This is a genomic window from Cyclobacterium xiamenense (genome assembly GCF_009467825.1).
Lineage (GTDB): Bacteria > Bacteroidota > Bacteroidia > Cytophagales > Cyclobacteriaceae > Cyclobacterium > Cyclobacterium xiamenense.
In genome coordinates, this window is record NZ_WIOK01000021.1 from 1 (window position 1) to 98,790 (window position 98,790).

The following is a 98,790-nucleotide window of genomic DNA, read 5'->3' on the forward strand; positions in this document are numbered from 1 at the left end:
TAACTTGGCCATAGTTGCTTTTTTGTACAACTCCAAAATACCATTTTTGGAGAAAAAAAACAACTAAATTAGAGGCTGCCCGACTTTTCGGACAGCCTCTTTCGTTTCAAAGATTGGGTTGAGGTGTTGTCCGGAGATAGGGTTTTATTTCCTTGTGTCCTTTAGGAAATTTCGCCGGTATGTCTTCGTTCTTGATGGCGGGAGCAATGACCACATCTTCGCCGTGTTTCCAATCTGCGGGCGTAGCCACGCTGTAATTGGCCGTAAGTTGTAGGGAGTCGATCACCCGAAGGAGTTCATCGAAGTTTCGTCCGGTGCTCGCAGGATAGGTGATAATCAATTTAATTTTTTTATCCGTTCCAATAATAAAAACCGAGCGAACCGTCAGTTTCTCGTTCGCATTCGGATGAATCATGTCGTACAGTTCAGACACCTTTCTGTCTTCGTCGGCAATAATCGGAAAATTCACGGTAGTATGCTGGGTTTCGTTGATATCTTTGATCCAGGCATGGTGGCTATCAATGCCATCCACACTTAGTGCCAACATTTTAACATTTCGTTTACCAAATTCCTCTTTTAGTTTTGCCGCAGCCCCTAGTTCCGTTGTACATACCGGTGTGTAATCGGCAGGATGGGAAAAAAGGATTCCCCAGCTGTCGCCCAGATAGCTGTGAAAATTGATTTTACCCTCAGTCGAGTCGGCAGTAAAATCTGGCGCAATATCTCCTAATCGTAATGACATGGTTATTTAATTTTAAATTAATCTATAGGTTTAGTGGGGAAACGTTTTCTCGGGGGAAAAAGTTTGGTAAACTGGTCCTTTTTAAGCGAATCCAATTTTAATTGCTTATTTTCAAAGGATTGGACGTACGCCACCGAATAATTTTTTGGTGGGTTTTGGTTTGTTCTTGAAAGAACCTATATTTGCATCACCTTTCAGAAAAGAGCACATTCACTACTGAAATGGTCCGTTCGTCTAGGGGTTAGGACGCATCCCTTTCACGGATGAAACACGGGTTCGATTCCCGTACGGACTACATGTTGCTACTTCTTTTCTTTTTTGTAACGGTCCGTTCGTCTAGGGGTTAGGACGCATCCCTTTCACGGATGAAACACGGGTTCGATTCCCGTACGGACTACAACAAATAGGGTTTGCCTGTCTTCGTACAGGTGAGTTTTATTTGTGGTTGTTAGTGGTTAAAGTGAATAAAAAAACCTGGTCTCTTGATCAGGTTTTTTTTTTGCTGGTTATCGGTCTAGAGGGCATCGCACGTGCCGTGCAAAATTTTGATTGCAAAAAAAAGCCCGATCATCAGACCGGGCTTTCGTTGCTTTTTACCGCGTAATAATCAATCGTAATTCCTTGGAATGCCCTTGTTTTGAAATCAGCCGAACCACATACACTCCTTGCTCCAGCCGGTTTACTGGCAGCGAGTATTCCGGCAATCTGTTGCTACCAGCATGCAAAAGCATCACTTGCTGACCGGTAAGCGTATAAATTCCAATCCAATCCAATGGCATGTCCCCTTCCATGCGTACATAAGCTTCTGTATTCGCAGGATTGGGGTAAATGATCGCAGACGGGAAGTTACTATTGACGAGCTCGCCGTTATCCATCTCCTCCGCTGCATCCGGATGCACAACCAATCGCGCCCCACTTCCGGAAGTTCCGACTTTTGGTGAAAATCGTTCCAAAACAACACCCGATACGTTTGCGTTATTTTTTGAAGCTATAAAATTGATTTCCATAACCCCATCCGTAACCTCAATATTTTCAAAAACCAGTTCTGTCGGTAAGTTTCCGCTTTCCACGTAAATATCGAAGTTGTCTTTTACAAGTTGTCCCTCTATGTGGATGTCAAAAACCCGGTTACCTGGCCCTGCAGCAGGGCCGGCTTTTCCATACCATAGCTCGTTGTGAAAGGTTCTTACACGGTACGTTCCGTTTTCTACCGGGATGGTATAGGAGAAGTTACTACCGTACCGTTCTGATTGGAAAAGCGGTATGCTACTACCCGACGTGCTAATAAAGCTACTGTTGCTGGTGTAATAATCCGGATAGTTTTTATCGCCCACGAAATCGTATCCCTGGTAATTGGTAGCAGCGACTGTTCCTGCATTCAAATACAGCGCCCAGGCAGGTAACTCGTCGGTGATTTCAATAGAAACCTGATCCGTACTACTGGCATTGGTTGCATCCGTCACTACCAGCTGTACTTCATATACACCTGGAGTCGCATATACATGTGTTGGACTCATTTCTTCGCTGCTTGCGCCATCACCAAAGGTCCAGGAATAATTCAGATCTCCTTCCCCACTTGAATTGGAGCCGTCAAACGCGATCTCTGCCGGGGCCACCCCTTCCATTGCGCTCGACACAATCAATGCCTGAGGCCCGACCGCAGCTTCGTCCGCAGACTCAATGCTAAACCCGGCAATGGAAGCATTATTCGACTGCGCAACAAGGCCGATGTTCAATTCCCCATCCCGAACGATAATTGTTTCAAATGTCAGTTCGGTAGGCTGGTTGTTGTACTCAGCAAATAAGTCAAGGTTACTTTTTACGGTTTCTCCCTCGATAAGTATGGAATAAACCCGCTGGCCGACTGCAGCGGCAGGCCCGTTTTTCCCAAACCACAATTCATTATGGTAGGTCTTCACCCGGTAAATTCCATTCGGAACAGGGATAGAATAGGAAAAGTTTTTCCCAAAACGTTCAGTCAGGAATAAAGTTGGACTTCCTGCGCTGCTATTGCTGTAGGTACCAGAAGACGAATAACTAACGCCGGAAACACTCTCCCCAAGAAACGTATTTCCAAGGTAGTCGATCGTGGCATTGGAACCCGAATTGACCTGCAAAGAAAACGCAGGCTGAATTTCCTCCGCGGTAACCTGAATGGGTATAGTTGCCGTATCTTGATTGCCCAAGGAATCGGTTACAGTCAATCGGGCAATGTACTCGCCTATTGCTGTATAACTATGAACCGGATCCGGTTCGGTAGCACTTTGACCGTCTCCGAACTCCCAGTAGTATTCAAGGGGTTCCAACCCTCCAGAATTGCTTCCGACAAACTCTACTGTTAACGGCGCCGCCCCTGTGTCCTTATTGGCAGTTGCCACGGCTTCGGGCAACAAGACAGCATCCTCCGTTACGATTGAAAATCCGGAAATGGACGCATTGTTTGCGGAGGCGACCATTCGAAGCGTTAAAACTCCATCTCTCACGGCAACGTTTTGATGGGTCAGGGTGAGTGGCTGGTTGGCATTCGCCACAAACAAGTCAAAATCGTCTGCAACAACCTGTCCTTCAATGACGATGTCATACACGCGCTGCCCCGGAGCACCCGCCGGGCCACCTTTCCCAAACCACAATTCGTTGTGGTACGTTTTTACGGTATACAGGCCATTCGGGAGAGGTATATCGTACCCAAAATTTGTCCCATACCTTTCCGTGAAGAAGATCTCATTACTTCCCGCACCACCAATGGTCGAGGTTTTAGAATTTGTAAAGGAAATAGCTGCACTGCTCTCCCCAAGAAAATCCAAGCCTTCGAAAACGGTTGATGCGTTGGTACCTCCATTTACATGCAATTCAAAAAAGTTTGGTGAAACCACCGTTACCTGTACCTCATCGTTTGCCTGATCTCCTTGCTCATTGTAGACGGTAAGCGAGACCTGGTAGGTTCCGGGGGTTTCGAAGACATGTGTTGGGTTAGGTTCAGCAGAGAACGTTCCATCACCAAAATCCCAGAAATGGCTGAAATCAGAAGGCCTGCCAATGTCGTTGGAGAAAACCACTTCCAACGGTCCAGTTCCAGACAATGTGGACGCCGTAATCGATGCCAGGGGCACCGAACCCAATTCTCCTTGGTTAACGATGGATAAACCAGATATGGAGGCATTATTTGCCGATGCGACTAACTCGAGCTGCAACAACCCATCGACCACTTCAATATTTTCAAAAACAAGTGCGACCGGTTGATTGCCACTTTCTACAAAAAGATCTAAATCGGGTTTTACCACTGTCCCTTCCAATACGACATCATAAACCCGCTTCCCAGGTCCAGCCACGCCACCTCCGGGTTGGCCAAACCAGGTTTCCGTATGATGGGTTGTTACGGTATAAATCCCATTCGGAACCGGTATCGCGTAAGCAATGTACGTAGAAAATCGTTCGGACCGATATAGCGTATCTACCGAGAGATTTGAATTGGTATAATGAGAGCCACCGTTGTGTATGTCGGTAAGTAACATGTCACCGACATACGTATTCCCTCCAAACTGGGTATCCTTTGAAGAACCTGTGTTGTAATAAATCGACACTTGCTCAAAGTTACCGTCAGCTAGCAGCGGTATCGTGGTTTGTCCTTCTTTTCCCCAATTGATCACCAGCTGGGCCTCTCCTTCTATGGAATCGCCCTCGTAATCCAACACCAGCTCAAAGCGGTGTCCCGAGGTCCAAAGTTGATTTTCAGGAAGGGAACCTTCTACGATGTTGAAATCGGCAGCGTTCGGACCAATTAATTCCACCGATCGAATCCATAGCCCGGTGTTTCCTGATTCAAGCGCCACCTCAACGGCTTTGGGTTGTCCTTTTTTAAACTGAACCAACGAGGGAACCATCAATTCGCTCTTGACTAGCGGTTCGCCGGAAGGTTGATCAAAGCCAAATACTTCCATGTTTTTTTGATTCCCGCCGCCTTTCTTTGGGGATCCGCCCAAGACGTACAATCCTTTTCCAGATACGATCCCTTGCGTACCATGTCGGGCAAAATTAAGCGGATTCAGCGTTTGCCAGGACTGTATCAATGGATCATACATCTCCGTTGTATTCAATGCAACGGCACTTGTGTCCACTTCTCCCCCTGCCACAATTAACTTATCCAGGTAATTATTTACGATCGCTCCTGCTCTTGGCGTGGGCAGATTCTGGCCGTCTGGCAAGGTACTCCAGGTCTGGGAATTGAAATCGTATACATCTACCTCAGGTATTACCGGAGCAAACGTACCTCCTATGCCCCCTGACTGCCGTCCCGACACGACATATAGTTTACTGCCGATAGTGACCGCAAAGAAGTGATCGCGCGCCCGCGGTGCATCCGGTAGAACGCTCCATGCTCCTGTCTTTGGATCGTACGAATCAAAGTAACTAACAAAACCTCCATCATGGCCATCGGTATTGCCACCGACGATGTAGAATTTACCCCGGTATTCAACCACTCCCGCTGATCCGCGTCTTCTGTTCTCGGGAATGGCGGGCCCCTGAATCCATTCTTCAGCCGCCGGATCAAACATCCAAATGTGCTCCGCTGGCAATTCATTGGGGTAACTGTTGGTTTGGAATGCACCAATGACCCAAATTAACCCCTCGTAGGTAACTGCCTGAAAATGGTTGAAACTATGTGGATTAATATTGGGCAGTGAGCGCCATTCGTCCTTCGAATAATCGTATATATCGATGGTTTTGGCGCTTTCCCTTCCTCCCAATAAATAAAACTTATCTCCTGCCTGTACAAAACTGTTTTCGTGCCTGCCTGTATAGGTGGTATCTTCATTGCTTACCTTCCACGTTTGGTCAATCAGGTCGGGGCTAATGGTCCATGTAAAATTAAAAGACTCGGCATCGGAATGAATCGCATCTTCGTCGTCGATGATAATGGTGACCCTATAAGGACTGTTCGCCAATGCACCTTCCTCGATTTTCCCATAGATGGTACCGTTGGTCGGCTCCAAATACACTCCCGGGGGCAATCCTTCCGCCGCATAGCTGAGGTTTCCATTCCCACCGGAGGCAGAAACAAACATGCTCCCATCCAATTCATGGCCTGCAAAGTTTATTTGGTCCTCTATGGCAGTAAATTCAATGGGAATTTGGATCGGCTTTCCGATAATCTCTATACCGTTTACAAGCGGGTTTTCCTTTTGTTTGAGAAAGGAAATCGATAGCTCTCCGTCTACCACGGTTGTCGGATATTGGATCATTCCCCCAACAAGATGCCCAAAAGTCTCTACCAGATCGAGCGAAGACGCGACGGTTTCTCCCTCAATTTCAATAGTGAAATAGCGATTCAAGAGGCCAGACGTACCTGAAAAACCATTACCCATGTATAGATTGACCAAATAATCTCCGTTCGGCAAAGGTATCTGGTAGTCCATGGTTGCTTCCGTCGCATACCGCTCCTTATTGAAAATTTGCACGTACTGTTCGTCGGAGATATAGGCAGGAATGGACTCGTGTCGTTGATCTGCGGAAAACGAGTTGGTCGAGCTTCTTCCGCCCGATACAGAGAATGAGCCCGTCGTCTCCGGACCCGCGGTGCTATTCGCCAACCAGTTTGGGGCTCCGTTTTCACCGGGCAGTACATTTCCACCTGCATTGATTCGGAGCAGAATTTCAAAATCTTGCTCTACGATCACGGCAAACGATTGCTCAATAAAATAGCCGTTCGCATCGGTGGCCCGAACAGAAACCATCGAGGTCACCTCGTCGTTTGGAATAATCAGCCGAAGCTGATTTCCTTCTACCTGAGTGGCTACCAACGGATTGCTGTTTCCACTCACCGAGTACGTAAGGTTATTCACCCCATCGTCGTCGCCAAAATATTCATCAAGATTGATCACTACATCCGGATCGCCCATCAGGCGATTTACGTCCCGCAAATTTCGAATGGTATAGGGGATTTCTCCGCTTACTTTAAAAAAGTTCCATACGGCAATGAAGCTCTTATTCGGATCATGGGAGGACCCGTAAATCCCGATGGCAAGCGGCTTTAGCCGATCCTGTATTGCATTCTTTACCGTACCTTTTGCTATCATGACTCCTAGAGAAACCGCAGGCTCGCTATTGTACATATACTTGGGCTCGATCGTACCGTCCACTGGGTTGATATCGAAAGACAATTCAATCAAGGTATTGGCGTCGGCTCGCTGGTCTGCCGGAATCGGGAGAAAAAGTGAATCTGCGTCTACCACATCATCAATTTCCTGAACGGCAGCAATCCCGTCTTTGGTAAATACCAATTTTACAAAGCTACTCTGGGTACCATCCCCTAGTTGTATACCTACTTCTCCATTGCCTTCAAAATCGTATAGCTGACCGGGCGAAGAAAGCCCAATGAGACCGGAGGAAATCGTGTAGTTTCCCGTTTCGGTCCCCACATTGACACCGAATTGAAAACCCTTATCCTGATTGTTGGCGGTGCCGTTGGCGGTGCCGCCAGTCATCGAGACCTGTATGGCGCCGGCGGTCCCCCCGTAGATATCGGGTGGGCCAGGGCTTTCGTTACCCTTGTCCAGCCATTCGAGCCAATTGGGGTTTTCGTCACCGTTATTCATCAGACCAGTTAGCCCCAGGCCCAGGTAGCCAAACTCATTTCCAGATGCGTCGGATTGATTGGTGAAAAGTTGATTCTCCAGGGGTAAATCCCTGGGGTATCCAATTTGAAACGGATCGTCCCTGTCCAAAATACCATCTCCATCGTCATCGAGGTCATTCAAATTGGATACAAAATCTTTGTCGTAGTCATCCGGTGCCGAAGCACCCGAACAGTAATCCGTACCATTGTCCAGCTCATCCTGATTTGTGTATCCATCATGATCGTAATCGGCATTCGGATCAAAGTCGGGATCATCTACAGGGATACAGAAGACGTCATCGGCCGGAGTCAACACCATGATACGGTTATCAAAGGTGGCTACCCATATCGTACCCGGAAAAATTTCCCCATCGCCATTGGTTGCTATGCCCAACGCGTTTCCCCCGTTTAGGTTCCACTTGCTAAACTCCGCTTCCTTGAGTGAACCGTCCTCGTTAAGGTGAATCAAATGCAGGGTGCCACCATTTTTACCCACAATCAAGGATCCTTTGATCGCACCACCAAAGTTGGTCCCTTTGTATTCGGCAATCCCGTTGGAGTTATTTGGAAAAATGGTAACGATGGACGCCTCGGGCCCATTGGGGTTTGCCAGGGTAGGCGCTATAAAATCGGCCTCTGCCGGGTTTGCCATACTAAGAGGTACTGGTGGCCAGTTAGCCGGCAAGCTATTTGCCGCATACGCGTCAAAGCCCGGTTGTCCCGGAGCGACGGGTTCCAAAATCTGCGTTCGGAATTTATCCGTAGGCGTAAATGTGGGCGTTACGTTTTGAAAACCGTTATCATCTCCTACAAACTTTGTATATAACCCTGCTCCCCCTGGTTCAAAAGGAAAGGACGCTCCTGGCTGGTACGGTTGCCCGGGATTGGCGCGAATGGGCGTGGGATGGCCGCCATAATAGCTTCCCGGTTGGTATGCATCCAAATCGCTGGTTACCAATAGCAGATGATCCTGATTGTCGACAAACTCCCCGCTTGCGGAAGGATTAAGCGGGCTGGCCCCGGGTTCCCCAGGATCGTATGCATTGCTTACCAGGGTCGCATCCCCTTCGTGTAGGGGCAAACCACCCCAGTTGATGTTCGCACCGTTGTCGGTTACAAAAAGTTTTCTGTCCTCAGTAACCACCAGGTCGTAGGAATTTCTATAGCCGGGAGAATAGATCTGCACAGGACCATCTTCGGTGACCATGCCCATGTTTAGGCCATCGTTACCTCCAAAGGGATCGTTTACATCCACCCCATCGTAATTGGGGTCATTTGGATCGTAAATACCATTCACGTTCTCCCTACTGGGATCGTCGAGCGTGGGAATGTCGTATTTGAATAGTCTACCTGAATGTGCATCTATTTGGTTGGGAAGTGCCTCTATCGCATCCAAATCGATGCTTAGTATGGCAGCTGAAAGAGCAAACTCGGTGATGTAGGTAAAGTTTTTGGAAGGAGCTCCGGCATTGGTTAGACCACCGCTCGCTACCAGCAAGTAGGGCTTGCCATTGATAGTCGTGAATTCCAGCCCATTGGTGGAGTGATTTTCCTCCGAACGGGGCAGGCCACGCACCAGGTCGATCGCTTCCCAGGCCTCTCCGGTCCAGGTTAGCCGCGTAATAATGCCGGAATTTGTGTCCAGTAATTTGTCGCCACTCGGGCCTCCCCATTTCGGATCACTGGAGCTGACATAAAGGATGGGGTTTTCTGCTGTTCCCACGACGGTCAACCCGGTTATTTGCCGATTGCCTCGATTGTCAAAGGCCAAAAGTCCGTTGTCGTCGTAATTGGGAATGCTCTTCACACCCAGCAAAACTTCTTCGTCCACCACGTCATACTGGTTGGGACCTTCTTTTAAAATCGTGTAAATCTTGATTTCTCCTTTTAGCTGCGCCACATAAAGCCGCTCGTCCGGCCCAAATTGCAAGGAAGTTCCCAGGTCAATGTTCTGGAAACCATTAAAATTCAACGAAGCCTGATTGAAACTGATATTCTGGCTGCAAACATAATTCTGACTAGTAAAACCAATAAAAATTATGAATAGCAAAAAAGGGATGGGATTTAATTTTACCTTCTCCATAATAAACGGAATATTAAATGGATAAACTGTTTTTCGTGCGAACTATAAAAATTTACTGCTGTTAGATCAATACAATAGTACGTATTAAATTTCATATTGTCAATGCTAAAAAACGTTTTAATTTATTTAAAATACATTTTTTATCATTCCAATATGTTTGTAAATCCTTTAGCTGAAGAAAAGGGTCAATAGTATATTTTAATGCCTATTTTTGCATCACCGCATGAAACAGCAGAAAAATTATTTCCTTCTGGTCTTGATTTTAGGTGCACTGAGTACCATCAGTCCTTTTTCCGTAGACATGTATTTGCCTGCCTTTCCGGCCATCGCAGAAAATCTGAATACGAGCATTTCTCAGGTGCAACTTTCGCTTACCAGTTACCTGATCGGTATCGCCATCGGTCAGCTATTTTATGGTCCCTTGCTGGACAAATTTGGAAGGAAAAAGCCCCTGTATGCGGGACTTTGGATTTACATCGCGGCCTCTGTTGGCTGCGCATTTACGCAATCTGTGGATGCCTTGATTGCCATGCGGTTTGTACAGGCTATTGGCGGATGTGTGGGGATGGTGGCTGCACAGGCGTTGGTTAGAGATTTGTTTCCGGTCAATAAAATTGCCCAGGCCCTAGCCCTGCTCACTTTGGTTATTGCGGTGTCTCCCATGGTAGCACCTACTCTGGGAGGATACCTAACGGCACATTTCCACTGGCACTGGATGTTTATCTTGCTAGCAGCTATTTGTGCTGCCATTTTGTTTGCTTGCAAATGGCAGCTGCCGGATGGAGCGGATCCGGAACGGGATTTGTCGCTGCGACCTGGAAAGGTTGCCAAAAAGTACCGGGAAGTTCTGCGAAACAAGCAATTCCTTACCTATATTCTGGTTGGAGGCATCGCGGGGGCGGCGCCCTTCGCCTACATTGCCGGGTCTTCGGACGTTTTTATCAACAATTACGGACTCACGCCCACGGAATACGGGTGGCTTTTCGCTTTTTTGGCCGTGGCCATGATTGGGGCTACCCAGCTAAACCACGTACTGCTAAACCGATACAGCAACCGAACCATCGTCATCACAGCCCTTTGTTACCAACTCGTTGTCGGAATACTGATTATTGCCGGAGTTAGTACCGGCTTCTTTAACGTTTGGATGCTGATAGGAATGTTGTTTATATTCCTAACCGGGCATGGGTTGAGCGTGCCGAATGCGGCCGCCATCTCCCTGGCTCCTTTTGCAAAAAATGCCGGTAGTGCTTCTGCCATGATGGGCTTTATGCGCATGGCCATCGGCGGCATCGTTTCGGGGCTGGTCAGTGTTTTTCACAACGGTACCGCACTTCCTATGGTCCTATTAATGGCGGGCTGTATCCTTCTGGCGGGTTTGGTTTTGATGTATCATTACCATACTACCGGTGAATTGCATACCTGGCGAAAAAAGGGCCCCGGGCTATCTCCCCGCTAGACCGGAAAATAGGTCATGCTGGAATATTTTTCTAACTTTGCGCTTTCTTAAAATCCTCAGATAGTTCGAACAATGATTTCAGTAGATAATTTATCCCTTAAATTCGGTAAAAGAACACTTTTCGAAGACGTCAACCTAAAATTCACTCCCGGGAATTGTTATGGAGTAATTGGTGCAAACGGAGCAGGGAAATCCACTTTTCTTAAAATTCTAACCGGAGAAGTAGATAGTACTACCGGTCTGGTAAACATTACACCGGGATTGCGGATGGCCGTACTTTCACAGGACCACTTTGCATTTCAGGAGGAAGAAGTGCTCCGGACCGTCATCATGGGGCATAAAAAGTTGTTCGACATCATGACGGAAAAAGATGCCATCTACCTGAAAGAGGATTTTACCGAAGAGGATGGCAACAAAGCTGCCAGCCTGGAGGCCGAATTTGCCGAAATGGACGGGTGGAATGCCGAGAGTGACGCTGCTGCTTTGCTATCCGGCCTGGGTGTCAGCGAGGCACATCACGGCAAGCTGATGAAAGACCTGTCAGGCGATCAGAAAGTACGGGTACTGTTGGCGCAGGCCTTGTTTGGAAATCCCGACATCCTGATTCTTGACGAACCGACGAACGATTTGGATGCCGAAACCATCGGCTGGCTGGAGGATTTTCTAATAAATTTCAAAAATCTGGTTATAGTGGTTTCACATGACCGGCATTTTCTGGATCAGGTTGCCACCCATATCGTGGACATCGATTTTGGAAAAATCAATATCTATTCCGGAAACTATTCGTTTTGGTACGAATCTTCGCAGCTGGCCGCCAAGCAAAAGACCGATCAGAATAAGAAAACCGAAGAAAAGCGAAAAGAACTTCAATCCTTTATCGAGCGATTTTCGGCAAACGTCGCCAAGTCCAAACAAGCCACGGCTCGAAAAAAGATGCTGGAAAAACTAAATGTGGATGAAATCAAGCCTTCTACCCGTAAGTATCCTGGCATTATCTTTAAACCGGAACGAGAAGCTGGGGACCAATTGCTGCTAACCGATCAATTGGAACTAAAAAATGAGGAAAAGATCTTTTTTACGGATGTCAACCTGATGGTAGACAAAGGGGATAAAATTGCTTTTCTATCCAGAACGAAACAGGCCGTTACCAAGTTTTTCCAAACGATCATGGAGGAGATCCCGGTTCAATCCGGTAGTTTCAAATGGGGTGTAACGATAAATAAGGCCTACATGCCCAACGACAATTCCTCCTTTTTCAATTCAGACTTGAAGTTGATCGACTGGCTGAGTCAATACAGCGACAATCAGGAAGAGGCCTACGTACGGACCTTCCTGGGAAGGATGTTGTTTACGGGGGAGGAATCATTAAAAAAAGCATCGGTTCTCTCCGGTGGGGAAAAAGTGAGGTGCATGGTCTCTCGCATGATGTTGCAAAACCCCAACTTTTTGGTGTTGGACGAGCCCACAAACCACCTGGACCTGGAATCCATTCATGCCCTGAACAATGCCATGATTGATTTTACGGGTACCCTTTTGTTTTCTTCATACGACCACGCGTTTGTACAATCGGTCGCCAACCGCATCATTGAGTTTACGCCGTCGGGCACCATTGATCGACGGATGGATTACGAATCGTATTTGGAGGATCCAGCCATTCGGGCCCTGCGGGAAAAGATGTACACCCATTAATTCATCCTACTTGCTGGCCGCTGCAATCGTTTGTTACCTACTGGGAACCATGGCTTTGGGAGCCTGGTCTTCCCGTTTGGTAAAAACCTCCGGAGACTTTATGTTGGCAGGCAGGCGGCTTCCCCTTTTCTTAAGCGCTTCGGCACTATTCGCTACCTGGTTCGGTTCCGAAACGATTTTTGGTGCCTCTTCTGAATACCTGGAGCACGGCTTGTTAGGTGTCATGGAGGACCCGTTTGGTGGGGCCCTTTGCCTGCTTTTATTTGGTTTGTTCTTTGTCAAACCCATTTATGCCATGCAGGCCCGAACACTAGGAGACGTCTTCTTGCAGTTATTTGGCAAACGGGTCGCTTTGTACGCCAGTATTTTTATGATTCCTGCCTATTTTGGATTCATTGCCGCCCAGTTGGTCGCCTTTGGCCTCATCCTGGGAGCGGTCTCCGATGTGTCGATCGAAACCGGGGTGGTGATTAGCGCTACGGTCGTGTTGTTTTACACTTTTCTAGGTGGCATGTGGGCCATATCCGTAACCGATTTTGTACAGACGATTGTGATAGTCGTGGGACTGCTTTGGCTAGCCCAAACCCTCAGTCAGGAGGCAGGAGGTGTTACTCGGGTCCTTAACCAGGCTCCTGCATCCAGCTTTACCTTCTTTCCGGAACAAACCTTCGGTGCCTGGATGGAGTATCTAGGTGCCTGGGCGATACTGGGTTTGGGCAGTATCCCCAGTCAGGACATTTACCAACGATCCATGGCAGCCAAGAGTAGCAAAATTGCGCAAAAATCACTGTTTTTGGCGGCTGGATTCTACCTGACCATTGGACTGCTCCCTTTATTTATTGCCTTGAGTGCCAAAATCCTGTATCCCAATAGTACGCCAGAAAACGCACAAATGCTACTTCCCGAACTGGTAATGCATCACAGCAGTTTGCCGCTGCAAATCGTTTTCTTTGGCGCATTGCTTTCTGCCATCATGAGCACTACCAGTTCCTCCATGCTTGCTCCCGCTGCCTTGCTCACCGAAAATATCATTAAACCATGGAGAAAAAGCACCTGGACTGAAAAGCAATTGTTGGTCGTTTTACGGGTTTGCCTGGCGGCAATTGCGGTCATTTCCGTTCTACTTGCTTTTTGGAAAACCAATATTTACTCCTTGATCGGTGAAGCCTCCATGTTGCTTTTGGTATCCTTGCTGGTTCCGCTGACGGCCGGCCTTTATTGGAAGAAGGCCTCTCCCGCCGGTGCCAAAGGCTCCTTGTTTGGCGGAATGGTCGCTTATTTGTTGTTTTATTTTGACCTTGTTTACATGCCTGTACCACACCACTTGGCGGCCTTGCTCTTCAGCGCCGCTGCGATGATCGCAGGCTCCGTTGCCTATCCCAAAGCTATCCATGAAAACATATCCTGAAATAATCTTAAAGAAAGGAAAAGAAATTTCCATTAAACGAAGGCATCACTGGATTTTTTCCGGTGCCGTTTACACCAAACCGGTTGATTTACGAGATGGTGAATTGGTAAAGGTTTTTGACGCGAACCATCGGGTCTTGGGTATGGGTTTCTATGCGCCTGGCTCCATTATGATCCGAATGATTGTCTTTGGCGACCAGGAAATAGACGAGGCATTTTGGCTGGAGAAGCTTAGCGCCGCCTACCAACTTCGCCAACAAATCTTCGCCGCCCAACGCGAATCGACCAATGCCTACCGATTGGTACACGGTGAAGGGGATCACCTGCCCGGGCTGATCATCGATAATTACAACGGGAACCTGGTTATTCAGGCACATCACCGGGGCATCCTTGGCGAATTGCCTACGATTGTCACTGCGCTGCAAACGCTTTTCGGAACGGACCTTCAATCCATTTACAACAAAAGTGCCGCTGCATTGCACGACAAAACCGGGGAGGCCGACTCCTGGCTCGTGGGAGAAAAACAGGAACCGCGAATCCTGGAAAGCGGGCTCCGCTTCGAAATCAACTTGGAGAAAGGGCAGAAAACCGGTTTTTTTCTGGACCAACGGGACAACCGGCGCTTGTTGCAAAACTACTGTACGGGCAGAAAAGTTCTCAACACCTTTTGCTACTCCGGTGGATTTTCGGTATACGCACTTGGGGCCGGTGCCAGCCAGGTTACCTCCGTGGATATCTCCGCAGAAGCAATCGCTCTCTGCCAAAAAAACCTGGAACTAAACGGGTTTGACACGGAAAAAAATCCATGCCTCACGGCAGATGTGCTGAAGTATTTGCAGGACATCGACGAATCGTACGACCTGGTAATTCTCGACCCACCGGCCTTTGCAAAAAACACGCGCTCCAGGCACAATGCCGTACAGGCATACAAACGGCTAAACGCCATGGCGCTGAAAAAAATAGAACCCGGAGGGATATTGTTTACTTTTTCTTGTTCGCAGGTCATTGACCGGGAACTCTTTACCCATACGGTGACGGCAGCGGCATTGGAGGCTGGGCGTCCTACCCAAATTATCCATCAGGTGTCCCAGGGAGCAGACCATCCGGTGAATATCTTTCACCAGGAAACCTCGTACCTGAAGGGATTGGTTGTCTACGTTAGCTAAAAAAAAGTGGCAGGAATTGCGGTCCTGCCACTCCCTCGGTTCCTTATGCGTTCACACCGGTAGTACCTCCCCCTTTCAGGGTTAGCTCCACCGGCTGGTTGGTTTGCCAGGAACCGGCCGTAAAATCAGGAATATCGATCGAATTGGATCGGTTGGCTACTGACCATTCGCTCAATGGGGTAATGGAGCTCCAAAGTGCGGCATCGTACACATCCTGGTCCAGTGGTAATCCATTTCTCAGGCAATCGATCAATCGCCAATCCATCATAAAATCCATGCCACCGTGCCCGCCGATTTTCTTTGCCATTTCCCCGACCTTTTTTACAATTTCGGGAGTGTATTTTTCCTCCAGTTCCTTGACTTCTTCGTCTTTCATCCATCCATGCCCGGTAGCTACGCCCGGCACGGGCCACTTTCTGGCCATACCTTTGGTACCGCTTATCAGATGAATCCGGGAATACGGCCGGGGTGAACTCACATCGTGCTGGATCATGATGGATTTACCTTTTTTGGTTTTTACCAGGGTGGTGTTCATGTTTCCCCGGAACTGCTTCGTCGCAAATGAGGCATAGAAATCGTCCTCGGCAGCCAGTTCTTCTGCCCGGGCTTTCATGTGAAAATCCTGGCTAGACAAAGAGGTGAGGTAGTCCATTTGATCCCCCCTGTTGATATTCATGATCTGGCAGACCGGACCCAATCCGTGGGTTGGATAGATGTTTCCATTTCGGTAATTTTCTTTCAATCGCCACATGTCCTGATATCCGGTGTCCTTTTTGAAATTCAGCTCAAGCAAGTCGTGGATATAGGCCCCTTCTCCGTGGATAATGTCGCCAAAGAAGCCATCCCGAGCCATGTTTAAGGTCATCAGTTCGAAAAAATCGTAGCAGCAATTTTCCAATTGCATGCAGTGTTTTTTCGTGCGTTCGGAGGTTTCTACCAGTTGCCAGCATTCCTCCAGACTGATGGCGATGGGAACTTCTGAAGCGGCATGTTTGCCAGCTTCCATGGCATAAACGGCCATGGGGGTATGCCATTCCCAGGGCGTAGCGATGTATACCAGATCCAAATCATCCCGGTCCACCATTTCCTTCCAGGCATAGGTGCTGCCGCTGTAGGTAGCCGGCTTGTGAGTGGTACCCTCCAGGGTTTTCATCACCTTATCTACCATCTCTGGTCGCAAATCACACAAGGCGGTAATTTCCACCCCTTCTATTTTGCTTAATCGATTGACTGCACCCGGACCACGCATACCCAGTCCGATCACCCCGATGCGCACCCGATCCAGCTTCGGAGCCGCATAACCGGACATATTGAAGCGTTGCGCATGCTGCCTTCTGCTTTGAACAAGTACGTTCTCCTGTTCTTCCTGGGATAAACCGGTAAAACCCGTTCCCATCATTCCAATTCCGGCCAAGCCGGAGAGTTTTAAAAACTCCCTCCTTTTATTACTCATAGTTTGCTTTTTTATTTGTTGGTTCTAAACTAAACGCCATCCCACAGGATAGCTCCTTGCATTATATTTTAAAGAAAATCTTTTTTGAGTAGAGAAAATAACATAGGTACCACATACAGCCCAGCGATACGAAAGCCGTAAAAAGAGCCATTGCATGCTCCGGAAAGCCCAGCAATCCCAAAAACCCGTAGGTAAAGATGCCTACAAACCCGGTTAACCAGTCATGTCCCAGTACTTCGGCAAACAAGTAAATAAAAATTGGATTCATTCCGACAATTAAAAAGGCAAATGTCCATTTTTTCACCTTTTTTACGTCGATCAACCAAAAGCAAAAAGCAAGCACCAGCACCGCCCAGCCACCCGAGGCCATCACAAAAGCACTGGTGCTAATACGTTTAATGATTGGGGGAATTCCCGTCCAGTCCAGCCCGTAGCCTACCGCCAGGCCGATTACCCCTGCCACAAGTAGTGGCTTGATTTTTTCGCCATCCCTACGTTGGGACAAAAGTAACTTGCCGCACATCGCTCCCCAAAGGGTATGCGCTGCGGTAGGTAGGCAGTTGATCGCTACCCAACCACCCCCGTTGATCTTGCCCATCAGGATTTCATCGAAAAATGAGCCGAAATTATCCCCTTTGACAAAGGGAGCAGAGTGGTCGTACATCCGGTACAATAGCTCCGTCAGTAGCAATAAACCAATGGATACAAGGAATTGCCATTTTGCTGGGTAATTAATAAACAGGTAGGTCAGCAAAATGGTGAAGGACAACTGGGTTAGTACATTCCACAATTCAAACACGAGCGCGTCTGCGTAGACGCAATGCAAGCCGGTCCCAAACAGAAATAAAAGCAGGCAGCGTCGCAGGACATGCCGGGTTAGGTCAGCTGAATTGGATCCCTTTTCCAACCTGTTTTTAAGCGAAAAAGGCATCGCCACCCCGACGATAAACATGAAAAAAGGCTGAATGAGATCCCAAAACCGAAGGCCATTCCAGGGGTGGTGGGTAAATTGCTGAAAAACAGCAAAACCAAATGAGTCTTCGGAAACCGCACCCAAAAGAGCCCGATAGACCAACGCAGATTCGGCAACCAGCAAAAACATGGTAATTCCCCGGTAGGCATCCAACGAAACCAATCTTCTACCAGGAAGGGCTGGGTTTGGGTTCATAAACGAGACGGCATAAAGACAATTTTGAAAACCCCCACTGCGAAGGCGATATCCAAATATAGCTTTTCAGGGAACAGCTTCAAACAATCGATAACGAAAAAAGGATGAATGGTTTTATGCTTGTTTTACTGAATTTTAAAATTATTTATTACATTTAGGCCTAACAGCAAACGGTCAAATCTGCCGGTGTGCCTGCTTGAACTCCATTTATAATCGCTTAACCTACCCTTTTTTATGCGTCCCTATCTCTCGCTGGTTACTTCTTTCTTAGTACTACTCATTTGCCATTCCTGTGGGCGTCCAGATACGGAAACCGCAACATCGACGCAGGAGAGTTTTTCGGCTGATTCGGTAGAGGCCTTGCTTTTAAAAGACCACCAACCGGTTTCCCTGTATAAAGGAAACGAAAATCCCGTAACCAGAGCAGCTTTTCCAGTGATTGACATGCATTCTCATCCTTACGCGAAATCCGAAGCAGCGCTCGACGAATGGGTAAAGACCATGGACAAAGTAGGCATAGAAAAAACGGTGATTCAATCTTACCAAACAGGAGATGCCTTTGATTCGCTAGTACAGGTATACGGCAAATATCCGGACCGTTTCATTCTGTTTTGCGGATTCGATTACACCGGTTACGAGCAGGATGATTTTGGTCCTGCGGCGGTAAAAGAACTGGAGCGGTGTTTTTCGATGGGTGCAAAAGGAGTGGGCGAATTGGGAGATAAAGGGAAAGGGCTGTTTTACTCCCGGCCGACAAAAGCATTTGGCATGCACATCAACGATCCAAAAATGAAGCCATTGATCCAGAAATGCGGGGAATTGGGCATGCCAATCAGCATTCATGTTGCGGAACCCATCTGGATGTACCAGCCGATGGATGCGAGTAACGATGGCCTAATGAATGCCTTTAAATGGCGGCTTGACCAACAGGAAGGAATTGTGGACCACCAGGGCATGATCGACATACTGAAAGATGCTGTGGCTCAAAATCCGGAAACCACCTTCATCGCTTGTCATTATGCAAATACGAGTTATGATTTGAGCATACTGGCGAAACTATTCGACGTCTATCCCAACCTATATGCCGACAATAGTGCCCGGTATGCTGAAACGGCCACGATTCCGCGAACCGTCAATCGATTTTATTCGCAGTATGCGGACCGCTTGGTGTACGGTACCGATATGGGAATGGATGTGGGCATGTATCAAACAACCCTTCGCATTCTGGAGACTGCCGACGAGCATTTTTACGACAGAAACATTTCCTCCTACCATTGGCCCATGCATGGATATGACCTTTCCGGGGAGGTGTTGGAAAAGGTATACCGTTCCAATGCCCAAAAACTTCTAAAATTACCCGCAGAATGAGTTATTGTTCCCGAAAAATCGATTCCACGGCGCGGGCATATCCTGCGGCATACCGACTCATCCCCAAATCAGAGGGATGGGTGCCATCTACGGTATCATCCATGGAAAGTCCGATTGCCTCTTTGTCCAGGTAATAGAGATCCTCCGTACCTGAATTTATCAGCTCTTCGTAAACTTCCCGCGACCATTTATTTCTTATTTCGTAAGTGTTCTTGCGTTCTTTGTTGACCAGCTCATCCGTGTATCCGGCATGTTCTACTAACAATACCGGGGTGCCCGGACGCTTTTCTTTCAAGTACACGACCGCATTCCGGATTCGCTGCTTTACTTCGGATTCGGAAAAAGTTTCTCTAACCAGATTCGGCAGGCAATCCAAGACGTAAAGGCTGCTTTCTTGTGTGGCCATTAGCTGAATCAATGGAGTTTCCAGCTGTCCGTTTCCTGAAAAACCCAGGTTAATCAGCGGAAGGTTAAGGTGTCGTTCCAATAGGGCCGTCCAGGCCATTCCTGGTCTCGATGCACAAGCCCCCTGGGCAATCGACGTGCCGTATACCAAAATGGGGAGCTCATCCAACGATTTTGGAAGGAATTCAATGGAAGCATCGGAGGGAACACCTACCTCCAGGTAGACAACCTCATTGTATAGGGGTAGGTACAAATCAAATTCCCTGGGAATGGAGTCACCCGTTTTAATCGGAAAGCTATACCGAATGGTATCAGCAAAGGAATAATCTCCCTTGACCCAAACCCAAGCACCGGATTCGTCTCTGGTATAAACATCCAATCCGCTTACGCCCGTTGCTGGCATGTGCGGCATGGCTACATTTCCGGATACGGTGTACCTAACCTGAATGGTGCTTGCTCCAGTACGAAACCTAAGCTTTAAACCAGCGGCATGTTTGGATAAATTCCAAACGGGCGGTCGCACCTGTTCCTTCAAGCTGGACGGCAAACGGGTAAAACTGGCATCTGCGCCAATCTTTCCATGGACACTATTTGTTGGTAACGATTCCATCGGATTGGTCCAGGTCCATTGTTCTTGCCCGAAGAGGGTAACCTGGAAATTACCCAGCAGTAGAATCGTCGCGATTAGGGTCCATTTTTTCATAAAACCGAGTGTTTTCTGGTATAGTCTTCCAGCGGATTTATTGTATAACTTTGGGCTACGGCTCCGGGAAAACTTAAATGTGAAGAATCTCTAACTCCGTACCGTAAATTCGTTTGGCTACGCCGGAAAAAGAGCTCCAATACGAGCCATAGATTTTTTTGGTACCGGCAAGCAGGTACAATTCCAAAACGGCATCCATAATTCCCTCCCTGGAATTTCTTCCAAAGGTTTTTGGATACGTGACGACGGTATCGGGATATTTCTCTTGGAAATACGTTGATAGCGCTGGATCATCCGTCGCCAGAAACACACCAAAATCATCTTCTTCGGCATTTAGGTGTTCCTCAATCTTGTTTTCAAAGAGATATACCGGACTTTTTGCGATTGCAATATCGTGGTCCGACCGTCGGATGTGTATACCAATCATGGTTTCCTTGAATTGCTTCCTCGCAGTCTTAATTCTAGAAGCAACTTCGGTACTTGGCACAAATGATCCGAAACCTTTTGGATAATCAATACACTGATTTCCAGTGATTACCAATATGTTGTGCTTGTTGGTACAAACTTCTGTTAAATGCTCCACTCCTTTTTTGACATCCTCGTCAAACAGCAGGCAATCTACGCCGAGCAATGTCGACAAGAAGGAATTGTAACGTTTGGTAAGCCACCTGACAACGCTATACTCATTATGTAATAAGGTTTTACTTTTCGTAAACAAGTGATGCCTAAATTTCGCAGGCATTAAATCAAAACTGGCACTCGGTTGGAAAATTTCCTGAAAGCTACTATTTAAACCGGAATCAGGTACCCAAACCACCTTTAACTCTGCGTTAATCAGTGTTTTAAAATAGATAAACGACGAAATAGCTCTCATCCTGTTTCCCAATCCGGAGGTTGGTTTTAGTACGATACGTTTTTTTTTCATCGGATTTTATTTGCTAAGTTAACGGGATTATTGATAAACAAGGTACCTTCTATGAATAGGTTTATAAAAATAACTGCCATTTTCGTTATAATATCCGGTCTTTTGCCCATCGAATTATTCGCTCAGTCCAAACCAAATGTACTGGTCATTCTCACCGATGATCAAGGCTACATGGACTTGGGTACCTACGGATCGAAAGACCTGGTCACACCAAACATTGATCGTTTAGCGGAAAAAGGCATTCGGTTTACGCAATTTTACGCCGGGGCGCCAGTTTGTTCCCCTTCCAGAGCAGCGATGTTGACAGGAAAGTACAATTTTAATGCCGGACTTTTTGGCAACGTGGCTCCCCCTCACCAGGACCCCGATGGCAAATCGGGTTTGCCGAGCAGCGAAATCACCATGGCCGAAGTGTTTCGGTCAAATGGCTACCGAACAGCGCTGATAGGAAAATGGCATTTGGGCCATACGGAAGAGAAACTCCCCAACGGGCAGGGGTTTGACTATTTCTTTGGACATCAGCGAGGCTGCATTGATAACTTTTCTCACTTCTTCTATTGGAGTGGTCCAAACCTACACGACTTGTACCAAAATAACCAGGAGGTCCACCGGCCTGGTGAATTTTTTGGTGACCTGATGGTCGACGAGGCAAAAACCTTTATGGACCAGGACTCAGATCAGCCGTTTTTCATGTACTGGGCAATCAATATGCCGCACTATCCCTATCAGGGAGAACCCAAGTGGCTCGATCATTATGCCGACCTGGAAAGTCCGAGAAAAGAATACGCTGCCTTCGTCTCTACTATTGACGAACTGGTAGGAGAAGTTTATGCGCATCTGGAGGCCATTGGCGAGCTAGAAAATACCATCATCGTCTATCAATCCGATCACGGACACAGCGTAGAAGAGCGTGCCTTTTTTGGCGGAGGAAACTCCGGTCCTTTTAGTGGGGCAAAATTCAGTATGTTGGAAGGGGGTATTCGGGTTCCTGCCATCATCAGCTATCCAAAAATATTGCCCCAGAACGCGCTTCGGCATCACTGGGCAAACAGTGTGGACTGGATGCCCACACTTGCGGAAATCGCTGGAGTCAGACTTCCGGGAGATCATCCAATTGATGGAAAAAACCTCCTTCCTCTCTTGATGGACGGGCAAATTCCAAGTCCGCACGAAACCATGTATTGGGCCACCGGCAGGCCAGAAAATGAAAACCACCCCTGGGCGGTTCGCAAAGGTCCCTGGAAATTGTTGGGCAATCCCACCGATCCCACAGGAAAGTTACGTTTCGGAGATAGCGACAAACTCTATTTAGTAAACCTTGAAACCGATTCAACCGAGGTCAAAAACCTGGCTTCCATGCATCCCGAAAAAACAATCGAATTACATTCCCTGTACAAAGCGTGGATCGAAGCGATAAAAACAAAAAAATAATCCTGGTTTAGAAAAAAAACAAAAAAAATTGTTTGTGGATTCTGACACATATTTTCCAAAGAACGAACAAGCCCGCATTGGATTGTTCAATTTAAAATGGATCGATTGATAGTTTTGAAAAGTTTTGGGAAAAGTTAATCTGGCACCTAAAAAAAACCTGATGCGACCCTTACTTTTTGCATATTTTTATCATAAGTACCAAAATTTATTGTTGCTTCATTTGTTTTTTTATTTATTAAATTTCGAAATATTAGCAATCAAACTATGTTTAGTCTAGTTTATTTTGAAATCTTCTTATGTGTGGTATTGTTGCCTATATTGGTTCACGGGAGGCGTATCCAATTATTTTAAAAGGCCTCCAACGGTTGGAATACCGGGGCTACGACAGTGCGGGAGTTGCCTTGCTCGACAAAGAACTCAAGATTTACAAGAAAAAAGGAAAGGTCTCCGAATTGGAATCTTCCCTTATCGGGCAGCACTTACCTGCCAAATCGGGGATTGGCCATACGCGCTGGGCCACCCACGGAGAGCCTTCCGATAGGAACGCACACCCACATTGTTCGCCATCGGGGAAACTGGCCATGGTTCATAATGGCATCATCGAAAACTTCGCTCCCATCAAAAAAGAGCTGCAAAAGAAAGGATACGTATTCAAGAGCGATACCGATACGGAGGTATTGTTGGTTTTTATTGAAGATATTTTCATCAACGATGCAGAAAGCCTGGAAGCAGCGGTTCGAATTGCACTGAAGCGAATTATAGGCGCCTATGTGATCATTCTCTTGGATGAGTCGCAGCCCGATACGCTGATTGCGGCGCGAAAGGGAAGCCCATTGGTCATTGGTATTGGTCCAAACGAACACTTCCTGGCATCAGATGCTTCGCCCATCATTGAATACACAAAGGAAGTGGTATACATCAATGATTACGAAATGGCCATTGTAAAGCCGGATGAACTGGTGTTGAAAAATCCGGGCAATGAACGCATCACCCCATTCATCACCAAACTTGACATGGATTTGGCTGCTATTGAAAAAGGGGGCTACAAACATTTCATGCTAAAGGAGATTTTCGAGCAGCCCACTGCCGTGTTTGATTGCCTCCGTGGCCGGCTGGATGCAAAAGCGGGTACCATTAGAATGGGCGGTATTGACAGGCAGTTAGATTTGCTCAAGAAAGCCAAAAGAATCATCCTGGTTGGCTGTGGCACTTCCTGGCACGCGGGCCTTCTGGCAGAATACGTTTTCGAGGAACTCTGTCGGGTGCCGGTGGAAGTGGAATATGCATCGGAATTTAGGTATAGAAATCCGGTCATTCACCCGGGAGATGTGATCATCGCCATTTCCCAAAGCGGCGAAACCGCAGACACACTCGTAGCGCTAGAAAATGCTAAAAACCAGGGAGCATTTATCTTTGGCGTGGTCAATGTGGTGGGTTCCAGCATTGCGCGTCTTTCTCAGGCCGGTGCGTATACCCATGCAGGCCCGGAAATCGGTGTGGCCTCTACCAAAGCCTTTACCGCCCAACTTACCGTTCTCTACTTAATTGCTATCAAATTGGGCTACGCTAAAGGTACCCTATCCAGAGACCGGTACCTGCACCTGATCAATGAATTGGCCTTAATCCCGGACAAAATCACTGAGGTGCTGAAAACCGCACCGGAGGTGGCCTGTCTAGCCGGAAAATACAAAAATGCACGGGATTTTTTATTTCTAGGAAGAGGGTATAATTTCCCAATCGCACTGGAAGGAGCTTTGAAACTCAAGGAAATCAGCTATATCCATGCAGAAGGCTACCCGGCAGCCGAAATGAAACACGGTCCCATAGCCCTGGTAGAAGAGTCGCTTCCAGTAGTATTCGTCGCAACCAAAGATGCCTACCACGAAAAACTCGCCAGCAATGCGCAGGAGATAAAAGCAAGAAAAGGAAACGTACTGGCGATTATTACGGAGAGGGATACCCTTTTTGAAGAGATAGCGGACGATACCATCGCTGTACCCGCTTCGGATGAGCTCCTCGCTCCCCTTCTGAGCGTCGTTCCGCTGCAGTTATTGGCTTACTACACGGGATTAGCAAAAGGCCTGGACGTAGACAAACCACGCAATCTGGCCAAATCCGTGACCGTAGAATAATAAAATCCCTCACTTATGAATCGAATTACCCGGCATCCCTTGTCTACATTGGGATATCAATTTATCGAAGATCGGTATTTACCGAAAGGAAAAGACGAGTATTACCTTCGAAACAAGCAAAACCGAACCAAAACCAATTACCGCAAACTCAACGCCCGCGAAATTGAACTACTGGTGCGCAACCAAAACCAATCCGATAATTGGAATAATCTGTTGGTTTCGGATGCGTTCAATCCGGAACTCGTAAAGAATTGCAAGTTTTTCGGATTGGTACGCATTGGCAAATTAGAACCCTACTTTCTGGAATACCACAACCTACGGATGCCCGTAGGGATTTATAACAGCCATATCATTAGCTGTGACATCGGGGATAATGTGGTCATCGACAACGTGCATTACCTTTCGCACTACATTTTGGGCAACGAGGTGGTGTTGGTAAATGTCAACGAAATGGCGACAACCAGCCATGCAAAATTTGGGAACGGAATCGTGAAGGAGGGAGAACCCGAGTCCCTACGCATCTGGCTGGAGGTTTGCAATGAAAACGGAGGCCGGAAGATTGCTCCCTTTAGCGGTATGTTGCCAGGGGATGCCTGGCTTTGGTCCCGACATCGGGCCGATGAAGCATTTCAAAAGCAATTGCTTGCTTTTACCCAAAAAGCCTTTGACCACAGGCGCGGGTATTACGGAAAGGTGGGGGATCGGTGCATCATCAAAAACTGTTTGATTTTGAAAGACGTCTGGATCGGATCAGACGCTTACATCAAAGGCGCGAATAAGTTGAAGAATGTAAGCATTCATTCCAGCCCGGAGGCCGTTACCCAAATTGGTGAAGGATGCGAGTTGGTGAATGGGATAATCAGTGAAGGATGTACGGTTTTTTATGGCGTGAAAGCGGTTCGGTTTGTTATGGCCTCCCATTCGCAGTTAAAGTATGGTGCCCGACTGATCAATAGTTACCTGGGGTCCAATGCCACCATTTCCTGCTGCGAGGTATTGAATTCACTCATTTTTCCTGCCCACGAACAACACCATAACAATTCGTTTTTATGTGCAGCCCTGGTACAAGGGCAAAGCAACATGGCGGCCGGTGCCACCGTCGGATCCAACCACAATTCCAGGAGTGCCGACGGAGAAATCGTCGCAGGCAGGGGTTTTTGGCCCGGACTCTGCGTGAGTTTGAAGCACAACTCCCGGTTTGCTACCTTTAACCTAATAACCAAAGGAGATTACCCGGCGGAAATGGATATCCCCCTCCCCTTTTCCCTGATCAGCAATGACGTTCACTGCAACGAACTGGTCATCCGGCCAGCCTACTGGTTTCATTATAACCTGTATGCGCTTGCCAGAAACGCCTGGAAATACAACGACCGGGACAAGCGTACCCAACGGATACAAACACTGGAATACGACTACCTCGGACCAGACAGCATGACAGAGGTTTTCCGGGCAATCGGCCTGCTTGAACGACTGTCCGGTTTGGCATGGTATAAGGCGTATTTTCCGGAAGCGCATCCCGAAGAAGAAGTGCTGCGAAAAAAAGGGCTGGAATTGCTATTGGACGAAAACTCTGTACTCGAAGAGCTACATGTGCGGGCAGACGCATGGGAAAACAGCAAACGTGCGGTCCGCCTCGTGAATACCCGAAAAGCCTACCAAACGTACAGGCAATTAATCGCTTACTACCCCATTAAATGCCTGATGGAAAGTAGTACGGCCAACCCGCCCGTAAGTTTTTCAAGCGTTCAACCGTTTCTACCAAAACCAAGCCAGACCTTCAATTGGATCAACATGGGAGGCCAATTGATCCTGGAAGCCGACGTGAACCAGCTCATCGAGCAGGTAAAAAACGGGGAAATTTCCGGCTGGAAGCAGGTGCACGACAGGTACGAGAGTCTGGGGAAACGCTACGAAAAAACCAAGACCCGGCATGCCTTTTTCCTTGCCTTGCAAGATCATAAAGCAGCTTCAACTCTTCTGGACAGTCCGTTGCTAAAACAACTACTGGAAAATGCAAAAGTCTTCCGTGCATGGCTATCAGAACAGGTTTACCTTTCCCGAAAAAAAGACTACGAAAACCCCTTTCGAAACATGGTCTATCAGAACCCTGCCGAAAGGGACGTGGTGCTGGGATCCCTTGACGAAAATGGCTTCATACGAAAAGATCGGGAAGAATGTGAGGAGTTTCACCGGAAAATAGATACCTGGCTGTCCGTACTTTAAATTAAACCTACTAACCCGCTTGCAGGAAAGGAAGGCGTTCGCCAGGAACAGCTTTGGCTATCGGAAATTCCAAACGGATCGTTACTTTGTTTCGCCGGTAGCAAGGCATTTCAGAAAATCCTGAATGAAACATGCTTGCTAAAACCAGGTGCTCGCACCGTTCTAGTGACAACAAAAGCTTTGGAGACCGGGACAAGCCGCATGAAAATGTTGGTTGGAAAAACAGCGCGTTTTGGACGATCTATTTCTTAGGGCTGGTGGTTTTTTATTTGAATTATTTGTGCTAAATTATCCTGTCATGGTGTTGATAACGACTAAGATAAAAACACATGCCCAAAAAATCTCCATTAGCGACATTGATTCTATTCCTCGGTTCGGTCCTGTTTTTCAGTCAACTGCATGCACAACCCTGCCCTGAAGTCATGTTGCAACCGACTGAAGCATCCAACTACCTGGAAATCCGGGCTTCCGATTCAGAGAATATACGAATTCCCATACCTGAAGTACGGGTATTCCCGGGAGGAAAAGAACGGATATACTTATTGCTTCCGGATATTGTTACTTCCCTTGCCACGCCGATCATCCAATGGAACGAGCTGGTATTAAAAAAACCGCTGAACTCAACGGCAAACTGGCAGGGATCCCTGGATAGGGCTGCCTTCTTCGACACCAGCTGCCTTCCCCGCTTGGAAGCTGGAAATTTTGGAGATGCACGTTCGGAAGATAATTTTCTGTACGTTACCGAAAACAACCGGGTCACAGTGAAAGGTACGGTTTCTTTTGCCGAGATGGACGGTAGACAACTGCTGCTACATTTGGATGTGGCCGGACAGGAGATACCGAGTCCGCTGATCAACGATCTGGACGGAGAACTCTATGTCAAAAACGACTCCCTCACCATCACTTCCGGAGAAATCAGCTATTTCCCCAACGAGTTTCGCCTGGTAGGCGCTGGCTTTGCGGAAGGAAAAAGCCTGAACCAACGTTTTGAATTTGAAGTCAGCGGCTACACCGGGTTACCAGGGGTTTTTGTGGTAAACGAGGGAACCGAAGGGCAAGATGCGTTTTTCATCTATCGGATTGCAGGGGAACCGGACAAAGAAATTACGGTGAAGAAATACGCCCCCGGAGCTGGAATGCTGGCCTCCGATTCCTTTTTTGAACCGATTCCCTTTCAGATTGATGCGCTGGATTTTGACGAATTGGCCCTACTTGGTACCTACCATAGTACGGCAGTCCTGATTGACCCAAAACCGGTAGCCATTGAATTACCGCTGCAAAACCAAGCCTTTAAAGGGATTTCGCCAGACATTCGTCAAGTCAAAAGTTTCTCTGAACCGCTCCTCCTGTCGCCGGAAACCTGGGAAAATGACGTTACACTGTTCGTTGAAAATTTGCCGGTATGGAACCTACAATGGAACGAACTAACAGACCCGGAAGAAGGAATAAAAAAAATCACCCTGCAACGGCGTACGGAAGAAGAAAACCGCGAGGAACCTGAAATCAGACAGCGACTGAGTTACCAGCAGGTGGAGCGAATTAACGAGGGCTTCATGGAGATTTTCGAAACTTTTGACGAAACCAAGGATACCCTGTCGCTAAAAACATCGATTTTAGCGCTTTTTGACGAGAACAAACTTGCCACAACTGCTACCGAAGCGGACTCGTTTGAGGATTTTCTGGTAACTACTGTTAGCGCCTTCCGGGAGGCAGAAAAATACGCCCTGTATACCAGTTCCGGAGAATCCGTACCTGCGTTGGACGCAAATGCGATCGCTTTATTGCCCGTCGCCTTGCAGGTCGACCAGGAAACCGGCTTGCCGCTATCCAGGTCCTTTTCCTACAAAACGACACGCATACAAATTGATTACGAATCAGACAGCATTCTGCTTACCCTAACCAACGAACGCCAGGGAACACAACGGCTAACCGTACCCAATGCGGCCCTGCTTGACATTTATCAGTTTTTTGGAATTCTGACGCAACTGCCACTTGCCAGTAAGTACCAGGCAAATCTTGGCTTTTTTGACCTAATGCCGGTCGAAAAATCCCATTTCGGTGTACCTGGCTCTGAACGAGTCCTGGCAACGCCAACCTACGTTCATACCCGCATACGGGTGGTGGACGAATTGACTTATCAGGGGACGCCCGCCTTTAAATTGGATGTGCAGTTCAACGGTCTCTCCAACCCTTTCTTTGCCGAAAGCTATGAGGAGGATTTCACCGGCACCTATTATGTCACCCAATCCTTTCCGCATACCATTATCAAAGCCACCTTCAATCAGGGATTAACCCTTCAATCCGAATAACCCACCATGTACCGAAGCCCATTTAGAAAAAGCAGCTTTAACAACCCGCTCATTTCTTCCTTTTTAGTTGCCTTGAGCCTTATCGTTTATGCGGCCTGTCAGCCAGCGGTTATTGAGCCAGACGAAAACGAGCTTTCACAAGCGATGCAAAACGGCTACCTGGCCCATGAGGGGTACACGCGCAGCCTTTCCTTCGTTAACGACTGGCTTGCCCATGCAGATCCCGAAACGGGATTAATACCTAGAAACCTTCGCGAAAGTGCAGATATCTGGAATGCCCAGGATGCGGCAGCAGACAATTACCCCTTTATGGTTATGACGGCATCCATTTTGGATAAATCGTTGTACGAAGGTCGCCTTGCAGCGATACTGGAAACCGAAAAACGGCTTACCAACCGGCTGGATCGCCTTCCCGACACCTATTCCTTTTCAAAAAAAGGATTTGACCGGGCAGAGGTAAACAAAGATGCCATCATTTTTGGCGCCTCGGAATACGTTAAAGATGGATTACTTCCCTTGACCGAATACATCGGACAAACCCCCTGGTCCGATCGCATGCGGGATATCCTGGACGATATCTGGAAAAATGCCTCTTACGAAACGCCTTACGGTAGAATCCCCTCACTGAATGTGGAGGTAAACGGGGAACTGCTGCAAGTACTTTCCAGGGTTTACTGGATGAGCGGGGACAAAAAATACCTGGAATGGGCCCTGCGGCTGGGAGATTATTACCTGCTGGACGAACACCATCCCACAGATGACTTCGAAATACTTCGCCTTCGCGACCATGGCTGTGAAATTGTATCCGGACTCTGCGAACTATACCTCACTACCGCCCATACCGATGAAGGCAAAAAGAACGCCTATCAACCAGCAATTTACCGAATGCTGGATCGGATTTTGGAAGTAGGTACCAACGAACACGGGCTTTTCTACAATCAGATCAATCCCCAAACGGGGGAGATTCTGGACGAAGGGATCGCCGACACTTGGGGATATACGTTTAATGCCTACTACAGTGTATACCTGCTCGATCAATACGAGCCCTACCGGCAGGCGGTAATCCGGGCCTTGGAAAACCTCGACCAATATGCCTACTACGACTGGGAACGGGGTAGTTCGGACGGCTACGCAGATGCGATCGAAAGTGCGTTGAATTTGTACAACCGCGAACCACTGCCGGAAACCAAGGCATGGATCGATAGTCAAACCCAGCACATGTGGTCACTTCAGGATTCCGCATACCGACCGGACACCGAGTCGTACCGGGGAAATGGCATCATCGAGGGTTGGCACGGAGATGGTAATTTTGCGCGAACAACCCTAATGTATTGCTTGTGGAAAACGCAAGGGGTAACAGCCAAGCCCTGGCAGCCCGAGCTTTACCTGGGAGCAGTCGCCAGGGACTCGGGAGTTTTGGTTTCCCTGCTTAGCGAGGAAATCTGGGAAGGAAAAATTACATTTGACCGAGCCAGACATCGGCATATTTTTCAATTGCCCTTAGATTATCCCCGCATCAACCAACTTCCAGAATGGTTTGTGGTGGCCCCCGATAAAAAATACCGTGTTACTTTTCCCACAGGAAATACTTCCAGCACCTACCTCGGCGAAGAACTACTGGAAGGATTGGCATTAAAATTAGAAAAAAACCAGCAAATATCTCTGATCATTCAGCCCTTAGAACACTAAAGACCATCTCTTTCCCTATACCAGAACAGCAGATCCACTATACGCGCCCCTCCAAACTTCCCCTGGATCCGCTCCCTCAATTGTTCAGCAGCCTTGGCAACAGGGAGGTTTGGGTATACCCGATCACGTAGATAATGGGTCAGCTTGAGTACCAGAAACCCGTCGAACCACTGCCAGAATTTCTTTAAAAAAGAAGCTTTCGAAGTGGACTGCTTTTTTATTGCCAACACCCGATCGGTAAAGCCCACCGTCCGTAATACTTCACGAACTGGTTCGGGAAGGTTCCACTCCTCCGGATCTGCTTCATAAAGCAAGGGAATCTGCCTAAAAAATGCTTTCAAACAGCCGTAGCAATCGGGATGATAGCTTGTTTTCGATGCTATGCCTGCCATCAAATAATCCATCTGTGCTTTGCCGGTACCAAAGGGAACCCGGTCGGATGCGCGGCAGGACGGATACACCCGGGCGTCCAGGTAGGCAAACGTAGCGACCGGTAATAGCTTGTGCATGAAATAAAAGTCTTCACCTGCTTTCCGGGTATTCATCCCGCCCGAGCGGGCATAAGTAGCCGCGCGCACCGCCATGCAGGAACCGACGGTATGCCGGGCAAAGGGATAGCCCGCCCAGATCAATCCTTGAATGTAGCACCGAAGGTGAAGCTCGTACTCCATGATGCCAGCAGCCAGTTTGGGATTGGATTCGTCCGCATACCTATGTTCGAATTGAAAGTGCGCCAACTCCAGCGCAGGGTTTTCAAAAGCCTTTTCGGCGGCCAAAAAATAGTCCTCAGAAACTTCGCAGTCGGCATCCAGGCAAAGGATGGGGCCGTTTTTGTCAAGCTTTCCCCATCGGTGAAGTGCTTCGTCCATTCCAAGTTTCCTGGCAAGACCGGCACCTGCTTTTTTTTGGTGCAGGGATTCCTCGCGAATGATTTTTACGGAAAGAAAATGCCCGGGATGCCTGTGCTTCCACTCCTCAATTTGCCGGACGCATTCTTCGTTGGTTTCCAGGTCGATGCTCGCTGCACCTTCCGGAGCATTTACGACGCAAACCACTTCTACCATTCCACCAGGTGCCTGGCAATTGCCCAGTGAGTCCAACGTGCGTTGGATCGCCGGCTCCTTGTACGCTGGAATGACCAGTACCAATCCCAGTTCGGGCGAGGGCATGTCGTTAAAATAGGGTGCATTTACCGAAAAACGGCCGGTATAGGTGGCGATGGTGGATTGTAGCGAGGGCATGGCGGGTTGTTCGTAATCGACCCGAAAAATACGAAAAAGCAGCAACAGGTCCCGAGGGAATTTCCGGTGGAGTCAGTAAATTGAAAAAGTTCTTGTATTTTTGACTGATGGCAACACTTGAAATACGTCCATGAAATATTCCATTGAGTTAAAAGTAGCTTCTTCACAAGCCTGGCTGGATGCGGTCATGGCTGATTTTGATGCCTTTTTGCAAGACCATGCCGACTGCGAGCGAAAAGCCGCTGCCATGGCGACTTCCCTGATTGCCAAATATCCCGACCGCGTAAAAATCATCCCAGACATGATCGAAACGGCAATCGAAGAATTGGAACATTTTCATCAGGTATTCGCTATGATGCAGCGAAAGGGGATTCCGTTGAATAAGGAAATGAAAGAAGATCCCTACATCAAGCGACTAACACCACTCAGTCATGGGGGAACCCAGGAAAGCAGGTTTCTCTCCCGCATGCTACTGGGCTCCATCGTGGAATGCAGGGGATGCGAACGATTTCGTATGGTCTCGGAGGCGCAAAGCGACGAGGAACTGAAAAGATTTTACAAAACCCTCTGGACCTCGGAGGCAAAGCACGGGAACATTTTTGTAGCCCTCGCCTTAGAATACTTCGACGAAAAAACGGTTTACGACCGCCTGCACGAGATGATGGAGTTTGAAGGAAAGGTCGTACAATCGCTGCCCATTGCTCCAGCCCTGCACTAATCCGCGTCTTAGGATTGGTTTTTGCGTTCCGGAGGTATTGATTCTTTCTTTTCATCCAATTTTCGCTGGACGATATCCGCAGGGTATTTCTGCGTTAGCTCTCTGATTTCGTAAGAAAACTCGCTATAAAGGTCTTTCCAGATCGCTACCTCCTCTTCGGTATAGGTATAGAAGCCACGTCCGTTTGCAATGCCTTTTCCTCCCGCATCCACGATGTCATTGATAACCTTTCCTGGAGCAGCATCATTGTTTAGGGTGGGAAAAAGGTCCTTCATTACCTTCCTGTAAGAGGCAATTCCGGTAAAATCCATCCAGCGGAACACCCCCATCATGGGAAGAAAATATCCGGCAACATTTCTACAGGCACGATCCACGTCTTCCACAGATGCATAGTCCTCCTCCACCAAATGCATGGCTTCCCGGTACATCGCATACATGAGCCGATTGGCAATAAATCCCGGAAGGTCTTTTTTCACCAATACAGTTTCCTTTTGCCACAATTCTCCCAGATCGTACAGAAACTGGGCCTTTTCCAAATCGCTTTCCGCTCCGCAGATTACTTCCAGGAACCGGGTGGTGTAGGCCGGCTCCATCCAATGCAAGCCAAAAAACCGGTCCGGATGACTAACAAACTGTTGCAATTCGGAAATGGGAATGGCCGAGGTATTGGTGGTAATCAACGTTTCTTCCGACACGATTCCATCCAGGATTTGAAAAACCTCTCCTTTCAGGGTTTTGTCTTCTTTGATGGATTCGATGACCAGGCTGCAGTGTTTTAAGTCGGATAGATCAGCAGAAGCAGAAAAGTACTTCAAATAATCCGATGCTTCTCCCTGAATCAGTCCTTTTTCGAGGGCCAGTTTGAAGTGGTCTTTTACTCGTTTGGCACCATCATCCAGCGCTCCGGGAACCAATTCAACACCTGTCACCGGGTGCCCGGCCATTAGCATACACGCGGCTATGCTGCTTCCCATAAGTCCAAGACCAATAATCCCAACGGGAAATTCTTTCGGATCAAAATCAGTTGACATGCGTTCGTAGTGAAAGGTGAAAAAAAGAAGGTGATACCGCCTTCTTTATAGATTTACAAGTGAACCACTTTTCCCGTTCTCACCGATTCGTCACAGGCAAAGGCAATGCGCAAGCTATTGACGGCATCTTCCATGTGATCGTTCAGGTCGGTATCCTGGTGAATGGCTTCCAGAAAGTACTCCTGCTCCCGTTGGCATAGTGCATTGTGATCGGGTTCGTCCCGGAGATCAATCCATTCATCTTCATGGGCAAAGGCTTCGTTGGCATCCAGTTCGGAACGATGGTACAGCAAGGATTCCGTTTTGGTATGTGCTTCAATGCTATCGGATTTACCGGATCCTCCGGCTTCTCGTGCCACGATGGAAACGGATCCGTTTGGACCAAACACGTCTTTCACAAAAAAAGCGGTTTCGCTGACCATGGGTCCCCAACCGGCCTCGTACCAGCCCACCGAGCCATCTTCAAAGCGAATCTGCAGGTTGCCGTAATTGTAGTTTCCCTCCGGGATTTCTTCCGTTAACCGGGCACCGATGGCATACACCTGCACCGGCTTAGACCGGGTCATCTGACACATCACGTCGATGTAATGCACGCCGCAGTCCACAATGGGACTCAAGCTTTTCATTAAGTTTCGGTGAAGGGTCCACATTTTTCCCTCACTTTGTTGATTCAGGTTCATGCGCATCACCAGCGGCTTACCCAATTCCTGGCTCACCGAAATGAATTTCATCCAGGAAGGGTGGTGCCGAAGGATATAGCCCACGACCAATTTCTTGTGGTTCTTTTTGGCGGCGTTCACCACCCGCCGGGCACCCTCCACGGTATCCGCCAGTGGCTTTTCGACAAAAACATGACAGCCTCGTTCAAAAGCCTCGACCGCAAAGGTCTCGTGGGTATCCGGATAGGTGGAGATACTGACTGCATCGGGTTTCGTGGCATCCATTGCCGCATAATAATCATCAAAAAGCGGATAGCCCCCACCCAATTTCTCATTCAGCACCTCCTTTGTTTTCCCTCCGGAAACCAGGCCTACTATTTCAAATCCATCCAGTTGGTGGTAAGCCAACGCATGGGAAGCACCCATATTGCCGCAACCCACTACTAAAATCTTTATTGGTTTTTGGGTCATGATTTGTTTGTTTTATGACTAGTTTCGTTTCCCTGTATAATCTCGTTTGTATAACCGATTCTAAGTTAAAAAAATATTCCCTGAAGCAAGGACCTTTGCGCTATTTCTTTGACAAAGGGTATACCGCAATTTCCTTGAACGCAATGGAAGCCCCCTCAGACTGTACCTGAATCCGCCCAAATTCCGGAAGCACCTCCTTTGCAAAATTTACGAGGGTACCATTTAGGTAAACGGCCACTTGCCCTTCCCAGGCCTGTATTTCCAGTTCGTTCCATGCGCCTACCCTTCTTTCAACATCCTCCTTACCTCGAAAACCAAGGGTATCGGACCACTGGGGGGATCTGCCAAACCAGTTGATCCGCCCACCATGTACGCGTTCGTATTTTCCCTCCGGAGCAAAATACATGGCATTGCCCGGATCTTTGCGCACCACCGGCGCGCTGAGTCCAAAAGCAGTGGAACCGTCTCCTACCACGATAAAATCGCCGGTACCTCCTTCGATAATCTGTACTTCTATTCCGTGCATCCAAATCCCGTTATAGCCGCCATCCTGGCCTTGCGAGTGAATCAGGATCCCACTATCCCGTGCCTTCGCCTTTCGATCCCCGTAGGTAGGACCTGACCAGCGAAAAGTAGCTTTCAAAATAAAATTATCGTACGGGTTTTTCGTCGTGATGCACCCCCACTCCTCTCCGCTGATATGCAACAACCCATCATCCACCCGAAATACCTGCAATGGATCCTGATCCCTTCCCCTACCTTGAATGAAGGTGTACCAGGCGTCCAGATTTTCTCCCGCAAACAAGGGAATACCCGTCCCTCGCTCCCAATCGGTTGGGCTGGGGAGGGGTTGACCAAAACTGGCAACGACAGCAAACAAGGAAATAACTGCGAGTACGGATGAAAAATACGTTGGTTTATTCATAGCTGGGTCTAATTTTTTCTGGCACGGGTATACATGCCGTCTGGTAAGGATTGCAAATAAAGCATCAAATCACTTAATTCCTGAATATCCATGGCATTTTCCAAACCGGCCGGCATTAAGGATTGGGAGACAGGGGATAAATTTTCCACGTCTTCTACGAGAACAAACCGCGATACATTGGGGCCCAATGCTATTTCGTACCTTCCTGCTTCGAAGGTTTGGATAATCCCCGTCAGGTTTTGACTTCCGGTGCGAAGGGAAACCGTTTCGTACTCCCGTGCAAAACTGGCAGAGGGGTAAACGATGGCTTCCAGAATATCGTGCCGGGAACGAATTTCTCCAATGTTCGTCAAATCCGGACCAAAAGTACCTCCCTCACCGGCGACCGCGTGACAGCTGCTGCAGGTTCCTTTACCATAAAAAACCGCCCTTCCCCTGGAAACATCTCCGGACAGCAAGTCGCTTTCCAGTGATTCCAGGGCAATCAGACGATATTCCTGGGTGCGCTGCACACTGTCCACAATCGCCGATTCGTTTTCGGCAAAAATCGTTTTTACCCTATCAAGAGAGAGCCTGTCCCACTCTTCCTTACGCTGCAACAAGCTTTGCTCCAATGCATTCAACGGCGCTACCTGCTCCACCCCATGGAATAGCTCCAGCACCACCGGCACATTTTCCGAAGACACCTCCGGGAAAATATGCTCCAAAATCCAGTCCAGGCGGTTTTGGTCAAGTTCAAGGTCTTTCAAAATCCGGCCAACAAGGGCGTGGTGCTGCCGAACTTCTTTTAGCAAAAGCTGCTGGGCAATCCAGTGAAATTCGGTGTCTTTAACTTTATCTCCCTGTGCCACCAGCGCCTGATAGGCCATCAGCCGAAGGGAAACGGCGGTTGCATCGTTCTGGGAAAGTGCTTTTAATTCTTCGGATAACTTCGTACTGTTGATTTGGGAGATCACGCGCAGGGTTGCCTCCTGGATGGAGCGATCCCCTTCCTTCAGATACAGGCGGAGGCTAGTGCCTAGTGCAGCCGAAGGGTCTTTGGGTGGAAAGGAAGCAAGTAGAGATAGTAGCCATTCTCCCCGCGGATTGCCCTGGTTCTCCCTCATCTTTTCAGAAAGGTACGCCTGCACAGGTTCCTGATCGATAAATACGGGCCAAAGATCCCGTATCCTATCCAGGTCCGGAACGGGTTGGGCAGTTTGTGAGTCCATAAACGAAATAAAGGCCTGGTGCCATTCCGGATGGTTTTTCAGAACCCAGGCCCCAGTTCGCTGCGCGGTGGTATCCGATGCGACCAAATAGGAAGCGATTGTTTCTTCTGCCAGCAAGCCGTTGTTTTTTTGATCCAGCGCGATGACTACCGCTTTGTTGAAGCCGGATGCGGCCAATTCCTCCAGAAGCAAGGACTCGTTTTTCATTTCAATTAGTGCATAAATAACAGCATGTTCGAAGTACCGATCCTCCGGGTACCGTTCTAAGGCCTGTAGAAGCGGTTGCGTAGCCATGGGATCCTCGATTTGGCCCAGTGCTACGGCCACCTGCCTGGCAAGTGGAAGGGAGCTAGCCTCTGCAAGTACACGAATCAGTTTATCCCTTGCGGTATTCACTTCTGCCATTCCCAACACCCGGGCGCTAGCGGTCCTTACCAGGTCACTCGGGTCGTCCAGCCCTGCGTGCATCGTATTCCAGGCTCTCGGGTTTTGGGTACGGAACAAAAGAAACACGGCATTCGCACGGACCGTTTCGTCCGGATGCGCTTGCATCAGGCTTTGTAAAAAGGGGATAGCGAGCAACGGTTGATGGAGCAGGTAATTCCCTGCTTTCTCAACCACTGCGGGTCGGGGATCTTCCAGCAGCTTTACCAACTGAGCCACCGACAATTGGGCCCAGGGAATGTCGTTTCCCCAGGGATCTGCAACTTCTCCGGAGCGATCTTTTTTTCGAATACGGAAGATCCCTCCCGGCACATCCGGTTTGGCGGTGCGGCTTAACGGGCAGCCCGAAATAAACCAGCCACCGGTATTGACCAACAGCAAGTTTCCATTGGGCTCCTGCAACACATCGGTCGGATGAAAGTCGGGCAGTCGGCTCTGAAAAAACGGCTGCGCTTCTACCCGAAAAGAGGCGCCTTCGGGTATCAGTTTGCTTTGGATGATTCTACCGGTATTGAATTCGGCGTGAAACAAATTGCCTTCAACATCCTCGGCCCAGCCCGATCCGTTATGCCGCATCAATCCGGAGGGAGAAACCCTGGCCATCCGGTGCATGACCGGCATCAATTCGCCCGTGCGGACCAGTTGATCCTCTGAAATAACAGGATGGGGTTTGGGATATACCCCATTTTCTACCCAATGCATCAGCGCATCCCGGTATCCCCCCTGCGGATCGGTAAAATAGGTCATGGTTCCCAATACTTCCCCGGAAGGCGTAAAAGCCAATTCAATCGCATTGTCGAAACCACCACCAGCAAATGACTGCAACTGGGTACCATTTGGCAGGCAACGCCATATACGCGCACCCTTCCCCTCAAAATGTACAAATTCCTTACTTAAAATATCAAATCCACGGCGGGCGTCCGCCAGGTATAACCAGCCGTCGGGCCCCATGAAAGGTCCACTCAGTATGGCCGCATTGTGATTCAATGTCCATCCGGAAAGCAGGACCTCCTCTTCATCCGCCACTCCATCCCCGTCGGTATCGGTAAACTTCACCAAATTCGGAGCATTGGTAACGATCAAGCTACCGTCCAGAAAAACGCCGCCCATGGGAAATGAAAGCGAATCGGCATAGACGGTTTTGTGCTCAAACAGCCCATCTTTGTCGTTGTCCGACAAAAGGAGGATGCGGAAGTCCGGATTTTCTTCGATACCAGAAGTGCTTTCCGTTTGTCCGCTGGATTCCATGACAAAAAGCCTACCCTGATCGTCGAAAACAGCAAACATGGGATAGTCCACCAAGCCAGGCAAGGTGGCTTCTTCAAGTACATAGCCATCGGGTAACACCCAGTCCTGCTGCCCACTACTGGAGGGGTCCCCACCGAAAAAACTGGCCCAAACCAAAAAAACCACCAGGGCCAAAACCAGCCAGGGCCAGGCGGGAATCCATTTTTTCCAGATAGTCCGCATCAGCGCTTTCAGGAGTTTTGATCATTAGCGCCCCGCTCTAACAAAAGCGGGAAAAACTGACCGGTCAATTTTTCTCCTGGCTCAAAAACAGGTACCCCGGCAAGCAATTCGTGTTCGGTATTGGAACGGGTTCCGTCGGCGAATACGTTCAAAACAAATGCTCTTCGGGACCTTTCGGATTTGTTTTCGTAAGAACCGTGCACCATAAGGGGATGGTGGAACGTACCGTAACCTTTTTCCATTTCGATGGGGACGGGACGAAATTCCTTTTTCTGTGCATCGGTCAGGTAATCCATCAATCCCTCCATGTCACCAGCCAATTCCGGCTTATCCAACAAGCCCCATCGATGACTTCCAGGCACGTAATAGACGCATCCGTTTTCGGTATCCGCGTCGTCTAACCCCACCCAGCAGGTGAGGTGTTGCATGGGTACGGAGCGTGTCCAGTACGCGTAATCCTGATGCCAGGCCACTACACCACCGTGTTTGGCAGGTTTGCAAAACAACTGGTCGTGCCAAAATCGCACTGACCGATCCCCCAAAAGCTGACTTGCCGCCATCACAAAGGCCGGATTCCACAAAACATCGTGAAAACCACTGGTAATGCGCCAATGGCCCAGGGAATGAAACAAGACGGTGTTGGGATCCGCCGATTCGTTGGACTTGAACTCGTAAAACAATTCGTTACCGGGATGGCTGGGATCGGTTAATTCTTCCAATTCTTTGGTTAACACATCCACCTGCCAGGGATCCAACAATTTGACATGAGATAAGTAGCCGTTCTCCTTGAAGAAAGCCACTTGCTCTTCCGAAAGGCGGTACTTTTCCCAATCTTTTTCTGTTTGGGGCCATTCAAATAGATCGGTGATCAACTTGTGAATCCGGGATAAATCGTTCGACATGGGTAACGCGTAAATTAGGGATTGGGTAATAAAGGTGCTATTTGATCCGGGGACGTAACGCCGGGAGGAAGTGGGGTCACCGTCAGGTTGCGAAAATGAATCGGTGCTCCTTCTGACTCCAGGCAGATATATCCTTTCTTCTGGGTTGACTGACGGATGCCGTTGACGAATTTTCCATTAACGGAAAGCTTGATCACGCCATCCACGCATACCACCACGTAGGTATTCCATTGGCCTTTTCCCAGGCAACGGTTTTCGATGGATTTACTGCGGGTGCCGCGTGGATTGTCGGGAACGGTCTCCACACCACCCACGCCAAAGAGCTCTCCGTGTACGTAGGCAATGGGCGGCAACTCCCCATCCGGACGTTTATTTTGGTTGACCCAATCCAATTCCAGCATTTGTACTTCCACTCCATCGGGCAACCGGTTTTCGCCAGGTACTGCACCGGACCAGACAAAGCTGCCGGAATTTCCACCGGCTTCCATGTGTTTCCACTCCACATACATGACGAAATTTTCGTATTGCTGCTCGGAACGGATCACGCCGATCGGTAAACCTTCGCATACCAACTCCTCCCCCTCAAAGCGCCAGGTAGCCGGGCCCGTATTGACATCCCTCCAACGAATGGATTTTTCTTGTGTCGCCTTTCCCTGAATCAATGCATTGAGGTCTTGCTCCTTTCCAAATTCAAATAGAAAATCCTGCGCCGGAAGCGTGTATGAAATAAATAAAAGGGCAAATAAAAGTAAGGGGGTTTGTTGTTTCGTATTCATAAAATTGAGTTAGAAAATCGTCAAATGCTACACCACTTTGGTAATACCCGGTACGGCGATGGGCGGAACGTCTACCACCAGGTCCCATCGGTAATCGTCAGCGGCGGGGCCCAATTTATGCTCGCTATTCATTGCCTGTTCCCAGGTGATGGTTTGTCCGCTATAGCCGACCATTCTTCCCAAAATGGCCAGCATGGTACTATTTGCCATCAACTCTCCCTCATTCATGGGTTGGCCGGCCCTGATGGAGGCAAAAAGTTCTTCGTGTTGGGTCTCGTAGGGGTTGTTGGATTCGCCTTTGTAATCCCAACGCTCGGATCCCATCGTGGCATGAATTCGTTTACCTACATCCACGGAAGCAAACCCTTCTGTACCAGCTATGTCTACCTTATTGGTATTGGAACAGCCTTTCTGTTGCCGACTAAAATGAACGCCTTTGATGTTGTTTTCGTATTCGTATTCGATGGCAAAGTGGTCGTAGATATTGCCCCACTGTGATTCTGTGCGGGATTGCCGGCCGCCGGTACCCGTGGCTTGGATCGGCAAACGGTCGCCGAGTGCCCAGGACATCATGTCCAGGCTGTGAACCATCATCTCCACGATGTAATCTCCCGACAGCCAGTCGTAATAGTACCAGTTCCGCAATTGGTACTCCATCTCCGTCCAATTATCCTGCCGGGGTTTGTACCACAAGCCCCCGCCATTCCGTGCGGTAAAAACCGAGGTCACTTCGCCGATTTCCCCATCCAAAATTCGATTGAACAGGGCGCGTTTGGGAAAATCATACCGAAAGGTAAATCCGGATACCACCGACAAGCCTTTCTCTTTGGCTTTCCTGGCCGAAGCCAAAACGCTGCGTACACCTGGAGCATCGACTGCTACGGGTTTTTCGCAAAATACGTGCTTACCAGCGTCTACGGCTGCTTTGAAATGCGCCGGACGGAAGGCAGGTGGCGTCGTAAGGATTACCACATCCACCCCTGCATCCAATACTTTCTGGTAGGCATCAAATCCCACAAACTTCTGTGCATTCCCGACTTTGACTTGTTCGGGATTTATCTTTTTCAGCGATTGATAGGACTCTTCCAGGTAGTCGGAGAAAATATCCGCCATGCAGGTAAGTTCGGCGTCTTTATCCGCCTTCAGCGCTTGGGCAGCAGCTCCGGTGCCCCTTCCTCCACAACCGATAAGTCCCACTTTCAATGGTTCCCTACGGGCAGCATACCCTTGCCGAATAGAAAAACCCATGGGAAGCACGGCGCTGCCAATGACTGCCGTGCCCGTGGATTTAAGAAATGTTCGTCGGTGATTGTTTTTATTCTCCATAATTCACTACCTCTGTTATGTTGGCCTGTTGGCCCATATATTTTCAAAATCAAGCGTAAAATACGATATGTCTTTTCAAGTTCAAACAATTTTTCTACCAAAAGCCCGGGGAAAAGAGATAAAAATATTTGCGCTTGTTATCAAACGACAAAAAATAATATCTTTGAACAAATTGACAATAAGCCTTCATGCAAACTAATTCGCCGGCTATCGCCACTTCACTTTCGGATCTGATCGAAGCGCTCAAAGGAGAGGTATTGACAGACTCTTTTTCGCTGGGCATGTATGCCACAGATGCCAGTATTTACCAAATTTTTCCATTAGCGGTTGTTCTACCCAAAGACGAAAGCGATGTGAAAAAAGCCCTGGAATGGGCCAATAGCAATCAGGTCACCATTTTGCCCCGTGGCGGCGGCACCAGCCTCGCCGGCCAGACAGTCGGCAATTCGCTCGTGCTCGATTTTTCCAAATACATGGACCAGACCCTGGAAATCAACACCGAGGAACGATGGGTACGGGTGCAGCCTGGCAAGGTTCGGGATGTTCTAAACGACGAGTTGGCACCTCTTGGGCTCCATTTTGCCGTAGATCCAGCCACCTCCAGCCGGGCAAATGTTGGAGGAATGGTCGGTAATAATTCTTCGGGAACCAAGAGTATTCTCTACGGAAAAACGGTGGACCATGTACTGGAAGCAAAAGTACTGCTGGCAGACGGAACCGGTATGCATCTAAAAAATACAGATGCGGAAACCTATAGGCAAATAGCCCTAAAAGGCAGCCGGGAAGGGGAAATCTACCGACGATTTAAGGAAATCATCGACAAGAACAGCGCCTTGATCGAACAAAAATTTCCAAAAGTCATGCGGCGGGTTGGAGGCTACAACCTGGACGAATTCATACATACCGAGGATTGGAACCTGGCAAAATTGATCACGGGAAGCGAAGGTACGCTGGCCACCACCCTGGAACTAAAACTCAACCTCGAACCGCTGCCTTCTTTTAAATCGGTTTGCGTACTCCATTTTGCAGAGTTGTTGGATGCCGTTGGGGCGGTAACGAGCATTTTGCCGTACCAACCCTCAGCTGTAGAGATCTTGGATAAAATCGTGGTGGACCTAAGTCGCGAAAACCTCACCACCAAGCGGCATTGCCATTTTATCCAGGGAGATCCAGCTGCCATCCTGATCGTAGAATTTTACGGAGAAACCTTGTCGGACGTAATGGACCGACCCACCCAAATGATCAAGGAGTTGCAGGAAAAGGGCCTGGGATATGCCTTCCCGTTGTTTCCTCAGGGGCCAGAATACGAAGACGTATGGGTGGTGCGAAAAAAAGGACTCGGCCTGATGCTGGGAATTAAAGGCAAGAAAAAGCCCCTACCCTTTATAGAGGATGCCGGAATCCCTACGCAGCACCTGCGGGAATACATTGATCGTACCCTACAGATCTGTAAAAAACACCAGACGGAAGTAGCCATGTATGCCCACGTAAGCGTGGGGGTTATCCATGTACGACCCATACTGGACCTGCGGGACCAAGCGGATATCGAGCGCCTGGAAGCCATCGCGGAGGACACCTTCCAGTTGGTCATGGAGTACGGAGGGTCCTGGAGTGGGGAGCACGGAGACGGCCTCGTTCGAAGCCCGTTTAACGAGCGCTTTTTTGGCGCGGAACTGTACCAGGCCATGATTCAGGTCAAACGCCTCTTTGACCCGGAAAACCGCATGAACCCTGGGAAGATCGTAGAAGCGGAGCCCATGTCACGAAACCTTCGGTATGGGAATCGGTACCAGGATCAGGCGGTAGAGCCTGTCTTTCATTACCGATCCGAGCAGAGCTTTCAGGAATCGGTCCACATGTGCACCGGAGTAGGCGAATGCCGCAAATTACTCGGTGGCACCATGTGCCCCAGTTTCAAGGCTACCCGGGACGAAGAGCATACCACGCGTGGTCGGGCCAATGCCCTGCGAATGGCCATGTCGGGCCAATTGGACGAAAAAGGGCTGCGCAGTGAACGCCTGCAGGAGACCCTGAGTTTGTGTCTGAGTTGCAAGGCCTGCAAATCCGAATGCCCCAGCAACGTGGACATGGCCAAAATGAAAAGCGATGTGATGCAATGGTATTACGACGCCAATGGCGCCAGCCTGCGGGACAAAATGATCCGGGATGCAGCCGGCATGGCCAGGCGCTTTTCCGGCAAACTGGCCAAACCGATCAATTTCCTGCAATCTTCTCGCTTGTTTCGGAAAAGCCTGGAAAAAATCGCCGGATTCGATAGCCGGCGAACGCTCCCTGCCTATGCCTCGGAATCATTTTCCAACTGGTTTGAGAAAAACGGCGGAAAGCAGAAAAAAACGGGGAAAAAAGTGGCCCTTTTTGCCGATACTTACCTGAACTACCACGAACCCTCCATTGGCAAGGCAGCGGTAAAATTACTCAACGATTGCGGATACGAAGTCGTGCTGGCCAACGTGGGCTGCTGCCAGCGACCCAAGATATCCCATGGTTTCTTGAGAGACGCAAAAACAGAAGGAAAACCAACCGTGGAAAAGCTACTCGCATTTATCGATCAGGGCCTTCCTGTGCTGGTGTGCGAACCGAGTTGTGCCTCCGCATTGAACGATGACTTTCCGGATTTATTCGATGAAAAAGAAGTAGCTGACAAACTAACCAAAAACGTACTCATGATTGATGTTTTCCTTGCCAGGGAAATGGAACGGGGAAATCTGAATGTTCGCTTTCGCAGCAAGGGAAAAGGGCTGCAGATTCACGGTCATTGCCACCAAAAAGCGCTGTATGGGACCCAAGCAATGAAAAAAACCCTGGGAGAACCGGCATCCTGCACCGAAATTCCTTCCGGATGCTGCGGCATGGCGGGCTCCTTTGGCTACGAGAAAGAACATTACGCCCTGTCTCAAAAAATCGGAGCCGAAGTTTTGTTTCCTGCCATCCAAAACGCCCCGGAGGGAAGCGAACTAGTCGCTTCCGGCTTTAGCTGCAGGCACCAGATTGATCACTTTACCGGAAAGCAGGCAAAACACTGGGTGGAGTGCGTGGAAGTGATTCCCGAATAGGCGTTTGGCGCTGGACATTCCCTTTCCTACACCCAGGCGTAGCAATACCCGATTGGTAGCAGGAAGTGGGTTCGGCGGGACTCCATCCGCCTACCGCTACCCTGCCCGATAAAAAATCTACGCGAGGAAATGGCCGAAACCAGACGGTTTATTTTATTTTTACCAGAATTACCCATTAAAAAATACACCAAATAATCCAACCTATACATGAATACAATCCCCCAGCACGCACCCCGAATCCTCTCCATCGATGCCTTGAGGGGATTTGATATGTTACTCATCGTATTTGCCGATCGCTTTTTTGCCTCCCTGCATCGGGGCGCAGATACCGCATTTACCGGGTTTTTGGCCCGGCAATTTGAACACCCGGAATGGTTTGGTTCCACCTTTTACGATATCATCATGCCCTTGTTCCTGTTTGTAGTCGGGGCGGTCATTCCTTTCTCCCTGTCCCAGCGCATGCAAGAGCAAAGCAGCAAAGGACAGCTGTACCGTAAATTGCTCAAGCGCTTCGTTATTCTTTTTATCCTGGGTTGGATCGTGCAAGGCAACCTGCTGGCCCTGGATGCGGGGCAGTTTAAGGTCTTTAGCAATACGCTACAGGCCATCGCTGTGGGCTATGTAATTTCTTGCCTGGCCTTTATTCACCTAAGCCGAAATGGCCGCTACCTGTTATTTGTTGGCTGCCTGGTTGCCTATGCACTGCTGCTCACACTTCCGCAGGTACCGGGCCTAGGCAGAAGCACACTGCTTCCCGACCAGAATTTTGCCCTTTATGTGGACCGCTTGGTGTTTGGACGCTTTGACGATGGACTGCAATACACCTGGTTGTTGTCCGGTTTGGGCTTTGCTGCTACGACCCTTTCCGGTTTGTTTGCCGGCGAATGGATTAAATCCGAGATGCCGCGAGAAAAAGTAGCTCGCTACCTGTTCGTAGCCGGATTGATTGCTCTGAGTCTGGGACTGCTTTGGGGCATCTGGCATCCCATCGTAAAAAAGATCTGGACCAGCTCCTTTGTACTTGCCTCCTCGGGTGTTTGTTACCTGCTCCTGGCAGGCTTCTATTGGATTATCGACGTCAAGGGCAAAACAAGCTGGACCTTCCCGCTAAAAGTGATTGGCATGAATGCCATCACTGCCTATGTGCTTTCCCATGTCATTGATTTTCCGGCCATCGCCGATGATCTATTATTCGGTCTGGAACAATACGGCGAAAGCTGGTACCCGGTGTGGACCAGTATCGGCGGTTTTGCGATTTTGTATACCTTGCTTTGGTACATGTATGTCAACAAAACCTTTGTCAAAGTATAAGCGCTACAGCTTTCAATAAATGACTTCCCATGCGTTTACCTTTGCTATATCTCCGAACTGCAATCGTACTTATTGGGCCATTTTGGCTGCTATTGCGCACCGAAACCGTCTTTTCCCAGACCGAAACGACGGCCACCGGGGTATTGGTTTCTCCGGTGGAACTGGCCGAAATCAAAGCCAAAGCCGATCAGGGACTGGAACCCTATCGGCAAAACCTGCAAGAATTCCTTTCCTTTATTGATAGCCTGATGGCGACTTCTTCGGAATGGCAAGACCTTTCAGGGGAAGTGATCGTTTACGAGCGAAGTTCGTCCAGTCCCATTCAGCTGAGTTCGATCGGGGCGAAACTGGTGTACGGTACCGCACTCGCCTGGCACCTCACGGGAGGAGAGAAATATGCCCAAAAATCCCGCTCCCTGATTTTGGACCTTACCGATACCTATGGGTACCGAAATGACGCCGAACCCAGGTTTCACTGGGGCGCACAGGGCATTCTGAATTTGGCTCGGGGGGGTACACCTTATATGTACGCAGCGGACCTGCTGGAACCCTGGTCGGGATGGAGCAGAGAGGACAAGCTAAGCTATCAGCGCTGGTTACGGGATGTCATGTACCCCAAGGTGGCTTGGGCAAGTCGCTGGAGAAAAAACAACTGGGGGGTAGCCGGTTCGTTTTCGGCTGCACTTATCGCCTGGTACCTGATGGAGCATCCGCATTGGAAGCTGGAGGAAATAAGCCCCAAGCCGCGAACGTTAAGTCCTGGCGAGGCCTTTGACGCGCACAATCGGTACCAAATCGGGCGATTGCTCACCACGGACGAATGGAAAATGGATGGAAAAGTAGCGCTGTGGGGAATTCTGCCGAATGGAGCCATTCCAGAAGAAATCCGGCGTGGGGACGATCCGATCGATGGCGACCACCTGGCCACTGATGGAAGCGGTACCCACTATACCATGACATTTATCGAACACCTTACGGCACATGCCGCCTTTCTTCATCGACAGGGCGACAATCGCTTATTCGACCACGTAGCGGCAGATGGCTCCGGTTCGCTCCTGCAGGCCTACTTGTTTGTCATCGATAATCCGATAAGATCGCACTGTTTCACCCCAAATCGAATCAACGCCCTGTATCTGGCCTACGATTATTACCGGCACCCGGCCATGTTAAACGCGCTTGATACCTGTGGCCCCGGCAATATCTCCGGACAGCGCCTGGCTCTCTTTGCAAAGCTCACCCGGCCCGTGGTGCACAAGTAAAACCTGGATCCGGATAGCAGAAAGTAGATAAATCCAATGTACTTTTACTAATGGTTCGTATCGTTTAGCTCCACATCCCCATGAAAAACCAGCGGAAAATCGATCGTTGCCTGAATTGTGGCCGAAGTCTGCCAGACTTTGAAAACTATTGCCCCGACTGCGGTCAGGAAAACAAGGACCAAAAGGTACCGGTAGGGGTGTTTTTGGAAGAACTGATTACAAGTCTCTTTAGTTTTGACGGAAAATTCATTCGCACACTTGGGGTTTTTCTTTTCAAGCCGGGTACGTTGACCCGTTCATTCAACTCCGGCCAACGAAAAAAATACACCCACCCGATTCGTCTGTACCTGATCTTTTCCCTTTTTTACTTCTTCATTATCGGTTTTATCATCCCAAAGGACATGGTGGATCGTATTCTCACCTCTCGGGAGATTTCGGCATCCGAAGAAATCCAGCAGGAAATTGAAGATAAAATTTCCGAATCGGAACGGGAAGAATTGACGAAGCTCCAACAAGCCGTAATAAAGGAAATTCCAAACACAAACCCGGATCATTCAGACAGTGTAGCCAACACGCTTTCCTGGAAAGAACTTCGGTTTTTATCCATTGACCCGGAGGTAAGCGTAGAAACCTTTTCGGACACCCTGGAAAAAAGCGCCTACGCCTTTGATTTGGGATTCAGTGCCGAAAAACGGCGGGCTTTCATCGCCAATTCCAACCTGTTTGTTTCCCAATCGGTAAAAAACCTACCATTGATGATGCTGGTTCTTCTGCCAATCTTTGCACTTTTTGTACATGTTTTGTACAGCAAGCGGCAGCATTTTTACATCGAAAACCTAATTTTGGGATTTCACCTGCATGCCTTTGCCTATGCGTTATACGGATTGGTCATTCTTATTAATCATACTTTCAGTATTCAAAACAATTGGCTTGCGGAAATCGCCTTTGTCCTGGTAACGACGTATGCCTACGTCGCGATCCTACGTCTATTCAAACAACACTGGTTTCGAACCCTAATCAAATTTTGGGTGTTGGGGATCGGTTATTTCTTGGTACTGCTTGCCGGAATGGGCCTTGAGCTGTATCTTTCCTTACTTTTGCTCTGATGCAGCCATTATTCCTGCTTGTACGTGGATAACAGCGCACAAAGGGGGTAGTTGCAGGCACCGACACGGTATTTGGGATCAAAGAATCCGGCCATTGCCATGGTTTCGTAGGATTTTTTCGGGTCATATGCCACGCCAGGTTGGTATTTTTCTATTCCGGCAGCCGCCCGCTCCCGATCTAATTTCACCTTGGTATTATTCCACTGCCGGTAAACTTCCTTCCCTTTGGCATAGGGGATGACGTAGTCCAGCGAACGGGCAACGGAAGCTCCCGATGGAGTTTCAAAATGAAAAAAAGCTCTTCCTGTCCCTGGGGTTTCTTTTTCAAGGGAAATGAAAAATTGTAAAAGTGGCTTTAAGCCACTTACATGGTAACTAAGTGCGTCCCGCTGGCGAATATCTACGCTTGTCCCGTCCGAAAAAAGGGCCTTTTCCAGGTAATGACGGGTCCGGGCCTCCGCCCAGGCAAGCAGCGTTTCGTCTTCGACCAGGATTCCAATGGTACCTACCAGATTGATACGCTTGGTTTCCCAGTTGTTTAACGGCACCCGATCGTTACCGATTTCGGCATCAGCGATCGTTTTCAGCCATTTCTCCAAAACAACTTTTTCTTGTGGGTTTAGGTGAGGTTTTAGAAAAAAATAGGAATAGACAACGGGGAGCAATTTGTTTTCATTAATGGGGTTGCCAGTGGCCGTAAGGGTTTTAGCCCAGCTAAGGCTGAAATCCCGCATTTTCTCGAAACTATGTTCGTCCGCAAACAGGGCATAATGCCAGTAAAAAAGCGCCATTTTGTCCATGTCTTCCAAATGCAGTAAGGTCTCCACTCGGGCGGGGTTATTGTCCAGCAGTCCCTCGTAGCGAATCTCGGCAGTTGGGTTGGGATTATCCAGCCGGATTGCCGACCATTCCTGTTCCAACTGATGTCGAAGCCCTGCTAACTCCCCGGCTTGTGCCAATTCTCGGATGGCTGCCGGATGGACAAGGGTACTAAATTCGGTGGAAATACCGCTAAGGGGAAACCAGCCAGGTGTAAATAAAAAAAGCAAAATCAAGGTCATGGTATGAATATACAGGTTTCGGAAACAATTTATCCATAGCGTTGCAGAAAATCTTTCTTGTAGCTCATCGGGGTCATCTTCATCTTTTCCTTAAATTGTTTGTTGAAATTGGACAGCGTATGAAAGCCACATTCGTAGCTGATCTCACTGATATTGATGTTTTCCCGCTGCAGCAATTTGCAGGCATGCCCGATACGAACCTCCGACAAAAAGTCGGAAAAGGACTTGTTCATTCGGGATTTAAAATACCTGGAAAACGAACTGCTACTCATATTGATTAGCCCAGCTACCTCTTCCAGTTTTACCGGGCGTTGAAAATGATCCATGACAAAAGCATATACGGTACTCATTCGGTCCTTTTCTGATTCTTTGTTGGTGTTCATGTATCCTGCCCGTACGATAGGCTGCACCTCAGTAGAGCGGGCTATGCGTAGCAAAATCTCCAACAGCCCAATAATCCGGTCCAATCCGTCCTTTTGTACCAGAGAAGCAAGCAAGGGTCTGAGTTCCTCATTGGTCGCTCCTAAAATTTCCAGGCCCATGCCCGCTTTTTCGAGGAGTACACGTAATTCTCCAAATTCTTCCTTCTGCATCAGTTCCTTCCCAATAAAATTTTCCGGAAAGTAAACGACGATTCCTTCGGTCAGCAGGTCGCTTCCTTTCTCAAAATATTCCTGGTCATTCCGCCAGAGATGCGGCAGGTTTGGACCGGTAAACACCAGATCGTTTTCTTTAAAAACCCGCATGTCATCTCCGACAAAGCGTGTACCTCGCCCCTGTCTGACCCAAAATAACTGGTATTCCGGATGAAAGTGCCAGTTTTTGTCAAAATTGGCTGCTACCAGCTCCCTGACCACAAAGGCGTTTTGTTCCGGAATGCGGGATTTTTGAAACGGCTTTTTCAATGAGTAATAAATTTATGCGCGTATTTTGGCTAAACTACAATAAAAATGACAAAAAACAGTAGGAATTAGGTAAAAAACAGTAAGAAATACACTTATAAATTCCCCATATTCGTACTGTGAAAATACCAAACAATAGCACCCAAACACGAATTACCATGAAACATTGTGGGTTAATCGCCATTGCCATCCTTTTCTGGATGGGCTGCGGTAACAAATCAACGGAAATTAGCCTTTCCGATGGCCCGAGACGGGCAGAGATCCTTTTCCTTGGGCACGAAAGCACCCATCACAATTCCGAAAAGTTAATGCCGATGCTCGCCAGGCATTTGTTTCAAAAGGGCATCAACCTGACCTACACGGCCGATCCCGAAGACCTCAACGCAGAAAATCTCCGCCTGTACGATGGGCTGATGATCTACGCCAATCACGACGAAATCACCGCCGATCAGGAAAAAGCGTTAAAAAACTATGTGGAAGGCGGCAAGGCCCTCATTCCTATTCACAGCGCTTCCTTTTGTTTCCGGAATTCGGATTGGTTTGTCGAAACCGTTGGGGGACAGTTTTCGTCCCACGGTACCGGGGACTTTACCGCTACGATTGTCGATGGCACGCACCCGATAATGGAGGGAATCGAAGAATTTGAAACGTGGGACGAAACGTATGTTCATGCCCAACTGAACGAAGACATGACCGTGCTTATGGAGCGTGTGGATGGAGAGCACCGGGAACCGTACACCTGGGTACGTGAACAGGGAAAGGGAAGGATATTCTACACTGCCTATGGCCACGACGAACGTACCTGGAGCCAGCCGCAATTTCAGGAGTTGGTGGCAAATGGGGTCCTATGGGCTATCGGCGATAACGTTGCGGCCCAGGTTGCGGCCTACGACATTCCGCAACCCGTGTTTGAAGATGCGGAAATTCCAAACTACGAAAACAGAGACCCTGCCCCCCGCTACCAGCTACCCCTATCCCCCGAGGAATCCATGAAGTTGGTACAGGTTCCGGTGGGCTTTGAATTGCAACTATTCGCTTCCGAGCCGGATATCATCAATCCCATGGCCATGTGCTGGGATGAAAAGGGCCGGCTGTATGTGATTGAAACCACCGACTACCCCAACGAGGTTCGAAAAGAGGGTGGCAACGACAAAATCAAAATGCTGGAAGATACGGACGGAGACGGCAAAGCCGATAAGGTTACCATTTTTGCCGATGGGTTAAACATTCCAACCAGCCTTGTCGCGGTAAATGGTGGTATTTTGATTTCCATGGCACCCGATTTCGTCTTTTTAAAAGATACAGACGGGGACGGCAAAGCGGATGTAAAAGAAACCCTGATCACTGGCTGGGGCAAAAGCGACACCCATGCGGGCCCATCCAATCTCCGGTATGGATTTGATAATAAATTATGGGGTGTATTGGGCTATTCCGGATTCCGCGGAGAAATTGATGGCACTTCCTTTTCCTTTGGACAGGGTGTGTACCGTTTTGACCCTGATGGTACCGATTTTGAGTTTCTTGGAAATACCAGCAACAATACCTGGGGGTTGGGCTTCAGTGAGGAATTCAACGTGTTTATCTCCACCGCAAACGGGCAACACAGTGCCTACCTGGCCATGCCGCGCGAATACGTACGCAGACCGGTTCACGGGGGTTCTGTCAACGCCGTCCATGGTATCGACAGTCATTACGACATGCCCCACCTAACGCCCTTTCTACGACAGGTGGATTGGCACGGTGGGTACACGGCCGCTGCAGGCCATCATTTGTATACCGCGCGAAACTTCCCCAAATCCTATTGGAACCGAGTGGCCTTTGTAGCGGAACCTACCGGAAGGGTGCTCCACAATGCCATCATTGAAAAAGAGGGTTCCGGATTTCGGGAAAAAAACGGCTTTAATATATTGGCTAGTTCGGACGAATGGTTTTCACCGGTCCATGCAGAAGTGGGGCCGGATGGCGCCCTTTGGATTGCCGATTGGTACAATTTTATCATTCAGCATAATCCCACACCCAAGGGATTTGAAAATGGAGAAGGGAATGCCTACATCAATCCGCTGCGTGACGCCAAACACGGGAGAATCTACCGGATGGTGTACAAGGGCTCGGATTCGTACGAGGTGATGAACATCGATTCCGACCGGAATGCGGACCTGATAGCCGGACTGAAAAGTAATAACATGTTCTGGCGCATGACGGCCCAGCGCCTAATCGTTGAAAACCAGAAAACGGATTTGATACCAGAACTTTTGAAACTGGTCGACGATCCTTCCGTTGACGAAATCGGTCTGAATAGTCCGGCGGTGCATGCCCTGTGGGCACTGCATGGGATTGGTGCGCTGGATGGCTCCAACCAATCGGTAAACGAGGTAGTAGCCAGGGCTTTGAAACACCCGGCAGCTGGCGTCCGAAAAAACGCCTTACAGGTATTACCGCGCAATTCGGCTAGTTTGGAAGCGGTACTCGCCACCGATGTACTGAAGGACCCGGATTTGAACACCCGTAAAACCGCATTTTTGGCCCTGGCCGATATGCCCAGTTCAGAAACGGCTTCAAACCTACTGCTGACCTCGGCTGACGCGGCCGACAATGGAGCGGACCCTTACCTGCCACAGGCGATTTTCGCCTCGGTGCTTTCGCACCCGCAGTCCTTTGAAAATCTTTCGGCAAGCTTGCTGGACCCCAACAAGCCGGATTCCCTGCTTTCCCTGAGCGAGCGGGTGTCCAAAAGCCTGGTGTCGGAACAATACAGCCTGGACCGACGGGCAGGCATCCCCTACCCTCCGGAAGTTGTGGGAAAAGAGCTACACCTGCAAGCGACGCTTAGTAAAGCAGATGAACCCCTGGAAGGAATTATCGTGGCTCAGGGAAACAGCACCAATGGTTACAGCCTGTATATTCAAAACAACCGCATAAATTGGCTGGTCCGCCAAGATGGGAAAAGCTATCAGGCAAGTAGCGGGACCGGTCTCCCCGCTCAACAATTCGTGCTCAACGCCAGCCTCCTGCAGGATGGAGCGATGGTCCTGAGCATCGATGACCGTCAAGTGGGCACGGCAAAGGCAGCCGGACTATTCGATCAGGAACTGGAACCAAATCGTGTTCGTATCGGCCATGATAACATGGGCTCCGATCAGGTAGGTACCTATCCGGACCGCTTTTATTTCCGGGGAAGGATGAACAGCCGGGCATCTCATCTAAACCTAAAAATTCCTGCCGAAAAGACAGGTACAAGCGGGTCGATGGCTTCTTCAGAAAGCTCAACCCAGGGATCCGCAGGTGCGGTGACCATAAAAATGGGAGTAATCCAGCACGAAATGAAATTTGATAAGCCCAGTTTTACCGTGAAGGCCGGACAGCAGGTGACCATTGATTTCACCAACGACGACTTCATGCAACACAACCTGCTGGTTGGAAAGGCAGGCAGCCTGGAGACCATCGGAAAAGCAGCCGACGAACTGGCGCGCGATCCCAATGGCGTTACGATGAATTTTGTTCCCAAAATTCCGGAAGTACTCGCTTCCACCCCTTTGGTAAACCCGGAAACCAGCGAAAGTCTGGTATTCACGGCTCCCAATGAACCCGGTGAATATCCGTATCTCTGTACGGTTCCTGGACACTGGCGAATCATGAATGGCATCATGATCGTAGAATAAGGATTTTTCATTAATCGAAACACAATGGCGTTAGATATTAAACTGGGAGTCAGTACCTGGCTGTGGACGTCTCCGTTCCAGACAGAGACGATCTCCCTTTTTCCAAAAATCAAACAAATGGGCTACGATGCGGTGGAGATTCCCGTGGAAGACCCTTCAGTAATCGATGGCAAAACGGTAAAGCAGGCACTGGAAGACAACGGATTGCATCCCATTGTATGCGGCGCCTTTGGCCCAAGCAGAGATTTGACCCACGAGGATCCTTCCTACCACCAAACGAGTCTGGATTACATCCAACAATGCCTGGATTTGAGCGTGGAAGTAGGTGCCGAATTTGTTGCAGGACCCATGTATTCCTCCGTTGGAAAGGCCCGCTTGGTCTCTCCCGAACAAAAAAAGGTGGAATGGGACAGGGCGGTATCCAATCTCTACAAGGTGTGCGTGATGGCAGAAAAAGCCGGTCAGAAAATAGCATTGGAGGCCCTTAACCGGTTTGAAACCGATTTGATCAATACCACGGAAGAACTCATGCGGCTGATTGGCGACATCAACCACCCGGCTGCACGGGTGCTGCTGGACGGTTTTCACATGAACATCGAGGAGCCAAATATCGAAAAGGCCATTTTGCAGGCTGGCGATAAGCTGCTTCACGTGCAAGTATCGGAGAACTACCGGGGAACCCCCGGCACCGGTCAAACCCGCTGGGAAGATTACAAACGAGGACTGGAGAAAGTAAACTACAAGGGGACCATTACGATCGAAAGTTTTACTCCGGAGATCAAAGAATTAGCCGGCGCGGTTTGCATCTGGAAGCCGCTGGCAAGCAGCCAGGATGCCTTTGCCTCTGATGGATTCCGTTTCCTGAGGGAATGGGCCAGCTCCTAAAATATTCCAATTGCATCACCATAAATTTTACCTATTATGACCCATAAAAAACTCAATATCGCCATCATCGGGCTTGGATTTGGCGCAGAATTTATCCCCATCTACCGGAAACACCCCGGGGCCAATATGTATGCCATCTGTCAGCGAAACGAAGCAAAACTCAACGAAATCGGCGATGCATTCGGTATCGAAAAACGGTATACCGATTACGATGAATTGCTAAAGGATCCGGACATTGATGCCGTCCATATCAACACGCCCATTCAGGCACACGCCGAGCAATCCCTCAAAGCATTGCGGGCCGGAAAGCACGTAGCCTGCACCGTGCCCATGGCTACCACAGTCGAAGAATGTCGGCAAATTGTAGAGGAAACGGAGAAATCCGGCCTGACCTACATGATGATGGAGACGGTTATCTATAGCCGGGAATTTCTTTTTGTCAAGGAAATGTACGAAAAAGGCGAAATGGGCAAGTTGCAATTTCTTCGTGCCAGTCATCAGCAGGAAATGGCCGGGTGGCCTGGGTACTGGGAAGGCTTACCCCCCATGCATTACGCCACGCACTGCGTAGGTCCCGTTTTGGCGCTGGCTAAAGGGCAAGCAGAATACGTATCCTGCTTTGGTTCGGGTAGAATTGACGAAAACCTAATCGAAAAATACGGCTCGCCCTTCGCCATCGAAACCTGCCATATCAAACTGAAAGATTCCGATCTGTCCGCTGAGGTTACCCGCTCACTGTTCAACACAGCCCGGCAATACCGGGAAAGCTTTGACGCGTACGGTTCGGAGAAATCCTTCGAATGGACGCTGATTGAACACGAGGATCCCGTCGTTCATACCGGTGAAAAGCCAGAACGAGTGAAAGTACCGGACTATGCCCACTTACTACCGGAAGAAATTTCCTCCTTCACGACCGCGGGCGTATACGACTCGGACGATAACCAACACCTATCCTTTATTCAAGGTGCAGGGCATGGTGGTTCGCACCCGCATTTGGTTCACGAATTTGTCACCGCATTGCAGGAAGGACGGGCGCCTTATCCCGATGCCCGCCAATCGGCAAACATCACGTGCGTGGGGATTTTGGCGCACGAATCCGCCATGAAAGGCGGCGCCATCATCCCGCTCCCTGCATTTACGCTCAACAGTTAGGTGGAGAAAAGCTATTTCCTTTCCTAACCAACCCTCAACCCGGAATACTTGAATTCCGGGTTTTTTTGTGCATAAAGGCGCAGCTCACTACAAGCCGGCCGCTGCGTATAAAATCTCAACAGGGTGCCGTGCTTTTTTGCCCGTACCATCGGAAATCTGATGCCGGCAACTTGTACCGGGCGCAGCGATCAATGCGTCTGCTTCCGCAGCGCGGACAGCAGGAAACAATACCATCTCGCCAATCTGCATGCTCAGCGAGTAATGCTCTTTTTCATAGCCAAAAGATCCTGCCATCCCACAACAACCGGAAGGAATCACCTGAACCCGGTAGTTTTCAGGTAGTTCAAGCAGCTTCTTGGTATAATTCACCGAAGAAAGGGCCTTTTGATGGCAATGCCCGTGCAGGTGGACGATTTTGGCTTCCGAGGTAAAGGCATCGGGACCGATATTTCCAGCAATAATTTCTTTCGCTAAAAACTCATCGATCATTTCGCAATGAAATTTAAGCGATTTGGCTTTTTCCCGAAGGCTTTTGTTCACCAGACGAGGGTATTCGTCCCTAAAGCTCAGAATGGCCGATGGTTCCAAACCAATCAAGGGGCTGTCTGCATTTACCAGGTCAGCGAACAAGGCAACGTTTGCTTCGGCCATTTTTTGTGCATAATCCAACAGGCCTTTGGAGATGGCCCCTCTCCCACTTTCCGCATGATCTACCATCTTCACCTCATAGCCCAGGTGGCGCAATAACGTGATGGCTTTGATGCCGATCTCGGTGTCGTTGTGATTGGTAAATTCGTCGAAGAAAAAATACAGCGATTTGATGATGGGTCTGCCTGAAAGCGTTCGGTACTCCTTTTTGTACCAACTTTTAAGGGACTGCTTGCTGATTGTCGGTAAGGTTCGTTGCGGGGCTACGCCCAAAAACTTTTTCAATCCACCTCCAAATGCAGCGTTTGTAAGAAAAAAATTCGATATACCCGGAACCATACTTCCCAGACCGTTTAGTTTGTTGATATACGCAAATGCCCTGGACCGTAACGGCACCCCATTGGTCTTTTGGTATTGGTACTGAAATTCTGCTTTCATCGTGGACATGTCCACGTTGGAGGGGCATTCGGAGGTACAGCCTTTGCAGGAAAGGCAAAGATCCATCACCTCTTTGATTTCCGGATGATCGAAAGGATTTTCCTTTCGGCTATTGGTCAGAAATTCCCGCAAGGTATTGGCCCGTCCGCGGGTGGTATCTTTTTCGTAGCGGGTGGCCTGATAACTGGGACACATGGTACCTCCACCGGAATTTGGCAGTTTGCGGCAATCCCCCGATCCATTGCATTTTTCGGCCATGCGCAAAATGCCTCCTACATTGCTAAAGTCAAATTTTGTCGGAAACTCCGGGGTTACCATTTCCGGTTCGTAGCGAAGGGAAGTATTCATCGGCGGTGCATCCACAATCTTTCCAGGGTTGAATATTCCGTTGGGGTCCCAGGTAGCTTTCAATCGCTTAAATAGATCGTAGTTTTCCTGACCGACCATCATGGGAATAAAGGCAGCCCTCACCCGGCCGTCACCGTGTTCCCCGCTCAGGGATCCCTTGTATTTTTTTACCAGCTTGGCACTGGCTTCGCTAATCCGGTAAAATTCCTCCACATCCCTGGCCTTTTTCAGATCCAGGATGGGGCGCAAGTGGATTTCGCCGGCGCCAGCGTGGGCATAATAAACCGGTTCCTGCCCAAATTCCTTGATTATTTCGGCGAACTCGTCAATATAGTCTGCCAGATCTTCTATCGCCACAGCGGTATCTTCGATGCAGGCTACGGCTTTTTTGTCACCGGGAATGTTGGCAAGCAGCCCCAAGCCCGCACTGCGCAACTGCCAGGCACTGTTGGTCCGATCCGGGCCAATGACGGGAAAAGAATAGCCTAAACCGGCGTTTTTTAAGGCGTCCACAAAAACCAATCCTTGTGTTTTGGCCTCTTCGATGGTTTTTCCCCGAAATTCCACCATGAGAATGGCTTTGGGGTCTCCCTCGACAAAATCCCGGTTTCGACTTTGTTCGACATTTTCCTTGGTACAGTCCAGGATGATTTTATCCATCAACTCTACTGCGGTGGGTGCATGCTTCATGGCCACCTGCGCTGCCTTCATGCTGTCGTGGATGCTATCAAAATGCGCTGCCACTACGATATCAAAGGGATCAGGTAGTGGATCCAGGTGGATTTTTATCTCCGTGGTGATGGCCAGTGTACCCTCCGACCCGCAAAGCAATTTACAAAAATCGAATGGATTTTGGGATTCCGAAAACAGCTGGGATTCCAGCAAATAATCAAGGGCATATCCCGTATTTCGGCGGTGTATGGCCGCCTTGGGGAAATGCTCCCGAATGTTTTGTTGTACTTCCGGCTTGCTAAGCTCTTCCCGTATGTGGCGGTAGAGTGCTCCTTCCAGGTTATCTTGCTTGCATTTTAATTCGAAATCCGCAGGGCTCATGGATTTAAAAACCGCCTCCGTCCCATCGCTCAACAGGACCTTAAGTTCGAGCACGTGTTCCCGGGTACTTCCGTAGACGATGGAGGTGGTTCCGCAACTGTTATTCCCCACCATTCCACCGATCATGGCCCGGGTAGCCGTACTGGTAATGGGACTAAAAAAATACCCGTGTTCTTTGAGGTAGTTGTTCAATTCATTACGGACGACTCCAGGTTGTACACGAACCCATCCCTCCTGCTTGTTAAACTCGACGGTTTTATTCATGTATTTGGAGACGTCCACCACAATGCCCTCACCCACGCATTGACCAGCCAGAGAGGTACCGGCGGTACGCGGAATCAGGGAGGTACCGTTTTCTGTCGCAAAACGGATCAGTTTTTTCAGATCACTGCATGTTTTTGGCAAAGCTACTGCCAGCGGCAAGGATCGGTAGACCGAGGCATCCGTGGCATACAAGGTTTTCATCAAGCTGTCAAAATGCAGTTCCCCATCCAGCTCCTTGCCCAATTGGCGCAGAAGCGGGGCAAATTCCGTTGTCGTTTTACTCATGGCCCAAAAATAGGACAGTTAACAATAGGAATGAACAGCTACCCGGGATTTTTATTTCGCGAGTGATGAGGCCAGAACCAATTATGGTGGTTATTTTTAAGAAACGAAGCCAACGACGAATTACACCCCATTTCAGATGCTGCTACAAGCACCATTGACCCAAGATCATATCGACTACCTGCGAAAAAGAGGATTTCTGCATCCGGATGAATCGGTGCGCTCCAGCGGAAAAGCTGGGGAAGGAAACATGAACGTCACCCTGGCGGTTGCGACCGACAAGCGAACCATTATTCTAAAGCAATCCAGACCCTATGTGGCCAAATACCCCCAAGTACCGGCCCCTCCGGAGCGAACAGGCATCGAATATCAGTATTACCAATGTCTGGCAAGCCAGACAGATTTAGCCGGCTATTCTCCACGAATCATCGCATTTGATCCGGATTCCTGGCTTCTCGCCATGGAGTTTGTGGAGCAGGGAGCAGATTACCTGGAAATCTACCAACAGCCCGATCAACTCACCGAAGCCCTGGCCGAAGATTTGCTGAATTACCTTAAAGCACTACACCAACTCGAAGTAAAGGCTTTTCCGGAAAACCGGGCCATGCGCGCATTAAATCACCAACACATTTTTGTACTTCCCTTTCAGGAGGAAAATGGTTTCGATTTGGATGGCATTCAACCCGGCTTGCAGCCATTATCCCGGATGATAAAAACAGACCCGGCGTTGATCGCAAAAGTAACCCAATTGGGCGAGCGGTACCTTTCCCCAGGAAGACAATTGATACACGGCGACTTTTATCCGGGAAGCTGGCTTTCCAGCCCTGGGGGATTGAAAATCATTGATACCGAATTTGCCTTTTTGGGAGATCCCGAGTTTGACCTGGCGGTAATGCTGGCTCATTTGCACCTTGCCCGAGTACCGGAAGACCGTCTCAAGAGTCTTCGGGAGTCGTATCCCTTGGATGAAGCCCGGCTGGCTGCTTTTACCGGAATAGAAATTCTCCGCAGACTCTTTGGACTGGCACAATTGCCGCTGGACTTATCCCTGGAAGAAAAAGAAATATTCGCCCATCATGCCATCCAACTGATCCTTCATGACGCATTTTAATCGGTTACTATTCTTTCTCTTGATCTTATCAATGCAGGCCTGCTCTTCGGATCCCACAGAACATCAAACGGATCAATCTGAAGACTCCCCCTTGCCCTTACCCCTCAGTGAAGAGGAACTGGCAAATAAAGTAAAAGGAATGCTGGTGGGTAGCGCCATTGGTGACGCCATGGGCGCCCCCACAGAGATGTGGGACAGGGAGTCCATCGATCGGACCTATGGCTGGGTAGACGATCTGGATTCCATGGTACGGGAAGTCTCCCCGGAAGGAACCTGGAAAGTCAATCTACCCGCCGGAGGGACCACCGACGATACCCGTTGGAAAAAGCTCGTATTCGAATACCTGGAGACGCAACCTACACGGGAACTGGACCCCACGGCGTTTTCACGACACATCGTCCGGGAGTACGAAGCCTATTTTTCGGATTTTCAAACACTTAGGCCGGAACAAACCGAAGCCCTGGAATACGCCAACCTGCGGGTTTTATGGCTGCAGGAGTGGTACAAGGTATCTAAACCGATCCTGAACGAAGACCTGATGGGCTACCAGCAAGCACTGGGCAAATTTTATGGGGGAGAAATGGTCTGTGCCGGCCTGTTGTATGCGCCTGCGATCGGCCTTCGCTATCCAGGCCAGCCAGAGATGGCCTATGAACAGGCCTATCGGTTGAGTTTGTACGATATTGGCTATGCCAAGGATATCAGTGCCTTATCGGCGGCCATGACGGCAGCGGCCATGACTGCCAATGGCGACAAAACAAAATTATTGGACGTGCTTCGATCCGTAGATCCGGAATCGTTTTTTAAAAGCCGACTGGTAGGTCGAAGTAGCTACCGGATCCTGGAGATTGCACGAGAAATTGCCGAAACCGTACATGCGGCTTCCGCGCCGGAAAAAAACCTACCGGGTGAAGCATCCGCCAAAAACAGTGCCATGCAACAAGCCTTTGTCCTACTGGACAAGCACCTGCAAGACATGCCCTTCCATGCCGGAGAAATTCACTTGCAGGTACTAACCGCCATGTTGGTTGCGGATTTTGACTTTCGGGACAGCCTCACCTTCCTGGTCAATTATGGGCGGGACAACGATACCACGGCGGCGATTCTGGGAGGAATTTTGGGGGCTTTTCATGGGTACGAAAACCTTCCGGATGCGATGAAAACGCGGGTGGTTGACGTGAACAAAAACCTACTCGATATCGACCTGCATGCCTTGGCCGAAACCCAAACCAACCATATCCTTTCCCTATATGCCGCACCAAAATAGGCTTTCGCATAGAATTTTCCGAATTGTGCCCCCGGGACTACAAGCGCCATACGCCGGACTGGCATCTCAGAAAGAAAAACCGTTCCTGGCTGAGAACCTGGCGGGCGTTCAGGGAGAAGCAGACTGCTTTTGCTAACGCTCATTACCACGGAAAATCAAGAACGCGTAACGTGGCACTATGGACGAATCCTAACCGGCATTGGCCCTGGCGAATCGCATGAACTAACAAAAAGTATGGCAAAAAATTTGAGGCTATAGCCGTGGAATTGTTCCACATTACTTTTTAAAATTTTCTTATTTTTTAAATTATTTAGTAATATATTTTGTTATTATCATATAAGAAATACCAATCATTCTAAAAAGGACAAAAATCATTAGTATGCCCTTACCTCTTAAATTCGTCGATAAAACCAATTCAGGCTTTTTTACAACCGTAAAAGAACGCGTAAACGATTATTTCCAGTCCAATGGACTGACAAAACAAGCAAATGGGGCCATGGTGCTGAAAACCATCATCTACCTGGTCTCTTTTGTGTTGCTATACCTGGCCATTTTACTGGAAGTATTTCCTTCCTGGGTATCCCTTTTGCTCGCTATCGCCCTTGGCATGAACATGGCTTTTATTGGCTTTAATATTTGTCACGATGCACTTCACGGTTCTTATTCATCCAAGCCATGGGTCAATAATACACTTGGTTTTATTTTTAATATCATCGGTGCCAACGTGTATATTTGGAAAATCACTCACAATAAAATCCACCATACCTACACCAATATTGTAGGGCACGACGGCGACCTGGAGATAGCGCCCGGGGTTGTACGGGTTTCAGAAAAGGAAAAACATCACCCGATCCATCGCTATCAACACATCTATGCTTTTTTCTTGTATTCGCTAGCCTCCGTGTCCTGGTTTTTTAAGAAAGACTACAAAAAGTTTTTCCAGAAGAAAATTGGCCAACATGAGAGCAACCATCCGAGAATAGAGTACGTCAAGCTGTTTTCGTACAAACTGATGTACTATAGCCTTTTCATCATCCTACCCTTGCTGGTAATGAGCATTACCTGGTGGCAATTTCTAATTGGCTTTTTGGCACTTAATCTGGCTATGGGGTTGGTTATCGGCCTGGTATTTCAACTAGCGCATCTAGTGGAACAAACCTCTCTACCAGATCCTGAAAAAAATAAAAATATAGAAGAAGCCTGGGCCGAGCATCAGCTGAAAACCACTGCTAACTTTGCAAGAAATAGTCGGTTGACCACCTTTTTATGTGGTGGTCTGAACCTACAAGTGGAGCATCACCTTTTTCCAAAAATCTGCCATATCCATTACCCGCAAATCTCGGGAATCGTTAAAAAGACTTCTTTGGAATTTGGATTGCCCTACCACGAAAATACAAGCTTCGCATCAGCCCTCAAATCGCATTACAACTTTCTGAAAAAAGCGGGAAAAAAACAGCTGGCTTAGATAGATTCGGGTTATATACAGCAGTAATACATAATGGAGTGCATGCCACTTCCCTAAGGTGGGGTCAATCATTTTCACTACACCATTTGCCAGTCTCCCGTAGCCTACTTATATTCGGAGGAAGTAAGTATACCATCGGATAGACCCAAATGGAAAGCAACCTGATAGCCGCTGTCTTTTTACCTATTGCCTTAGCTTTTATTATGCTGGGTATGGGACTAAGCTTATCTACTAGCGATTTTAAAAACATTTTCACCTATCCCAGAGCCATGGTTCTGGGTCTGTTTTGCCAGTTGGTACTATTGCCCGTACTGGGGTTTTCTTTGGTCTTGAGTTTCGGATTGGAAGGAACGATGGCCGTAGGAATTATGATAATCGCTTGCTGCCCAGGCGGCCCTACTTCGAATCTAATTACTCACCTGAGTAAAGGCGATACCGCTTTGTCCATTAGCCTGACAGCTATGAGTTCCATCATTACCGTTTTTACCATTCCCTTATTAGTCAATCTTTCCATTGCATATTTTGGCGAAGCTGGCAGCGTATCTCTTCCATTTATACCTTCCGTGCTCCGAATTACGGGGGTAACGTTGGTTCCGGTAGCCATTGGTATGTGGCTTAAAAATCGCTTCCCTAGTTTAACCCAAAAGGCGGATCGTCCGGTTCGGGTCGCTTCCATTGTGTTTTTCGTTCTTGTCGTAGGAGGAGCAATCCTAAATGAAAAAGACCAAATACGGGAGTTCTTCGCCCAGGCTGGTCCCGTAACCTTGCTTTTGAATATACTTACATTTGGGTTATCGCTGCTTTTGGCTCGGCTATTGGCACTTCCCCCCCGACAACAAGTAGCCATTAGCATCGAATCCGGTATACAGAATGGCACGCTGGGTATCATGATTGCAGCTACCCTATTGCAAAATTCAGCAATGGCTATACCGGTGGTAATTTACAGCTTGATTATGTTTATGGCTTCTATCCTGATCGTATTTCTATCAGGGAGCATGAATAAGGATCGGTTGGTCCAGGCGAAGGGGTAGGCAAAAACCAATCTAGATCAGCACATCCTTCACCACATGGCCGTGAACGTCGGTCAATCTGAAATCCCTTCCGCCAAAATGATAGGTCAATTGTTTGTGGTCTACGCCCAACAAATGAAGAATGGTGGCATGTAGATCGTGTATGCTAACCGGATTTTCTTCGACCCGGTATCCGTAATCGTCCGTGCGGCCAAAAATGGTTCCCCCTTTGATGCCGGCACCCGCCATCCACATGCTAAAGGCAGATGGATTGTGGTCCCTGCCATCTTTCCCCTGGGCAAAGGGCGTACGGCCAAATTCACCCGTCCAAACCACCAGTGTCTCTTCCAACAGTCCCCTGGATTTCAGATCCTTGAGTAGCCCTGCAATGGGCTGATCTACGGCATGTGCATTCCGCTCGTGCCCGTCTTTTAGTCCACTGTGCTGGTCCCAGCGATCGATTCCTTTTTGATAGGGACAGGTTAACTCCACAAATCGTACCCCACGTTCCACCAGCCTTCTCGCCATTAGGCATTGGGCGCCGTAGCTCCGGGTATTGGGGTCATTGTCAAACAGGCCATATAACCGTTGGGTAGCCTTGCTTTCGGCGGCGAATTCGCTGAGCTCCGGCACCGACGACTGCATGCGGTAGGCCAACTCGTAATTCTTAATGGCTGCCTCTACCTCCTGCGATTTGTCCTCGCTTTCCCGATCCATGGCTTGTATAAAGTCGAGTTTGTCCCGCTGAAAACCAGCCATGCTGCTGTCGGGCTGAATGTTTGCTACTGGCGTATCTCCTGTTTTCATGATCGAGGCCTGGTAATCTGCCGGAAGAAAGCCGTTTTTGAAATTGTCTACCCCTCCCGGCGGTACCAGGCCACCATCCAATACCACGTAACCCGGCAAATTGCTGTTTTCGGAACCCAGTCCATAATTGATCCAGGCACCCATGCTGGGTCTGCCTTGTAGCCCGCTGCCCGTGTGCAGAAAATAATTGGCATTGGTATGTTCTGGAAAGTTGGACACCATGGAACGAATCAGCGCCAAGTCATCCACACAGCTGGCGATATGGGGGAAGAGCGAACTCACGGCCATGCCAGACTCCCCATACTGCTTAAATTCCCAGGGACTCTTTAGGAGTTTCCCGTTGTTATTAAACTGCGTCGCATCAATCTTGAAGGTCGGGTCCATGCCGTTTTCTTTTGCCAACCTGGGTTTGGGATCAAAGGAGTCCACCTGAGAAACGCCTCCGTCCATGTACAAAAAAATTACATTTTTTGCCTTGGGTAGGTAATGAGGCGTGGTGGCCAATTGGCTGAGCAAACTGCGGGAACGCGGGTCTTCCGACTTGCAGGCGGAGCTAACAGAACCCAACAAGCCCATAAAGGCGAGCGATCCGAATCCGCCCCGGCAAATCCGCAACATTTCCCGGCGACTGAGTTGTTTATTCAAAACTGGACGATGGTGATGCATGTGCTTACAATAAATAAATAAATGCTTTCGTATTAAACAAGGCATGGCAATACTCCTTCCAAGCGGGAAGATCACCGGCGGCCGGATCGATTCCTACCGATCGGCTTGCCTCCTGGAGAAAAGCCTTTCCCTGCTCGACCTCTGCGGCAGAGGGCGGTCGGGAGAAAGCCCGGAAGTAGGCCTCCTGTATGCGTTCGTCGGTGGGTCGATGGGCTCCTTGGAGTAGCCGTTTCGCGAACAATTCGGCCTGCTGTGCCACAAATGGATCGTTCATCAGAAAAAGGGACTGGGCCGGCACATTGGTCTCATCCCTGTTGCCGAAGGTAGTAAAGGGTGTGGGTCGATCAAAGGTGGTCATCATCCGATCCAGAAAATTCCGGCGGACTTCCAGGTAAACAGAACGCCTGCCATCACCGTCTAGCGGCCCGGATTTTGCCGGCCTACCCCTGCCTTGCATGAATTCGGTCAAATGTACGGGTACCGGAGGACCAAACATACGTCGGTCCAGGGAGCCCGAAACCTGCAACAAGCCGTCTCGAATGGCTTCGGCCTCCAAGCGCCGCACCGGATAATGCGCTAAATACGTATTTTCCGGATCCCTCTCTTCGTTGACATCTGCAGTACCTCGCCGAAAGGCCTCCGTTAGCACCATGGATTTTATCATGCTTTTCACCGACCAATCCTCTTCCCGGAAGGCAAGGGCCAACCGGTCCAAAAGCTCGGGATGACTGGGGAGTTTTCCTTGAAGCCCAAAATTGTCCACCGTTTCGACCAGACCTTTTCCAAACACATGGTGCCAAAGGCGATTGACCATGACCCGGGCCGTGAGTGGATTGTCCGGGTGCAGGATGGTTTCGACCATTTCTTTTCTACCACTGCCGGCGTCCCGGATCGGTTGTTGCCAATCCAAAATTGCTGAAAGGAAACTTCTGGGAGCGGGCTTGCTGTCGGGTTCCAGGTGGTTACCCCGTATGAAAACCGGACTTTCTCTGGCGAAACCCTCAGAAACTCCCTGTATAAACAAACTGTCCCTGACTTGTGCCAGCAATAAATCCATTGTCAGCTGGGTTTTCACTTCATCCGGAAAACGACGTTTGAGTTTTCCGGACTCCAGCTGTCCGTTGAGTAAGTTAATGTCCGTGGCTGTACTTTTTCCGGCTTTCCAGAGGTCTACCGCGACGGGTATCAGGTTTGCCGGAGAATAATAGCCAGGCGGGCTTTCTGGCTGAAACCATTCCTCGTCTGAAGCAGTGGCGTAGGCCACCTCTATGTAGGCTTCGGGGTCCTGATGATACGTATGGCGAATAAAGGATCCCGGCAACAGCTCAATGTAGGCATCGTGTCCCTGCCAATCGCCGAGGTCAAACACATAATTTTGCCATTCTTCATCGTTGACCTTTTGGTCCAGTCCCCCATATATCGGGTAGCTGATTAGCTGAAAATTATCCATGATAATCCTGATGCTGCCACCCGTCCCCCGTGCCCGTACGGCTAAATAACGGCGGTCAATGGAAAAATTCGGAGAACGAAGTGCTCCAAAAATTCCCGTACCAAACTTTCTGGAAGAAGCAAGCCCTTCTTTCAATGCGATAAGCCGACCGGTTTTGGGATCCAGCTGCGGGTCTCCGAGGGTGGTTCCCTCTCCAAATGCCCAACCATCGGCCTTCCAGCCATCAAAATCCGATCCCCTAAAATCGCCGATAACCTTACCTAACGCTTCTCCTCCATCGCGCGAAGCAGCGACTGCTCCTTGTTGACTGGCCAAAAGTACAGGCACGGAATCCTTGGTAGATTCCTCCCAGGAATTGGCGATCATCTCCCGTAGCTCCTTTTTAAGCCGGTGCACTTCCTGCATCGTTGCTGCTTTTTGTTGGTAGTTTCCCACCGCAATTGGGCTGAATCGGGTGCTCCCCAATACCCCGTACAGGCCGTAATAATCTGTGGCGGGAATCGGATCAAATTTATGATCGTGGCATTTGGCACAGCCGACGGTTAATCCCTGAAAACTCTTTCCGATCACATCGGCCATGTTGTCTATCCGGTCGGCTTCGTCCTTTTTCGTATCTACCGGACTATGCGTGCCCTCGGTCATGGTCAAAAACAAGGTTCCGAGAACCGATTCGTTCGCTCCCGTTTCTGGATGCAAGCGCGGCTCCTGAATCAAATCGCCTGCCAATTGTTCCCGTACCAGCTGCGCATAGGAGACGTCCGAATTGATCGCCCGAATCAGGTAATCCCGGAATCTCCAGGCACCCTGAATCTCGAAGTCAAATTCGTGTCCCCGGGTTTCCGCATAGCGAACCACATCCATCCAATGGCTTGCCCATTTTTCACCAAAGGCGGGGCTATTGAGGAATTCTTCCACCAATAACTCGAACGCTTCGTCTCGCTCATCCGCTACGAATGCGTGTACCCGCTCCGGTTCGGGTGGCAGGCCGGTCAGTACATAAGAAAGCCGACGAATCAACTGGTATTTCGAGGCAGGAGCACCCGGTTTCAGCCCCTTGCTGTCCATTTTTTGATTCAGGTGGAGGTCAATTTGACTGGACAGTGACTCATCGGAAGGCAGGGCAGCGGAAACTACCGGAGGAATGAACGACCAATGGGGCTCGTAAACGGCCCCTTGATTGATCCATTTTTTTAGCAACTCGATTTCTACCGCCGTTAGTTCTAGTTTGGAAGCAGGTGGGGGCATTTTTAACTCCGGATCACTTTCAGTAATGCGATGAACTAGCGCACTCTTAGCGGCCGACCCCGGAACAATGGCACTCAGGCCACTCTCCAATAGCTTTGTTGCGCCTTCCGCCAAATCCAGGCGCAGTCCCGCTTCCCTACTACTGGGATCCGGACCATGGCAGAGGTAGCATTTTTGCACCAGTATAGGCTTGATATGGTAGTTGAAATCTACCTGTTTGGGTAGGTTTTCTCGTTCCTGCGATTGGCAAGAGAGCATCGCCTGCCCTGCAAAAAGGATTACAATGCAGCTTGAGAAGAACGATAGACATTTTTTTAAGGCGCAACAGGATACCATACCGTTTACTACTATTCCGTTATTTTTCTTCTAAATCTACTTAAAAATTCAGGAAATTCAATGGCTTAAACTGTTTTTCGAGGAAGTCCGGGATGGACATATCCAAACCACCCAATATAAGAAGGACGGGAAAGGCAATCTACAGGGGAGATAATTTCACCGATTATTTGTGTCATGGTATATGCAGAAGAATTTTAAATGATCGCGGTGTATCGTTTTTTATTCGATAATTTATGTACCAGCGAATTTTATCCGGTTACGTCCATGGAATATTTTATTTTATAAAGTAACGTTGCCAAAAATCCATACCATATTTTGAATCATAACCTGTATTGGCTAGGGCAATTTCAAAACGAATTTTTTCTTGGCCTATTTAAAAAATATTATTTTGACTTTTCTTATAGTTATACTCCTAAAAAATATATTTTTTCATTCGAAAGAATCTTTCTATGAATGAAACCGATTGCATGTTATATTTTATTTAGTTATGTTGGAGCCGTTTTAGTGCATCGGGTAGACTGCTGCACCAGACACATTTCGGCAAAGTGCCGGAGTCCATCATTTAATTAAAACCCAAAAAAATGGAAAAAATCTTACAACCATTTCATTATCAAGGTGTAAGGCGTATTGGTCTCGCACTTTTGGTCGGTCTATGGTTGGTTTCGACAGGTTTTGCCAGGCCCACGGTAGCAAACCCGGCCTTGCTAAGCCCGACGATCCAGCCAAATCTGCTAGTTACCGCCGAAGACGACGTCACGGTATCCGGAACGGTGACCGATGAGTCCGGGGAAGGCATTCCCGGTGTAACCGTTTTCATCGCCGGTACCGGTACCGGTACGGTCACGGATATTGACGGCGCTTACTCGCTGAGTGTGCCCGAGGGCTCGGAACTAACCTATTCTTATGTTGGTTTTGTTTCCCAGACCATCACGGTCGGCAATCAGTCCGAAATCAACGTCACCTTACTTATGGACACCGCTTCTTTGGAAGAGGTAGTCGTTATTGGTTACGGTACAGCAAGAAAGCGGGACCTGACAGGTGCGGTTTCCTCCGTTACGGCTACCCGATTGGAAAATGAAAACCCAAATTCGGTACAAGACGTGCTTCGGGGCAACATCGCCGGACTGAATGTGGGACTGAATACCTCCGCAAAAGGAGGCGGTAGTCTGGAAGTACGAGGTAGAACCTCCCTGAATGCCGGATCCAGCCCATTGATCGTATTGGACGGAGCCATTTATTACGGCCAATTGTCTGACATCAACCCCAACGATATCGAAAGCATCGATGTCTTGAAGGATGCGAGTTCTGCGGCCGTTTTCGGCGCAAAAGCAGCAAATGGTGTGGTGCTGGTCAATACAAAAAAAGGAGCGCTCGGCAAACCTCAGGTAAAAATCAATACCAACTGGGGCGTGGCCACCATGGCCAAAAACGAACCTGTCTATGGACCTCAAGGGTTTCTATCCTGGAGAGAAGACGTGATGGAAAGCATCAACGCCGGTGGATTCGAGCCCTATCGCTTTTCCAACCCCAACACGCTTCCTCCGGACATTCCCCTGGAAACCTGGCTAAACTACGACGGATCGGATGGAGATCCCGAAACCGTATGGCTGCAGCGCCTGAACATGCAACCGCTGGAAATTGCCAACTACAAAGCGGGCGAGAGCGTCAACTGGTACAACATGATGTTCCAGAATGGCCTGCGGCAGGATCATACCGTCAGCCTTTCGGGTAGAAGCGAAGACTTTCAGTATTACTGGTCCATGGGCTACCTGGACAACGAAGGGCTGGTCGTGGGAGACAAATTCACCACCGTCCGAAGCCGCTTTAACATCGAAGGCAATGTCAACGAATGGCTGACCGTGGGGATGAATACCCAGTTTGCCGACAGGGATGAGAGCCAGATTCCTGTTTCCTGGGGAAACATGGTGAATCTGTCTCCCTGGGGCGAGCCCTTTCTGGAAGACGGCGTAAGCTTGCGATTCCGGCCTAATGAGGAAGTCAGCGGAGGCCGGCATCCGTATTACACGCCGAGTTTTACCGATCGCCTGCAAAAGGAGACCACCATTAACTCCACCTTGTTTGCTTCCATTGAGCTGCCCTTCGGCATCAAGTTCCGAACCAATTTTACGCCTCGGTACGAGTTTTACGAACGGTACAACCACGAAAGTGCCGGCCACCAGGACTTCGAAAATATGGGAGGAAGGGCCAGCCGACAGCAACGGAAAGTATACTACTGGCAGGTAGACAACATCCTAAGCTGGAATAAAAATTTCAACAATATCCACAACTTTGACGTGACCCTGCTAGCAAACGCAGAGAAATTTCAAAGCTGGGACAATACCATGCAGAACGTGGGATTTGAACCCCATGACAGACTGGGCTACCACAACATTGGCGCGGGTATCAATCCCATCATGTCCAGCAACGACCAATACCACACGGCCGACGCGCTGATGGGTCGGGTTATTTACTCCCTATCCGATAAGTACATCACTACCCTATCGGTCCGACGAGACGGTTATTCCGCCTTTGGACAAAGCAACCCGCGTGCAACCTTTACCTCCGCTGCATTTGCCTGGCTATTTACGGACGAAGACTTCGTCAACATTCCCTGGTTGGATTACGGTAAATTGCGTGCCTCCTGGGGTGTGAACGGAAACCGGGACATTGGGCGCTACGCAGCGTTATCCGACCTGCAAACTGGAAAATATTTCTACCAGCGGCCCAGTGGGGAATTGTATTTCGTTAGTCAGTTGTATGTAAATACCATGCAAAACTCCAACCTGCGCTGGGAGAAGACCACCTCTACCAACCTGGGTTTGGATTTCTCCCTGTTTAACAGCATCCTGGACGGTACCATTGAGGTATACGACATGTCGACCACGGACCTCCTGGTAGAGCGAAGTCTGCCCGACATTCTCGGGTTTGATTTTGTATTCGCCAATTTGGGTGAAGTTCGAAACCGAGGGGTTGAAGTGAGCCTTAACAGCCAATTGGTTAACCGCAGCAACCTTTCCTGGCGCGCGAATCTTAATTTCCAGATGAACCGCAACCGCATTGTCAGCCTTTACGGGGACCTGGACGAAAACGGCGAAGAGCTGGATGATATCGGAAACCGTTGGTTCATTGATCATGCCATCGACGAAATCTGGGATTACCGAACCGATGGAATTTGGCAAACGCCCGAGGCGGATGAAGCTGCCAATTACGGGGTAAAACCAGGCGATTTTAAAATCGAAGACGTGAACAACGATGGGCTGTATACCAATGCCGATCGTCAATTCCTGGGTTTCCGCGAGCCTCGGTCCCGTTGGAGTTTGCGAAACGAATTCAAAATTTGGCGAAACTTTGATGTGTCTTTCATGATGTACGCCTACCTGGGCCATTTGGGCACCTTCAATCAGCGTAAAAATCGTCAGGGATTCCTGGATCGATCCAACTCCTACATTCTCCCCTATTGGACGGAAGAAAACCCGAGCAATGAATGGGCCCGACTGTACTCCAGTGAAGGTGGAGCCGGAGGATTTAACGTGTACCAAAGCCGCTCGTTTGTTCGGATGGAAAATATCGCCATGGCCTACACTGTTCCCCAGACCATTTTGGAACGCGCAAAAATTCAGAATTTGCGACTGTATCTGAACGTGCGAAACGTAGGCTTCTACGCACCGGAAATGAACTTCTGGGATCCCGAATCCGGAGGACCAACCCCACGAATCTTTACCCTGGGACTTGATTTGACGCTTTAATGGATCACAAGAAAAACGAACTACTCATGAAAAATATACTAAAAAAATCATCGGTATACCTGGGCCTGATGGCGACGGGTCTGATGCTCAGCACCACGGGCTGTGACGAAGCCTGGCTGGAACCCAAACCGCTTTCGTTTTATGCGCCTGAAAATACGTTCAATTCTGCCAGTGGACTTTGGAGCGCACTGGTGGCCTGCGAACGAAACATGCGGCACGAATACACCGGGGATGGACCGCCCATCCTGACCGAGCATATCTTCACGGAAGTCGCCGTAGAAGGTACCACCGATAAATCCGGTCCCGCTCAGGACATGAACCTGTTGATCACACCGGATGCCAACCTGAACAGCGCCAACTTTAACCGAATCGGCTGGTACTGGATGGAAGGATTTAATGGCATCAAATACGCCAATACCGTGATTTCCCGGATCGATGATCCCACGGATTACGAATCGGAGGAGGAACGCAACCACATTTTGGGTACGGCTTATTTTCACCGTGCCCTGCGTTACTACAGATTGACCAACCAATTCGGGGATGTTCCCCTGATACTGGAAGAAATGCTTGAGCCCCGCCTGGACTTCTATTCCACGGACCGGGAGGTAATCCTTCGTAAAATGAAGGAGGACCTGGAATGGGCCGAGCCATGGGTTCCTTCCGTGATGGATCGGGGTCAGGTACCAAAAGGAGCCATACAGCACCTGCTGACCAAAGTCAACCTGGCACTGGGGGAATTTGACGATGCGATTGCATCGGCATCCCGCCTGATAGACGGAGGTACGCATGCGCTAATGACGGATCGGTTTGGTTCTACCGGTAATGACCCGGAACGTAATGTGATCTGGGACCTGCACCGTCCGGAAAACAAGTCCCTCAACGCCAATACCGAAGCCATCCTGATGGTGATGGACCGACTGGACACCGATGGAAATTCCGGAGGCATGTCATCCATGCGTCAGGCTGTTCCCTTTTGGATCACCAATATCAACACCCCCAATGGAAACCGGGGTACCATCGATCAACCGGGCATTGAGATCGACCACGTGTCGAAATATGGCCGGGGTATTGGACGCCTTCGCGGAACCTGGTACCACCAAAGCATGATTTGGGATGACGAAAACGACCTGCGCCATGCGCCAGGAAACTGGATGGACATGACCGATCTGGTCTACAACAACCCGGGAATTAAAGGTAACGACGAGTATTATGGTCAGCCCTTGCAGTTTCGCAACGATCAAGGCACCGTATTGGTGGTGGATACCATCCGAAGTTGGTTTTCCTGGCCTCATTACAAGGTATTTATACCCGACCCTCAAAATATTCGACCCAGCGGGGGACACAGTGACTGGTATATTTTCCGATTGGCCGAGACCTACCTGCTTCGGGCAGAAGCCCATGTCTGGAAAGGGGATCTGGCCAGTGCTGCAGCAGATTTAAACGCCGTTCGTACGCGAGCAGGTGCCGCCCCTTATGCACCGGAGGAAATGAATATCGGAACGATTCTGGACGAACGAGCCCGGGAACTGTATTACGAAGAACCCAGGAAGACGGAATTGACCCGCATGGCGTATCTGTTTGCCATGACCGGGAAACAGGCGTACAATGGGAAAACCTACTCCATGGGAAGTTTCTCCGATGACAATTTTCTGTACGATCGCATCATGGAATTCACCGACTTCTATAATAAAGGAGTCTTTACCCGGCATGGAGATACCTACACGTATAGCCCCTACCACGTTTTGTGGCCAATTCCAGCCGATGCCATCAATACCAATACCCAAGGTATAATCAACCAAAACAAAGGATATGCTGGCTTCGAAAACAACGTGCCGCCATTAACGACGGTGGATGGAAACCATCCCAACAGCGAAGGCTAAGCGTTAAGCCCCTGCATCAATTAAAAAGCCCGGAAGCAATTTCCGGGCTTTTTTTGTGGGATTACGAGCCGCTACTGATAAGTTCTTCTTGCTTCGATCCCCGGAGAAAGGTTTCGGTGCCGGTACCGACGAAATCGCAGCCAGCAGCTGAGGCGAGAGTAAATGACCCAGGCGAATCGATTTTATTATATTTTAGCGATCAAAAGCAGCTACTCGTCGCCAAATCATTGCCCGCTGCCTCCTACTTTTCGCCAGTAATCACTTCCAGTAAAAATAACTGGCGGGTACCATTTGCGGCCATGCCGGGTAGCAATAGTGCGTCACTGCTGCGGTTCCACCGAGGTGCGGGATCGATGCGAATATCCCCGCTATAGCCCCCCTTGCTGATCCCCCCGGACCTGGCCCAGGCTCCGTCACTGAGCCGAAGAACCGAATACCTGTTCAAGGTATCCGTCGAATATCCATTTGCGAACCAGTTTCCGTCGGCGGATAGGGAGATATCTCCCTCCGGCTCGGGAAACAATTCGGAATCCCCCAGGTACCCCACTATTTCCATTTTACCGACATCGTATAAAACCTGTCTTTCGGTTCCGGTATCGTCGGGGTCACTGCCTATCAGGATGTTTCCAGCCCCCCATTCTGGATGCCCCCCAACAAAAATGGAGTGGCGGGTGAGCCCGCTGCCATCGACGTTGATCGTAAACGGTACGTTGACACGTGTCCCCTCCCCCCGATTACCGCTCCAGCCAGCCCGTGCAAAAAAATATATTTTGTTCGAATCCCGATTCCAAAGGGTATGGTTGATAAACAAACCGGTGTGCTGCAAGTCGGGCTGAGATTCCTTGATTTTTTGTTCCAGTTGAAAAAACGAAACCAACAGCCGTTTTTCGCCAGTTTTCGTATTTACGATAAAGATTCCGTCATTTTTCGGTGCGGGGTCCTCCTTTGACCAGTCCGATGCACCGGAATAACCGGTTACTCGCCGCAGGCGGGACATTCTGCCGTAATTGAGGCCCAGCCAAAACGAGCCGTCGGGTGCCACGCCACCATTTCCTATGGGCGTATCTTCGTACCGAAATTCCCGTATCCGTTTCCTTTCCTCCAGGTCGTAAAGTACCGTGAAGACCTTTCCAGTTGCGGTATCTTTGTCGTTGAAATAAAACTGACGTTCCGGTTGTTTTGGATTCCAATAAAACATGGTCCCTTGCTGGGGGTTCCAGGCATGGGTTTTTTCCAGGTAAATCAATTGGTCATTCGCCTGCCTGTCCAGAACAAAAATTGTAGCTGCCTCGTCTGCATGGGGCATGCGGTGAATGGAATCGATTTCCATACCGAGAATGTAGCGTTCCGAGGCATTCCAGGGCGAAGTCAGGCATTGCCCGATATAGCCAAAAAAATGATGTTTCAAACCGGAGGTGAGTTGTGTCAGCTCCAACGAAAAAGCCGGAGCTACCGGCTCTTTCCTCGGTTCGCAAGCATGGAGAAGAAAAAGGAAAACCCCGCTAGCAAACAGGCCTATACGTATTCGGTACGGATAAAATGCACGTAGAATGGGACTGCTCATGGTTTTTTGGTTTTCTTTCCAATATAGGTTTTTTTTGGAAAATATGTCTGAACAGGGATTCGTCCTTACAAAGAACAGCAAGGGAATTGCCTCCGGGGTCTGGGAAATGCCTACTTCGCCCTGACAATCTGCAACATTTGTTTTTTTGCAGCGCATTTCCCCTCAAATTACCGAACCAAGGAAGAGGACTATTGGCCAGCGCCTGCATTGTAGTTGAAAGAATGGCTAAAGGACCCGATTGAAAGAGGTAATCGTCGATAAACCGGGCGCGAAAAAACCCTACCGATGTCCCTAGATGTACGTAGGTATGCACTTACAAATTTTTTTTGTATCTTAGAATGGCCTACGGTAAAAACGCGCACGAATCTTCGCATCCGTATATCCATACTCAAGTTAATATGTGGAAATGATACATTTCAGATCGGTAATTGCCGTTGTTTGTCTGGCGAACCTTTTTGCAGGTTGCGGCATCGACACACCTCAGGACGTGGCAGAAGCAGCGCCTACCCTACCCGAAATCGTCGACTACAACCTACATATCAAGCCCATACTCTCTGATCGGTGTTTTGCCTGTCACGGACCGGATAAGAACAATCGGGAAGCCGGTTTATTTCTGCACGCTGCCGAAGGGGCGTTCGCTTCGCTGGAAAGTGGCAAAAAGGCCATTGTTCCTGGGAATCTACGCACTAGCGAACTGATTCGTCGAATTTTATCCGAGGATCCCGAGACGATGATGCCACCAGCGGAATCGAACCTACAGCTTTCCGCGGAGGAAAAAGCACTACTGATCAAATGGGTAGATCAAGGAGCTGAATACAAAAAACATTGGTCGTTTATCAAGCCCGAAAAAACGGCACTGCCGGAAACCAAAAATGAGCACTGGGCAGCCAATGAGATCGACCATTTTATAGCAGCGAAGCTGGATAAATTTGCGATCACGCCTTCCCCGGAAGCACGAAAGGAAACGCTGGTGCGCAGGGTGTTTTTTGACCTGACCGGGCTGCCCCCTACCGTAGGCCAGTTGGAAACAATCATGGCGGATAGCAGCAGCAATTATTATGAAAAGTTGGTCGATGACCTGCTGGCCTCGCCGGCCTACGGAGAGCGTATGACCGCACACTGGCTGGATGTTGCGCGATTTGCCGATACGGAAGGTTACCTGGATGATTTCCACCATGAAATGTGGCCCTACCGGGACTGGGTTATCGATGCCTTCAATGAGAACATGCCCTACGATGAGTTTGTGGTTGCCCAGGTCGGCGGTGACCAAATGCCTAACGCAACGGAGAAGCAACGGTTGGCGACGGCTTTTAACCGATTGCATAAACAGAATTCGGAAGGAGGCGTCATCCCGGAGGAGTTTCGGGTCGAGTACGTCGCAGACCGGGTGAATACGGTCGGCACGGCATTTATGGGCCTAACGGTATCCTGCGCCCGCTGCCATGACCACAAATACGATCCCATTTCCCAAAAAGATTACTTCCAATTGTATGCATTCTTCAATAGTACCATTGAGCGAGGAGATGCGATCTTTTCCGGGAATTCTATTGAAAATGGTAACCGAATCCCAAACAAGTATTCGATGAACGCGGGACCGGTCATGCCGCTTCCATCCGAGGAGGTCGCTGAAATTCGAGCCTATTTGCTGGAGGAAATCGATGCCAAAGCTTCAGAAATCGAATCGCAATTGCGGGCAAAAAAAGCGGAGGCACTAGCTTGGGCCGCATCCAGGCCGAGCCATACCACCCTAAAAAATGTGGTGAAGGAGGCCACCATGGTAGACTTACGATTCGATAGCGTGGCCGATGAAACCGTAAAAGACCACGCCAAGGGTTCCAAACCTGCCCGAATTTTCGGGCACAATCAGGTAGAAGGAAAAATAGGAAAAGCAATCGAATACAATGAGGGCAAAGTGATTGCTGACGGCAGTCGGGTCAGCTTTGAGCGTATGGAACCGTTTACGGTGAGTTTTTGGATCAAAACACCTAAGGAATTCGATGAAGCCCGAGTCCTTTACAACGGAAACGGCCGAATCCAGGGTTACAGAGGATGGGATGTTTGGATGGACAGCACGCGGCTTTCCTTTCGATTAAACCATGCCCATCCGTTCCAATCCCTGGACGTTCGGCTGAAAGAAAAACTACCCTTGAATGAATGGCAGCATTTCGTTTGGACCTATGACGGGTCCAGTTCGGCCAGGGGCATGACCGTTTGGCAAAATGGGCAAAAGGCGGATCTCGCGATCCAACGAGACCATATCTACCGGTCTGCCGTACCCTACAAAGAACCAAAAGGCTTCGTGTACCTGGGATACGAAGGTTTTGTAATGGGGGCCAGTCACTACGATGCGGATTTTGACGGAGGGATGATTGATGAAGTACGGGTACTCGACAAGGAAGCCGGTGATCTGGTGGCCACATTCCTTTTTAAGGAAGAAATGGGGAATGAACGGTTCCGCAAAGCGGTCGATTCCCAATCCAAGGAAGCATTGGAGTTTTATGCCCTCCATGTGGATCAGGACTTGGAACGGCAGCGGAAGGCACTGCGGGAACTCCAATTGAAAGAAGTGATGGCCATCGATACCGTCCAGGAGATCATGGTGATGGGTGATTACGAAATCGAAAGGCCGACCTATCTCTTGGAGCGAGGGGCCTACGATTCCCCGGGAGAGCAGGTAGAAAAGGGCGTTCCCTCGGCTATTCTGCCCTGGCCTGAGCATCTCCCCAAAAACCGATACGGGCTGGGCGAATGGCTGACCCACGAAGACAATCCGCTCACGACCCGTGTAGCGGTAAACCAAATGTGGTATTTGATGTTTGGCCGCGGACTGGTACGGACCAACGAAGATTTTGGCAACCAGGGTGCATTGCCCAGCCATCCGGAACTGCTGGATTGGCTGGCCGTTGACTTTCAGGAAAGCGGCTGGGATGTGAAGCGTTTGATCAAAAAGATGGTAACTTCGTCTACCTATAAACAATCCTCTGTCATTCGGGAAGACCTTCGGGAAATCGATCCCGACAACCTGCTGCTAGCGAGAAGTCCCAGGTACCGGCGTTCGGCCGAGATGGTTCGTGACAATGTCCTTGCCGTGAGCGGGCTATTACAGCCAACCGTTGGAGGGGAGTCAGCGTTTCCCTATCAACCGGAAGGATTATGGAGGGAAACGATCACCCATGCTTTTTTCCCGGATTATCAGATCGACTATAAAAACGGCCTATACCGACGGAGCCTCTATACCTTTTGGAAGCGCAATGCTCCCGCTCCGGGAATGCTCGTTTTTGACGCCTCGAACCGATCCGAATGCCAGGTTCAGCGACAGCGAAGCAATACGCCCTTACAGGCTTTGGTATTGCTGAATAGCCCCCAGGTACTCGAAGCCTGCCGGGTTCTTGCCGAAAATGTGCTACTTGATTCAGATTTGGACATCTCCAAATCCATCGAAACGCTTTTCCTGGCCTTGGCCGGCAGAAAACCAACGAGCCGGGAGCATGCTATTCTGGAAAGGCAATTCAGCGAAGAAGAAGCGTACTTTACCAGGGAACCCTTGGCGGCCAGGGAGTTTTTGAGTATAGGTTACCAGGCGCCCTCTCCGGATATTCCCTTCACCCATACCGCCGCACTGGCTCGGGTAGCAAACACCATCCTGAATTCAACCGAGGCCTACTACAAAAATTAAGGACATGAACTATTTGAAAGAAATTCAGGCGAATGAATACTTGAAAACCCGCAGGGAGTTTTTGAAAAAAACCTCCAGAGGCCTGGGCGGATTGGCCTTGGGTGGTCTCCTGTTTCCGGACGCCTTAAAGGCCACTGATTCAAAGGAAATGGATCGTCAACTGGTCAAAAACGGTGGTATTTTGGGAGGACCCCATTATGCACCCAAGGCAAAACGGGTTATCTATCTTTTTCAAAGTGGCGGGCCCAGCCAGTTCGAACTGTTCGATTACAAACCCGAATTGAACAAACGCCAGGGAGAAGAAATTCCAGACTCTGTACGTGGCGGACAACGAGTCTCCGGAATGCTGGCAGCACAATCCAGCTTCCCGCTGGTTGGCTCTCAATTTGCTTTCACGCAACACCCAACTACCGGCGGGTACTTTAGTAAACTAATGCCCTACACAGCCGGTATTGCAGAAGATATTTGCATGATTAACTCCATGCATACGGACGCCATTAACCACGAACCTGCGGTAATTTTTATGCAAACCGGTTCCCAGCAGGTCGGCAGGCCAAGCATCGGCTCCTGGATGAGTTACGGCCTGGGAAGTTCGAATGACAACCTTCCCTCGTTCATCGTTATGCTATCCCGCGGAAAAAATGGGGCCCAAAACTTAAACATGCAAGCCTGGAACAGTGGCTTTTTGCCTTCCCATCATCAAGGCGTTCGCTTTCGTTCGGGTCATGACCCGGTCCTTTACCTCAGTAATCCCAAAGGCATCAACAGGGACCGCCGTCGCTCGGAATTGGATTACCTGACGGAACTGGAAGCGGAACAAAAAAAGGTATGGGGCGATCCTGAAATCGACTCCAAGATCAGCCAGTACGAAATGGCGTACCGCATGCAAAGCAGCGTTCCCGAAATCGCCGATCTTTCGGATGAACCTGACTATATTTTCGATCTCTACGGAGAGGAGGCCCGAATTCCCGGAACCTACGCGTTTAATTGCCTGATGGCACGGAGACTGGCCGAGCGAGACGTGAACTTCATTCAATTGTACCACATGGGTTGGGATCAACATGGAAATCTTCCCCTCGATATTACCAAAATGGCCATGTCATCGGACCGGGCCTCGGCGGCCCTGGTAAAAGACCTCAAACAGCGGGGACTACTGGAAGATACGCTTGTCATTTGGGGAGGGGAATTTGGCAGAACCAGTTTTTCCCAGGGGAAAATAACGAAATCCAACTACGGAAGGGACCACCACCCCAGGACCTTCAGCGCCTGGATGGCTGGGGGCGGGATCAAGCCCGGTCTGGTCTACGGAAAAACCGATCCGTTTGGCTATAACATCGTCGAAAACCCGGTGCATGTGCATGATTTTCAAGCGACCCTTTTACACCTCCTAGGGGTGGATCACGAAAGGCTCACCTTCAAGCACCAGGGACGAAGGTATCGCCTTACCGACGTGCACGGCCATGTGGTGAAAGATATTTTAGCCTAAGCCATGAGACGAAGAAATTTCATAGCCAAAGTCGCCAGCATCGGAGCGGCTTTTCCTGCAATGCATGCGGTCGGAAATCCTGTCGGTTACCTTCTAAATTCCAATCGCAAGGGAGAAATCGTGGGTCACGGAGATTTTAGGTATCGGGTAGATACACATTGGGGTCAACTTGATCCCCAAAAGATTCCGATCGATAACTGTCACGAGATGGTAATCGATTCCAAAGGGCGGATCATCCTACTTACCGACGAACCCCGGAACAACCTCATTTTTTACGATCAGTCGGGAAATCTGCTGGATGCGTTTTGTAACCGGTTTCCTGGTGGACACGGACTCACCCTGAATGACGAGGGTGGAGAAGAGTTCCTTTACGTTACGGACAGCGGTTGGTTTCACGACCACAAGCACCCCAATGATTGGAAGTATTTCAGCGGCAATGGCTTTGTTTCCAAGATCACCATGAAAGGAGAGTTGGTTTTCAATTTGGGACATCCCCAAACGATTGGAGTGTATGAGCCGGGCATGCCCTTTAAGCCCTCAGAGACCGCAATCGCACCGAATGGTGATATTTACGTTGCTGATGGATACGGCTCCTGCTACATCATCCAGTACGATCAGTATGGCCGATACATCCGGCATTTCGGCGGTAGGAATAATTCCGATCCCAACTACCAACTGAAAACCGCACATGGCGTTACGCTGGATACCAGAAATTCGGACGAATTACAATTGATTGTCACTTCCCGGGAGGAGTGCTCGTTTAAATTTTATACGCTCGAAGGACGCTACAAAAAAACGGTCACCATTCCCGGAGCTATGGTAAATCGGGCAGTCATTCACGGAAAAAACCTGTACGCGGGTGTATGTTGGTCGCAAATAGATGGCAAAGCAAAAGCGGGTACGGGATACATCACCATCCTGGATGAGAACGATCGGGTAGTGTCCAATCCTGGCGGACAGGCACCTCGGTACAAAAATGGCGAGCTAAGCCATCAGATTCAGGAAGTACCCTTCCTTCGACATGGCCATGATGTCTGTGTGGACCAAGACGAAAATATCTACGTCTGTCAATGGAACGGCGGAAGGACCTATCCCATGAAACTGGAACGAATATAAACCGGGCTAGCGAAGCGTCATTCTGCCAGAGCAACCATGCGTCTATTCCGACACGCGGGTACTACAGGTTTCGGCTGGCCTTTTCGCCGGACACCAGCAGGAGCGTTGGTACCATTGTGGTCAGCTCTCATCGAACTCCGGGCCAATAATGGCATCATACCGTATTTCTTTTTGCTCCCAGCCCTTCCGGTTGGACCCGATATCTCTTTTTTGCATCTTTAAACGGTTCGATACCTGACGGCAAAAAACAACCGCTGAAATCAATTCTTCCAGCGGTTGTTTTGTAGGGTTTTGTCAGGTTATAAGCCAAACAAACGGGGCAGCCAGAGCGATAGCTCTGGAAATAAGGTAATGACTAGCAGCCCCAAAATCATGGCAAAGAAAAAGGGGAGCAAGGGCAAAAATACTTTTGCAATGGAGGTTTTGGCCACGCCCACTCCGATAAAGAGCACCGACCCCACCGGTGGCGTACAGACACCGATACACAAATTCAAAACCATCATGATGCCAAAATGCACCGGATCTATCCCCAGAGTCACAACCGCAGGAAGGAATATCGGCGTGAAGATCAACACCGCCGGCGTCATGTCCATAAAGGTTCCCACAAACAACAAGATCAGGTTGATCATGATGAGGATAACAAATTTGTTGTCACTCAGCGCAAGCAAAGCTGCACTGATGGATTGGGGAATGTTTTCGCTGGACATGGCCCAGGACATGCTCATGGAGGTCGCGATCAACAGCATGACGATGGCCGTAGTTTCGGAGGATTTCAGCAGTACTCCTGGTAAGTCTTTGATTTTGATTTCTCCATAGATAAAAGACAGGACCAGTGTATAAATGACCGCGATGGCAGAAGCCTCGGTGGCGGTAAACACGCCGATAACGATCCCTCCGATAACCACGACTAGCAGCATCAAGCTGGGGAATGCGGCAAGAAACTTCCCAGTCAGTTCTTTCAAACTGGTCACTTCCCCGCCTTTTAGGTTGTGCTTCTTTATAAATATTGCTGCGGTTATCATCAGAAACATGCCGACGAGCAGACCGGGAATGTATCCAGCCACGAAGAGCGCTGCGATGGATACCCCACCACTTGCCAGAGAATACACGATAAGTACGTTTGACGGGGGAATAATCAGTCCCGTGGTAGAGGAGGTAATGTTTACCGCCGCACCCAGTTCTCTTGGGTATCCTTCTTTCTCCATGCGGGGTCCCAGAATCCCTCCGATCGCCGAGGCTGCGGCAGCAGCTGATCCAGCAATGGCGCCAAACAGCATGGCAGCAATTACGTTAACGTATAGCAAGCCGCCAGGTAATCGCCCGGTCATGGCTTTGGCCAGGTTTATTAGCCGGTTAGCGATACCGCCCTTGTTCATGATTTCACCGGCCAGTATAAAAAACGGTATGGCTAAAAGGGCAAAACTATCCAGCCCCACCCCCATGCGTTGGGCAATGGTGGTAGCGGATGGTACGGTGGCGATAGTTACCGTTAGTGTCAAAAAACTGGAAAAGCCCAGTGCCCATGCCACCGGAACCCCGATGCCCATGAGTACGATAAAACTGCTTACCAGTATAAGTATGCTTAGGTATTCTTCCATATCGAGTTAATTTTGGGAGTCTTGTTTGGTCAGCAATAATTTTAGGTTGACAAATTGATAAAAAAGTACCAGCAAGCCACTAAAGGGGATCATCAGGTACACGTAAGCGAGGGGAAGTTGAAGGGTGGCAGATTTTTGCTCCAGGGTATACGTTATGTACACCAGGTTGATCCCACCCATAATCATCACCGGTATAACAAACAACACAATGACAATACTGATGACTATCAATAATTTGCGTTTTGCTTCTCCCCGGAGCTTGGCGGGAAGAATGTCAATGGCCAGGTGCTTGTCCTGCCCGGCTACATAGGCCGCTCCCAACATACCCAACCAAACCAGTAGGTAGCGGGAGAGTTCGTCGGTAAACGAACTGGGCGATTGAACCACGTAGCGGGAGAAAACCTGCCAGCTTACGTTTAGTACCATGATGGCCATGATGAGCATCAGCATGATGCCGATGACTTTGTCCAATTTAAGTTTGAATGCCTGCATTGCCTTAATAGTTTCTGATTTCCTGAACGAGCGCATACATTTCCGGATCCGCCGTTTTCATCAATTCGTATACTTTTTCTGCTTCTTTCCGAAACGGTTCCTTGTCAGGATAGCTTACCTGCACCCCTGCCTCGTCCAGGATGCGCATGGATTCCGCCACGGATTCCTCCCAGAGTTTGTATTGGTACACCGCAGACTCATCGGCAGCTTCCTGCAGCCAAATGCGCTCTTCATCGGAAAGTATGTCCCATACCTTGGTACTCACAATCATCATGTCCGGGATGGCCGTATGCTCGTTTAGGGAATAATACTTGCACACCTCATAATGCCTGGAAGTAACCAAACTGGGCGGATTGTTCTCGGCCCCGTCCACAATTCCTTGCTGTAAGGCGGTATAGAGTTCACCAAAGGATACCGGTGTAGGCGACCCCCCAAAACTCTGCACCATATTGACCGCGGTAGGACTTTCCATCACCCGTATTTTCAGACCTTGAATGTCTCCGGGTTTCTCCACCGGCGTATTTTTGGTATAAAAACTCCGTTTGCCGGCATCGTAAAAACAAAGCCCCTTCAGCCAGTACTTCTCGCCTGCCGCCAGCAGCTGTTCGCCGATCGGTCCTTCCAGAACCCGTGCCTGATGGGCATCGTCACGAAACAGGTAGGGTTGGCCCAGTATTTTGATTTCTGGTGCAAATCCTTCCATGGCAGCCGTGGACACCTTGGTCATGGACAAGCTTCCAATCTGCAGCAATTCCACCAATTCCCGCTCTGTACCCAATTGCTGATTGGGATACACTTGTACGATCATTTTACCTTCCGATTTTTCTTTGGTTTTCTCCGCCAGGTACAACATGGCCTCGTGGACCGGATGGCTGGTATCCAGCCCGTGTCCCAATTTCAGCACACGTACTCCGCCGGGTTTCGAACAGCTGATCAAGAAGGCCGCCACAAACAGCAGCCCCAGGTAATGTAAGGGTTTATTCCATTTCGCTTTCCACATACGCTCGTAGGTATTATTTTGGTTAAGTAATAAGTGATTTTTTCATGATTGAATTAAAAAGCTCCGATTTTAACGCAGCAATCTGCCAATATTTTCTCCGGAAACCAACTGATTTACTTCTTCCACCGATACATAATTGGCATCTCCCGGGACGGAATGCTTGAGCACCGAAGCAGCTACCGCGAATTCCAGGGCCTCCCGATCGGATTTGTGCAACAATCCATAGATCAAGCCTGCCATGAACGCATCTCCTCCGCCAATGCGATCCACGATTGCCGGCATATCGTATATGTGGGAGCGGAGCACGTCTTCGCCGTTCCACAAGATACCACCGAGTCGGTTATGGGAAGCCGACACGGAATCCCGCTCGGTGGTGGCTACCAACTGAATGGAAGGACACTGATAGTTCGCCTTTTCGCAGGCCGTCACATAATCGGTTTCGTGGATGTCCATGCAATTGGCAAAGTCCGTTAAGCCGGCGATGATTACCTGGCTGTAGGATATCAATTCGGGAAGAATATCCAGAGGATTCTTTCCGTAGCGCCACAAGTTGCGCCGGTAATTGATATCCCCGCTGACCCGGACCCCGTGTTTTTTTGCCTCCTTCAATACCCGAAGGCAGAGTGAGGCTGCCGGGGCAGAAATTGCCGGGGTGATGCCCGACCAGTGAAACCAATCCACCTGATGGAACACCGCTGACCAATCCAGTTCCCTACCCTCGTAGGCGGCAAATGCGGAATCGAATCGATCGTAAATGATTTTTGAGGGCCGCTGCATGGCTCCGTTTTCCAAAAAATACAGCCCCATTCTTCCTTCGGTAGTGGCGATAAAAGAAGTGTCGATGCCACCGGTTTTCAGGTACCTCAAGGCTGCCCTTCCCAGGTCATTGGCTGGCAAGGCGGTCAGTAGGGCTACTTCCTGTTGCCAATAAGCCAGCGATACCCCCACGTTTGCCTCCGATCCCCCGAAATCCGCATCGTAGTTTCCGGCTTGTATAAACCGTTCGTGCCCTGGGGTGGACAGGCGCATCATTACCTCGCCTAACGTGAGTATTCGTTTGTGCATGCAAAATTCCTATTTCCGTAAGTAACTTGCCAAAATTAAGGGGGTTTTAAAAAAAAAGAAGCCTGCGGGCTCTTTTCTTTCAATTTATTTCTAAATTGTGCAATCGATTGCTCAAGATAATCAAAAAGTTTACATGTTCCACAAAGTTTTACGAATTCATCCCGCTGATAATGTCCTGGTGGCCTTGAGCGACCTGAAAGCCGGTGAAAAGTTGGATTTCGACGGAGAAGAAATCACCCTGGCCAACGCAGTCCCCGCCAAGCATAAATTCACCATGGAAGCCCTGGAAGCGGGGGACACCATTTACATGTACGGCATAATCGTCGGGAAAACCCTGAAAAACCTGGAAAAAGGCGCTGCGATCACCACGGAAAATATCGTCCACCAAACCGCTCCCTATACCGGTAAACGAAAGCCATTTACCTGGAACCCGCCTGTAGTGGATCGCTGGAAAGAGCGCACCTTTGACGGATATCACCGACCGGATGGGCAGGTAGGAACGGCCAACTATTGGCTGGTAGTACCACTGGTCTTTTGTGAAAACCGCAACGTAGACATCATGAAACAGGCCTTCGTGGAAGAATTGGGCTTTGCCAGGCCGAACCCCTATAAATCCCTGGTCCGGGAGATGAAACAACGCTTTCTGGAGGGAGACAGCAAGTCCCTGCAACAGGTAGGTGTAGAAGTACTGGAACAATCCGCAGAAGAAAAAGTATTCAAAAATATCGATGGAATAAAATTCCTTACCCACAACGGTGGTTGCGGCGGCACCCGACAGGATTCCGAAGCCCTGTGTGCCCTTATTGCCGGGTACATCAACAACCCCAATGTAGCCGGAGCCACCATCCTGAGCCTGGGCTGCCAAAATGCGCAGCCGGCCATTTTGCGGGAAAAGCTGGCACGCCTGGATCCGGACTACAAAAAGCCGGTGATCATTCTCGAACAACAAGTAGAGGGTACCGAAAACCAGCTGCTAACCCGAGCCATTCAGGAAACCTTTCTGGCCCTGACCGAAGCAGACCAATTGCAGCGCAAGCCGGCTCCCCTTAGCAAACTTACCATCGGACTGGAGTGTGGCGGTTCGGACGGATTTTCCGGTATTTCTGCCAACCCCAGCCTGGGTCAGGTGTCCGATATCATTGCTGCGTTGGGGGGCAAAACCATACTTTCCGAATTCCCAGAGCTATGCGGAGTAGAGCAGGAACTGATCAACCGCTGTACCACCGACGCCAATGCCGATAAATTTGTGCGGCTGATGCGGGCCTATGCAGCCTCCGCAGAAGCGGTAGGATCTGGGTTTGACATGAACCCCAGCCCCGGAAACATCAAGGACGGGCTGATCACCGATGCCATCAAATCTGCAGGCGCTGCCAAAAAAGGAGGCACCTCTCCCATTGTGGACATCCTGGACTATACCGAAATCGCTACCAAACCCGGCTTGAGCCTACTGTGTTCCCCCGGCAACGACGTGGAAAGCACCACCGCCATGGCAGGGTCCGGAGCCAACATCATCTTATTTACCACCGGCCTGGGTACCCCTACGGGCAATCCCGTAACGCCAGTAATCAAGGTGGCCTCCAACCACCGCCTGGCGGAACGAATGCCTGATATCATTGACGTGGATACCGGAGGCATCATATCCGGGGAAAAAACCATCGAAGAAATGGGGGATGAATTGCTGGAATACATCCTACAGGTGGCAAGTGGAAAAATCAAGGCCAAGGCGGACCTACTCAATCAAGACGATTTTATCCCCTGGAAACGGGGAGTCTCTCTTTAATCAACACCATTAAATCGGTTTTTATTTATGTCTCAATTATTTTCAGTCAAAAACAAGATTATCATCATTAGCGGAGGAACGGGGGTATTGGGGAAAGCCATGGCCAAACATTTGGCGAAAGAAGGCGCTCAGATGATCCTACTCGGACGGAATCCCCAAAAGGTAGACGAGCTGGTACAGGAGATCAAGGACGAGGGAGGATTTGCCTTTCCCGCCGTCGCAGATGTAACCAAGGAGGAAGAAATCATCGCCGTAAAGGAGGAGTTGGAAAAATCATTTGAGCAAATTGACGGGCTGATCAATGCGGCGGGCGGCAATATGCCGGGTGCGACGGTAATGCCGGACCAAATGGTCTCCGATCTGTCCTCCGAAGCCGTCAAAACCATTATGGATTTAAACTACATGGGCACCTTTTTGCCAACAAAGGTTTTTCTGCCGCTCCTGACAAAACACAAGAAGGCGTCCATCATCAATATCTCGTCCATGGCCGCCAGCCGCCCCATGACCCGGGTCATGGGCTACGCATCTGCCAAAGCGGCTATTGACAACATGACCAAATGGTTTTCGGTGGAATTTGCCAGAAAATACGGAGAGGGCATCCGTGTCAATGCGGTTGCTCCGGGCTTTTTCCTGACCGCCCAAAACGAACGCCTGCTCACCAACACAGACGGCAGCCTGACGGAAAGAGGCAACTTGATCGTGGACCACACGCCCATGGGTAGGTTTGGAACACCCGAAGAGCTTTTTGGGGCCGTCCAATGGCTCTGCAGCGATGCATCAAAATTTGTTACAGGAACCATTATTGAAGTAGATGGAGGCTTCAGTGCATTTTCAGGCGTATGAGTACAAATAATAAACCCTTTCTTATGGAACAGACCATGCGTTGGTATGGTCCAAACGACCCGGTCAGTCTTGTCGATATCCGGCAATCCGGTGCCACCGGCATCGTAACCGCCCTACATCAAGTTCCCAACGGGCAGGTATGGTCCCGGGAAGCAATCCGCGAACGGAAAGACATCATCGAGCAGGCTGGATTAACCTGGTCCGTGGTGGAAAGTGTTCCCGTACACGAGAGCATCAAAACCCGCTCGGGAGATTTTCAGACCTATATCCGAAATTACCAGGAAAGTATCCGCAACCTGGCGGCGGAAGGCATTCACACGGTCTGCTACAATTTCATGCCCATTCTGGATTGGACCCGCACCAATTTGGGCTACACCCTGCCTAATGGCGCCAAAGCGCTTCGCTTTGAAATGAAGGCCATCGCCGCCTTCGACGTGTACCTGCTGAAACGGCCCGGAGCGGAAAAGGACTACCCGGAAGAACTATTGCAGAAAGCCAAAGCCCACCTGGACAGCCTTTCTGAAGAGGGAAGGGAACAATTGGTGAATACCATCATCGCCGGCCTACCGGGCGCGGAAGAAGGGTATACCGTCGTAGATTTTCAGCAGGCCCTCGATACCTATAAAGGCATCGATGCCGGCAAGCTTGGCGAAAACCTGAATTTATTTTTAGATGCTATCGTGCCGGTAGCAGAAGAAAACAGGGTGTACCTGTGTATCCATCCCGACGACCCACCCTTTCCAATTTTTGGTCTACCGCGGGTGGTTAGTACAGCAAGTGATTACGACCGCATTCTTCAGGGAAACAGCAGCCCATTCAATGGATTTACCTTTTGCACCGGTTCGCTGGGAGTGCGAGCGGACAACGATTTGCCTGCCATGGCTGCTACCTATGGGAAGCACATTCATTTTATCCACCTGCGAAGTACCCAACGGGACGCGGATGGGAATTTCTACGAAGCCAACCACCTGGAAGGCGACGTCCCCATGGCCGACGTGGTGGAGGCACTGATACGGGTGCAGCAGCAACGTGGCAAATCCTTGCCCATGCGCCCCGACCACGGACACCAAATGTTGGACGATTTGGGGAAAGTCACCAACCCCGGCTATTCTGCAATCGGCCGTTTAAAGGGGCTGGCCGAACTGCGGGGTTTGGAAATCGGAATTGCACGAAGTATTTTTACTACATAGAAAAACTGAAAAAATAACGTAGTACACCCTTTCTACCGGTAACGGATGAAGAATTTTTAATTTTAATGTGCGTTTATCTTGTTAAAATCAATTGAATAATAGTATCTTGGATGCAAAAAAAAACGATAGTAGCGCCTTTGAAGTAGTATACAGAAAAATCAAAGCCATGATATAACGCTGATTGAAGTAAAAAATCGCCTATCTGCCTATTTTTAACCCCAGAATAATTTTTTCGAGAAGAAAGCCAAGTCAAATTTCGATGCGGCGTATCAATACATCTAAGGAAAAGTGATCAGTGAATCAAACAACATAGAACGGATGAGCGAGATCCTTGATACAGAATCTCATTCGATGCACTGTTTTATCAGCGATTCCAAGTGGAATGCCCATGCGGTGATGGACCGAGTGGCAACATGTTTCTCCCAATTGTTGCCCGGGCGAACGCTCGAAGGATTGCTGGTCAATGAAAACGGATGGGCCAAAAAGGACGATTATGGACTGGGATCTGGTTACCCATTTTCAGCCAATGGGAGCAAAACGGCCAAACTCCCTTCGCCTCTGAGGCCAAAGGAAAGCAGGGTTTACACCAGGGTAGGTAACGGTATTGGCTCGTTGGCACCTGCCAATTGGCAATCTATGGTATTCAAGTGTTTAGTTAACAAGGTATCGAAAGCGCTGTTCCATTTAAGAACCCTGTCCATTTCGAATACAAATACGAATTCAAGGGAAAATGAGCAACTAGAGTTGTCCGAACGAAAAAACAAGAACCGGGAGAGAATCAACTACTCTTTAACCAATCCCTTTTTGAGGCCGCATGCCGAACAGATCCTGGCCGATACGCAGGCGCAGCTGTTCGTAGTAGGGGCCAATTCCGAAGAACAAAACCAAATCCCGGGAATAAATCCGTTCCAGACGCCTAGATTCCGCCCGAGACATCACCTACTTGCGGTAACCATGATTTCTAGGTGTTTCATGCTCAAAACCATACCTTTAAATCGATACGAAACACCAATGCTCTCGTCTTGGGACCTAGAGAATGCACTGTTCGTTAAGTTCTACAAAAAATTGGCTGAAGGAGGCTTGTTAAAGCGACGAAAGGACAGCCATAGTAACCGGCAACATCAAGTCGATATCTGGTATTCATAGCAATAAAATATACAAACGTACGATAAGGAATATATTTCACATCTAATATACAGGCCACCAATCAAAAAAAATCAAAACCAATGAAAAAGATTATCAAAACATATTACGCAAATGTGCAAAACATGGGGGACTTACTGAATGAACTATTGATCCGCAATGTTTTTGGGCAGGATCTGGTTCGTCATAAGCCATCAACCAGTGAATTAAGTTGCATTGGAAGTGGTATGGATAGTTTTATGAAAAAAAATAGAATGTATCCCAGATGGTATTCAACGGCTCTTCAATTGCAAAGTAAATTTGTTAATTATCCGAATATTGTATGGTGCACTGGTTTCCTGTATAGTGAAACCGAAGATTCCAAATTCATACGACAAATGGAGTTTAGTTCGGTTAGAGGAGAATTAACCAAAGCGCGTGTTGAGAAAATTATCGGCCAAAAATTAGACATCCCAACCGGAGATGGCGGTATTTTGGCCCCACTTCTATTTGAAAAGACTATTCCCAAAGAATACAGCATGGGTATTGTGCCACACATGAACGAGCTGGATAATCCGATATTTCAAGAGGTAAAGCAAAAATACCCTAACGCCATTATTATCGATTTAACAGTAGACCCCATGCTGGTGATTAAACAGATCGCACAATGTGACTACATTATTTCAACCAGCCTGCATGGATTGGTCGTTGCTGACAGTTTTAAAATTCCAAATAAATGGATAAAACTAACAAATTTGATGAAAGGTGACGGTTTTAAGTATCACGATTACTATTCTGCGTACGGGGTAACCAACGAACCCATTGACATTAGTAACGGAGATTCTCCGACCATCAATCAAATTATCGATGATTATAAAGTTATACCGGACATAATGGAAAAGAAACAGAAAGAGGTCCATGACGCCTTTCCTTTTTAACGCTAGATTGAGCGATTGAAGGTACTCCATCCCCGTACGTAATGTGTGTTTATTTTGTTAAAATCATGGAATAATCGTACCTTCATACCAGAAAAAAGGCGCATAATGAGCATGGAGTCAACACAAATTCATTAGAGAAAAATCATGGGAAAACACTGATCGAGGGAAGATATCGCGTATCTGCTTGTTTTTTTTGCCAGGCCAATTTTTTCAGGAACCAAGCCGATTCTACTCTCGATAATGTATAGCCACAGATTGAAGGAAACGTGACCGGTGAATTAGACAACATACAATGGATAAACAATACCTCTGATACGAAATATCACGCTTGGTATGAATGAATTAGCAATTCGAACAGGAATGCCCATACAGTGATGGGTTTGGTGCTTCACGTGCGAAAAGCGTCTAAACCAAGATGGAATACCCATTCGCTAACCAAAAGATCTCCTGAATTTTCTGTTCGTTACGTTTGACAAAGTAGTGACTGAAAACCAGTTGCTTTGGTAAGTAAATAAGTGCCACACAAAACCGAAATACGCTATAGACCTCTGTTAGTCAAAACAATAAATGTAAAAAAGTAAAATTGTATTAACCCAAAAAGAATTATGAGTAACGAACAAGCAGGCAGAAGGGAATTTATAAAAAAATCCGCGCTGACCACCATGGGTATTTCCACATTGGGAGCGGTAGGGTTCTCTGCCAAGAGTTATGGAAAAATCTTGGGAGCAAACGATCGATTGAACATCGCCATTGCCGGATTGGGCAGAAGATTGGGTGCGTTTTACAACCCTATCGGATTAAAGTCCAGCAATGTCAACCTGATGTACCTTTGCGATGTGATGCAATCCCAACGGGAAAAAGCAGCCAGAAATTTTCAAAAACACATTGATTACCAACCCAAACTCGAAAACAGCATTTTGAAGGTGCTGGAAGATTCGGAAGTAGATGCCTTGATCAATGCCACCCCGGACCATTGGCATGCACCGGGCACCTGGCTGGCCCTTGAAGCGGGTAAGCACGTGTACGTAGAAAAACCCTGTAGCCACAATCCCTATGAAGGAGAACTCCTGGTAGCCTACCAAAAACAATACGGAAAAGTGGTACAGATGGGCAACCAGCAACGTTCTGCACCCGAAAGCATCGAAATCATCAAGGCCATACATGAGGGTGCTATTGGTGATGTGTACAAGGCGACCGCCTTTTATAACTCCGCCCGTGGGGAAGTACCGAATCAGAAAAAGGCAGCCCCTCCGCAAGGATTGGATTGGGAACTGTTTCAAGGACCTGCCCCCAGAAGAGCGTATACCGACGATACCTGGAACTACAACTGGCACTGGTATGGCTGGGATTATGGTACTGCCGAAACCGGCAACAACGCCACCCACGAACTGGATGTAGCCCGATGGGCCCTGCAAGTTGACTTCCCGGAAAAGGTAATGGTCGATTCAGGTAAATACCACTGGCCTAACGACGGTTGGGAAATGTACGATACCATGGATGCCGTATTTAAATTTTCCGGCAACCGCACCATTCAGTGGGACGGAAAAAGCCGAAACGGACACAATACCTACGGGCCGGGCCGGGGAACCATCATCTACGGTACCGACGGCTCGGTTTACGTGGATCGCGGCGGGTACAAACACTTTGACCGGAATGGAAAAGTGGTAAAAACCAATGAGTCCGGTGGTAGCGAAGCGGGCACAGCCCTTGGCGGTGGTGGCGACATGTCCACCCTACACGTGGTCAATTTCTTCGAGGCCATTCGGGGAAAACAAACGCAAAACAGTCCCATCGACGAAGGTGCAAAATCCGTGTTGCTTTGCCACCTGGCAAACATCGCCTCCCGAACAGGCGAAGTATTGGAATGCGATTCCTCCAATGGGCACATCAAAAATAGCAAACAAGCCAGCAAGCTGTGGAAACGAGAGTACGAAAAAGGATGGGAACCTAAACTCAAGGTATAGGTCCCTCCTTCTTTACCACCCACAAACCACCAATTATCCCCGGTACAGCCGGGGATTTTTTATAGCCACATATTTTGGCGCGACGGACGAGCGGACGTTCAAAACGCCGGGAATGATTCGACGACTCTCTCCTTTTATGGGACGCCACACAAGATCAGCCACGCGTACCCGCGAAAAAGGCATCAGCAGAAGTTACCAGCAAGGAAATAGCAACCCTATCAACGCAAAGAAGCAGCACGCGATCCAAGTTTTTGGAGGTACCGACCGTAGCGATTCATCACCCAGAGATGTAGGCGCGCCTGGGTAGAGACATACAAGTACCAGGGTATTTTGGGAACAAATTCGTGAATGGCCGTAATGATGTACTTACCTCCCAGCACTTCCCGGAATTCCAGCCATCCGTAATCCGGACGACCGACCAGCCAGCCCCCACTGATGTAAAACAATTGCCTTTTCTTCTCGCTTCGGTCTTTGATCCAGCTTAGTTGCAACATAGGAACGGTGATAAAAAAAAGGTAAAAACTGACCACACCTTCCCGATTTTCCCGGGCATTGATAATCGATTTGAAAAACGTTGGCAACCAAACTTTGTACCGATTGGCAGCCCAATAGGCACTTTTACCAAAGGTATTGGAAAGCCGCTGTATGCTTCTTACGGTATTTTCCCGACGACCCAGGGGCATAAACGTTGGCAAACGGGGTTCCCATCCGGAACACAACGCAATGTTCACCGATTCCTCATACGACTGGTACGCAATGGGAAATTCCCGAAAGGCCAATTCATCCGAAACGGTCATGGTATGTTTGAGGCTTTCCACCAGTGGGGATACCAACTGCGCTGGACTCTCGCCAAAATAGCCCACCCAGAGTTTGGAGAGGCCCGGGGAAAAAAACGGCACGGAAAAAATATACCGCTTTTTGCCCATCACTGTGGCGGTTTTCATCATCATCTCCTGGTAAGACATGATTTCCTGGGAGCCAATTTCGATGGCTTTTCCAAAGACATTCGGGTTTCCCAGGCAGCCGTCAATGATGGTCAGTGTATCCTGTAGGGAGATGGGTTGGGTTTTGGATTCTGTCCATTTCGGGCAGATCATTACCGGTAATTTTTCGACGAGGTTTTTGATCATTTGAAAGGAAGATCCGCCAGGACCTACAATGATACTTGCCCGAAGTGCCGTGAGGGCAGCGGTGCCGGAAGCCAGGGTTTTTTCCACTTCCAAGCGGCTCCTAAGGTGCCGGGACCAGGTGTTCTCCGATTCTTTTTTTGGCAGAATGCCTCCTAAGTAAACCAGCTGTTCGACCCCATTGGCCGAGGCTGCCCGGGCAAAATTGTCGGACAGCAAAAGATCCGTATCCTCAAAGCTCCCCTGATTCAAGCGGGTGGACGCATTCATGGAATGCACCAGGTACAGCGCATAATCCACTCCCTGCAGGGCTTTTTGGGTAGAACTGATCGAATACAATTCCACCTGCCGCCATTCGATTTCGGGATGCGGATTGTCCTGTACCTCCCTCCTGCTCAAACCAATAATATGGTACTTGTCCTTAAAGCGATCCATAAACCAGCGACCAATATAACCCGTTGCACCGGCGATGGCCAGCACCTTTTTTTTCCCGTTTTCCATTGCCTACCTAACTGCCGTTCATTCAAATTGTTGATGAAGAAATAAGGTAATGCGATAAATGTATTTTTTTGCTACCGGGATTTATTTATCTTAAAAATTCGATTTCATGTTTCTTATAACTGATTCCCAACTAAAATGAGCCGGTTCTTCTTGATTGCCCTACTATGTTTGACATTCAGCTCCCTCCCTGCCCAAAGCCAAATTCAGCCCCATGCTAAAAATCCCCATTACTTCTCATGGGGAAGCACGCCGGTGTATTTAATCGGAGCAACTGGATTCCACAGCTGGGCACCTATCAGTCGTCCCGGAACCGTCCAGATGGAGCAACAATTGGAAAGGATGGGCAATTTGATCGATGAAATCAACAGCCCGCACATCATGGGGTTGGTCCGTTGGCTGCCCTATGACCCCATGAACCACCTGCATGACGGCACCGTAAAGCGCGTGCTACAACCATGGAAACTGGAAGCTGACGGCAGGTACGATTTGAGTCAATTTTCACCGGAATGGGAAACCCGACTGAAAAAATTGTTGGAAAGTGCCCTGGAAAAAAGAATCATCGTCGTTCTGGAACTATGGGATGACTGGTCCGTCACCCGAGGCCCGGGAGGGGCCTATGATCCCGGGGACAATTTTGGATGGAACGGACACCCTTTTAACCCCAACAACAACATCAACTACGATGAGCAAAGCCTACCTGCCAGTACCCTGGCCTGTGCCGCACCCTTCTATCAGACCCTGCCATCAAAATCCAATAATCAGGAGGTATTTCGCTATCAAAAACTATATATTGACCGGCTTTTAGGCATCATCGAGCCCTATCCCCATATCCTGCTAAACGTCAACAATGAAAGCCGGGCAGATCTGGAATGGAGTCGCTTTTGGGCGGGTTATGTGAAAGAGAAGTTTCCGATGGTCGGAGACATGCCCTCTACCAATAGGAAGGATGGCGGAGGGGAATGTGAGGATGACTTCAACCCCATGACCCTGGCATTGGATAACTTGTATGGATTTGTGGATATTTCCCAGGGGGTTTCGGGGCATGAATTCAACAGTCCTCAAGCCCAGGCCATCGATGGAGGAAAGCGTATCAGGGAGTACCGGGAAGCCATGAAGGCAAACGGACAGGTCAAGCCATTGCTGGTCTCCAAGGACTACACCCGGGATGAAAATGGCGGAGACATCGTCATTTGGAGCCGGTTTATCAATGGGACCGCCAGCACCCGCTTTCACCGGCCGGCAGCCGAAACCCCGGCTTCCGTAGTGGATTACCAGCATGCGGCCATGATGCGCCTGGGCAAATTTGTATCCGGACTGCCCTTTTGGGAATTATCCCCCCATCCCGTGCTCCTTTCCTCCTTACCCGATGGGATGGCCGCCAACGTACTCAGTAATGGGGTGGACGTTCTGGCAATTCAATTGCTGGGTGGGAAAGCAAATGCCACCATGGACCTGGAACTGACCGAGGGTCGTTGGAAAATTTCATGGATCAATCCGTCAACCGGTTTGCAAATGAAGGAAGAAACCATCCATCATTCCACCAAACGGCTGGCAGTCCGGATACCGGCCGATTTACCTCATTTGATTGTTCATATGGAAAAGGTGAATTAATAAAATTTTCAATACCGTCGGGATAAAAAAATTAACTACCTTGATTTCTCTGTCTGGATATTCAGCTTCTTTCCTTTTTCATAAAACTAAATTTTGAATCAAATTAACCAGAAAATCGTTTAATTGGCAAATAGTAAAAATATGGTTACAATCATAAAAAAGGGTTCTGACAAAAAGGAGGTTGAAAAAGCACTTTCTAAAATTAAGCGCAAAAAGAAATTTGATGCCTATAAATATTGTGGGACACTTAGCTTGAAGGAAGATCCTTTAGAGATTCAGAAAAAAATGAGAGATGAGTGGGAATAGTATTATTCTAGACACCAATATTGTTCTTTACTTATTGTCAGGTGATGAGACCGTTGCAGATTTTTTAAACGATAAGACCGTATTTTTATCTTTTATATCGGAATTAGAATTACTAGGTTATAAAGGAATAAGCACCGGAGATTTATCAAAGATAAAGGATTTATTGGCGGACTCTACCATAATAGACATCAATTCGGAGATTAAAAGGATCGTGATAGAAATAAGAAAAAATAAAAGGTTAAAGCTTCCAGATGCTATTATTGCCGCCACTTCCCGTTACTTGGATATCCCATTTATGACATCTGACAAAAATTTAACGAAATTAACAGGTATAAACATATTATTTTACGATAAATAGAGAATAGGCAAACAAAGCAGGAAAAAAATCAATTAGCTTCTGCTCCTTTCTACAACACTTGGCCGAGGTGCTGCATTCCATGGACGGCTACCTCCTCGGGGAAACTGAGGACTGGAAACTACTCAAGAACCCCTACATGATAAAGTACTTTAACGGCATCGCAAAATTCCACGAACTTAAAAAGCAGTATATCCTTTACCTACTTGATGCCGTGATCAAAAGCGCAAAGCTAAAGTCCATATGAACCCACCGTGAGACTGTAATCTCAACTCTGTCTAAGCTTGGAATTTAGTTTTAAATTTTATAAGTAGTAGACATGAGTACAGAAGAAAAAGAAAACCTAAAAGAGAAAGCATTAAGACAATTTAAAAACGGAGAGCCCTTATTTGGCAGAGGCGGAGCATTTGCCCCAATGCTGAAGGAGTTTTTGGAAGAGGCTCTTGAAGCAGAGATGGAAGGGCATCTGAGCAGCGATGAGTCTGGCCGTGAGGT

At 49.0% G+C, this 98,790-nt stretch carries 62 protein-coding genes, 2 tRNA genes and 1 pseudogene; 40 read left to right on the plus strand and 25 right to left on the minus strand.

All coding sequences use genetic code 11. The features are described from left to right. Positions 1 to 106: 106 nt before the first annotated feature. Entirely contained in the window at positions 107 to 742 is a 636-nt protein-coding gene (locus tag GCU44_RS15650; RefSeq protein WP_092169844.1) for a peroxiredoxin, read from the minus strand. Positions 743 to 965: 223 nt separating this feature from the next. Between GCU44_RS15650 and GCU44_RS15655 the strand changes: the two genes are divergently transcribed. Both GCU44_RS15655 and GCU44_RS15660 read left to right on the plus strand, forming a co-directional pair. Continuing rightward, positions 966 to 1,037 (plus strand) — tRNA-Glu (locus GCU44_RS15655). 30 nt (positions 1,038 to 1,067) lie between these two features. Beyond that, positions 1,068 to 1,139 (plus strand) — tRNA-Glu (locus GCU44_RS15660). Positions 1,140 to 1,335: 196 nt separating this feature from the next. Here GCU44_RS15660 and GCU44_RS15665 read toward each other — a convergent pair. After that, on the minus strand, positions 1,336 to 9,405 hold the full coding sequence (locus GCU44_RS15665; RefSeq protein WP_161993952.1) for a malectin domain-containing carbohydrate-binding protein: 8,070 nt from the start codon (positions 9,403 to 9,405) through the stop codon (positions 1,336 to 1,338). Positions 9,406 to 9,661: 256 nt separating this feature from the next. Here GCU44_RS15665 and GCU44_RS15670 point away from each other — a divergent pair, with 256 nt between their 5' ends. The 4 genes from GCU44_RS15670 to GCU44_RS15685 all read left to right on the plus strand — a co-directional run bounded on the left by GCU44_RS15670 (position 9,662) and on the right by GCU44_RS15685 (position 15,156). Further along, a complete protein-coding gene (locus GCU44_RS15670) occupies positions 9,662 to 10,894 on the plus strand; it encodes a multidrug effflux MFS transporter (protein WP_154857493.1) in 1,233 nt (410 codons plus the stop codon). 72 nt (positions 10,895 to 10,966) lie between these two features. After that, the gene (locus GCU44_RS15675; protein WP_092169852.1) at positions 10,967 to 12,583 is read left to right on the plus strand and encodes an ABC-F family ATP-binding cassette domain-containing protein; all 1,617 of its coding nucleotides are present in this window, start codon (positions 10,967 to 10,969) and stop codon (positions 12,581 to 12,583) included. A 10-nt stretch (positions 12,584 to 12,593) separates the two neighbouring features. Then, positions 12,594 to 13,991, plus strand: a complete 1,398-nt coding sequence (locus tag GCU44_RS15680; protein ID WP_154857495.1) for a sodium:solute symporter family protein — start codon at positions 12,594 to 12,596, stop codon at positions 13,989 to 13,991. Then, positions 13,975 to 15,156: a class I SAM-dependent rRNA methyltransferase gene (locus GCU44_RS15685; RefSeq protein ID WP_154857497.1), complete on the plus strand. Its 1,182-nt coding sequence runs from the start codon at positions 13,975 to 13,977 to the stop codon at positions 15,154 to 15,156. The genes GCU44_RS15680 and GCU44_RS15685 overlap by 17 nt, the downstream gene beginning before the upstream one ends. 43 nt (positions 15,157 to 15,199) lie before the next feature. On the opposite strand, the gene GCU44_RS15690 is transcribed toward GCU44_RS15685, so the two are convergent. Together GCU44_RS15690 and GCU44_RS15695 are read right to left on the minus strand one after the other, a co-directional pair. Continuing rightward, complete coding sequence (locus GCU44_RS15690; RefSeq protein ID WP_154857498.1) at positions 15,200 to 16,609, minus strand: Gfo/Idh/MocA family protein; 1,410 nt, start codon at positions 16,607 to 16,609, stop codon at positions 15,200 to 15,202. 61 nt (positions 16,610 to 16,670) lie between these two features. Next, positions 16,671 to 17,777: an acyltransferase family protein gene (locus GCU44_RS15695; RefSeq protein WP_154857500.1), complete on the minus strand. Its 1,107-nt coding sequence runs from the start codon at positions 17,775 to 17,777 to the stop codon at positions 16,671 to 16,673. Positions 17,778 to 18,011: 234 nt separating this feature from the next. Between GCU44_RS15695 and GCU44_RS15700 the strand changes: the two genes are divergently transcribed. Continuing rightward, positions 18,012 to 19,145, plus strand: a complete 1,134-nt coding sequence (locus GCU44_RS15700) for an amidohydrolase family protein (protein WP_154857502.1) — start codon at positions 18,012 to 18,014, stop codon at positions 19,143 to 19,145. A 1-nt stretch (position 19,146) separates the two neighbouring features. On the opposite strand, the gene GCU44_RS15705 is transcribed toward GCU44_RS15700, so the two are convergent. Then, positions 19,147 to 20,253, minus strand: coding sequence for an SGNH/GDSL hydrolase family protein (locus GCU44_RS15705; protein WP_154857504.1), 1,107 nt, complete (start codon positions 20,251 to 20,253; stop codon positions 19,147 to 19,149). 73 nt (positions 20,254 to 20,326) lie between these two features. Beyond that, complete coding sequence (locus GCU44_RS15710) at positions 20,327 to 20,680, minus strand: O-fucosyltransferase family protein (RefSeq protein WP_154857506.1); 354 nt, start codon at positions 20,678 to 20,680, stop codon at positions 20,327 to 20,329. 549 nt (positions 20,681 to 21,229) lie between these two features. On the opposite strand from GCU44_RS15710, the gene GCU44_RS15715 reads away from it, so the two are divergent. The 5 genes from GCU44_RS15715 to GCU44_RS15735 all read left to right on the plus strand — a co-directional run bounded on the left by GCU44_RS15715 (position 21,230) and on the right by GCU44_RS15735 (position 30,962). After that, entirely contained in the window at positions 21,230 to 22,609 is a 1,380-nt protein-coding gene (locus tag GCU44_RS15715; protein ID WP_154857508.1) for a sulfatase-like hydrolase/transferase, read from the plus strand. Between the two features lie 296 nt (positions 22,610 to 22,905). Beyond that, a complete protein-coding gene (glmS, locus tag GCU44_RS15720; RefSeq protein ID WP_154857510.1) occupies positions 22,906 to 24,741 on the plus strand; it encodes a glutamine--fructose-6-phosphate transaminase (isomerizing) in 1,836 nt (611 codons plus the stop codon). Between the two features lie 15 nt (positions 24,742 to 24,756). Then, entirely contained in the window at positions 24,757 to 26,964 is a 2,208-nt protein-coding gene (locus GCU44_RS15725; RefSeq protein WP_154857512.1) for a DUF4954 family protein, read from the plus strand. A 329-nt stretch (positions 26,965 to 27,293) separates the two neighbouring features. Continuing rightward, positions 27,294 to 29,273: a hypothetical protein gene (locus GCU44_RS15730; protein ID WP_154857514.1), complete on the plus strand. Its 1,980-nt coding sequence runs from the start codon at positions 27,294 to 27,296 to the stop codon at positions 29,271 to 29,273. A 6-nt stretch (positions 29,274 to 29,279) separates the two neighbouring features. Next, positions 29,280 to 30,962 carry a hypothetical protein gene (locus tag GCU44_RS15735; RefSeq protein WP_241684981.1) on the plus strand — a complete coding sequence of 561 codons (1,683 nt, stop codon included), beginning with the start codon at positions 29,280 to 29,282 and terminating at the stop codon, positions 30,960 to 30,962. Here the strand turns inward: GCU44_RS15735 and GCU44_RS15740 are convergent. Then, positions 30,959 to 32,203: a glycosyltransferase gene (locus GCU44_RS15740; RefSeq protein WP_154857516.1), complete on the minus strand. Its 1,245-nt coding sequence runs from the start codon at positions 32,201 to 32,203 to the stop codon at positions 30,959 to 30,961. The genes GCU44_RS15735 and GCU44_RS15740 overlap by 4 nt on opposite strands. A gap of 130 nt (positions 32,204 to 32,333) precedes the next feature. On the opposite strand from GCU44_RS15740, the gene miaE reads away from it, so the two are divergent. Then, positions 32,334 to 32,921: a tRNA-(ms[2]io[6]A)-hydroxylase gene (gene miaE, locus GCU44_RS15745; RefSeq protein ID WP_154857518.1), complete on the plus strand. Its 588-nt coding sequence runs from the start codon at positions 32,334 to 32,336 to the stop codon at positions 32,919 to 32,921. Positions 32,922 to 32,929: 8 nt separating this feature from the next. Here miaE and GCU44_RS15750 read toward each other — a convergent pair whose 3' ends face one another. From GCU44_RS15750 to GCU44_RS15780, 7 genes are all read right to left on the minus strand, one after another. Then, positions 32,930 to 33,952 (minus strand): 3-hydroxyacyl-CoA dehydrogenase family protein, encoded by a 1,023-nt coding sequence (locus tag GCU44_RS15750; protein WP_154857520.1) that lies wholly within the window; start codon positions 33,950 to 33,952, stop codon positions 32,930 to 32,932. A 53-nt stretch (positions 33,953 to 34,005) separates the two neighbouring features. Further along, positions 34,006 to 35,082, minus strand: a complete 1,077-nt coding sequence (locus GCU44_RS15755; protein WP_154857522.1) for a Gfo/Idh/MocA family protein — start codon at positions 35,080 to 35,082, stop codon at positions 34,006 to 34,008. A gap of 100 nt (positions 35,083 to 35,182) precedes the next feature. Beyond that, positions 35,183 to 36,007, minus strand: a complete 825-nt coding sequence (locus GCU44_RS15760; RefSeq protein ID WP_154857523.1) for a 3-keto-disaccharide hydrolase — start codon at positions 36,005 to 36,007, stop codon at positions 35,183 to 35,185. 8 nt (positions 36,008 to 36,015) lie between these two features. Further along, a complete protein-coding gene (locus tag GCU44_RS15765; protein ID WP_154857525.1) occupies positions 36,016 to 39,132 on the minus strand; it encodes a DUF7133 domain-containing protein in 3,117 nt (1,038 codons plus the stop codon). 8 nt (positions 39,133 to 39,140) lie between these two features. Continuing rightward, a complete protein-coding gene (locus GCU44_RS15770) occupies positions 39,141 to 40,034 on the minus strand; it encodes a phytanoyl-CoA dioxygenase family protein (protein WP_154857527.1) in 894 nt (297 codons plus the stop codon). A 14-nt stretch (positions 40,035 to 40,048) separates the two neighbouring features. Continuing rightward, entirely contained in the window at positions 40,049 to 40,810 is a 762-nt protein-coding gene (locus tag GCU44_RS15775) for a 3-keto-disaccharide hydrolase (RefSeq protein ID WP_154857529.1), read from the minus strand. A gap of 27 nt (positions 40,811 to 40,837) precedes the next feature. Further along, the gene (locus GCU44_RS15780; RefSeq protein WP_092169901.1) at positions 40,838 to 42,136 is read right to left on the minus strand and encodes a Gfo/Idh/MocA family protein; all 1,299 of its coding nucleotides are present in this window, start codon (positions 42,134 to 42,136) and stop codon (positions 40,838 to 40,840) included. 188 nt (positions 42,137 to 42,324) lie between these two features. Here GCU44_RS15780 and GCU44_RS15785 point away from each other — a divergent pair, with 188 nt between their 5' ends. From GCU44_RS15785 to GCU44_RS15800, 4 genes are all read left to right on the plus strand, one after another. Then, on the plus strand, positions 42,325 to 45,210 hold the full coding sequence (locus GCU44_RS15785) for an FAD-binding and (Fe-S)-binding domain-containing protein (protein ID WP_154857531.1): 2,886 nt from the start codon (positions 42,325 to 42,327) through the stop codon (positions 45,208 to 45,210). 207 nt (positions 45,211 to 45,417) lie between these two features. After that, entirely contained in the window at positions 45,418 to 46,521 is a 1,104-nt protein-coding gene (locus GCU44_RS15790; RefSeq protein WP_154857533.1) for an acyltransferase family protein, read from the plus strand. Positions 46,522 to 46,550: 29 nt separating this feature from the next. Further along, complete coding sequence (locus GCU44_RS15795) at positions 46,551 to 47,780, plus strand: alginate lyase family protein (protein WP_154857534.1); 1,230 nt, start codon at positions 46,551 to 46,553, stop codon at positions 47,778 to 47,780. Positions 47,781 to 47,860: 80 nt separating this feature from the next. Further along, positions 47,861 to 48,886 carry a DUF3667 domain-containing protein gene (locus tag GCU44_RS15800; protein ID WP_092169914.1) on the plus strand — a complete coding sequence of 342 codons (1,026 nt, stop codon included), beginning with the start codon at positions 47,861 to 47,863 and terminating at the stop codon, positions 48,884 to 48,886. 8 nt (positions 48,887 to 48,894) lie between these two features. On the opposite strand, the gene GCU44_RS15805 is transcribed toward GCU44_RS15800, so the two are convergent. Further along, positions 48,895 to 49,947, minus strand: coding sequence for an alginate lyase family protein (locus tag GCU44_RS15805; protein ID WP_154857536.1), 1,053 nt, complete (start codon positions 49,945 to 49,947; stop codon positions 48,895 to 48,897). A 29-nt stretch (positions 49,948 to 49,976) separates the two neighbouring features. Next, entirely contained in the window at positions 49,977 to 50,852 is an 876-nt protein-coding gene (locus tag GCU44_RS15810) for an AraC family transcriptional regulator (protein ID WP_154857538.1), read from the minus strand. 155 nt (positions 50,853 to 51,007) lie between these two features. Here GCU44_RS15810 and GCU44_RS15815 point away from each other — a divergent pair, with 155 nt between their 5' ends. Genes GCU44_RS15815 through GCU44_RS15825 form a run of 3 tightly spaced genes read left to right on the plus strand, consistent with a single transcriptional unit; the run spans position 51,008 to position 56,545 of the window. Further along, positions 51,008 to 54,508 (plus strand): PVC-type heme-binding CxxCH protein, encoded by a 3,501-nt coding sequence (locus GCU44_RS15815; protein WP_154857540.1) that lies wholly within the window; start codon positions 51,008 to 51,010, stop codon positions 54,506 to 54,508. Between the two features lie 24 nt (positions 54,509 to 54,532). Then, positions 54,533 to 55,393 carry a sugar phosphate isomerase/epimerase family protein gene (locus GCU44_RS15820; protein ID WP_154857542.1) on the plus strand — a complete coding sequence of 287 codons (861 nt, stop codon included), beginning with the start codon at positions 54,533 to 54,535 and terminating at the stop codon, positions 55,391 to 55,393. Positions 55,394 to 55,429: 36 nt separating this feature from the next. Next, on the plus strand, positions 55,430 to 56,545 hold the full coding sequence (locus GCU44_RS15825) for a Gfo/Idh/MocA family protein (RefSeq protein ID WP_154857544.1): 1,116 nt from the start codon (positions 55,430 to 55,432) through the stop codon (positions 56,543 to 56,545). Positions 56,546 to 56,632: 87 nt separating this feature from the next. On the opposite strand, the gene GCU44_RS15830 is transcribed toward GCU44_RS15825, so the two are convergent. Further along, entirely contained in the window at positions 56,633 to 59,581 is a 2,949-nt protein-coding gene (locus GCU44_RS15830) for an FAD-binding and (Fe-S)-binding domain-containing protein (RefSeq protein WP_154857546.1), read from the minus strand. 136 nt (positions 59,582 to 59,717) lie between these two features. Between GCU44_RS15830 and GCU44_RS15835 the strand changes: the two genes are divergently transcribed. From GCU44_RS15835 to GCU44_RS15850, 4 genes are all read left to right on the plus strand, one after another. Further along, on the plus strand, positions 59,718 to 60,689 hold the full coding sequence (locus GCU44_RS15835) for a phosphotransferase (RefSeq protein ID WP_154857548.1): 972 nt from the start codon (positions 59,718 to 59,720) through the stop codon (positions 60,687 to 60,689). Then, positions 60,676 to 61,956, plus strand: coding sequence for an ADP-ribosylglycohydrolase family protein (locus GCU44_RS15840; RefSeq protein ID WP_174238262.1), 1,281 nt, complete (start codon positions 60,676 to 60,678; stop codon positions 61,954 to 61,956). Before GCU44_RS15835 ends, GCU44_RS15840 begins: the two co-directional genes overlap by 14 nt. Positions 61,957 to 62,335: 379 nt before the next feature. Next, a complete protein-coding gene (locus tag GCU44_RS15845; RefSeq protein ID WP_154857550.1) occupies positions 62,336 to 63,421 on the plus strand; it encodes a fatty acid desaturase family protein in 1,086 nt (361 codons plus the stop codon). 149 nt (positions 63,422 to 63,570) lie between these two features. Continuing rightward, positions 63,571 to 64,452 carry a bile acid:sodium symporter family protein gene (locus GCU44_RS15850; RefSeq protein ID WP_154857551.1) on the plus strand — a complete coding sequence of 294 codons (882 nt, stop codon included), beginning with the start codon at positions 63,571 to 63,573 and terminating at the stop codon, positions 64,450 to 64,452. A 12-nt stretch (positions 64,453 to 64,464) separates the two neighbouring features. Here the strand turns inward: GCU44_RS15850 and GCU44_RS15855 are convergent, their stop codons facing one another. Further along, complete coding sequence (locus GCU44_RS15855; RefSeq protein ID WP_241684982.1) at positions 64,465 to 65,883, minus strand: DUF1501 domain-containing protein; 1,419 nt, start codon at positions 65,881 to 65,883, stop codon at positions 64,465 to 64,467. 25 nt (positions 65,884 to 65,908) lie between these two features. After that, positions 65,909 to 68,935: a PSD1 and planctomycete cytochrome C domain-containing protein gene (locus tag GCU44_RS15860; protein ID WP_241684983.1), complete on the minus strand. Its 3,027-nt coding sequence runs from the start codon at positions 68,933 to 68,935 to the stop codon at positions 65,909 to 65,911. Between the two features lie 581 nt (positions 68,936 to 69,516). On the opposite strand from GCU44_RS15860, the gene GCU44_RS15865 reads away from it, so the two are divergent. Both GCU44_RS15865 and GCU44_RS15870 read left to right on the plus strand, forming a co-directional pair. Next, entirely contained in the window at positions 69,517 to 72,681 is a 3,165-nt protein-coding gene (locus GCU44_RS15865) for a SusC/RagA family TonB-linked outer membrane protein (RefSeq protein ID WP_154857555.1), read from the plus strand. 26 nt (positions 72,682 to 72,707) lie between these two features. Beyond that, a complete protein-coding gene (locus GCU44_RS15870) occupies positions 72,708 to 74,561 on the plus strand; it encodes a RagB/SusD family nutrient uptake outer membrane protein (RefSeq protein WP_154857557.1) in 1,854 nt (617 codons plus the stop codon). Positions 74,562 to 74,802: 241 nt separating this feature from the next. Here the strand turns inward: GCU44_RS15870 and GCU44_RS15875 are convergent, their stop codons facing one another. Further along, positions 74,803 to 76,125: a hypothetical protein gene (locus GCU44_RS15875; RefSeq protein WP_154857559.1), complete on the minus strand. Its 1,323-nt coding sequence runs from the start codon at positions 76,123 to 76,125 to the stop codon at positions 74,803 to 74,805. A 406-nt stretch (positions 76,126 to 76,531) separates the two neighbouring features. On the opposite strand from GCU44_RS15875, the gene GCU44_RS15880 reads away from it, so the two are divergent. From GCU44_RS15880 to GCU44_RS15890, 3 genes are read left to right on the plus strand one after another with little or no spacing between them, the layout of a single operon-like run. After that, positions 76,532 to 79,801, plus strand: a complete 3,270-nt coding sequence (locus tag GCU44_RS15880) for a DUF1553 domain-containing protein (RefSeq protein ID WP_154857561.1) — start codon at positions 76,532 to 76,534, stop codon at positions 79,799 to 79,801. 4 nt (positions 79,802 to 79,805) lie between these two features. Further along, positions 79,806 to 81,287: a DUF1501 domain-containing protein gene (locus GCU44_RS15885; protein WP_092169961.1), complete on the plus strand. Its 1,482-nt coding sequence runs from the start codon at positions 79,806 to 79,808 to the stop codon at positions 81,285 to 81,287. Positions 81,288 to 81,290: 3 nt separating this feature from the next. Then, positions 81,291 to 82,403 (plus strand): NHL repeat-containing protein, encoded by a 1,113-nt coding sequence (locus tag GCU44_RS15890; RefSeq protein ID WP_154857563.1) that lies wholly within the window; start codon positions 81,291 to 81,293, stop codon positions 82,401 to 82,403. Positions 82,404 to 82,702: 299 nt separating this feature from the next. Here the strand turns inward: GCU44_RS15890 and GCU44_RS15895 are convergent, their stop codons facing one another. From GCU44_RS15895 to GCU44_RS15910, 4 genes are all read right to left on the minus strand, one after another. Next, positions 82,703 to 84,001 (minus strand): TRAP transporter large permease, encoded by a 1,299-nt coding sequence (locus GCU44_RS15895; RefSeq protein ID WP_092169965.1) that lies wholly within the window; start codon positions 83,999 to 84,001, stop codon positions 82,703 to 82,705. A gap of 6 nt (positions 84,002 to 84,007) precedes the next feature. Beyond that, on the minus strand, positions 84,008 to 84,493 hold the full coding sequence (locus GCU44_RS15900) for a TRAP transporter small permease (protein ID WP_154857565.1): 486 nt from the start codon (positions 84,491 to 84,493) through the stop codon (positions 84,008 to 84,010). A gap of 4 nt (positions 84,494 to 84,497) precedes the next feature. Next, positions 84,498 to 85,493, minus strand: coding sequence for a TRAP transporter substrate-binding protein (locus tag GCU44_RS15905; RefSeq protein WP_154857567.1), 996 nt, complete (start codon positions 85,491 to 85,493; stop codon positions 84,498 to 84,500). 69 nt (positions 85,494 to 85,562) lie between these two features. Then, on the minus strand, positions 85,563 to 86,558 hold the full coding sequence (locus GCU44_RS15910) for a sugar kinase (RefSeq protein WP_154857569.1): 996 nt from the start codon (positions 86,556 to 86,558) through the stop codon (positions 85,563 to 85,565). A gap of 133 nt (positions 86,559 to 86,691) precedes the next feature. On the opposite strand from GCU44_RS15910, the gene GCU44_RS15915 reads away from it, so the two are divergent. The 6 genes from GCU44_RS15915 (at position 86,692) to GCU44_RS15940 (ending at position 94,395) form a co-directional block, all read left to right on the plus strand. Then, positions 86,692 to 88,338, plus strand: a complete 1,647-nt coding sequence (locus GCU44_RS15915; RefSeq protein ID WP_154857571.1) for a UxaA family hydrolase — start codon at positions 86,692 to 86,694, stop codon at positions 88,336 to 88,338. Positions 88,339 to 88,365: 27 nt separating this feature from the next. Beyond that, positions 88,366 to 89,181, plus strand: a complete 816-nt coding sequence (locus GCU44_RS15920) for an SDR family oxidoreductase (protein WP_154857573.1) — start codon at positions 88,366 to 88,368, stop codon at positions 89,179 to 89,181. A 23-nt stretch (positions 89,182 to 89,204) separates the two neighbouring features. Beyond that, on the plus strand, positions 89,205 to 90,371 hold the full coding sequence (gene uxuA, locus GCU44_RS15925) for a mannonate dehydratase (protein ID WP_154857575.1): 1,167 nt from the start codon (positions 89,205 to 89,207) through the stop codon (positions 90,369 to 90,371). A 318-nt stretch (positions 90,372 to 90,689) separates the two neighbouring features. Continuing rightward, positions 90,690 to 91,517, plus strand: a complete 828-nt coding sequence (locus GCU44_RS15930; protein WP_154857577.1) for a hypothetical protein — start codon at positions 90,690 to 90,692, stop codon at positions 91,515 to 91,517. A gap of 80 nt (positions 91,518 to 91,597) precedes the next feature. Then, positions 91,598 to 92,431 carry a polysaccharide pyruvyl transferase family protein gene (locus GCU44_RS15935; RefSeq protein WP_092169982.1) on the plus strand — a complete coding sequence of 278 codons (834 nt, stop codon included), beginning with the start codon at positions 91,598 to 91,600 and terminating at the stop codon, positions 92,429 to 92,431. A gap of 605 nt (positions 92,432 to 93,036) precedes the next feature. Further along, positions 93,037 to 94,395: a Gfo/Idh/MocA family protein gene (locus GCU44_RS15940; protein WP_154857579.1), complete on the plus strand. Its 1,359-nt coding sequence runs from the start codon at positions 93,037 to 93,039 to the stop codon at positions 94,393 to 94,395. Positions 94,396 to 94,613: 218 nt separating this feature from the next. Here the strand turns inward: GCU44_RS15940 and GCU44_RS15945 are convergent, their stop codons facing one another. Further along, on the minus strand, positions 94,614 to 96,023 hold the full coding sequence (locus tag GCU44_RS15945; protein ID WP_154857581.1) for an NAD-dependent epimerase/dehydratase family protein: 1,410 nt from the start codon (positions 96,021 to 96,023) through the stop codon (positions 94,614 to 94,616). Positions 96,024 to 96,362: 339 nt separating this feature from the next. Here GCU44_RS15945 and GCU44_RS15950 point away from each other — a divergent pair, with 339 nt between their 5' ends. The 5 genes and pseudogenes from GCU44_RS15950 to GCU44_RS23545 form a co-directional block, all read left to right on the plus strand. Next, complete coding sequence (locus tag GCU44_RS15950; RefSeq protein WP_206670848.1) at positions 96,363 to 97,634, plus strand: hypothetical protein; 1,272 nt, start codon at positions 96,363 to 96,365, stop codon at positions 97,632 to 97,634. A gap of 123 nt (positions 97,635 to 97,757) precedes the next feature. Next, entirely contained in the window at positions 97,758 to 97,940 is a 183-nt protein-coding gene (locus GCU44_RS15955; protein ID WP_154857585.1) for a hypothetical protein, read from the plus strand. After that, the gene (locus GCU44_RS15960) at positions 97,927 to 98,298 is read left to right on the plus strand and encodes a type II toxin-antitoxin system VapC family toxin (RefSeq protein WP_154857587.1); all 372 of its coding nucleotides are present in this window, start codon (positions 97,927 to 97,929) and stop codon (positions 98,296 to 98,298) included. Before GCU44_RS15955 ends, GCU44_RS15960 begins: the two co-directional genes overlap by 14 nt. Positions 98,299 to 98,356: 58 nt before the next feature. Continuing rightward, positions 98,357 to 98,542 (plus strand): hypothetical protein, encoded by a 186-nt coding sequence (locus tag GCU44_RS23225; protein WP_154857589.1) that lies wholly within the window; start codon positions 98,357 to 98,359, stop codon positions 98,540 to 98,542. Positions 98,543 to 98,614: 72 nt separating this feature from the next. Continuing rightward, positions 98,615 to 98,790, plus strand: a pseudogene (locus GCU44_RS23545) (IS256 family transposase); the annotation flags it as partial.

Excerpts from the sequence above, each read along its gene's own strand:
- GCU44_RS15650 (WP_092169844.1), bottom strand. The coding sequence starts at position 742 with ATGTCATTACGATTAGGAGATATTGCGCCAGATTTTACTGCCGACTCG.
- GCU44_RS15670 (WP_154857493.1), top strand. The coding sequence starts at position 9,662 with ATGAAACAGCAGAAAAATTATTTCCTTCTGGTCTTGATTTTAGGTGCA.
- GCU44_RS15675 (WP_092169852.1), top strand. The coding sequence starts at position 10,967 with ATGATTTCAGTAGATAATTTATCCCTTAAATTCGGTAAAAGAACACTT.
- GCU44_RS15685 (WP_154857497.1), top strand. The coding sequence starts at position 13,975 with ATGAAAACATATCCTGAAATAATCTTAAAGAAAGGAAAAGAAATTTCC.
- GCU44_RS15690 (WP_154857498.1), bottom strand. The coding sequence starts at position 16,609 with ATGAGTAATAAAAGGAGGGAGTTTTTAAAACTCTCCGGCTTGGCCGGA.
- GCU44_RS15695 (WP_154857500.1), bottom strand. The coding sequence starts at position 17,777 with ATGAACCCAAACCCAGCCCTTCCTGGTAGAAGATTGGTTTCGTTGGAT.
- GCU44_RS15700 (WP_154857502.1), top strand. The coding sequence starts at position 18,012 with ATGCGTCCCTATCTCTCGCTGGTTACTTCTTTCTTAGTACTACTCATT.
- GCU44_RS15705 (WP_154857504.1), bottom strand. The coding sequence starts at position 20,253 with ATGAAAAAATGGACCCTAATCGCGACGATTCTACTGCTGGGTAATTTC.
- GCU44_RS15710 (WP_154857506.1), bottom strand. The coding sequence starts at position 20,680 with ATGATTGGTATACACATCCGACGGTCGGACCACGATATTGCAATCGCA.
- GCU44_RS15715 (WP_154857508.1), top strand. The coding sequence starts at position 21,230 with ATGAATAGGTTTATAAAAATAACTGCCATTTTCGTTATAATATCCGGT.
- glmS (WP_154857510.1), top strand. The coding sequence starts at position 22,906 with ATGTGTGGTATTGTTGCCTATATTGGTTCACGGGAGGCGTATCCAATT.
- GCU44_RS15725 (WP_154857512.1), top strand. The coding sequence starts at position 24,757 with ATGAATCGAATTACCCGGCATCCCTTGTCTACATTGGGATATCAATTT.
- GCU44_RS15730 (WP_154857514.1), top strand. The coding sequence starts at position 27,294 with ATGCCCAAAAAATCTCCATTAGCGACATTGATTCTATTCCTCGGTTCG.
- GCU44_RS15735 (WP_241684981.1), top strand. The coding sequence starts at position 29,280 with ATGTACCGAAGCCCATTTAGAAAAAGCAGCTTTAACAACCCGCTCATT.
- GCU44_RS15740 (WP_154857516.1), bottom strand. The coding sequence starts at position 32,203 with ATGCCCTCGCTACAATCCACCATCGCCACCTATACCGGCCGTTTTTCG.
- miaE (WP_154857518.1), top strand. The coding sequence starts at position 32,334 with ATGAAATATTCCATTGAGTTAAAAGTAGCTTCTTCACAAGCCTGGCTG.
- GCU44_RS15750 (WP_154857520.1), bottom strand. The coding sequence starts at position 33,952 with ATGTCAACTGATTTTGATCCGAAAGAATTTCCCGTTGGGATTATTGGT.
- GCU44_RS15755 (WP_154857522.1), bottom strand. The coding sequence starts at position 35,082 with ATGACCCAAAAACCAATAAAGATTTTAGTAGTGGGTTGCGGCAATATG.
- GCU44_RS15760 (WP_154857523.1), bottom strand. The coding sequence starts at position 36,007 with ATGAATAAACCAACGTATTTTTCATCCGTACTCGCAGTTATTTCCTTG.
- GCU44_RS15765 (WP_154857525.1), bottom strand. The coding sequence starts at position 39,132 with ATGCGGACTATCTGGAAAAAATGGATTCCCGCCTGGCCCTGGCTGGTT.
- GCU44_RS15770 (WP_154857527.1), bottom strand. The coding sequence starts at position 40,034 with ATGTCGAACGATTTATCCCGGATTCACAAGTTGATCACCGATCTATTT.
- GCU44_RS15775 (WP_154857529.1), bottom strand. The coding sequence starts at position 40,810 with ATGAATACGAAACAACAAACCCCCTTACTTTTATTTGCCCTTTTATTT.
- GCU44_RS15780 (WP_092169901.1), bottom strand. The coding sequence starts at position 42,136 with ATGGAGAATAAAAACAATCACCGACGAACATTTCTTAAATCCACGGGC.
- GCU44_RS15785 (WP_154857531.1), top strand. The coding sequence starts at position 42,325 with ATGCAAACTAATTCGCCGGCTATCGCCACTTCACTTTCGGATCTGATC.
- GCU44_RS15790 (WP_154857533.1), top strand. The coding sequence starts at position 45,418 with ATGAATACAATCCCCCAGCACGCACCCCGAATCCTCTCCATCGATGCC.
- GCU44_RS15795 (WP_154857534.1), top strand. The coding sequence starts at position 46,551 with ATGCGTTTACCTTTGCTATATCTCCGAACTGCAATCGTACTTATTGGG.
- GCU44_RS15800 (WP_092169914.1), top strand. The coding sequence starts at position 47,861 with ATGAAAAACCAGCGGAAAATCGATCGTTGCCTGAATTGTGGCCGAAGT.
- GCU44_RS15805 (WP_154857536.1), bottom strand. The coding sequence starts at position 49,947 with ATGACCTTGATTTTGCTTTTTTTATTTACACCTGGCTGGTTTCCCCTT.
- GCU44_RS15815 (WP_154857540.1), top strand. The coding sequence starts at position 51,008 with ATGAAACATTGTGGGTTAATCGCCATTGCCATCCTTTTCTGGATGGGC.
- GCU44_RS15820 (WP_154857542.1), top strand. The coding sequence starts at position 54,533 with ATGGCGTTAGATATTAAACTGGGAGTCAGTACCTGGCTGTGGACGTCT.
- GCU44_RS15825 (WP_154857544.1), top strand. The coding sequence starts at position 55,430 with ATGACCCATAAAAAACTCAATATCGCCATCATCGGGCTTGGATTTGGC.
- GCU44_RS15830 (WP_154857546.1), bottom strand. The coding sequence starts at position 59,581 with ATGAGTAAAACGACAACGGAATTTGCCCCGCTTCTGCGCCAATTGGGC.
- GCU44_RS15835 (WP_154857548.1), top strand. The coding sequence starts at position 59,718 with ATGCTGCTACAAGCACCATTGACCCAAGATCATATCGACTACCTGCGA.
- GCU44_RS15840 (WP_174238262.1), top strand. The coding sequence starts at position 60,676 with ATGACGCATTTTAATCGGTTACTATTCTTTCTCTTGATCTTATCAATG.
- GCU44_RS15845 (WP_154857550.1), top strand. The coding sequence starts at position 62,336 with ATGCCCTTACCTCTTAAATTCGTCGATAAAACCAATTCAGGCTTTTTT.
- GCU44_RS15850 (WP_154857551.1), top strand. The coding sequence starts at position 63,571 with ATGGAAAGCAACCTGATAGCCGCTGTCTTTTTACCTATTGCCTTAGCT.
- GCU44_RS15860 (WP_241684983.1), bottom strand. The coding sequence starts at position 68,935 with ATGGTATCCTGTTGCGCCTTAAAAAAATGTCTATCGTTCTTCTCAAGC.
- GCU44_RS15865 (WP_154857555.1), top strand. The coding sequence starts at position 69,517 with ATGGAAAAAATCTTACAACCATTTCATTATCAAGGTGTAAGGCGTATT.
- GCU44_RS15870 (WP_154857557.1), top strand. The coding sequence starts at position 72,708 with ATGAAAAATATACTAAAAAAATCATCGGTATACCTGGGCCTGATGGCG.
- GCU44_RS15875 (WP_154857559.1), bottom strand. The coding sequence starts at position 76,125 with ATGAGCAGTCCCATTCTACGTGCATTTTATCCGTACCGAATACGTATA.
- GCU44_RS15880 (WP_154857561.1), top strand. The coding sequence starts at position 76,532 with ATGATACATTTCAGATCGGTAATTGCCGTTGTTTGTCTGGCGAACCTT.
- GCU44_RS15885 (WP_092169961.1), top strand. The coding sequence starts at position 79,806 with ATGAACTATTTGAAAGAAATTCAGGCGAATGAATACTTGAAAACCCGC.
- GCU44_RS15890 (WP_154857563.1), top strand. The coding sequence starts at position 81,291 with ATGAGACGAAGAAATTTCATAGCCAAAGTCGCCAGCATCGGAGCGGCT.
- GCU44_RS15895 (WP_092169965.1), bottom strand. The coding sequence starts at position 84,001 with ATGGAAGAATACCTAAGCATACTTATACTGGTAAGCAGTTTTATCGTA.
- GCU44_RS15900 (WP_154857565.1), bottom strand. The coding sequence starts at position 84,493 with ATGCAGGCATTCAAACTTAAATTGGACAAAGTCATCGGCATCATGCTG.
- GCU44_RS15905 (WP_154857567.1), bottom strand. The coding sequence starts at position 85,493 with ATGTGGAAAGCGAAATGGAATAAACCCTTACATTACCTGGGGCTGCTG.
- GCU44_RS15910 (WP_154857569.1), bottom strand. The coding sequence starts at position 86,558 with ATGCACAAACGAATACTCACGTTAGGCGAGGTAATGATGCGCCTGTCC.
- GCU44_RS15915 (WP_154857571.1), top strand. The coding sequence starts at position 86,692 with ATGTTCCACAAAGTTTTACGAATTCATCCCGCTGATAATGTCCTGGTG.
- GCU44_RS15920 (WP_154857573.1), top strand. The coding sequence starts at position 88,366 with ATGTCTCAATTATTTTCAGTCAAAAACAAGATTATCATCATTAGCGGA.
- uxuA (WP_154857575.1), top strand. The coding sequence starts at position 89,205 with ATGGAACAGACCATGCGTTGGTATGGTCCAAACGACCCGGTCAGTCTT.
- GCU44_RS15930 (WP_154857577.1), top strand. The coding sequence starts at position 90,690 with ATGAGCGAGATCCTTGATACAGAATCTCATTCGATGCACTGTTTTATC.
- GCU44_RS15935 (WP_092169982.1), top strand. The coding sequence starts at position 91,598 with ATGAAAAAGATTATCAAAACATATTACGCAAATGTGCAAAACATGGGG.
- GCU44_RS15940 (WP_154857579.1), top strand. The coding sequence starts at position 93,037 with ATGAGTAACGAACAAGCAGGCAGAAGGGAATTTATAAAAAAATCCGCG.
- GCU44_RS15945 (WP_154857581.1), bottom strand. The coding sequence starts at position 96,023 with ATGGAAAACGGGAAAAAAAAGGTGCTGGCCATCGCCGGTGCAACGGGT.
- GCU44_RS15950 (WP_206670848.1), top strand. The coding sequence starts at position 96,363 with ATGGGCAATTTGATCGATGAAATCAACAGCCCGCACATCATGGGGTTG.
- GCU44_RS15960 (WP_154857587.1), top strand. The coding sequence starts at position 97,927 with ATGAGTGGGAATAGTATTATTCTAGACACCAATATTGTTCTTTACTTA.